The organism is Leptothrix discophora, from assembly GCF_030705305.1.
GTDB lineage: Bacteria > Pseudomonadota > Gammaproteobacteria > Burkholderiales > Burkholderiaceae_C > Sphaerotilus > Sphaerotilus discophorus.
In genome coordinates, this window is sequence record NZ_JAUZEE010000008.1 from 112546 (window position 1) to 197366 (window position 84821).

Sequence of the window (84821 nt, forward strand, 5' to 3'; positions counted from 1 at the left end):
TTTCCTCTCGATGGACCGCAGAGAGCGGCGATGGGCGTGCGCTCGGTCGGCCTGTCTGACGCAGACCGTGGGGATCCGAAGCGACTTGAAAAATTATTCTGCCATAGGGCTTCTTGGCGTCAGGACGTGGCAACACCCGGTTGCGGCGGCGCGCAAAGCTGTCGTCGGACGGCAACAGGTCGGCCGCGCCTAAAATCCATCGATTCGCCTGGTCGCGCCTGCCTGCGCCGCGTGCCGGACCGCGTGTCCGACGTCGGCCTTCCCGAGATCTCATGACGTCCTTCGCCAAAGAAACCCTGCCCATCAGCCTCGAAGAGGAAATGCGGCGCTCGTACCTGGACTACGCGATGAGCGTTATCGTCGGGCGCGCCCTGCCCGACGCCCGCGATGGCCTCAAGCCGGTGCACCGCCGCGTGCTCTTCGCGATGCATGAGCTGAACAACGACTGGAACCGGCCGTACAAGAAGTCGGCCCGCATCGTCGGCGACGTCATCGGCAAGTACCACCCGCACGGCGACACGGCGGTCTACGACACGATCGTGCGCATGGCCCAGGACTTCAGCCTGCGCCACATGCTGGTCGATGGCCAGGGCAACTTCGGCTCGGTCGACGGCGACAACGCGGCGGCGATGCGCTACACGGAAATCCGCCTGTCGAAGATCGCCCACGAGATGCTGGCCGACATCGACAAGGAGACCGTCGACTTCGGGCCGAACTACGACGGCTCCGAGCGCGAGCCTCTGGTGCTGCCGACGCGTCTGCCCAACCTGCTGGTCAATGGCTCTGCGGGCATCGCGGTGGGCATGGCCACCAACATCCCGCCGCACAACCTCAACGAGGTCGTCGACGCCTGCCTGCACCTGCTGAAGAACAGCGAGGCCACGCTCGAAGAGCTGATGGAGATCATCCCGGCGCCCGACTTCCCGACCGCCGGCATCATCTACGGCATCAACGGCGTGCGCGAGGGCTACCGCACGGGGCGCGGCAAGGTCGTGATGCGTGCCAAGGTCCACTTCGAGGACATCGATCGCGGGTCCCGCCAGGCCATCATCGTCGACGAGATCCCGTACCAGGTGAACAAGAAGAGCCTGCTCGAGCGCATCGCCGAGCTGGTCCACGAGAAGAAGATCGACGGCATCAGCCACATCCAGGACGAGTCCGACAAGTCGGGCATGCGGGTGGTGATCGAGCTCAAGCGCGGCGAAGTGCCCGAGGTGGTGCTCAACAACCTGTACAAGCAGACGCAGCTGCAGGACACCTTCGGCATCAACATGGTGGCGCTGATCGACGGTCAGCCCAAGCTGTGCAACCTCAAGCAGCTGCTGGACATCTTCCTGGAGCACCGCCGCGAGGTCGTCACCCGCCGCACCGTGTTCGAGCTGCGCAAGGCCCGCGAGCGCGGCCATGTGCTCGAAGGCCTGGCGGTCGCGCTGGCCAACATCGACGAGTTCATCCGCATCATCAAGGAATCGCCGACGCCGCCGATGGCCAAGGCCGGCCTGATGGCGCAGAGCTGGGACTCGTCGCTGGTGCGCGAGATGCTGTCGCGTGCGGAGTCCGACACCCCCGGCGGCCGCGCCGCCTACCGGCCGGACGGCCTGGCGCCGCAGTTCGGCATGCAGGCCGACGGCCTCTACCGCCTGTCCGACGACCAGGCCGGCGAGATCCTGCAGATGCGCCTGCAGCGCCTGACCGGCCTCGAACAGGACAAGATCGTCGGTGAGTACAAGGAGGTCATGGCCCAGATCGCCGACCTGCTGGACATCCTGGCCAAGCCCGAGCGCGTCACCTTCATCATCAGCGAGGAACTCGTCGCGCTGCGCCAGGAGTTCGGCCAGACCAAGGTCGGCGCGCGCCGCTCGGTGGTCGAGCACAACGTGCAGGAACTCGGCACCGAGGACCTGATCACGCCCACCGACATGGTGGTCACGCTCAGCCACACCGGCTACATCAAGAGCCAGCCGCTGGCCGAGTACCGCGCCCAGAAGCGCGGGGGCCGCGGCAAGCAGGCCACCGCGACCAAGGACGACGACTGGGTCGACCAGCTCTTCATCGCCAACACGCACGACTGGATCCTGTGCTTCAGCAACCGCGGCCGCGTCTACTGGCTGAAGGTCTGGGAAGTGCCGCAGGGCGGACGGGCCTCGCGTGGCAAGCCGATCGTCAACATGTTCCCGCTTCAGGCCGACGAGAAGATCAACGTCGTGCTGCCGCTGACCGGCGAGTTCCGCAGCTTCCCGGCCGATCACTACGTGTTCATGGCGACGGCCCTGGGCACCGTCAAGAAGACCGCGCTGGACGAGTTCAGCAACCCGCGCAAGGCCGGCATCATCGCCGTCGACCTCGACCAGGGCGACTACCTGATCGGCGCGGCGCTGACCGACGGCAAGCATGACGTGATGCTGTTCAGCGACGGCGGCAAGGCCGTGCGCTTCGACGAGAACGATGTCCGCGCGATGGGCCGCCAGGCCCGCGGCGTGCGCGGCATGGCACTGGACGACGGCCTGAGCGTGATCGCGATGCTGGTGGCCGAGGACGAGAGCCAGTCGGTGCTGACCGCGACCGAGAACGGCTACGGCAAGCGCACCTCGATCGTCGAATACACCCGCCACGGCCGGGGCACCAAGGGAATGATCGCGATCCAGCAGAGCGAGCGCAACGGCAAGGTCGTCGCCGCCACGCTGGTGCGCGCCAACGACGAGATCATGCTGATCACCGATCGCGGCGTGCTGGTTCGCACGCGGGTCTCGGAAATCCGCGAGATGGGGCGCGCCACTCAGGGAGTCACACTGATTGCGCTGGATGAAGGTGCGAAGCTGTCGGGCTTGCAGCGCATCGTCGAGAACGATGCGAACGAATCGAGCAACGATCCGGCCTCCGAAACGGGCGCCGATGCTCCCAACCCCGATGGCGACGCCGGCCCGACCGGCGAGGAAAACACCTGATGTCCCCCAACCGTTCCATGTCGACCCTCCTGTCCCGCCTGATGCTGGCCGCCGGCCTGCTGGCCAGCGTCGGAGCCGCGCTGGCGGCCGATGCGCCGGCCGCGCCGATCGCTGCCTCGGCCGTCGCCAGCCCTGCCAAGAAGGCGCTGATCCAGAAGGTGCTGACGCTGCAGCAGCCCGGCATCGAGGCCATCGCCCGTGCGCTGGTCGAGCAGCCGGTCGCGCCGATGGTCCAGCAGGTCTCGATGATCATCCAGACCCGCGTGCCGCCGGAGAAGCGCGAGGCGCTGCAGAAGGACCTGCAGGGCGACCTGAAGAAGTACATGGACGCGGCCCTGCCGCTGGTGCGCGACAAGGCGGTCGCGGCGGCACCGTCGACCATCGGCTCCCAGCTGGACCAGAAGTTCAGCGAAGAGGAACTGCGCCAGCTCGTCACGTGGCTCGAATCGCCGGTGGCCCGCAAGTACCAGTTCACCTTGCCCGAGTTCCAGAAGGCGCTGACCGACAAGCTGGTGGCCGACACCCGGACCGCCATCGAGCCGAAGCTGCGTGACCTGGACAGCGTGATCGGCAAGCGCCTGGCCGCCGTCGCGCCGCCCGCCAATCCCGCTGCGCCGGCACCGGCCGGCACGCCCGCCAAGCCCTGAACCCGCGCGCCGGCCCGGCCGGTGTGTCCACTTCCGGTCCTGCCATGTCCGACAACGATTCCGCCCTGACGCCGGCCCCGGCCGCTCCCGTCGACCCCGCGCTGCTGGCGCTGCGCACGCAGATCGACGCGCTGGATCGCGAGCTGCTGGCCTTGCTCAACCGGCGCGCCGGGCTGGCGCTGTCGGTCGGCGAGATCAAGAAGAAGGAAGGCTCGGTGGTCTTCCGCCCCGAGCGCGAGGCCCAGGTCATCGATGGCCTGAAGGCCGCCAACCCGGGTCCGCTGAAGAACGACAGCGTCGCGCCGATCTGGCGCGAGATCATGAGCGCCTGCCGTTCGCTGGAGACGCCCACCCGCGTCGCCTACCTCGGTCCGGCCGGCACCTTCAGCGAGCAGGCCGCGCTGGGCTACTTCGGCAGCTCGCTGGTTCGGGTGCCCTGCGCCAGCATCGACGAGGTCTTCCGCGCGACCACCGCTGGCGCGGCCGACTTCGGCGTCGTGCCGGTCGAGAACTCGACCGAGGGCGTGGTGGCCCGCTCGCTGGACCTGTTCCTGACCACGCCGCTGTTCATCATTGGCGAGACCAGCCTGTTCGTGCGCCACAACCTGCTGCGCCGCGAGGACGCGCTGGCCGGCATCCGCGCCGTCTGCGCCCATCCGCAGGCGCTGGCGCAGTGCCACGGCTGGCTCAGCCATCACCTGCCCGACGTCGAGCGCCGGCCGGTCTCCAGCAATGCCGAAGGCGCGCGGCTGGCCTCGCTGGACCCGACGCTGGCGGCGATCGCCAGCGACCGCGCGGCCAGCGAATGGGGCCTGCACATGGTCTCGCCGGCGATCCAGGACGATGCCAACAACCGCACCCGCTTCGCGATCGTGACCCACCCGGAGCGCCACCCGGCGCCGGCCGCCTCGGGCCACGACTGCACCAGCCTGGTCGTCTCGGTGATCAACCGCCCCGGCGCGGTCCACGACATGCTCGTGCCGCTCAAGCACCACGGCGTGTCGATGACCCGCTTCGAGTCCCGCCCGGCCCGCTCGGACCAGTGGGAGTACTACTTCTACATCGACGTGCAGGGCCACCCGGACACGCCGGCCGTGTCGACCGCGCTGAAGGAGCTGCGCAGCGTCTGCGCCTACTTCAAGGTCCTGGGCTCCTACCCGATCGACGTGCATTGACGCCATCATCGGCGCCTGGCACGGGTCCACTTTTCCTCGCAAACAAGAACAGCACGACGGGCGGCACGGCATGGCGATGTTCCGGCAACTGGGGGTGATCGGCTGCGGCCTGATGGGTGGCAGCTTCGCGCTGGCGCTCAAGCGCGGCGGGCTGGTCAAGCGGGTGGTTGGCTACAGCAAGTCGCCGTCGACGGTCGAGCGCGCCAAGCGCCTGGGCGTGATCGACGAGTCGGCCGACTCCGCGCTGCTGGCCGTGTCGGGCTCGGACATCGTGCTGATCTCGGTGCCGGTGGCCGCCACCGAGGGCACGCTCAAGACCATCCGCCACGGCATCGAGCCGGGCGCGCTGGTGATGGACGTGGGCAGCACCAAGCGCGACGTGGTCGACGCCGCCCGGCGGGTCCTGAAGGAGCGCCTGGTGTCCTTCGTACCGGCCCACCCGATCGCCGGCAAGGAAGTGGCTGGCGTCGAGCATGCCGACGCGCTGCTCTACCAGAACCGCCAGGTCATCCTGACGCCGCTGCCGCAGACCGATCCGGCGCTGGTCCAGAAGGCCACCGACGTCTGGGCCGCCGTGGGCTCGCAGGTCCTGCGCATGACGCCGGAGAACCACGACACAGCCTTCGCCGCCGTCAGCCACCTGCCGCACCTGCTGGCCTTCGCCTACTTCAACGCCGTGATGGCCCAGCCGGCAGGGCGCGAGTTCCTGTCGCTGGCCGGACCGGGCTTCCGCGACTTCACCCGCATCGCGGCGGGCGAGCCGGCGATCTGGCGCGACATCCTCGCCAGCAACCGCGAGGAAGTCATCAAGCAGCTGGCCCGCCTGCGCCATGCACTGGACGCCTTCGAGCACGTCATGCGCTCGGGCAACCAGGAGGCGCTGGAGGACCTGATCCGCAACGCCTCCGAAGGCCGCGGCAACTGGCAGATGAACGCCCGCCCCGGCTCCGCACGCTGAGGCGGCCGACCCCCGCCGCCGCACCGCCCCGATCCCCGACCGATCCCGCCTCGAAGGGCCGCAGCGTGTGCGGCCCTTGCCCATTCCGACTCCCTGACCCGCTCCGGCATCGCCCGCCCATGTACGACATCCCTCACCTCGACCTGCCGCCCCTCGGTGCCGCCGCCGGCACCGTGCGCCTGCCGGGCTCCAAGAGCATCTCCAACCGCCTGCTGCTGCTGGCCGGCCTGAGCCAGGGCCGCACCACGCTGGTCGACTTGCTGGACTCGGACGACACCCGCGTGATGCTGGCCGCGCTGCGCACGCTGGGCTGCACGATCGAGCAGGACGGCCGTCTGACCCGCATCGACGGCTTCGCCGGCCAGCCGGCGGTGGCCGAGGCCGAGCTGTTCCTGGGGAACGCCGGCACCGCGATGCGCCCGCTGACGGCTGCGCTGGCGGTGCTGACCACCCAGGCGGACGGTCGCCGCTACACGCTCAAGGGCGTGCCGCGCATGCACGAGCGTCCGATCGGCGACCTGGTCGACGCGCTGCGCGGCCTGGGCGTCACGGTCGACTGCCTGGGCAACGAGGGCTACCCGCCGCTGCGCCTGGCCGGTGGCCGGCTGGACCTGGCCGCGCCGGTCAAGGTGCGCGGCGACGTCTCCAGCCAGTTCCTGACCGCGCTGCTGCTGGCGCTGCCGCTGGCGGCCGGCCAGGCCGATGTCGTCATCGAGGTGGTCGGCGAGCTGATATCCAAGCCCTACATCGAGATCACGCTCAACCTGCTCGAACGCTTCGGCATCGCGGTGCGCCGCGAGGGCTGGGCCCGCTTCACCATCCCGGCCGGCAGCCGCTACGTCACGCCGGGCGAGGTCCACGTCGAGGGCGACGCCTCGTCGGCGTCGTACTTCATCGCGCTGGGCGCGCTGGCCGGCGTCGACGCGCCGGTGCGCATCGAGGGCGTGGGCAGCGCCTCGATCCAGGGCGACATCCGCTTCGTCGAAGCGGCCGAGGCGATGGGCGCGCAGGTGCAGGCCGAGGCCAATGCACTGGAGGTCCGCCGCGGCGCCTGGCCGCTGCGCGCCATCGACATGGACTGCAACGCCATCCCCGACGCGGCGATGACGCTGGCCGTCATGGCGCTCTACGCCGACGGGCCCTGCACGCTGCGCAACATCGCCAGCTGGCGCGTCAAGGAGACCGACCGCATCGCCGCCATGGCCGCCGAGCTGCGCAAGGTCGGCGCGCAGGTCGAGGAGGGCGTGGACTTCATCCGCGTCTGGCCCCTGGACGTGTTCCGCCCCGCCGCCATCCACACCTACGACGACCACCGCATGGCGATGTGCCTGTCGCTGGCGGCCTTCCACCCGCTCAAGGGCGCGGCGCCGGTGCCCACCCGCATCCTCGACCCGAAGTGCGTGGCCAAGACCTTCCCGGACTACTTCGAGACCCTGTTCGAGGTCGTCTCGGTCGATCCGGCCCACATCCCGGTCATCACCATCGACGGCCCGACCGCCTCCGGCAAGGGCACGCTGGCGGCCGGCGTGGCCGAGCGGCTGGGCTATCACACCCTCGATTCGGGCTCGCTGTACCGCGTCACCGCGCTGGCGGCCCGCTCGGCCGGCGTCGCCCCGGAGGACGAGGCCGGCGTGGTCGCCGTCGCCCGCGCGATGAAGCTCCAGTTCGCCGGCGTGCAGGTGCTGCTCGACGGCGTGGACGTGTCCGACCAGCTGCGCGAGGAGCAGATCGGTGCCATGGCCTCGCAGGTTGCCGCCCATCCGGCGGTGCGCGCCGCGCTGTTCGACCTGCAGTGCGCCTTCCGCCAGCTGCCTGGCCTGGTGGCCGACGGACGCGACATGGGCACCGTGATCTTCCCGGCCGCGCCGCTCAAGGTCTTCCTGACCGCGACCGCCGCCGCGCGGGCCGAGCGCAGGCATAAGCAGTTGATTTCCAAGGGAATTCCTGCTAGCCTCGCCGACCTTCGCGCGGACCTGGAGGCCCGCGATGCGCGCGACCGAGGTCGCAGCACCGCCCCTCTGAAGCCCGCCGAAGATGCGCTTCTCCTGGACAACTCCCTGGTGGGCATCGACGCTTCGGTGCAGCAGGTGGTGGACTGGTGGGAAGCGCGACTGCCCTTCGGTGCGCACGCCGGCTGATCCCTCGCGGATCGCCTTGCTCAAGCGCCTTCGGCAGCGACCGGTTCCGGGGCCTTCCCGCCGTGCGTCAGCACACCGAGGCCCCGGTTCGACAACCTAACCCGCCACGGAAGTGGTCCCCGTCGCCGGTGCATGCCGGCGCAGAAAGTCCCAAATGTCCCAAGCTGCTGCCTTCGAAGGCATGGAATCCTTTGCCGCGCTGTTCGAGGAATCGCTGCAACGCGCCGACATGCGCGCTGGCGAGGTCATCTCCGCCGAAGTGGTCCGCGTCGAGCACAACTTCGTCGTCGTCAACGCCGGCCTGAAGTCCGAAGCCTACGTTCCCATCGAGGAATTCAAGAACGACCAGGGCGAGATCGAAGTCCAGGTCGGCGACTTCGTCTCCGTCGCGATCGACGCGATCGAGAACGGCTACGGCGACACCATCCTGTCGCGCGACAAGGCCAAGCGCCTGGCCTCGTGGCTGTCGCTGGAAACCGCGCTGGAGTCGGGCGACTTCGTCACCGGCACGGTCAGCGGCAAGGTCAAGGGCGGCCTGACGGTGCTGGTCAACGGCATCCGCGCCTTCCTGCCGGGTTCGCTGCTGGACACCCGTCCGGTCAAGGACATGAGCCCGTTCGAGGGCAAGACCATGGAGTTCAAGGTCATCAAGCTCGACCGCAAGCGCAACAACGTTGTGCTGTCGCGTCGCGCGGTGGTCGAGGCCTCGATGGGCGAGGAGCGCGCCAAGCTGCTCGAGACGCTGCGTGAAGGCGCGATCGTCAACGGCGTGGTCAAGAACATCACCGAATACGGTGCGTTCGTGGACCTCGGCGGCATCGACGGCCTGCTGCACATCACCGACATGGCCTGGCGCCGTGTCCGTCACCCGAGCGAAGTGGTGACGGTCGGCCAGGAACTGACCGCCAAGGTCCTGAAGTTCGACGCCGAGAAGAACCGCGTCTCGCTGGGCCTGAAGCAGATGGGCGACGACCCGTGGATCGGCGTCTCGCGCCGCTACCCGTCGAGCACCCGCCTGTTCGGCAAGGTCACCAACATCGCCGACTACGGCGCGTTCGTCGAGATCGAGCCGGGCATCGAAGGCCTGGTGCACGTCTCCGAGATGGACTGGACCAACAAGAACGTCGCGCCTTCCAAGATCGTCACCCTGGGCGACGAAGTGGAAGTCATGGTCCTGGAGATCGACGAGGACAAGCGTCGCATCTCGCTGGGCATGAAGCAGTGTAAGCAGAACCCGTGGGACGAGTTCGCGCAGAACTTCAAGCGCGGCGACCGCGTCAAGGGCCCCGTCAAGTCGATCACCGACTTCGGCGTGTTCGTTGGCCTGGCCGCTGGCATCGACGGCCTGGTGCACCTGTCCGACCTGTCGTGGAACGAGCCGGGCGAAGCTGCGGTCCGCAACTACAAGAAGGGCCAGGAAGTCGAGGCGATCGTCCTGGGCATCGACGTCGAGCGCGAGCGCATCTCGCTGGGCATCAAGCAGCTCGATACCGATCCGTTCACCAGCTACACCACGCTCAATGACCGTGGCGCCCTGGTGGCCGGCAAGGTCAAGACCGTCGACCCGCGTGGCGCCGAGATCCAGCTCAACGACGACGTCACCGGCTACCTGCGTGCGTCCGAGATCGCCCGCGAGCGCGTCGAGGATGCCCGCAACGTGCTGAAGGAAGGCGACGAGGTCACCGCCCTGATCATCAACATCGACCGCAAGCTGCGTTCGATCCAGCTGTCGATCAAGGCCAAGGACAACGCCGAGCAGCAGGAAGCCCTGCAGCGCCTGTCGGCCGACAACCGCGAGACCGTCGGCAACGCCGGCACGACCAGCCTGGGCGCGCTGCTCAAGGCCAAGCTGGACCAGGGCAACTGATCCACGTGATCGCCCCGCGCGCCGTGCCGCAAGGCGTGGCGCGCGCCGGTTGACCTCTTCAAGCGTCGCGCCTCCATTCCCGCCATGACCCGTTCCGATCTGGTTGCGCTGCTGGCCGAGAAGTTCACGCAGCTCACGCACCGTGACGCCGAGTTCGCCGTCAAGACGATGCTCGACGCCATGAGCGATGCGCTGGCGCGCGGTCACCGCATCGAGATCCGCGGCTTCGGCAGCTTCGCGATCAATCGCCGACCGCCGCGCGTGGGCCGCAACCCGCGCTCCGGCGAACAGGTGACGATCCCCGAGAAGCTGGTGCCGCACTTCAAGCCGGGCAAGGCCCTGCGGGAAGCCGTGGACGAGGACGCCGGCGGCGATGACGCAGGTCTCGGCGCTGGCGACGAGGTGATGGTGGTGCGCCCGGCGCGTCTGGCCGACAAAGCGGCCGACAAACCGGCCGTGCCACTCACGCCCGTGACGCCGGTCAACGACTGATCCAGGTCCCCGACGGGGCCCCAGGAACCCGCCCGCAGCCGCGCTGCTGGCGGTTTTTTTCATGGCCGAGACGACCTCGCGGCGCGGCCGAGCCAAGGCCCGGCAAGGGCCTCGAACGCGGTCGATCGCCAGGGGCGTTGCACTAGAATCCGCCGCCTATGCGCATCCTCATCTGGGCCATCCGCGCGGCACTCTTCTTCGTGCTCTTCGCCTTCGCGCTGAACAACCAGCACACCGTCGTGCTGCACTGGTTCTTCGGCGTCTCCACCCAGGCACCGATGGTGCTCGTCGTGCTCGTCACCTTCGCTGCCGGCTGCGCGGCGGGGGTCGTCGCGATGCTGCCGGGCTGGTGGCGCCAGCACCGCCGCACCCGCGCGCTCGAGGCCGCGGTGCCCCGCACCAGCGCCCCGCAGGCGACGACTTCCGGTGCGTCGTCCGCCACCCGTCCGGCGCCGCTGTCGCCCGAACCCGAACTGCCGCACCCGCCCCGCGATGGACTTTGACCTGCAGTGGCTGCTGCTGGCCCTGCCGGCCGCCTTCGCGCTGGGCTGGCTGGCCTCGCGCATCGACCTTCGCAACTGGAAGCGCGAGGTCGAGGCCTCGCCGAGGGCGTATTTCAAGGGTCTGAACCTGCTGCTCAACGAACAGCAGGACAAGGCCATCGACGCCTTCATCGAGGCCGTCCAGCAGGACCCCGGCAGCTCGGACCTGCACTTCGCGCTCGGCAACCTGTTTCGCCGCCGTGGCGAGTACGAGCGCGCCGTGCGTGTCCACCAGCACCTACTGGGTCGTGCCGACCTGCCGACCACCGAACGCGACCGTGCCCAGCACGCACTGGCCCAGGACTACCTCAAGGCCGGCCTGTTCGACCGTGCCGAGGCGGCCTACAAGGCGCTTGAAGGGACCGCCTTCGCGACCGAGGCACGGCTGGCGCTGCTCAACCTGCATGAGCGGGCGCGCGACTGGAAGTCGGCCATCGAGGTGGCCAGGGGCCTGGAGTCGGCCGCGGTCGGCAGCTTCTCCCAGCGCATCGCCCACTACGGCTGCGAGCTGGTCGTCGAGGCCGATGCCCAGGGCGACGCCGCCGCCGCCCAGGCCGCGCTGCAACGGGCCCGCGAGGCCGCACCCCAGTCGGCAAGGCCGCTGATCCTGGCCGGGCAGCGTCTGGCGCGGTCTGGCCAGCATGCCGAAGCGCTGGCCCTGTGGACGCCGCTGGCGGCGGTCCATCCCGAGGCCTTCGGCATCGTCGCCCAGGACTACGCCCAGAGCGCGCAGGCCTGCGGCCAGGCGGCCGAGGCGCTGGTGCGGCTCAAGGAACTGCATGCCAAGGCACCGACGTCCGACCTGCTCGGGGCGGTGCTGGCGCTCGAACCCGATCCGCAGGAGCGGCGACGCCTGCTGCTGCAGCAGGTACAGGCCCACAACAGCCTGAGCGCGGCGCTGCGGCTGGTCCAGGAGCCGGCACCCGCCGCGCTGCTGACCGAGGCCGAACGCGGCGCCCTGCAACAGTCGCTGGCGGCCGCCGCCAAGCCGCTGCGCCGCTACCGCTGTGCCGCCTGCGGCTTCGAGGCCCAGCAGTACTTCTGGCAATGCCCGGGCTGCCACGGCTGGGACACCTTCCCGCCGCGCCGCCTTGAGGACAGCTGACCCCGCGCGACCCGATCAGCCGGCGTGCCGGACCGCCTCGTCAAGGGCGGCCTCGACCTCGGCCAGCGGCGGCACCTGGCCCTTGCCACCGAAGCTGCGCACGTGGCCCGAGCCGGTCACGCCGGCCAGGCCGGGTTCGTGGTCGCAGTAGATGCCCACCGTCGGCCGCGCATGGGCGGCGGCGAGGTGGGTGAAGCCGGTGTCCAGCCCGACGACGACCCGGGCGCCGGCCAGCACCGCGCCGGCATCGGCCACGCTCAGGAAGGGCGGCACGACCGCCCCGGCGTCGCTGCCCTCGGCCAGCCGCTGTGCCAGCGCCTGTTCGGCCGGGCTGCCCCACAGGATCACCGGCGTCCAGCCCAGGCCCCGGATGCGCCGTGCCAGGTGCGCCCAGCGGTCTTCCGGCCAGAGCTTCTCGGGTCGGCTGGCACAGGGGATCAGGACCGCGTACGGCTTTGGCGCCTGCCAGCTGCTGACCGGCGGCTTCAGGCCGAAATCGGGCGTGTCGGTCGGCCGGGCGTAGCCCAGGTGATCGGCCGCGAGCGCGCGGTTGCGCACCACCGCATGCGCGTCGCGCGAGACCGAGGCCTTGTGCGCATAGAACAGCGATGCCAGCGGCTCGCGGATGCTGTGCCAGTCGTAGCCGGCGCGCGGCCCGTGCGCCTGCACGGCCCACAGCACGCTCTTGAGCAGGCCCTGGAAGTCGATCACGAGGTCATAGCGCTCCGCCTGCAGCTCGCGCCTGAGCGCCGCGATGGCCGCGCGCGTCTCGGGCTTGCCGAGTGACTTGCGCCACTTGCGCCAGGCGACCGGCATCACCTTGCAGACGGCGGGATGGGCTGCGGGAATGGCCGCGAACGGCGCCTCGACCAGCCAGTCGATCACCGCGCCGGGATGGGCGCGGGCGATGTCGCTGACGGCCGGCAGCGCATGCACCACGTCGCCCATCGAGGTGGTCTTGACGACGAGGATGCGCGGCGGCCGTCCGCTCGGCAGCGGGGCGCGATCAGCCACCCGCAGCCTTCTGTCCGGCGGCCTGCTGCTGCGCCTTCTGCTCGGCCACCAGGGCCGGGTTGAAGCGCGCGTCGTTGTACATCTTGAACTGGCGATAGACCTTGAAGTAGGCCTTGCCGGCGGCGCAATCGGCCAGCAGCCCGTCCAGGCAATCGCCCAGGTCGGCACGCTGCTGCAGCAGGCGCTCGAGCTTGACCTGCGAACTGGCGCGGTGCGCGTCGTCGACATCGGTGCGCAGCGTCTGCTTGCGCATCGCGTCGATCTTCAGCGCCATGATCGACATGCGGTCGATCATGCTGCCAGCGGTCTCGCTGTTGAGCCGGGCACCCGCCGGCACCGTGCTGCGCGGCGCATCGCTGCGGGCCGATTCGGCATCGACCAGCCCCAACCCGATCAGCAACAACTCGTCGACCCGCTCGGTCGCATCGTTGCGCGCCTGGTTGTAGCCATCGATCGCGCGCTTGTTCTTGGCGATCTCCGCATCACTGACCGTGGTCCGCCGCGCCAGATCTTCCTCGGCCCACAGCAGGCAGTTGTTGCGGTGGTTGGTCGCGACCCAGTGCCACAGCGGCTCGGACGGGAGCAGGGCGGTGTCAGCGGGCCAGGCGGGGGTGGCGAGGAGGCGGTCGTGGAGTTGGGCGACGGCCAAGGATTGGAGGGTGTTCTGGTCGGTCATGTCGGATCTGATGGTGGGTTGGGGGTCGTGTCTTGCTGGCTGCCGAGCCGGTTCATGAACCAAAGTACAACTCGCACTTCTCGATGAATCTTCGAACGCTCTGGTTGGCCTCGATTTCTTGCTCTTTCAGCCGCGGCAGCAACAGGGGGACGCTCTCGCGTGCCGCATCCAGATTGTCCCAGCCGAGCGCGACACCATATCGATCGCGTTCATCCGGATACCAGCTCGCGAGGGACATGCCCTCTTCAGGCACGACGATGGAATCACATCCGCAAAGTGCCGCGAACTGTGAGTACATGGTGTATGGATCGTAGGAAATGCAGGTCTTGACCCGGTTGAACACGGCAGCGGCCTCACGATGGCTCAGCCCGTCGATCTTGATCGAGCGGGTGGTGTCGTGGATCATGGGGCGATGCGCACCTTTGCGCAAGATGTAGCACACGCCTTCGCGATCACCGAAGTTGGTTCGTTTGTAGATGTCATCGCGAATGAATACGGTCCTGAGGAGGTTGTCAGGATCTGGATTCAGACTGGGATCATTGAATGCATTCTGAAAGAAGAAGAACTTGTCGTTCTTCCCGTAGTTGATGCGCCCGGTATGGAAGCCAGGCTTGTGCAGCAACCAGCGCACGACATGACGGGCCTGCAGCGGGTTTCCGTCCACCACCTCCGGATAGATCACGATGGCATCCCTGACATCTGCCGCCGTGGCGATCGCCGTGTGAAAGCCAGGGAAGGTCCGGTATTCACCATGCTTGCGCCGCCAGCGCCGCTCCATGCGGCGCCGATGCAGGTAATGAAAGGGTCGCCAAGGATCGAACAGGGCATTCATCGAAGGCCAGAGCAAGGCCCTCACGCCGGCTTGGTTGAGAAGGTCGCACAGGCGATGCAGGACCAAGGCTCCGCCGCTGTTTTCGTCAAAGCTGTTGGCGTAGATGACGTAGGTTTTGCTCATCGGTCGATGTTTCGAGAGTGCCGGTTGGACTTCTGATCGTGAGGAGCGGCGAACCTATTTGATCATCTTGGCAGCGCTGGCTGCAGGTTGTGGGGCGTTTCGTTCAGGTTGGCATGGCGTCAGAAGATCAACGACCTGAATTTCTCCGGACGCTTGCAGATCGGCTCGGGGAAGGACTCGTCGATCTCGATCCTGTTGAACCTTGCACCTGTCTTGAAAATGTCCACGCCACGTTCGATGCACGACTTGATGTGCGCTGAATCGACGAATTCCGGCTTGTTGTATTCCTGATGCGAAAAGGACCTGATCTCTTCGATGGTCATCAGGTAGCTGAAATGCCAGCCTCCTGGCTTCAGGTGCTGCGTATGTTTTCGACTCAGCAGTCGGTGTCTGGCCCTGAAAGGTCCGGCGAACTTCTGGCTTCTCGGTATCCTGAGTTCCTTGAAATGACGCCTGAAGTGGTCGACGGTCGTGATCCTGATATTCAGATCTGGATTTTCCGATACCAGCGCGTTGTTCAGGGTATACCAGCTGATGCGTTGTTCGAGTACGGCGGACCCGTACTTTTCGCGGTTGTCGTGCCTGATGACGTGCGGATTTGGAATCTCATCCCCGTCCGACAAGATGATCCAGTCGTGCGATGCTGCCTGGGCGAAACCACGTTGCAGTGCTTCGCGCTGGGCGTGTTCGATCTTCCAGGCGTCGGCGGGATCTTCGCTCAGGTTGTCGATCTTGATGTGGTGGATCTTGTGCCGGTACTCGGGAACATCGTTGATGTTGAACCGGAGTGGCTTCGGCTTGCCCGTGAAGGTTCGAGTGGCTTGCGCAATGACGAATGGGTCGACATGGGCATCGAGGGTTTCGAGCCGCAGCTTGAGCAAGGCCCGCTCGTCGTTGTCGGTGAAGCAGTCGAAGATCTTCATGTCGAGGCCTCAGGGGGAATGTCGGGGAGACATCGAATGTCTGACGCGCTGACCGATCCGGGCTGCCTTGAGCAGGAGCCTCAGCCGCCAAGTCCGCCGATCCCGCATCCCCAGCCGGCGCCGCATGTCGAGCAACTTCTGCGCCGTCGTCAGCCTTCCTGCGCCGATCAGCTGGCGGCACAGGTCGTGTGCATCCAGACCGCGCGCCATGCTGTCGGGCAGGCGGTCGATCAGGTGGTCCAGCTCTTCGGATGGCATGACGCGATCCATGTTGAAGAGGCCGTGGAAACCGAAGGTCGGGCCGCTGGCCGGGATGCGTTCGTGAGCGAAGCGCGAGGCGAGGTCGATCGGGGCGAAGCGGATGCCGTGGACCTGTTCGAGGCGCTCGCGGTTCTCGTGGCAGATGCAGATGTCCTCGGGGTGGTGGATGGCCAGCGCCGTGTCCTGCATCGCCTGCAGCAGCTTCTTCGATCGGAGCGAGAAGCCGCCGTTGCCGACCGCGCGTTCGGGCGGCTCGCCGCGCAGTGGGGCGCCGACGTAGTCGCAGGCGAGGAAGCGCGGGTCCCAGGCCGAGGCGTCGAGCACGTAGCCGTCCCACTGGACGACCAGGACGTGCGAGGTCCGTACATGCGCATCGAGGCCGCGCAACATGAAATGCGAGTACTCGGGCACGCTGTCGATGGCGATGTCGATGCGCTCGACGCCATCGGGCACCTCGCCGGTCCAGCGGGCGTCGGTGAACAGGACCGTGCGTCCGAAGTCGACCTGGGTGCGACAGCGCGCCAGTGCCTCGAGCGCGAGTTCCGGCAGCCGGGTGTCGACACAGGCGAGGGTGACGTCGGGCAGTCTCAGGCGCATGGTCTCGTCAGGTTCGGGCCGAAGGGGCGAGGGTGCGCAGGTAGAGCGCCAGGCAGGCGTCGGCGCAGGCGGTCCAGCTGAAGCCGGCTGCGCGCCGCCGCAGGGCATCACGGTGCGATGGGGCCTGGGCGCGTGTCAGTCCAGCCTCGATCACGGCCCGCATCCTCGCCGGCGCGAAGTCGTCGAAGTAGTCGGCGACCTCGCCACCGACCTCCGGCAGCGAGGTCAGGCGCGACAGGAACACCGGCACGCCGAAGTGCATGGCCTCGATCGGTGGCAGGCCGAAACCCTCGGTCCAGGACGGGAACAGGAAGCCACCGGCGTGGGCATACAGCCAAGCCTTGGCGCCCTCGTCGAGGTCGAGCCGGATCCGCACGTTGTGAAGGCCGCGCTGTTCGACCTGCTGGCGAACCTCGGCGGTGTAGGGACTGGTCGCACCAGCGAGCACAAAGGCCTGTTCGGGCCAGTGGGCCGCCAGGTCCAGCAGCGACTGGATGTTCTTGCTGGGCGCCATCCGGCTGATGTGCAGCAGGTAGCCGCAAGCCGGATCGATGCCGTCGACCGCTTGCCGCGTCACGCCGGTCAGGTCGGTCGCGCCGTTGTGGATCACGACCGGTGCGTGCGCAAGGGGCCCCAGTTCACGTTGGATGTCGGCAGCGACGTGGTGGGTGATGGCGATCACCGCGTCGCGCGCCAGCAGGCGACGACGGGTGCGCGCGCGGTAGCGCTCGATCTTGTCGGCCGACTTGGTGTGCAGGAAGTTCAGGTCATGCACCGTCTCGACATGTCGCTGCGTGCCCAGCGGTGGACGCAGCCGGATGTGCTGGTGCAGCGTGTGCCAGAGCGCGAACCGCGTCGCCCGCAGATGCAGCCAGCGCTGGGTCGTGTGCGTGCCGAGATAGCCGATACCGTCACCGAAGACGCCGTGGAACTCGGCTGGCATGTGGACGTGCAGCCGGATGCCGTGCTGTTCGCGCAGTTCGTCCGCACGGCCAGCCAGGCCCAGGCAGAGCTGACGGGAGAACTCTCCCAGGCCGTCGTGCCAATGGCTGATCCGGCCCAGGCTCAGGCCGATGTGGCGGATGCCGGTCTCTGTCCTCATCGCGACAGCAGCGCTTCGGTCCGGGTCATCACCTCGTCGACCGTCGGCCACTCGGGCCAGCAGCGGGCGATGGTGACGTCGGTGCCCCAGGGTGCCCATTGCTCCGGCTTGGTCGGCCCCAGCACGCTGAGCACCGGCACGCCGACGGCGGCCGCCAGGTGCGCCGGTCCGGTGTCGTTGCTCACCACCAGCGCGGCGCGGCGCAGCAGCCCGCCGTAGACGCCAAGCTTGACGCCGGCGAGCAGCTTCACGCCGGGATGTGCGCCCGTGATGATCGTGTCCTCGCCCGGTCCCGGGCAGGCGACCACGTCTCGTCCGGTTTGCAGCAGGGCCTGGGTGTAGGCAGCGAACGAGGGCCAGGTCTTGTCCTGCTTCTCGAACTGCCCGCCCGCGAACGGGCAGATGACCACGAATCCGGGGCGCACACCGGCGGACGCCAGTCGGGCGTCTGCCTCGGCCTGGTCCGCGGGCCGGGTCTTCAGGGCGATCGACGGGGGCGGCGAGGCATCGATGTTCAGGAAGCGGCAGGCCAGCTCCCAATAGCTCGTCAGCGCGTGCCCGCCGTAGGTGATGGGCTCGCTGCGGCTCAGAAGGAAGCCGCGTGCCTCCTGGGCATAGCCGACCGCCTTCAGGCCAGCCAGGCGCATCTCCAGCGCACCGGAAAAGGACGTCGGGAAGACGACGGCGTTCTCGCGCCGGTCAAATCCGGGATCGATGGTCCGCGCCGCCTGACGCAATTCGCGCAGCTGTGCCACGCGGGCACCCAGCTTGGCGGGACGCACATGCACCGGCCAGCCCTGGCCCGCCAGCAGCGCCGGTGCCCAGCCCTTGCCGACCAGCACCGGGGCATGTCCGTGGGCTTCCAGAAGCTGCAAGGCGGGCACGCCGAGGATCACGTCACCGACCCAGTTGCGCAGTCGGACGATCAGGGGACGGGGAGTCATGGGTGTCGGATGTGCGCTCGCGGGCGCAGGGGTTCGGTGAGCGGCAGGATGGTCCGCGTCGGGACCGTCGACAAGGGGCGGGATTATCGCCGTCGACTCTTGCCCGACCCCGCTTCGGTCCACTCCGCTGGGGGCACCCGTCGCGGTGGCGCACTCCCCCTCCAGAGGGTGCCTCGGGGGAATGTCAGATCCGCCGCCGCTGCCTATGGTTCAGCCGTGGCGGGTTGACCGCCACAGGCGCCGCAGCCGGTTGCGGATGCTGCCGCCCCGACCCAGCGGGCACGGGTGCGGCGGCGACATGAGGGGTTCGCATGTTCAAGTTCCTGATCGCCACCTTGCTGGCACTGTTCACCGGCCTGTCCATGGCGGCCGTCGACCTCAACAAGGGCTCACAGGCCGAGCTGGAATCGGTCAAGGGCATCGGCCCGGCGATGTCCGGGCGCATCCTCGACGAGCGCAAGAAGAGCGTCTTCAAGGACTGGGACGACTTCATGTCGCGGGTCAAGGGCGTCAAGACCGCCAGCGCCACCCGCTTCTCGGCGGCCGGCCTGACGGTCAATGGCACGACCTATCCGGGCGGGGCGGGCGGTGCCGCCGCCAAACCCGACAAGGCGGACAAGTCCGACAAGGCGGCCAAGAAGTGACGGCCTGAGGGCGGTCCCATCCGGTCGAGTGGCGCGCCCGTCAGCGCGGCGGCGGGTGCCGGATGGTCGTCGACTGCGTGATCGTCGACTCGGCGATCGCCGAATCCGAGATCGCCGACTCCGAGATCGCCGACTGGGTCCTCGACGAGGGTGCAGCGTGCGTTGCCCGGCGTGCCGAAGGGTCCTCCCGCTGGGATGTCCCGGTTGCCGTCTGCCAGCCGAAGAAGGCGATGACTTCCTGGCGACGCGCCAGCGTGTCGGCCTGGCCCAGCGAGATCAGCGCACGGGTGTAGGCCGACTCGAACAGCAGGTAGCTCGACAGCGCGCCACCATGGGCCGGGATGCCTGCCGCCGGATCGGACACGCCGGGCGGCGGTTCGTGGCGATGGGCCCAGGTGGCGAGGCGGCCCCTGCGCTTGCCGTTGACCCCGACGCCGCGCAGCAGGGTGCGCACCGTCATCGGCAGGGCATCGACATGCTGGGCCGCCAGATCGTCCAGACGTTGGCTGGGCGAGATCACCAGCGCCTCGATCGGCCGCAGCGGCGTGCGCGCCCGGGCCTCGGGTGGTAGCAGCGCCAGGGTGCTGTTGATGCGCTGCAAGCGTTCGACGTCCACCGCCAGCGCGTCCAGGAAGATGTTCGACAGCGCATGGCCGGCGATCTGCGCCACGCTGGGGTAGTCGTCGCTGCCGCGGCGCTGGCCGAGCGGTTCGGTCATTCGGCCGGCGCCGACGATCAGCACGCGTTCGGCGCCCAGGTGCACCGCTGGCGAGATCGGCGCGGCCTGCCGCATCGAGCCGTCGCCGAACCATTCGCTGTCCTGGCCGATCGGCAGCTGGATGGCCGGGAAGACGAAGGGGATGGCCGACGAGGCCAGCAGGTGCTGTGCGTTCAGCGTCGTTCGCACCGCGATGCGTTGCGAACGCGTCCAGGGCGACAGGTCCTGCTCGGCTTCGTAGAAGGTGACGTGCTGGCCGCTGCTGTAGCTCGAGGCGGTCACCGCCAGCGCGTGGAGGTGGCCTTGGGACATCAGCATCGGCAGGCGCTCGAAGGGCACCAGACGGTGCAGCAGCGACTGCAGCGGGCTGTTGTCCAGCAGGGACTTCGGGCTGACGCGGCGCCAGCGCGCCATGGCCCAGCCGAAGGACATCATCGTCAGCCAGGGCGCGCCGGTGCGGATCATCGACAGCGAGTCGGCCCGGTAGACCTGCTCGGCATGCACGTTGCGCCAGAGGTCGGCGATCTCGGCGACGGCTTCCGCGAAGTCATCGCTGCGGCAGGCCAGTGCCGCCGCGTTGATCGCGCCGGCCGACGTGCCGGTGATGACCTGGAAGGGGTTGGCGCGTGGTGCCTTGCACTCGCGCGCGATGCGCATGACCGCCTCGAGCACGCCGACCTGGTAGGCGGCTCGGGCACCGCCGCCGGTCAGCAGCAGGCCGGTCACGGGGGGAACGGGGGCTGGCAGCTCGACGGCAGCGTTCATGCCACCAGTCTAGTCATGCCCTGCCTGGGCGTGGGGCCGTCGTTGCGTGGCGTGTGACACCCGCAATCGATGACGGCCGGCCGGGTCCGCGTCGACCTCAGTCGTGGCCTCGACCGTGGCCGTTGCCGTGACCATTTCCGTGGCCGCGACCTCGATCCCATCGCTCGTCATCGCCACGGCGATCGTCGCGACGGCCGTCGCGGTAGCCATCGCGGTAACCATCGCGGTCGTCGCCCCGGCCGCCGTCGCGGTAGCGTCCGTCGCCCCGGTAGACATTGCCGCGATACCACTCGTCACGGACGAAGTAGACCGGTACGCCGCAGGCGTTGTAGCGACCACAGTGGTGACGCCAGTCACGGCGGTGGCCGGGCGGCACCCAGAGGTAGACCGGCTCGGGCTCGGCCACCACGACCCGCGGCGGGGCGATGATCACCGGCCGCTGCACCACCACCTGCGGCGGTGGGTAACGGCCGATGTCGACGCGGCCGAACACGCCGGGCTGGCTGATCTCGATCGACACGCCGACATCGACATTGCCCGCCTGGCTGCTGGTCGCTCCGACCAGGGCCAGCGCTGCCACCACGGTCCGGGCGACGCCCTGGACACTCAGATTCCACCGTTGCATCTCTGCTCTCCAGAGGCCTCCAAAGGGCCTCGACCACTCAACGCGCCAGTTTCGGGGCGCGATGACGGGCGCGCGTTTCAGCCTGTATCCACCGGGGCGATCGGGTGCGAAGCTGGGCGATTCGGGCGCCGTTCGGCGGTGAGGCCCCCGCAAATGCGGGGGGGGGGCAGCGGTTTCGCCGGCACGCACTGCTCAGGCCGGCGTCTCGTCCCCGTAGACCAGCCGGGCCTGGCCGTGGCTGGCACTGGCGCAGGCCTTGAGGGCCTCGTCGCTGGGGAAGAAACGCGCGTCGTCGCCCAGGTCGATCTCGGCGACGGCGCTGTCGCGCTCGATCACCAGCCGGATCGGCAGCCCCTGGACCAGCTCACCGTGTTCGGTCTCGACGCGGCGGGCCGGGTGCTCGCGCAGCCATTGCTCGACCGGTGGCACGCTGCCGTTGACCGGCACGCGCAGGTAGCGGCCGTGGCGGCAGCGGGCGGTCGGCAGGTCCCAGATCTGCTGGGCGTTGAAGCGCACGCCGCCGCTGAAACGGTCGGGCTGGACCTTGCCCTGGATCAGCAGCAGCTCGTCGTCGCGCACGCGTTCGAGGTTGGCGTTGAGCAGCTCCTCGGCGACGACCGTCTCGATCGCGCCGCTGCCGTCCTCGAACTGGAAGATCGCCGCCTTGCCACGCTGGCCGTTGACCACGCGCAGGCCGCTGACGATGCCGGCGAGCATCTGCGGCTCGCGGCTGTCGGGCACCTCGGCGATCGGCCGGCGGACGAACTGGCGCACCTCGGCCTCGACCTGGTCGAACAGGTGGCCCGACAGGAAGTAGCCGATGGCGACCTTCTCGTGGCCCAGCCGGGTGCGCACGTCCCAGGTCTCGGCGGCCACGTAGTCGGGCTCCTGGGTGGAGCTGCCGTGGTTGTCGCCGTCGTCGCCGAACATGTCGAACAGGCCGGCCTGGTTGGCATGGGCGACCTGGTTGTCGGCGTACTCGAAGGCCAGGCCGATGCTGGCCAGCAGCTCGGCGCGGCCGTCGATGCCCTTGGGGTGCAGCTTGTCGAAGGCGCCGGCCTTGACCAGCGCCTCGACCACGCGCTTGTTGATGCTCTTGCGGTCGACCCGTGCGGCGAAGTCGAAGATCGAGCGGAACGGGCCGCCTTCCTCGCGGGCCCGGATGATGGCCTCGATGGCGCCCTGGCCGGTGCCCTTGACGGCGCCCAGGCCGTAGCGGATGCGCGTGTTGCCTTCGGGGCCGGGCGCCGGCTCGAAGCGGTAGACACCGAGGTTGACGTCCGGCGCGTCGAAGGCGACCTTGAACTTCGCCGCATCGTCGCGCAGGACCTTGAGCTTGTCGGTGTCGTCCAGCTCGATGGTCATGTTGGCCGCGAAGAACTCGGCCGTGTGGTGCACCTTGATCCAGGCCGTGTGATAGGCCAGCAGCGAGTAGGCGGCCGCATGCGACTTGTTGAAGCCGTAGCCCGCGAACTTCTCCATCAGGTCGAAGACCTCGTCGGCCTTGGCCTCGCTGATGTCCTTCTTGGCGGCGCCTTCGCGGAAGATCTTGCGGTGGGCGGCCATCTCCTCGGCCTTCTTCTTGCCCATCGCCCGGCGCAGCATGTCGGCGCCGCCGAGGCTGTAGCCGCCCAGCACCTGGGCGGTCTGCATCACCTGCTCCTGGTAGACCATGATCCCGTAGGTCTCCGCCAGCACCCATTCGACCAGCGGATGCGGGTACTCGACCGGCTCGCGGCCGTGCTTGCGGGCCACGAAGCTCGGGATCAGGTCCATCGGACCGGGGCGGTAGAGCGCATTCAGCGCGATCAGGTCTTCGAGCCGGCTCGGCTTGGCGTCGCGCAGCATGCGCTGCATGCCGCCCGATTCGAACTGGAACACCGCCTCGGTCAGCCCGTCGGAGAACAGCCGGTAGACCTTGGCGTCGTCCAGCGGGATGGTCTCGAAGGCGAAGTCCTTGCGGTTCGGGTGGCGCGCGACGATGAAGTCCTTGGCCAACTCCAGGATGGTCAGCGTGGCCAGGCCCAGGAAGTCGAACTTGACCAGGCCGATGGCCTCGACGTCGTCCTTGTCGTACTGGCTGACCGCCGAGTCGCTGCCCGGCTGCTGGTACAGCGGGCAGAAGTCGGTGATCTTGCCCGGCGCGATCAGCACGCCGCCGGCATGCATGCCGATGTTGCGCACCATGCCCTCGACCCGCGTGGCCAGGGTCAGCAGCTCGCGGACCTCTTCCTCGGCCTCCTCGCGCTGGTTCAGCTCGGGCGCCTCCAGGCGGGCATAGATCAGCTTCTCGTCGGGCTTCTCGGGCACCCTGGCCAGCGTGACGGTCTTGCCGGGCGGGGCCGGGATCAGCTTGGCGATCGAGTCGACCTGGCCGTAGCCCATGCCCAGGACGCGGCCGATGTCGCGCAGCGCGGCCTTCGCGGCCATGGTGCCGAAGGTGGCGATCTGGCTGACCGCCGGACGGCCGTAGCGCTCCTTGACGTAGTCGATGACGCGGTCGCGGTTGCCCTGGCAGAAGTCGATGTCGAAGTCGGGCATCGAGACCCGCTCGGGGTTCAGGAAGCGTTCGAACAGCAGGTTGTAGTGCAGCGGGTCCAGGTCGGTGATCGACAGCGCGTAGGCGACCAGCGAGCCGGCACCCGAGCCGCGGCCCGGTCCGACCGGGCAGCCGTTGGCCTTGGCCCAGCGGATGAAGTCCGACACGATCAGGAAGTAGCCCGGGAAGCCCATCTTCAGGATGGTCGTCAGCTCGAACTCCAGCCGCTCGACGTAGCGCGGCCGTTCCGCGTCGCGCCGGGCGGCGTCCGGGAACAGCAGCTGCAGACGCTCTTCCAGGCCCTCGAAGGACAGCTGGCGGAAGTAGTCGGGCATCGGCATCGACGTGCCGTCGGGCAGCGTCGGCGTCGGGAAGTCCGGCAGCTGCGGCTTGCCCAGCACCAGCGTCAGGCTGCAGCGGCGGGCGATCTCCAGCGTGTTGGCGACAGCGGTCGGGATGTCGGCGAACAGCGCCTGCATGTCGGCCGCGGGCTTGAACCACTGCTCGCGGCCGAAGCGCTTGATGCGCCGCGCGTTGCCGAGCGTCTCGCCCTCGGCGACGCAGACGCGGGCCTCGTGGGCATCGAAGTCGTCCGGCTCCAGGTACTGGATCGGGTGGGTCGCGACCACCGGCAGGCCAAGCTTGGCGGCCAGCGGCACCGAGGCCCGCACGACCGCCTCGTGCCCCGGCAGCCCGGCACGCTGCAGCTCCAGGTAGAAGCGCTGCGGGAACAGCCCGGCCAGGCGCTGCGCCAGTTCGGTCGCGCGGGCGCTGTCGCCCTGGGTCAGCGCCAGGCCGATGGCACCCAGCGGGCCGCCCGACAGCGCGATCAGGCCCTCGCCCAGCTCGGCCAGCCATTCCCACTTGACCCAGGCCTGCGTGCGCTGGACGTTGGTGACCCAGGCCCGCGACAGGATCTCGCAGAGGTTCAGGTAGCCCTGGCGGTCCTGCACCAGCAGCAGCAGGCGGCTGGCGGGGCGCTGCTCGCCGGCGGCGGCCGGGCCGTCGGGTTCGAGCCAGATGTCCGCGCCGATGATCGGCTTGACGCCCTTCTTGCGGGCCGCGTTGTAGAACTTGATGGCGCCGAACAGGTTGGCCAGGTCAGTGATCGCCAGCGCCGGCTGGCCGTCCTTCGCCGCTGCCGCCACCGCATCGTCGACCCGCAGGGTGCCGTCGACGACGGAGTATTCGGTGTGGGTGCGCAGGTGGACGAAGCTCATGGCCGGGATTGTAGGGAGGGGCCTTTTTACAATCCGGCCGGTGAACACGCCCATCCTGAACCTCTCCGCCTACAAGTTCGTCAGCCTGCCCGACGCCGCCAACTGGCGCGGCGCGATCCAGGGCCAGGCCGTCGCCTGCCGCCTGAAGGGCACGGTGCTGCTGGCCGAGGAGGGCATCAACCTCTTCGTCGCCGGACCCGAGGCCGGTGCCCGCGCCTTCATCGACTACCTGCAGGCCGACCCGCGCCTGGCCGACCTGGTGCCCAAGGAAAGCTGGAGCGACGGCACGCCCTTCCGCCACATGAAGGTCAAGGTCAAGCGCGAGATCATCCGCATGAACCAGCCGGCGATCCGCCCGGCGGCCGGCCGCGCGCCCAGCGTCGCGCCACAGGACCTGGCGCGCTGGCTGGCCCAGGGCCATGACGACGGCGGCCGGCCGGTCGTGACGCTCGACACCCGCAACGCCTTCGAGGTCGATGCCGGCGCCTTCGTCGGCGCGATCGACTGGCGCCTGGGCAAGTTCAGCGAGTTCCCGGCCGCTGTTGCCGCGCACCGCGACGAGCTGGTCGGCAAGACCGTGGTGAGCTACTGCACCGGCGGCATCCGCTGCGAGAAGGCGGCGATCGTGCTGCAGCAGGCCGGGCTCGATTCGGTCTACCAGCTCGAGGGCGGCATCCTGAAGTACTTCGAGCAGACCGACGGCGCGCCCGGCTGGCAGGGCCACTGCTTCGTCTTCGATGAGCGCGAGACGCTTGGCGCGCGGCTGGAGCCGCATCCGGTCGCGCCGGACGCCTGACGACGGCGTGGGTGCGCCGCCGTGACCGGGCGGTGATCAGGCCGGCAGCGACGTCCAGGCCATGCGCGCCAGGCCGGCCGCCAGCGCCAGCAGCATCACCGCGATGCCGGCGTCCAGTGCCCGCCAGGCCTGCGGCCGCTGGAACCAGGGCGCGAGCTTGCCGGCGGCCCAGGCCAGCGTGGTGAACCACAGCGCGCTGGCGCTCATCGCGCCGGTCGCGAAGACCCAGTTCGCGCCGGGGCCCTGGGCCTGCACCTGGGCATGGGCCAGCGAGCCGATCAGCACGGTGGTGTCCAGCCAGGCATGCGGGTTCAACCAGCTGAAGGCGGCAGCCTGCAGCACGATGCGGCGCCGGCTGACCGGGGCGGCGGCGGTGTCGATCATCTGGGCATCGACCGGCCGCCAGGCGCGTCGCGCGGCCTGCCAGCCATGCACGGCCAGGAAGACCACGCCGACGCCGGTCAGCGCCGGGATCAGCCAGGGCATGCCGCCGGAGACCCAGCCCAGCCCGGCGACGCCCAGCGCGATCAGCGCGATGTCGGTCAGCGCGCACACCAGCACCACCGAGCCGACCCATTCGCGCCGCAGGCCCTGGCGCAGCACGAAGGCGTTCTGGGCCCCGATGGCGACGATCAGTCCCCAGCTGGTGGCCATGCCGAGAAGGAAAGTGGCTTCGGTCGATGTGTTCATAGGTGAAAGGCTAGGGACGACCTGTCGTGAAGTACAGCTAAACTTTCTAACGATCCATTAGCTGGACTTAGGACCAAGCCATGCTCGACCTCCAAGCCTTGCGCGCCCTGGCCGCCGTGTTGCGTGAAGGCAGCTTTGAACGCGCTGCCCGGCAGATGCACGTCACGCCGTCGGCGGTCTCCCAGCGCATCCGCGCGCTGGAGGAGAAGCTCGGCTGCGTGCTGCTGGTGCGGACCTCGCCGGTGACGGCGACCGAGGAAGGCGCGCGGCTCTACCTGCACTTCCTGCAGATCGAGGTGCTGGAGTCCGACCTCGCGCGCGACCTGCAGCCGCTCGGCGACGCCGCCTCCAAGCGCGGCCGCAGCATCCGCGTCGCGGTCAACGCCGACAGCCTGGCGACCTGGGTGATCCCGGCGCTGGCCGACTTCCATGCCCGCAGCGGCGACACCGTCGCGATCCACGTCGACGACCAGGAGCACACCCGCGAGTGGCTGCGCTCGGGCACCGTCTTCGCGGCGGTGACGGCCTCGGCCGACCCGGTGGCCGGCTGCCGCGTCGACCCGCTGGGCAGCATGCGATACCACGCGCTGGCCAGCCCCGATTTCCACCAGCGCCACTTCGAGGGCCGCGACCTGCAGGCGGCCTTCGCCGAGGCGCCGATGCTGGTCTACAACCAGAAGGACCAGCTCCAGCACCGCTTCCTGAGCGAACTGCTGGGCGACGTCGACCCGCACCCGCCGGTCTGGTGGCTGCCGTCCACCCATGCCTTCATGGACGCCGCCCGCGCCGGCCTGGGCTGGGGCCTGCACCCGCTGCCGCTGGTGGCCGAGGACATCGCCTCCGGCAGGCTGGTCGACCTCAGTCCCGGCCACAGCGTCGACGTGCCCCTGTACTGGCAAAGCTGGCGGCTCGATTCCGAGACCGTGCACACCCTGCGTGCCTGCGTGCTGCGGGCGGCCGAGGGCGTGCTGCAGCAGTGAGCGGGCGTCGCCGCTCGGGCAACGCCGCTCCGCCTCACCAGCGCTTCTGCGTCAGCTCCTCGGCAAGTTCGAGGTAGATCCGGTAGCGGCTGGCCGCGATGGCGCCACGGTCGACGGCGGCGCGGACGGCGCAGCCCGGCTCGTGGTCATGGCTGCAGTTGGTGAAGCGGCAGTCGGCCTGGAAGGGCAGCAGGTCCGGCATCCAGCGCGCCAGCTCGGCCCGCTCGATGTGGCGGATGCCGAATTCCTGGAAGCCCGGCGAGTCGATCAGCGCCGCCTGGCGGGCCTCGTCCAGCCAGTACCAGCGCGTGTGCGTGGTCGTGTGGCGGCCCGAGTTCAGCGCGCTGGAGATCTCGCCGGTGGCCGCCGATGCGCCCGGCACCAGCAGGTTGACCAGCGTGCTCTTGCCGGTGCCCGACGGGCCCAGCACCAGCGTCGACCCGCTGGCCAGGCGCGGGCCCAGCAGCGCGCGGGATTCCTCTCGGCGGGTCTTGAGCGCCACCTCCAGCACCTCGTAGCCCATCGCCTTGTAGGGCGCCAGCCGTTCGCGCGCGAAGGCGGCCGGGCCGTCCAGGTCGATCTTGTTGAGCAGGATGATGACCTCGATGCGCGCTTCCTCGGCCGCGATCAGCGCGCGGCTGAGCTGGCTCTCGCTGAACACCGGCTCGGCGGCGACCAGCACCAGCAGGCGGTCGAGGTTGGCGGCGAAGGACTTGGTCTTCCACTCGTCCTGCCGGTAGAGCAGGTTGCGGCGCGGCTCGACGGCCTCGATCACGCCCTCGTCGCCGCGCGCGTCGGTGACCTGCCAGCGCACCCGGTCGCCGACCACCAGCTCGCTGCGCTTGCCGCGCGGATGGCCCTTGATCTCGCGGCCTTCGGGGGTTTCCAGCAGGTAGTGGCGGCCATGGCCGGCTACCACCAGGGCGATGTCGAGCGCGTTGAAGCGGCTCACGTGGCCAGCACCGTCGCGCCGGCGGCACCACCCAGCGCGGCCATGGCCGCCAGGCGCTCGCTGGCCGGCGGATGCGAGTAGTGCACCTTGACGTAGAGCGGATCGGGCGTGAGCGTGGCCGCGTTGTCCTCGTAGAGCTTGAGCAGCGCGCCCGACAGGTGGCGCGACGGTGCCTGCGAGCAGGCGTAGGCATCGGCCTCGAACTCCTGCCGGCGCGAGACGGTGGCCGTCAGCGGGCTGACGAAGAAGCCGAACACCGGGCCGACCATCATCAGCAGCACCAGCGCCAGGCCGTGGTTGGGCGCCACCAGGTCGGGCATCACCCCCAGGCCGGCGTAGAAGGCCTGCTGCTTCATGAGCCAACCCAGCAGCGCCAGGCTCAGCAGCCACACGCCCATCACCGTGACCAGCCGCTTGGGCACGTGGCGATGGTGGAAGTGGCCCAGCTCATGGGCCAGCACCGCCTCGATCTCGTCGGCCGACAGGCGTTCGAGCAGGGTGTCGAAGAAGACCACCCGCTTGCTCGCGCCGAAACCGGTGAAATAGGCGTTGGCATGGGCCGAGCGCTTGCTGCCGTCCATCACGTAGAAGCCCTGGGCCTTGAAGCCGCAGCGCTGCATCAGCGCCTGCACCCGCTCGGCCAGCGCGGTGTCGGCCAGCGGCTGGAACTTGTTGAACAGCGGCGCGATCACGGTCGGGTAGAGCACCTGCATGACCAGCGTGAACATGGCCAGCACGGCGAAGGCCCACAGCCACCAGAACTCGCCGGCACGCGCCATCAACGTCAGCAGCAGGGCCAGCAGCGGCACGGCGATGACCAGGCCGACGACGCCGCCGATCAGGTGATCGCGCAGCCACAGGCCCAGCGTCATGCGGTTGAAGCCGAAGCGCTGCTCGATGCGGAAGGTGCGCCAGAGGTCGAAGGGCAGGTCCAGCAGCGAGCCGACCAGCGTCACCGCGACGATCAGGCCGATCTGGTAGCCGAGGTCACCGACCTGCGGCTGCAGGTGGTTGAGCAGCACGACGTTGAGCGCATCGAGCCCGCCCAGCAGCGTCCAGCCCAGCAGCAGACCGGCGCTCCAGGCCGCGCCCAGCAGCTCGAAGCGCTGGCGCGCGACGGTGTAGTCGGCCGCCTTCTGGTGCGCGGCCAGCGTCACCACGCCGGCGAAGGCATCGGGCACGGCCGCACGGTGGCGGGCGACATGGCGGATCTGGCGGCTGATCAGCCAGAAGCGCGCGGCCAGCATCAGCAGCAGGGCACAGACGAAGGCGGTGGTGACGAAGGGAGCACTCATGTGGCGATTCTCACCGATCGATTTCGACCCCGTCGGGGCCGGGTCCGCCGTCGGTCGCGATGGGGCTGCGTGTGAGAATTCCGCGCTGAACACACGGAGCTTCCCGATGACCGACGCGACCCCCAGCCTGCCCCGCCACGACCAGAACCTGATCTGGATCGACATGGAGATGACCGGGCTCGATCCCATGACCGACCGCGTGATCGAGATCGCGGTGGTCGTGACGGACGCCCAGCTGCAGGTGCGCATCGAAGGCCCGGTGATCGCGGTCCACCAGGGCGATGCGGTGCTCGACGGCATGGACGCCTGGAACCGCGGCACCCACGGCAAGAGCGGCCTGACCGAGCGCGTCAAGGCATCGACCATCGACGAGGCGGCGGCCGAGGCGCAGGTGATCGAGTTCCTGAAGGGCTACGTCGGCGCGCGCATCTCGCCGATGTGCGGCAACAGCATCTGCCAGGACCGCCGCTTCCTCGCCAACTACATGCCCAAGCTGGAAGCCTTCTTCCACTACCGCAACCTCGACGTCTCGACGCTCAAGGAGCTGGGCAAGCGCTGGAAGCCGGAGATCATGGACGGCTTCAAGAAGCACCAGAAGCACACGGCGCTGGCCGACATCCACGAGTCGATCGACGAGTTGCTCTACTACCGCGAGCACCTCCTGAAGATCTGAACGATGCGCCCGTCCGGGCGCATCGCTTGATCAGTGGCCGCCGCCGAGATAGGCGGCCCTGACAGCGGGATCGTCGCGCAGCTGCGCGGCGGGGCCGTGCACCGAGATGCGGCCGTTCTCCAGCACGTAGCCGTAGTCCGCCACCGCCAGCGCGGCGGCGGCGAACTGTTCGACCAGCAGCATCGTCACGCCCTGTTCCTTCAGGCGGCCGATGATCTTGAAGACCTCCTCGACCAGGATGGGCGCGAGGCCCATCGACGGCTCGTCGAGCAGCACCACCTCCGGGTTGAGCATCACCGCGCGGGCCATCGCGAGCATCTGCTGCTCGCCGCCCGACAGCGTGCCGGCCAGCTGGGTGCGGCGTTCCTTCAGGCGCGGGAACAGCTCCATCGCGCGCTCCAGGTCACCGGCCACGTCGCCCTTCGGACGGCTGCCGGTCAGGCGCGGGAAGGCGCCCAGCAGCAGGTTGTCGGCCACGCTCATGGTGGCGAACACGCGACGGCCTTCCGGCGAGTGCGCCAGGCCACGCTTGGCGATGTGGAAGGGCTCCAGCCCGGCGATGCGCTCGCCGTTCAGGCGGATGTCGCCGGCGCTGGGCGCGATCATCCCGGAGATGGCGCGCATGGTCGTGGTCTTGCCCGCGCCATTCGAGCCGATCAGCGTGATGACCTGGCCCTTGGGCACCTCGATCGAGATGCCGTGCAGCACCTCGACCTTGCCGTAGCCGGCGTGCAGGTTTTCGATCGTGAGCATGTGGATCCTCTTGATCTTCTGATGGATTAGGCCGCTTCGCCGCCGAGATAGGCTTCGATGACCTTGGGATCCGCTTGCACGGCTGCCGGCGCGCCTTCGGCGATCTTCTGGCCGAAGTCCAGCACGGTGACCGTGTCGCAGATCGACATGACGACGTCCATGTGGTGCTCGATCAGGATCACGGTGATGCCGTGCTCGCGGATCTTGCCGATGATGGCCACGAGCTCCTTGATGTCGGGCGCGGTCAGGCCGGCGGCCGGCTCGTCGAGCAGCAGCAGCTGCGGGTCGAGCGCCAGCGCGCGGGCGATCTCCAGCAGGCGTTGCTGGCCGTAGGGCAGGTTGCGGGCCTCCTCGTGCGCCAGGTCGGCCAGGCCGACGAAGCGCAGCAGCGCCATGCCGCGCGCGGTCGCCGCGTCATGCTCCCGGCGGTAGCGCGGCGTGTGCAGCGCGACGTCGGCGAAGTGGCTGTCGAAGGTGTGGTGCAGGCCGACCATCACGTTGTGCAGTGCCGTCATCTCGCCGAACAGCTGCACGTTCTGGAAGGTCCGCGCGATGCCCGACAGCGCGATGTCCGACGGCGTGCGGCCATTGACCGCGCGACCGGCGAAGGCGATCGCGCCGGCGGTCGGCACGTAGATGCCGGTCAGCACGTTCATCATCGTGCTCTTGCCCGAGCCGTTCGGGCCGATCAGGCCGTGCACCGTGCCGCGGCGCACCTTCAGGTCGACCTGGTTGAGCGCCTTCAGGCCGCCGAACTGCATCAGCACCTGGTCAGCCACCAGCAGGTCCGCACCCTGGGCGACGCTGCCGTCGTTGGCGGCGCGCGAGACCGCGGCCGAGCCGCTGCCCTGGGCGGCGGCCATCTCGTCGGCATCGTCGTCGACCGCTGCGGTGGGCTTGCCCAGCGCACCGCGCACGAAGCCGACGATGCCGTCCTGCAGGTAGTACACGACGAACAGCGTGATGACGCCGAAGACCGACAGGCGCCAGTCGGTCATCGACTGCAGCACGAAGGACACCGCCGCCAGCGCGATCGAGCCGATCACCGGCACGGCCACGCGTTGCGGCGTGCTGCGCTTGCGGGCCAGCAGCACGGCCGCGCCAGCGGTCATGCCGAGGGCCAGCAGCACCGCGCCGATGCGGAACAGCGCCAGGTCGTCCAGCAGCTTGGGCAGCAGCACGATGATGGTCGCGCCCAGCAGCGAGCCGATGCGGCTCTTGCGACCGCCCATGATCACGGCCAGCAGGAACAGCACGGTCAACTCGAAGTTGTAGGTGTTCGGGCTGATGTACTGCTCGGAGTAGGCGTAGAGCGCGCCGGCCAGGCCGGCCAGCGCGGCGCTGACCACGAAGGCGTAGACCTTGTAGCGGTAGACCGAGACGCCCATGCAGTCGGACGCCACCGGGCTGCCACGCAGCGCCTCGAAGGCCCGGCCGAGGTGCGAGCGCAGCACCCGGTGAACGACCACCAGCGAGGCGATCAGCACCGCGCCGACGACCCAGAAGAACTCGTGTTCATCGAGCTTGTGGCCCATCAGCAGGGGCTTGCCGACCTTGATGCCCATGGGGCCCGCGGTCAGGAAGTCCATCTCGTTGATCAGGATCTGCAGGATGGTGCCGAAGGCCAGCGTGACCATCGCCAGGTAGGGGCCGGTCACGCGCAGCGCCGGCAGCGCCAGCATCGCGCCGAACACCGCCGTCACCGCGATGGCGGCCGGCAGCGTCAGCCAGATCGGCGCGCCGTAGTGCATCACCAGCACGCCGGCGGTGTAGGCGCCGACGCCGAACAGGCCGGCATGGCCCAGCGACACCTGGCCGGTGTAGCCGACCACGATGTCCAGGCCGAACAGCACGATGGCGTAGATCAGGATGGTCTCGACCAGGTGCAGGTAGTACGGGTTGCCGAAGGCAGCCGGCAGGGCCGCCAGCAGCAGTGCGCCGGCAGCGCCCAGCACCAGCGGGTGGCGCCACACGGCCGGACCCTTGCGGGCCGCCGGGATGCCGCTGCTCATCACGTTCGTCTTGTTGTTCATGGCGTCAGACCTTCTTGATCGCGGCCTTGCCGAACAGGCCGGCCGGCTTCCAGGCCAGCACGATCAGCAGCAGGACCAGGCCCGGCACATCCTTGTAGCCGGTCGAGATGTAGAAGCCGGTGGCGGTCTCGGCGATGCCCAGGATCAGGCCGCCGACGACGATGCCCATGCCGCTGGTCAGGCCGCCGATGATGGCCACCGCGAAGGCCTTCAGGCCCAGCACCGCGCCCATCGTGGCGCCGGTGAGCGTCAGCGGCGCGATCAGCACGCCGGCGAAGGCGGCGGTCAGCGACGACAGCGCATACGAGAAGGTGATGACCAGGCCGGTGTTGATGCCCATGAGCTTGGCGGCCTCGCGGTCGTTGAAGGTCGCGACCACCGCACGGCCGTAGATCGAGCGGCGGTTGAACAGCTCGACGGCCAGCATCAGCGCGAGCGCGCCGCCGACCACCAGGATCTCCATGGGCAGCACGTTCGCGCCCAGGAAGTGCAACGGAGCTTCGGGCAGCGGCGACGGGAACTTGATGTCGTCGCGGCCCCAGACGTTCTCGGCCACATTCTTGAAGATGATGCCCAGCGCGATGGTGGACATGATCCAGCCGAACTCGCTCTTGATCTTGATGGCCGGACGCACGCCGATGCGCTCGACGACCGCGCCCTGCAGCGCGCCGAACAGGCACACCAGCGGCAGCATCAGCCAGTAGTTCAGGCCCAGCGTGACGAGGGTCAGGCCGACCAGCGCGCCGAGCATCAGCGCGTCGCCCTGGCCGAAGTTGAGGGTGTCCGAGGTCGCGAAGGTCAGCTGGTAGCCGAACGCGATGACGGCGTAGATCATGCCCAGCGCGATGCCGCTGAACACGAGTTGGGTGAGGATCTGCATGCAAGCCTCTGCGAGGGTCAGGTGCGACGCAGCCGCGTCCCGTGGGAGACGCGGCCGTGCGGTGGTCCGGAAGGGGCGCGGCCGGGGACTGCGCGCGGCAGGCCCGGCCGTCCGGTCACTTCTTCTTCTGGACCTGCAGGGCGCCCTTGGCGTTGGCGTCCTTCACGCGCACCTCGGAGGCCTTCTTGGCGTCCTCGGCATAGGCGTAGACCACGCGCGCGCCCTTGACCTCGCCGAACACGGGGATGTTGGCCGTGATGGCCTCGTGGTCGGTGGCGCTGAAGGGCTTGTTGTAGGTCGTCACGACGCCGTCGACCGGCGCCTTCAGGTCTTCCAGCGCGGCCTTGATCTTCGGGCCTTCGGTGGAGCCGGCCTGCTTGATCGCGGCGGCCAGCAGGTAGACCGAGTCATAGCCCTGGGCGGCCGACACCGGCGAGTCGATGCGGGCGTTCTTCGGGTTGAAGGTCTTCAGGTAGCTGATGATGAAGCTCTGGCGCTTGGGCGTCGTCGGCTCCTGGATGAAGGTCTGCGGCATGCGCGCGCCTTCGCCGCCGGGGCCGGCGTTGTCGATGAAGTTGGCCATCGACAGGGTCCAGCTGCCGACCATCGGCACCTTCCAGCCCAGCTTGGTCATGCCGTTGGCGATCTGGGCCAGCTCGGGGCCGATCGCGTAGGTCAGGATCGCCTCGGCGCCGGCTTCCTTGGCCTTGAGCAGCTGGGGCGTCATGTCGACGTCCTTGATGTTGAACTTCTCGACCGCGACCGGCTTGATGCCCTTCTGGTCGAGCGCCTTCTCCAGGTCGGCGCGGCCGAGCTGGCCGTAGTTGGTGCTGTCGGCCAGGATGGCGACCTTCTTGAAGCCGCGGCGGGCGATCGCCTCGTCCACGATCATCGGCGCCTGGATGCTGTCGTGGGCGGCGTTGCGGAAGACGTAGTTCTCGGGCTGGTCGTCGAACTGGTGCGTGACGATGGAGCCGGTGGCGACGTTGTTCAGCACCGGGATCTTGGCTTCCTGGAAGAAGCGCTGCGAGGCCAGGGCCACGCCGGTGTTGATGTAGCCGACGACGGCGACGACCTTCTCCTTGTTGATCAGCTCCTGGGCGATCTGCACGCCGCGCTCGTTTTTGGCCTCGTCGTCGCGCTCGACCAGCTGCAGCGGGCGACCCAGCACGCCGCCGGCCTTGTTGATCTCCTCGGTGGCCAGGCGCACGCCGTCGCGCATGCTCACGCCCATCGACGAGGAGCCGCCGGTGAAGGGGCCGTCCACGCCGATCTTGATCGGGTCGGCGGCTTGGGCGGACAGGGCGGCAAGGCCCAGCGTCAGGGCGGCGGCCAGGGTGTTCAGGGTGGTCTTCATCGGTGTCTCCTCAGGGGCGGGCGGGACAGCCCAGGCCGCCGGGTCGGCGTGCGCAAGGCTGGACAGGAACACCGATGGTGCCCAGCGTTGCCCTGGACAACTTCCGTCGCACTACGCAGCGCGGGTCCGTTCCTTCACGTACGCGCCGACCCGAAGATCGGAAACCCGCAGTCGGGATGTCGCCTGCGCGACGCTGCCCGTCGCCCGATCAGCCGCCCGGGCCGCTGCCGCGCACGCCCGTGTGCTCCACCGCATAGCGGATCAGCTCGGCCTGGCCGGCCAGATCGAGCTTGCGGCGGATGTTCTGGCGGTGCGTCTCGACGGTGCGCACGCCGATGTCCAGCGTGCGGGCGATCTGCTTGCTGGACTGGCCCTGGCCCAGCAGCACGAGGATCTGCTGCTCGCGCTCGGACAACGCGACGCGGGCGGCAGGCAGGCGGAACAGCCGCTGCGCCAGCACCGGGCTCAGGAAGGTGCCGCCGGCGCTGACGGTGCGGATGGCCGCGACGATCTCGCTCGACGGCGAGTCCTTGAGCACGTAGCCGCGCGCCCCGGCGGCCAGCGCGCGCTGCACGTACTCGGTGCCGTCGTGCATGGTCAGCATCAGCACGATCAGCGAGGGCTCGCGTTCGAGCAGCATCGCGGTCAGCTCGATGCCGCCGGTCTCGCGCATGCCGATGTCCATCAGCACGACCTGGGGCCGGCAGGCGGCCAGCTGCGCCAGCGCCTCGGCGGCCTGGCCGGCCTCGCCGACCACGGTGATGTCGCTCACGTTCTCGAGCCGCGCGATCAGGCCGTCGCGCACCAGCGGGTGGTCGTCGACCAGCAGGACGCGGATCGGCTCGGCGGGTGCGCCAGGGCCCGCTGGCTGGCGGGCTTCGCTGGGGGTCGGGGATGCGGGCTGGGGCGAGGACATGGCGCGCATGCTAGTGCGGCCTCGCTGCGGCGATCAGCGGGTCAACCTCAGGCCGCGGTCAGGCCGCGCTCAGTCCGCGCTCAGTCCGCGCTCAGGCCAGTCGGCGCAGCGCGTCGACCGGCACGGTCACGCGCACGAGGGTGCCGGCCTGCAGGTGCGAGACCAGCGCGAAGCTCGCGCCGATGGCATCGGCGCGTTCGCGCATGTTGCGCAGGCCGATGCCTCGGCGCGGATGCTGCGCGACGGCGGCGCTGTCGAAGCCCTGGCCGTCGTCGCTCACGACCAGCGTCAGGCCGTGGGTCTCGTCGCGTTCGAGGGTGATGCGGACCTGGCTGGCGCGGGCATGCCGCAGCACGTTGATCAGCGCCTCCTGGCTGATCCGGAACAGCGTGGTCTTGATCACCTCGGGCAGGTCGGGCGAGGTCTCCGGCGCGACCAGCTCGAAGCGCAGGCCGGCGGTCTCGCACATCTCCGCGCCCAGTTCGCGCAGCGCGGTCGACAGGCCCAGCGTGTCCAGCGCGACCGGACGCAGCCGGTGCGAGATGTGGCGCATGTCGGTCAGCGCCTCGTTGACCCTTGCCAGCGCACGCTGCAGCAGCGGCTGGCTGCTGCCTTCGGTCGTCAGGCGTTCGAGCGCCGACTCGGTCAGCAGCTTGGCCGAGACCAGCTTCTGGCTGGTGCCGTCGTGCAGCTCGCGCGACAGCCAGGCGCGTTCCTCTTCCTGGGTGCTGACGACCTGCCGGGCCAGCAGCGTGAGCTTGGCATCGGCCGCGCGCAGCTCGCTCAGGCCGATCAGCAGCACGCTCAGCAGGATGATGACGATCGAGCCGACGGCGGCCACCGCGATCCAGCGCACCGAGGTGTCGACGTTGGCGTTGAGCTGGCGTTCGAGCTGGCTGGTGACGCGTTCGAGGTCATCGGTGTAGATGCCGGTGCCGAACATCCAGTGCCAGCGCTCGAACGAGGTCACGTAGGCCAGCTTGGGCGCCAGCACGCGGGTCGAGGGCTTGTTCCAGGAATAGGCCACGAAGCCGCCGCCCTGCCGGGCCTTGTCGATCATGTCGCTGATGACGCGCACGCCCTGCGGGTCGCGCAGGTCGATCAGGTTGCGCCCGACCAGGTCCGGCTGGCGCGGGTGCATCAGGTTGACGCCGTCGTAGTTGTAGAGGAAGAAGTAGCCGTCCGGACCGTAGTCGAGCTGGGACAGCCGGCGCTTGGCCTCCAGCAGGATCTCAGGGTCGTTGCGGCCGGTGTTGTAGAGCGGGCTGATGGTGCTCAGCGCCAGCGCCGTGTAGTGGCGCAGCTCGTTCTCGGCGGCCAGCGTGTAGGAGGCCCGCACCAGCGCCTCCTGGCGCTCCGCCAGGTCCTGCTGCTGCTGGCGCAGCACATGGGCGATCAGGCCGAGCGACAGCAGCAGCGGCGTCAGCGAGACGAGCAGCAGCTTGCCGCGCAGCCTCATCGCCATGTTCAGCCCCGCCGCGCGTCGGCGACCTTCTGCAGCAGCTCCATCAGGATGGCGCGCTCGCCGGGCGTCAGCACGTCGCGCAGTTCCATCTCCAGCAGCACCGCCTGCTCGCTGCCACGGCGGGCCAGCGCGGCGCCTTCCCCGGTCAGCAGCACGTGCTGCGAACGGCCGTCGGTGTCGCTGCGCACCCGGGTGATCAGGCCGCGTTCCTGCAGCCGGTCGAGCAGGATGGTCAGCTTCGGCGCCGTCAGCACCAGGCTCTGGGCCAGCTGCTTGGGCGTGACCTGCGAGTTGGCCTGCAGCATCTGCAGCAGCGTGTACTCGACCGGGCGCAGGTCCATCGGGTCACCGACGTGCTGCATGAACAGCGCATGGGTCGTGATCTGCGCCTGCACGACGCGGTAGCCGAGGATGTCGGCCAGCGCGCCTTCGGCCAGGCCGCGGCGGTGGGAGTGGGACTTCTTGGTGGACGGCACGGCAGCGACTTCGTTGGATGCGGGGGCGGCCGCGCCGGGCGCGGCGACCTCCGTTGCCGGCGCGATCAGCATCGCAGCCACGGCAGCGGGCGTTGCCATTGTTGCAGCCGCGACCAGCGCGTGGCCTGCGCGTCCATCAGCCAGGTGCAGCCGAAACGCGCCAGCTCGCGCTTGCGCGCGCTCACCGCCGCATCCGGATGCCGCTCGGCGCAGCGTGCGCTGCGCAGCCAGGCCCAGCACAGCAGGGTCCAGCCGACAGCGGCCAGCGCGTCGTCGGCGACCGCCAGCACCGCGTCCGGGCCGTGGGCGCGGGCGGCCTGCAGATGGCCGCCGGCCTCGGCCAGCGCATCGACCTGGCGCTGCAGCGCGGCGGCCTCGACGGCCAGCTCGGGCCGGTCGGCTGCGGCGGTGACCTCCGCGCGCAGCTCGTCCAGCAGCGCGTCCATGCGGCGCGGCGTGTCCAGCCACTTGCGCATCACCAGGTCGATCGCCTGGATCTCGTTGGTGCCCTCGTAGATCATGGCGATGCGGCTGTCGCGCACGATCTGCTCGATGCCGTACTCGTGCACGTAGCCGTAGCCGCCCAGCACGCCCAGCGCCTCGTCCGCGCCGCGGTGGCCCAGGTCGGTCAGGAAGGCCTTGGCCACCGGCGTCAGCAGGGCGACCAGGTCACCGGCGCGCTGGCGCCGGTCGGCGTCCGGATGCTGTTCGGACGCGTCGAGCAGCACGCCGATCCAGCCGGCCACCACCCGAGCGCCCTCGGTCTGCGCCTGCAGGCCCAGCAGGATGCGGCGCATCGCCGGGTGCCAGGCGATCGGGTCGGCGCCGCTGGCCGGCCCGGCATCGTCCGGCCGGGCCGGCGCGCGCAACTGGACCCGTTCGCGGGCGTAGGCCAGCGCCTTCTGCGTGGCCGCCTCCAGGTGCGCCAGGCCCTGCATCGCGACGTGCAGCCGGGCCGAGTTCATCATCAGGAACATCGCGCCCAGGCCGGCACCGGGCTGGCCCAGCAGCCAGCCTTCGGCCTGCTCGAAGCGCATCTGGCTGGTGGCGCTGCCGTGGATGCCCATCTTGTGCTCGATGCCGTCGCAGTGGGCCGCGTTGCGCCGGCCCAGCCCGCCGTGTGCGTCCGGCAGCCACTTGGGCACCAGGAACAGGCTCAGCCCGCGCGTGCCGGCCGGCGCGCCGGGCAGCCGGGCCAGCACCAGGTGGACGATGTTGGCGCTCATGTCCTGGTCGCCGCCGGAGATGAAGATCTTGTTGCCGCTGATGCGCACCGGCGCGCCGTTGGCCAGCGGCTGGCCCTCGGGCGGCGGCTCGACCGGCTCGGCGCGGGTGCGGATCAGGCCCAGGTCGGAGCCGGCCTGCGGCTCGGTCAGGTTCATCGTCGCCAGCCACTCGCCGCTGACGACCTTGGCGAGGTAGCGCTCGCGCAGCTCGGGCGTGGCGGTGGCCTTGATCGCCTCGTAGGCGCCGTGCAGCAGGCCGGGATACATGGTCCAGGCGTGGTTGGCGCCGACCAGCATCTCGAACATCGCCGCGTTCAGCAGCTGCGGCAGGCCCTGGCCGCCGACGTCCGGATCGCAGGCCAGCGCCGGCCAGCCGCCGTCGACAAAGGCCTGCCAGGCCGCCGGGTAGCCGTCGGGCGTGCGCACCGTGCCGCCGCCGTCGGGGCTCCAGCGGCAGCCCTGACGGTCGCCGGGGCCGTTGAGTGGCGCCAGCACATCGGCGGCGAAGCGGCCGGCCTGGGCCAGCACCTCGGCGGCGGTCTCGCCGTCCAGGTCGGCGAAGGCGGGCAGCTCGCGCCAGGAGGCGGGCGCGTCGACCACGTGTTCGATGACGAAGCGCCAGTCGTCCAGCGGCGGGGTGTAGGAGCTCATCGGTCAACCTTTCGACGGGCCATGCCGCAGCCGGCCCGGTTCGGCACCGGGCGGCGGGCAGGGCAGGAAAACGTTCGGGTGCGCAAGCGGCTCAGGCCGCCTTCTTCTGCGCACCCAGGTAGGTCTCGATCACGCGCGGGTCGCCGGCGAGTTCGGCGGCCGGACCTTCCAGCGCGATCGCGCCGGTCTCCAGCACGTAGGCATGGTCGGCGACCTCCAGCGCGGCGCGGGCGTTCTGCTCGATCAGCAGGATGCTCACGCCGGTCGACTTCAGCGTCGAGATGATGCGGAAGATCTCCCGCACGATCAGCGGCGCGAGGCCGAGGCTGGGCTCGTCGAGCATCAGCAGCTTCGGGCCGCTCATCAGCGCGCGGCCGACCGCCAGCATCTGGCGCTCGCCGCCCGAGAGCGTCCCGGCCAGCTGCACGCGGCGTTCCTTCAGCCGCGGGAACAGCGTGTAGACCTCGTCGAGCCGGTCGCGCCAGCGCGCGTTGCCCAGCCGCATCTGGCGATAGCCGCCGAGCACCAGGTTGTCCTCGACCGCCATGGTCGAGAACAGCTCGCGTTTCTCGGGCACCAGCGCCAGGCCCATCATGACGCGCTCTTCCAGCGAGACATGGGCCAGGTCCTGGCCGTCGAACACGACCTTTCCGCGCGAGGGCAGCACGCCCATCAGCGCGTTCAGCGTGGTCGACTTGCCCGCGCCGTTCGGTCCGATGACGGTGACGACCTGCCCCGGCGCGATGCGCAGGTCCAGGCCGGAGAGCACCTCGGCGCGGCCGTAGCCGGCGTGCAGCCCCGTGACCTTCAACAAATCGCTCATCGCGTGGTCCTTCAATGTTCGGTGCCGAGGTAGGCGGCCCGCACGGCCGGGCTTTCCTGCACGTCCTGCGGCGTGCCCTCGATCAGCTTGGTGCCGAACTCCATCACGACGATGCGGTCGGTGAGGTTCATGACGAAGTCCATGTCGTGCTCGACCAGCAGGATGCTCATGCCCTCGGCCTTGAGCTGGCGCAGCACCTCGGCCAGCGCCTGCTTCTCCTTGTGGCGCAGGCCGGCGGCGGGCTCGTCGAGCAGCAGCAGCGCCGGGTCGGTGCACAGCGCGCGGGCAATCTCCATCAGGCGGGCCGGACCGAGCGCGAGGTTGCCGGCCAGCTCGTGCATCTGGCCGGCCATGCCGATGCGGGTCAGCTGGCGCTCGGCCTCGGCGAACAGGCGCTTCTCCTCGTCCCGGTCGAGCCGCAGCATGGCCGCGAAGACGCCGTGGCGGCTGCGCAGGTAACCGCCCAGCGCGACGTTCTCCAGCACCGTCATGTCCGGCAGCATCTTGACGTGCTGGAAGGTGCGCGACATGCCGCGCTCGGCGATCTCGCGCGAGCTGAGCCCGCCGACCGGCTGGCCGCGGAACACCACGTTGCCGCGGGTCAGGCCCAGCACGCCGGTGATCAGGTTGAAGGTGGTGGACTTGCCCGCGCCGTTCGGGCCGATCAGGCCGATGATCTCGCCGGCCCGGATGGTGAAGCTCACGTCGTTGACCGCCACCAGGCCGCCGAACTGCTTGCGCACCGCCTGCACGTCCAGCAGCAGCTCGCCGGCGACCGGCTTGTCGCGCTCGGGCAGGGCGGCCGCGCCGTCCCAGTCGCGCTCCCGCCGGGCCGGCGGCATCCAGCGTCCGGCGACCGCGCCGAAGGCCCTGGCCAGGCCGGGGAACAGGCCCTGCGGCGCGACCTTGAGCACGACCACCAGCACGATGCCGAAGACGATGATCTCGTAGTTGCCATTGCCGCCGAACAGCCGGGGCAGGATCACCTGCAGCTGGTCCTCGACCAGCTTGACCACCGCCGCGCCGGTGAAGGCGCCCCAGACGTGGCCGACGCCGCCGAGCACCGCCATGAACAGGTATTCGATGCCCTTGTTCAGGCCGAAGGGCGACGGGTTGACGGTGCGCTGGAAGTGCGCGAACAGCCAGCCGGAGACGGCCGCCAGCACCGCCGCGATGACGAACACCAGCACCTTGTAGCGGTAGGTCGAGATGCCCATGGCCTCGGCCATGGTCACGCCACCCTTGAGCGCGCGGATGGCCCGGCCGGTGCGCGAGTCCAGCAGGTGGATCACCGCGATGGCCGCCAACAGCGCGACCAGCCAGATCAGGTAGAAGTAGCTGCGGCCGGAGGCCAGGCTGATGCCGAACAGGTTCATCGCCGGCACGCCGAGGATGCCGTCGTACTTGCCGAGGAACTCCATGTTGGACATGGCGTAGTACAGCGACAGGCCCCAGGCGATCGTGGCCAGCGGCAGGTAGTGGCCCGACATGCGCAGCGTGATCGCCGCGACCACCAGCGCCACCACGATGGTCAGGCCCACGCCGACCCACAGCGTCAGCCACGGCGACACGCCGTGGGCCGTGCTCAGGTAGGCCGAGGTGTAGGCGCCCAGGCCGACGAAGGCGGCCTGGCCGAAGGACGTCAGGCCGGACACGCCGGTCAGCAGCACCAGGCCCAGCGAGACGATCGCGTAGAGGCCGACGTAGTTGAGCTGGGTGATCCAGAACTCGGGCACCGGCAGCACCGGCAACAGCGCCAGCAGCAGGGCCAGCGTCAGGAACAGACGGTTGCGCATGAGCACCTCATTCCTCCTCGGGGTGCGGATCGCGCAGGCTGCGCCAGAGCAGCACCGGCAGGATCGCGGTGAACACGATGACTTCCTTGAAGGCACTGGCCCAGAACGAGCCGAACGATTCGAGGATGCCGACGCCGAGCGCGCCGGCCATCGCCAGCGGATAGCTCGACAGGCCGGCGAAGACGGCGGCGACGAAGCCCTTCAGGCCGATCAGGAAGCCGCTGTCGTAGAAGACCGTGGTGGTCGGCCCGATCAGCAGGCCCGACAGCGCGCCGATGAAGGCGGCCATCGTGAAGCTCAGCCGGCCCGCGCCGGTCGACGAGATGCCCATCAGCCGTGCGCCGAGGCGGTTGACCGCGGTGGCCCGCAGCGCCTTGCCACGCAGCGTGCGCTCGAAGAACAGCCACAGCAGCACGATCAGCGCGATCGTGGCCATGAAGATGATCAGCGTCTGGCCGCTCAGGGCCAGCGGGCCGAGGTTGAATCGCTCGTCCCAGAAACTCGGGTTGCGGAAGCCTTCGGCGCCGAAGAACAGCAGGCCCAGGCCGGTCATCGCGAAGTGCACGCCCACCGAGATGATCAGCAGCACCAGCACCGTCGCGTCGGCCAGCGACTCGTAGGCCAGGCGGTAGAGCAGACCGCCCATCGGCGTGACGATCACCAGCGACAGCAGCGCCTGCACCACCAGCGGGAACTGGCGCGGGGCGGCCCAGGCGGCGACCAGCGCGATGGCGATCGGCCAGGCCAGCGTCGTCAGCGCCTGGCGTGCCAGCCGTGCGGCGCCGACGTGGTTGCGCCAGCCCTGCACAGACTCCAGCACGGCGGCGGTGGCGGCCATCAGCAGCAGCAGCCAGACCGTGCCGGGCGTCTGGCCGGTCTGCAGCATGGCCAGGGTCAGCGCCCCGTAGGCGACGAACTCGCCCTGCGGGATGAAGATCACCCGGGTGACGGCGAACAGCAGCACGGTGGCCATCGCCAGCAGCGCGTACACCGCGCCGTTGGTGATGCCGTCCAGCGCCAGGATGCTGGCGATCGTGAAGTCCATGAAGGCTCCGGCGGAAGAGGCCGGGCGCGCGGTCCGCCGTCAGCGACGGCCCGTGCGCCGGCCGGGGGGGTTACTCGACTTTCCAGTCGCCGTTGACGACCTTGAGGATCACGCCGGTCTCGGTCGTGTAGCCCCAGTGGTTGTCCTTGGTGTAGCTCAGCACGCCGTGGGCGACGACCGTGCGGCCCATCGTCTCGATGGCCTCGCGCAGCGCGGCCCGGAACTCCTTCGTGCCCGGCTTGCCCTTCTTCAGCGCCACCGGCACGACCTTCTGCAGCACCAGCGCGGCGTCGTAGGCATGGCCGCCGAACTGGTTGCGGCTGCCCGCGCCGTAGGCCTTCTCGTACTGGGCGATGAAGTCCAGCGCGACCTTCTTCGACGGGTGGGCGTCGGCCAGCTGGTCGGCCACGACGGCCGGGCCGGAGACCACGCAGGCACCCTCGACGTCCTTGCCGCCGACGCGCATCAGGTCACGGCTGGCGGCCGCGTGGGTCTGGTAGATCCGGCCCTTGTAGCCCCGTTCCACGACCGCCTTGTGCGGCATGGCCGCGCCGGAGCCGGAGGCCACGATCAGGATCGCGTCCGGGTTGGCGCTGACGAGCTTCAGGGCCTGGCCGGTGACCGAGGTGTCGGCCCGCGCGAAGCGCTCGACCGCCACGAACCTGATCGGCAGGCCCATCGCGGTGGCCTCGGCCTGGAAGTCCTTGAGCCAGCCTTCGCCGTAGGCATCGGTGTAGCCCAGGAAGCCGACCGTCTTGATGCCCAGCTTGTTCATGTGCTGCAGCACCGCATGCGACATCACCGCGTTGGACTGCGGCAGGCGGAAGGCCCAGCTGTCCTTGCCAGCCTGCAACGTGGCGGGCGACAGCATCAGCTGCACCGTGCCCGATTCGGCGATGGTGTCGGCCATCGCGATGGCCGCCGGCGTCGCGACCGAGCCGACCACCACGTCGACCTTGTCCTCGCTGACGAAACGCTTGGCGTTCTGCACCGCCTTGGTCGGATCGGCTGCGTCATCGAGCACGACGACGTTGAGCTTCTCCCCGGCGATGCTGGTCGGCCACAGCTTGACGCCGTTCTGCGCCGGCAGGCCCAGGCCGCTGGCCGGTCCGGTCAGCGGCAGGCTCACGCCGATCGTGATGTCGGCCTGCGCGGCTCCGACGAGTGCCATCAGGGCGGCGGCGGCGATCTGTTTGATGACCTGGGTCATGTTGTCTCCTGCGAGGTGGCGGCAATGTGCCGTGGGCGATGGCGGGGTGTCCATCAGTAGTTGTCCGACCGGTCGGTCAAAAGTGTTGACCGCCGGTCGACAGGGAAAACCGGTTCAGCGCGGCGCCATGCGCAGGGCGCCGTCGAGCCGGATCACCTCGCCATTGAGGTGGCCGTTCTCGACGATGTGGCAGGCCAGCGCGGCGAACTCTTCGGGCTGGCCCAGCCGCTTCGGAAAGGGGATGGACGCGGCCAGCGACTGCTGCACCGGCTCGGGCAGCTCGTTCATCAGCGGCGTGGCGAACAGCCCCGGCGCGACGGTGCAGACCCGGATGCCCCACTGCGCCAGATCGCGCGCCAGCGGCAGCGTCAGGCCGACCACGCCGCCCTTGGACGCCGCATAGGCTTCCTGCCCGACCTGGCCGTCGTAGGCCGCGACCGAGGCGGTGTTGACGATCACGCCGCGCTCGCCGTCGGCGGTGGCGGGTTCCTGCGCGGCCATGCGGGCGGCGGCCAGGCGGGTCACGTTGTAGGTGCCCACGAGGTTGATGCGCACCACGCGCTCGAAGTCCTCCAGCGGCGCGGGCGAGCCGTCCCTCTGGATCACCCGCTTCGCGCTGCCGATGCCGGCGATGTTCATCAGCAGGCGCGGCGCGCCCAGCGTGGCCTGCACCGCATCGAGCGCGGCCGTCACGCTGGCCGTGTCGGTGATGTCGCAGCGGCAGGCGAGCGCCGTGCCGACGCCGTGCATGTCGTTGAGTGCGCTGGCGCCGGCCTGTGCGCCGGCCTCGTTGATGTCCAGCAGCGCGACCTTCGCGCCGCGTGCGGCCAGCGCCTGCGCGACCGCCGCGCCCAGCCCGGAGCCGGCGCCGGTGACCAGCGCCACCTGTCCTTCGATCTTCATGGTGTCGTCCTTGCGTGCAGGCCCGTCAACCGCGCTGCGGCAGGATGACGAAGGGATCGGCCTCGCGGCCCTCGTGCAGTGCCTCGACCAGGGCGGCGCGGTGCTGCAGCACCGCGCGCTGGTTGATCGAGCCCTTGTCGGTCACCTCGCCCTTGTCGATCGACGGCGGCTCGGCCAGCACGTGCAGCCGGGCGACCCGGTTGGCGCTGCCGGTGCCGCTGGCCCACAGCGTGTCGGCCAGGCGCTGGAAGAAGGCCCGCACCGCCGGGTGGTGCAGCACCTCGGGTGCGGGCACGGTCGCGTCCAGGCCGGCCAGGCGGCGGCATTCGTCCAGCCGCGGGAACAGCAGCAGGCCGAGTTCATCGCGGTTCAGGCCGGTCACGACGGCGTCCTGCACGCAGGGCGCGCCAGCGGCGATGACCTTGCCACGCAGCGGGCCGACGCTGACGAAGGTGCCGGTCGAGAGCTTGAAGTCCTCGGCGATGCGGCCGTCGAAGACCAGGCCCCGCTGCGGGTCGGCGGGGTCGACGAACTTCACCGCGTCGCCGGTGCAGTAGTAGCCCTCGGCATCGAAGGCCTCGGCCGTCTGGGCCGGGTCCTTCCAGTAGCCGGGCATGACGTGGGGGCCGCGGAAGCGGACCTCGGTCTTGGCCCAGGGACCGTCGCCGATGCGGGTCAGCTTGACCTCGCAGCCCGGCGCCGGCAGGCCGATCTGGCCCGAGCGCACCGCCGTGCCCAGCGCGAACACGCAGGCCGGCGCGGTTTCGGTCATGCCCAGGCTGGTGATCATGCGCACACGCTCGCCCACGGTGGCCTCGCCGAGCGCCTCCAGCTGGTCCCAGACCGCCTGCGACAGCCCGGCACCGGCATACATGAAGAGCTGCACGCGGCGGAACATCGATGCGCGCAAGGCGGCGTCGTCCTGCATCGCGGCGGCGATTTCCTCGTAGCCCTTGGGCACGTTGAAGTAGACCGTCGGCGAGACCTCGCGCAGGTTGCGCAGCGTCTCGGCGATGCCCGCCGGCGTGGGCTTGCCCTCGTCGATGTGCAGCGTGCCGCCGTTGTAGAGCACGATGCCGACGTTGTGGTTGCCGCCGAAGGTGTGGTTCCAGGGCAGCCAGTCGACCAGCACCGGCGGCTCGTCGGCCAGGAAGGCCAGGCACTGACGGATCATCTGCTGGTTGGCGCACAGCATGCGCTGCGTGTTGATCACGCCCTTGGGCTGCTTGGTCGAGCCGGAGGTGAACAGGAACTTCGCGATGGTGTCCGGGCCGACCTGGGCATGCGCGGCCACGCCGCTCTCGCCCGGCACGGTCGCCAGCAGCGCCTCGAACGGCGTCGTGGCCCGGCCTGCGAGCGTCCCGCTGCCGAGCACGAACTCGACGCCGTCGCCCAGCAGGGCCGCGATCGTGTCGAAGGCGCGGCCATAGGCCGGGCCGCTGGCGAACACCAGCCCCGGCGTGACCATGCCGACGACGTGGCGCAGCTTGCCGTGGTCCTGCGAGACCAGCGAATAGGCGCTCGAGATCGGTGCCACCGGCACGCCGGCCCACATCGCGCCCAGCGTCAGCGTCAGGTGCTCGATGTCGTTGTCGCTCAGGATCGCCACCGGCCGATCCACGCCCAGGCCACGGTCGACCAGCGCCTGGCCGACCGCCTGGGCGCGTTGCAGCATCTGCGCGTAGCTGACGTGGTGCCAGTCGCCGCGGCTGCCGTCGGCCAGCCGCTCGCGCTGGGCCACCAGCGTGCGCCCGGGCGCCTGCGCCGCCCATTGCGCCAGCGCATCGGTCAGGCGTTCGGGGAACCTGCGCAGCGGCTCGGTCGAGCGCAGCACGGTGCTGCCGTCGGCGGCGGTCTCGACGCTGGCCTGCAGCGCGCCGCCGATACGGGCGTCGCGGTAGCGGGGGGCGGACATCGGGTGGGATGGGGCGGCGGCGGCGGCGTTCATGTCGGCTTGACCTTCGGGGCGCGCTTGTCGAGAAAGGCGCGCAGGCGTTCCTGCGCCTCGGGGGTGGATTCGGCCACCGCAGCCATCAGCGACTCGGTCATCAGGCCCTGGTCCTGCGACTGGTCGGCGATGCGCGGCAGCGCGTGCATGACGGCGTAGTTCGACATCGGCGCATTGCCCGCCACCCGGGTGGCCAGCGCCAGCGCCTTGTCCAGCGAGGTGCCGGTCGGCACCTGGTACTGCGCCAGGCCGGCGGCCACGCCTTCGGCGGCGCTGTAGACCCGGCCGGTCAGCATCAGGTCGGTCATGCGGGCGACGCCCATCAGGCGCGGGATGCGTACCGAGCCGCCGCCGCCGACGAAGATGCCGCGGGTGCCCTCGGGCAGCGCGAAGTAGGTGCTGTCGTCGGCCACGCGGACATGGCAGGCCGAGGCCAGCTCCAGCCCGCCGCCGACCACCGCGCCGTGCAGGGCGGCGATCACCGGCACGCGGCCGAACTGGATGGCGTCGAAGGCGGCATGCCACATGCGCGAATGCAGCACGCCCGAGCCGATGTCGCGCTCGACCAGCTCCGACAGGTCCAGGCCGGCGCAGAAGTGCTCGCCGGCCCCGCTGACGACGACCGCGCGGATGTCCTGCGGCAGGTTCACGAAGGCCGTGTGCATCTGCTGGATCAGCGGATCGGACAGCGCGTTGCGCTTGGCCGGCCGGTTCAGCCGCAGGTGCAGGACCACGCCATGTCGCGTGATCTCGAGCAGGTCGAGGCCGGCCAGCAGACCTTCGACAGGCTGGGCGGCGGGCAGGGTCTGGGTGGGCGCGTTCATGGTCCGTGTGTCCTCAAGATGGTTGCGAAATATAAGTAAATCACGACTGGCGATGGGCCATGAAAACCCTGACCCTTCGATCAATGCGAAGGATTATTGCGGGTAAACCCTTGGCCCATGGTCGTGATTTGATTTCAGAATGAAAGCAACCAGAGGACGACCATGAAGACCGACGAACTCATCGCCATCGACTTCCACACCCATGCCGAGGTGTCCTGCCGCAACCCCTTCGACAGCTATGGCGAGGAATACGACCGGGCGGCCGACAAGTACTTCGGCTCGGACCGCCGGCCGACCATCGCCGAGACCGTCGCCTACTACCGCGAGCGCAAGCTCGGGCTGGTGATGTTCACGGTCGACAGCGAGGCCCAGCTCGGCCGCCGCCGCATCCCGAACGAGGAGATCTGCGACGCCGCGCGCGAGAACGCGGACATGATGGTGGCCTTCGCCAGCATCGATCCGCACAAGGGAAAGATGGGCGCGCGCGAGGCCCGCCGGCTGGTCGAGGAATGTGGCGTCAAGGGCTTCAAGTTCCACCCGACCGTGCAGGGCTTCCTGCCCTACGACCGCATGGCCTGGCCGCTCTACGAGGTCATCGCCGAGCACAAGTTGCCCGCGATCTTCCACAGCGGCCACAGCGGCATCGGCAGCGGCATGCGCTGCGGCGGCGGGCTGCGGCTGCAGAACAGCAACCCGATGCTGCTGGAGGACGTCGCGATCGACTTCCCCGACATGGAGATCGTCATCGCCCACCCGAGCTGGCCGTGGCAGGACGAGGCCCTGAGCCTGGCCATGCACAAGCCGAACATCTGGATCGACCTGTCCGGCTGGAGCCCGAAGTACTTCCCGCCGCAGCTCGTCCAGTACGCCAACACGCTGCTCAAGGACCGCATGCTGTTCGGCAGCGACTACCCGCTGATCACGCCCGAACGCTGGATGAAGGACTTCGACGAGGCCGGCTTCAAGGACAAGGTCAAGCCGCTGATCCTGAAGGAAAACGCCAAGCGGCTGCTGCGCCTGGCCTGAGGTGTGGCGGCGTGCGACGGACCTGGCGCCGCGCGCTGTCCGTCGCTGGCACAAGTCATCCGGGTCAACCCGGGTTCGTGGGCGTGGTTGGACGACCGGAAGGCGGCGGCAGGTGCAGGCACGCGGCTTGCGCCGTGCGGCGACTCGCTGGCGCTGGTCCAGCCGAACCCGAACCCTTCTGAAAGTGGAGCCCGCCCATGATCCGTGCCTTCCCCATCCTGTCCGCCGCGCTCGGCGCCGCCGTCTTCGTCGCCTTGCCGGCCCAGGCCGCCGACGGCACGGCCGTCTACAACGCCAACTGCGCCATGTGCCACGTGCCGGGCCTGGCCAACGCGCCCAAGACGGGCGACAAGGCGGCCTGGGAACCGCGCCTGAAGGCCGGCCGCGACGCGCTGCTCGCCAGCGCCATCAAGGGCAAGGGCGCGATGCCGCCCAAGGCCGGCAACCCCAAGCTGAGCGACGAGGACCTCGGCGCCGCGCTGGACCACATGCTGGCGGCGGTGAAGTGAGCGCCTGAGCCTTTGGGCGCCCCAACGAAAAACGCGGCCGAGGCCGCGTTTCTTGTCCGGTCGATGTGACCGGGGTCTGACGTTCCCCGGGCCGAGCGCCGGGCCGCCCCAAGCCGGCCCGACCCCCTCGGGGGGTGGTCACGCGTACCCGCGTGACCGGGGGCTCACACTCACTGTTCGGCGAAGGCGCGCTCGATGACGAAGTCGCCGGGGCTGGTCGTGCTGCCTTCGCTGAACTTGCGCTCCTCCAGCATGTGCTTGAGGTCGCGCAGCATGGCCGGGCTGCCGCAGATCATCACGCGGTCGGCACCGGGGTCCAGCGGGGGCAGGCCGAAGTCGTTCCAGAGCCGGCCGTCCTCGATCAGGTCGGTGATGCGGCCCTGGCGCTCGAAGGGCTCGCGCGTCACGGTCGGGCAATAGACCAGCTTGTCCTTGACCAGCTCGCCGAGGAACTCGTGGTTGGGCAGGTCCTTGAGGAACAGGTCCTGGTAGGCCAGCTCGTTGACCTGGCGGCAGCCGTGGACCACGACGACCTTCTCGAAGCGCTCGTAGGTGTCCGGGTCCTGGATGATGCTCAGCCAGGGGGCCAGGCCGGTGCCGGTGCCGAACAGGTAGAGCCGCTTGCCGGGGTTGAGGTAGTCGATCAGCAGCGTGCCGGTGGGCTTGCGGCCGACGAGGATCTTGTCGCCCACCTTCAGGTGCTGCAGCCGCGAGGTGAGCGGGCCGTTGGGCACCTTGATGCTGAAGAAGTGCAGCTGCTCGGCCCAGTTCGGGCTGGCCACGCTGTAGGCCCGCAGCAGGGGCTTGCCGTCCACCGGCAGGCCGATCATGACGAAGTGACCGTTGGAGAACCGGAAGGCCGGATCGCGGGTGGTGGTGAAGCTGAACAGGCGATCGGTCCAGTGGTGGACCTCGGTCACGGTCTCTTCGTTGAACGGTTTCATGGCGGCGGGCGCGGCGTGCGCAGCTACAGGGCAACAGGAAAAGGAGGCTCTTCAGGCCCGTCCGGCAGGGCCGGCGGCGAACCCTAGAGGATACCCGTAGGCCGGTTTCAGCCCTTCAACTCTTCGATCAGATCGATATAACCGTGCATCGCAGTGGCCGCATCGGTGCCGGCCAGATCGGCCCAGGCGTCGAACTTGGCGCGGCCGACGAAGTCGGTCATGCCGGGGCGCTCGCCGCTGGCATCGCCATCGGTGGCCTGCTTGAACAGCGCGTACAGGCGCAGCAGCGTGCGGTTGTCCGGCCGCTCGGGCAACTGGCGGGACTGCGCCACGGCGGCATCGAACAGGGTCTTCAGGTCGGCGGTGTCGGTCATGTCGGTCGGGCCATCGGCCGCGGAAGGCAAACGAGGCGCCGAGTCTAGGACCGCAGCGCCTCGCTCGAACCGGTCAACTGTCCTTCGATGAGCCGCCGGACCTGGGGGCTGTCAGAACCCGAGGCTGGCCAGCAGGTCGTCCACCTCGGTCTGGTCCTTAACCACGTCGGCGCGGCCTTCCGGGCTGACGACCGGGCCGTTGAGGATGTTGCTGTCGACCTTCTCGCGCTGGTCGGGCGGGACGACCTGGACCAGCAGCTTGACCAGCGCGTCTTCCAGGTCGTTGGTCAGCGCGACGACCTTGGCGACCACCTGGCCGGTCAGGTCGTGGAAGTCCTGCGCCAGCATGATGTCGGTCAGGTGCTGGTCGATGCGCGCGGTGGCGGCCTCGACGTCGTGGGCGAAGTTCAGCACCGCGCCGGTGGCCACGGCCTTGACCGGATCGGCCACCAGCGAGCGGGCCAGCTCGCGCGTGTCGGCGCTGATGCGCTGGTGTTCCATCTTGGCCTGGTCGACCGAGTTCAGCACGCGGTTGGCGGCGTCCGAGGTCTTGTTGGCGATGTAGGTCAGGCGGCTGCGCGCATCCGGGATGCCGTCGGTCGCGATCTGCAGCTTGGGCATCACGCCGAGCTGCTGCATCGTGTCGTGCAGCAGCCGCGTGATCGCGCCGATCTGCTGGAACACCTCGGGCGAGGCGATCACCGGTTCGGTGGGCGCCAGGGCGGTCAGGTCTTCGATCCTCATGGTGTGCTCCCTGGGCTCACGCGGTGGCGGCCATCTTCTGCATGATCTTGGTGACCTTCTCCTCCAGCGTCGCCTTGGTGAAGGGCTTGACGATGTAGCCGGCCGCGCCGCTCTGGGCCGCCAGCACGATGTCTTCCTTGCGCGCCTCGGCGGTCACCATCAGCACCGGCAGGTGCTTGAGGGTCTCGTCGGCCTTGACCGCCTTGAGCAGGTCGAAGCCGTTCATCACCGGCATGTTGATGTCGCTGACGACGAAGTCGTAGCGGCTGTTCCTGAGCATGTTCAGCGCGACCTGGCCGTCCTCGGCCTCCTCGACGTTGTTGCAGCCCATTTCCTTGAGCAGCCCGCGCACGATGCGGCGCATGGTCGAGAAGTCGTCGACGACCAGGAATTTGAGATCGGATGCGTGGGTCATGGTGGTGTCCTTGACGGTCGGAATGGGGGAAGAAGCTGGGGAGCTGAGGGAATGGGGGTCGGGGAGAGAAGCCTGGCGTGCCGCCGTTCTTCCGTTTTATCGGCTGCTCTGCTGGGCCCTTGAATGTTCCGGAACGACGCGTGGCGGGCCCACCAGCGGGGCCTGCTCGGGCTCTGCCGGTTCGGGTGCAGGGGCGTCGCCGCCCTGGAAGAAGCGGTCTTCGGCTTCACGCGTCATCACGATGATGCTGATGCGCCGGTTGATCGGATTGAGCGTGTCCTTGCTGTCGAAGGGCACGCTGGCCGCCAGGCCCTGCACGCGCAGCACGCGCGATTCGTCCAGGCCGCCGGCGAGCAGTTCGCGCCGCGACGCGTTGGCCCGGTCGCTGGACAGTTCCCAGTTGCTGTAGCCACGCTCGCCCGCGCCGAAGGGCTTGGCATCGGTGTGGCCCTCCAGCGTGAGCTTGTTGGGCACCTCGGTCAGCACCGCGCCGATGGCCCGCAGGATCTCGCGCATGTGCGGCTGCACGCTGGCATCGCCGCTCTGGAACATCGGCCGGTTCTGCTCGTCGACGATCTGGATGCGCAGGCCGTCGCGGGTCATGTCCAGGCGGATCTGGTTCTTGAACGACGACAGCTTCGCGGACGCGTCGATCACGTCGCTCATCTTCTGGCTCAGCGTCTCCAGGCGCTCGCGTTCGGCCTTGGCCTGCGCGGTCTTGAGCGTCTGCATCGCGTGGCGGCGCTCGGACTCGACGTCGCCGTTCTTGACCTGGCCGCCCTGGCGCGTGAGGTCGGTGCCGCCGCCCTTGATGATCGAGGTCGCATCGCCCGAGCCCGAGCCGCCACCCATGGCGACCTTGAGCGGGTTCTGGAAGTAGTCCTGGATGCCCTTCTTGTCGCCTTCGCTGGTCGAGCCCAGCAGCCACATCAGCAGGAAGAAGGCCATCATGGCCGTCACGAAGTCGGCATAGGCGATCTTCCACGCGCCGCCATGGGCACCGTGGCCGCCCTTCTTGATCTTCTTGACGATGATCGGTTGCAACTTCTTGGCATCACCAGCCATGGCGGGCTTCCAGGGCGCTTAACAGCGCAGGGTGTTTGTCCAGCTTCCCGCCGCGGATCCGGCTTTGCCGGTCCGCTGGCGGACGGCCCCCTCGGGGGGTAGCGAGCGACAGCGAGCTTGGGGGCGTCACTTCTTCTTCACGTGGCTTTCGAGCTCGGCAAACGTGGGCCGCTCGGTGGAGTAGAGGACCTTGCGGCCGAACTCGATCGCGATCTGCGGGGCGTAGCCCTGCATCGAGGCGAGCAGCGTGGTCTTGACGCACTGCAGCTCCTTGCCGTCCTCGTCGATCTTCTGTTCGAGCAGGCCGGCCAGCGGCTCGGCGAAGCCGTAGGCCAGCAGGATGCCCAGGAAGGTGCCGACCAGGGCCGAGCCGATCATCCCGCCCAGCACCGCCGGGGGCTGGCCGACCGAGCCCATGGTGTTCACGACGCCCAGCACCGCGGCCACGATGCCGAAGGCGGGCAGGGCGCCGGCCAGTCGGGCGATCGCGGCGGCCGCGCCGTGGGCCTCGTGGTGATGGGTCTCCAGCTCGGTGTCCATCAGCGACTCGATCTCGTGGGCATTGAGGTTGCCCGAGACCATCATGCGCAGGTAGTCGGTGATGAACTCGCTGACGTGGTGGTCGTTGCCCACCACCGGGTACTTCTGGAACAGCGGCGAGCTGTGCGGGTCCTCGATGTCCTTCTCGATCGACATCAGGCCTTCCTTGCGGGTCTTCTGCAGGATGTCGTAGAGCAGGGCCAGCAGGTCCATCGCGCGGGCCTTGCTGTACTTCGAGCCCTTGAAGCAGGCGCCCAGGCCCTTGAGCGTGGCCTTGAGCACCTTGGTCTGGTTGTTGGCCACGAAGGCGCCCAGCGCACCGCCGAAGATGGTGATCATTTCCCAGGGCAGCGCCTTGATGATCACGCCGATGTTGCCGCCGTGCACGATGTACACGCCGAAGATGCAGCCGATGGCCACGAGCCAGCCGACGATGACGAACATGGTGGGAGTCTTTCCGGTTGCGGGTTGCCAGCCTCACGCCGAGCGTGCGGCGGCCTGTGCGTGTTTTGCATATCGGACCGCCGCCGCGTTCACTTGAGGCAGCGCTTGTCCAGATCGGGTCTTGCGTGAAATCGGTGACGGCCTTGCGGCGCCTTCGGCCGGCACGCGGTAGATCCACACCGCATGGCGACGGGCCGGTCCGGCCGGCAGCTGCGCGGCGGGCGGCTGCCCGGGCACCTCGAAGGCCAGGCTGACCAGCCAGGCGCCGGGTGCCAGCTCGGCGCAGGCCTTGGCCCAGACCCGTTCCATGCTCTCGGGCCGCTGGAAGACGTAGACCATCGCCAGGCCCTGCCAGCCGTCGGCCCACAGGTCGCCGCGGCGCACGCGTGCCCAGGGGCAGCGCAGGCCGGCGTAGAGCCGCAGCGGCAGGCTCCATTCGATGCCTTCGAGGCGGGCTTGCGGATAGACCGCGCGCAGCGCCTGCAGGCCGTGGCCCATGCCGCAGCCGGCGTCTCGTACACGTGCGTCGACAGGCAGGGGCACCCGCTCGGCCAGGCCGTCGAGGGCCTGGGCCGGCGTCGGGAACATCGGCGCGTCGCGCCAGGCCCGCAGCGGGTAGGCCAGCAGCAGCAGCGCCAGCGGCAGCAGCCAGGCCCAGGCCGGCACGCCGCTCGACAGGCCGCCGGCCAGGCTCAGTGCCGGCCAGCCCAGCGCCAGCATCCAGCGCCGCCACGGCGCATCGGCCAGCAGCGCGGCCAGCACGCCCAGGCCGACCGAGGTGGCCAGGGCCACCGCCGGCGGCGCGTCCAGCCGCAGCAGCAGCGCCTGCAGCAGGCCGCAGGCCAGCCACAGCAACAGCGCTGGAGCGGGCCAGGGCAGGGGGATGGAGGGAAGCGTCGCGCGCATCCCCAGGTTATCGCTCGCCCTGGACCGGGACGAGGCCCGGTGCAAGGGGGTGCGAGCGGTCCAGTTCCGGCGATGCCGCCCGCTCAGAGCAGGTCGAGCAGCGCGGTGTGGTTGAGCCGCACGCGGATGTCGCCGACCGGCACGGCCGCGACCACCTTGCGCACGGCCGACGAGGTCTCGCGCAGCACCGGCTCAGGCAGGGGCAGGCCGCTGCTGCCGACCAGCACGGCCACGCGCGGCTCGTTGGCGCGTTCGCCGCGAGCCATCACGACGGCGACCTCGCCGCCGACCAGCTGCACGTAGCTCCCCGGCGGGTACATGCCCAGCGTGCGCAGCAGCGCGCTGCCGTATTCGTCGGGCTTGCCGTCCGGCCCGACGCAGGCCGCGCGTGCGGCGGCCAGCGGCGACATCGGCGGGCGACCGCTGCGGCGGCTGATCTTGGCGGTGAAGCGGTCGACCACGTTGAGCAGGCGGGCCATGCGCTGGGCCGGATCGAGCGAGGCCAGCGGCGCGGCCAGCAGGCTGGCGTCGTGGTGCAGCCGCACGATCTTGATCCAGCGCGGATCGCCCACGCCGCTCTCGGCCAGCAGCTGGGCCGAGCGCAGCCCGTGGTTGTCGACGCGCTGGCGCTGCTCGGGCGACAGCGGGTCCTTCTGGCGTGCCAGGGTGTCCTGCAGGCCGGTCATCGCGACGTTCATCGTCATCGCGGCCATCGTCAGCGTCTCGCGGTCGTCGGCGCTCCAGCGCAGCGTGTGCGCGACCTGGGCGCAGACCGTCGCGCACAGCGCCGCATGGTGGGCGCTGTACTGGCGCACGTCGTGGCCGGCATGCTGGATCAGCAGGAACAGCAGCTCGTTGGGCTTGCGATCGGCCAGCGCGATCAGCCGCGACAGGGCCTCATGCAGGCGCAGCACCCAGTCGCCCTGCGGCGTGGCGTCCTGCAGCGCGCCGTTGATCTGGCGCATCAGCCCTTCCCAGCGCTCGCCCAGGCCGACGTCGAAGTTCGAGATCGGTCCGCTGCGGTCGGGGTTGTGGGCGCCGCTGAGGGCATCGCGGCCCGGTCCGCCGCTGCCGCTGCCGCCGCTCGAACTGCTGCTGGCGCCGCTGCGCATGCGCGCGATCGAGATGTCCTGCAGCGTCGCGTTGCGCAGCACCAGCGACTCGGCCGTCTCGTGGACCAGGCGCAGCCAGGGCGCGGCCTCGACCTCGTCGACGTACAGCGGCATCGACCTGAGCGCCTGCAGCCGGCTCTCCAGCTCCACCTTCATGCCGCCGGGCAGCAGCATCAGGCCCTTCGCATCGAAGATGCGGAAGGGCAGCGGCTGGTTCAGCGCCAGGTGGCGGGGGTGGAGAGCGATCAGGGCCATGGGTGTTCCGAAGATGAAACAACTATCGGCCGTCACATGCCCGGACTTGATGGCGTGTTTGAGTCATCTTGCCGAGTCGAACCGTTGTCCCCAAGAAAAAACGGGCCCCGAAGGGCCCGCGAATTGCATCGTCCGATGCAAGGAGGAGGAGACAAGCAAGAACTCGGGTTGGCGTGCGGCCGCCGTGGCCGTCACGCCGGGAGCAGGAGGAGCCGGGAATCAGTGCAGTTGCAGGGCACCGTTGGCCTTGCCCTTGCCGGCACGGGCCGGCGGGTTGCACAGGCCGCAGACGTAGTGCTTGGCGATCTCGTGCGGATGGGTCACGAAGTGGCCGCCGCACTTGGAGCAGGCGGTCATCGTCAGCATGCCGTTGTCGATGAACTTCACCAGGCGCCAGGCACGCGTCACCGACAGCAGCGGCTCCAGGTTCTGGGCCTGGGTCTGTTCCAGGTAGAGCTGGTAGGCCTTGATGACGGTGTCGATCTCGTCGAGCTCGGCGACCTTGTTGAGGTACTCGTGGATGTTCAGGAACAGGCTGGCATGGATGTTGGGCTGCCAGGTCATGAACCAGTCGGTCGAGAAGGGCAGCTGGCCCTTGCTCGGCGACTTGCCCGCCACTTCCTTGTACAGGCGCAGCAGGCGCTCGTACGACAGGTCGGTCTCCGATTCCAGCACCTGAAGGCGGGCACCCAGCTTGATCAGGGTGACGGCACGTTCAATTTGCTTGGCTTCGGTCAGGATGCTCTTGGCGCGCATGGTTCTCTCTCCGTCTGTTCTCTGTCTGTGTCGCGGTCTCGGAAGGCTGGCGGGTCAGGCTGCTTCGCGATGACGGCCGGCCATGAGGATGCTGGCATGCAGGCGAGACACGCCGTCGTTGGCCGCGCTCTTGCCGTGGTTGGTCAGCAGGCTCCAGACCAGGTCGTCGTCGACGCGCATGCGGCACAGCAGCGTGTTGCCCGAGGCGATCTTCATCATCTGCGAGGGCGACAGCACCTCGATCACCGCGGCGGTCTCTTCCGACACGCCCAGGCGGAACAGGGCCTGTTCGCGGTCGGCGCGGATGAGGCTCTGGGCCAGCATCAGGTAGGACAGGTTGGCTTCACGGATTTCGCTGAGGATCTGTTCGGTGTTCATGGTGTGCTCCTGGCTGCTCGGTACAAGGGGTCTTCGGTTCCTGCTCGGTGTCGTCCTGGGCTTGCCGTTCGGCTTGCTTTCGGTATCAACGTGAGATGAATTGTGAAGATCCGAACTGGACCGCAACATCGGGCCACTTCTGTCGCTTGAGTCCGTCTTGCGCCATGGGGCGTGTCAGGCAAATTCCTACAGGCTGTCAGGCGACAGAGCCCTTTTCGGCCCTCTTTTTCGGCTTTCAGCCTGGCCTGGGCCGTGATCCGTGACGGATCTCTCGGTGCAGGCCCGACGGGGCCGGCGAACGGCGCCCGCCGTGTCGGTGCCTGGATGACGTGGCCTCCCGGCCGGGTCGTGAGGTTCGGTGTTCGGCGATCGGCGGATCGGCGGATCGGCGACGAGGCCTGTCGCCGATCCGCCGCGCCGATCTCAGTCCTGCCCTTCGGTGGCCATCACCGGCATCGTGGCCGCACGGCGCTGCAGCTCGATCTGGTGCAGGTGGTGGGTCTGGCGTTCCGCCACCGCCGTCAGGTCGGGATGGGCGCCCCGGAAGTCCCGCGCCGAGTCGGCGCTGACGAGGCTGTCGAACAGGACCATCGCCTCGACCCGCTCGCCCAGCGCGGCCAGGCTCATGGCCAGCGCGAACTGGCTTTCGGCGTGGGACGGATCGCGCAGCAGCGCGCGCCTGGCCAGTGGAACGGCCTGGGCCAGGTCGCCGCGGTGGAAACACAGCGTCGCGGCGTCGCCCAGCAGGTCGACCTCGGACGGATCGTCCTGGATGGCCTGTTGAAGCAGGTCCATCGCTTCCTCCGGCCTGCCGGCGGCGATGGCGACGCGCACGGCCTCGCGCACCGCTTCGCGCCGGGTCGCCTGGGTCGCCTGTGCGTCGGCGTCGCTCGACGGCGTGGCCGATCCGGCAGGACGGTCCGTGGCGTCGGCAGCAGTCGCCTCGCTCGGCGCCGAGGCCGCGACGTTCCGGAAGGCGGCCTGCGGCGCGGGTTCCTCGGCCCGCGCCAGGACAGCGTCGATCGACGCCATCACGCGTGACAGGCCCATGCCGATGGGCGTCCGTTCCTCGATCGGTCGCGGCAGGGGCTCCAGGCGGACCATCGGCAGGCCGCACAGGTGCAGCACCGCGCGCTCGGCCAGCCGGGCCAGCTTCGGGTCCGCTCGGCAAAGGAGCTGCAGGCGCAGCAGCGCGTCGCCTGGCTGGGCCCGGAGGGCGGTCAGCCGAGGGCCGCGCACCGCGAAGACCGGGCCGTGGGCCATCACGCCGATGTCCGCCTGGCGCGCCGCCGCAGCCAGCGCGTCCAGGCCCGAGAGTTCGAGAAAGTGGGCCATCACCGATTCCCCCGCCGCCAGCGCGTGGGTCGAGCGGTGGTGCGCCGCCAGATCGGCGGCGTCCGGGTCGTGCCAGCCCAGCGGGGCCAGCGTGGCGAGGCTGTAGCGTTCCGCGCGCACCGGCATCGGGCCGATCCAGTCGCGTGCATCGCGCTCGATCAGGTCGGCGGGCGCCTCGCCGATCGACAGCGGCTGCACGTCGGCCCAGCGTCGCGGGTCTTCCAGCAAGGTCAGCAGGGCGGGCGCATGCCGCAGGGCATCGGCACCGCAGAACACGGTGTGCTGCTCGCCGTGGTCGACGTCCGGATCGAGCACGTGGGCCAGGAAGCTTCCCATCTGCGCCCCGCAGCTGCGTCCCAGCGCGATGCGGCGGCTGCCTTCGGGCAGGCCGTCGAGCGCCTCGGGCTCGCCGCTGCCGACCGGCGTCTCCTGTTCGTGGACGACCACGCGCACGTGGGCCGGCAAGGCCGCCAGCCAGTCGAGCCGCTGCGTGGGCGATCGGGCGATGACGAGGGTGATCAGGGCCATGGGTGTGGGTGTGCCGAGTTGAAGGGGCGGACAGCGGCTGGTGGGCCGGCTCTGCATCCCGTCATCGGCGTCCGGCGCCGGTTCTTGAGGGCGCACGGCGGTCACTGGATCAGCACGACGCCGGTGGCGAGGCTGCGGATGCCCTGTTCGTCCATCGTCTGCAGCACGCCGGCCATGAAGCGGCGATCGTGCTCGATGCTGCGCGACAGCGCGTAGACCGTCCGCACCGCCATCTCGGGCGTGAACGCGTCGCCGTGCAGCGCCATCTGCCCGATCAGCCAGTAGCGCACCAGGGCGGCGCGGATGACCAGGTCCAGGTAGGCGTCCTCCAGGGCCTGCGGCGTGCCGAAGTGGCGTCCGATCAGGCTGGACTGCAGGCTGTTGACGAGGTAGTTGCGCAGCATGTGGCCGTGGCCGCGCGCCCAGTCGTCCCAGTGCAGGCGGCGGGCCTCGGCCCAGCGCTCGCGGGCGACCTGCTCGTCGGCCTCGTCCAGGCGCAGGCCGGCGACGACGTCACCGAGCATGGTGCGGGCCGAGGCCGTCAGCCGGCGCTGCCAGATCATCCGCGTGACGGTGCGCAGCATGTCGGGCGCGAAGCGGGTGCCGGCTTCCAGGCCGCGCACCACCTCCAGGAGCTGGGTGTTGTGGGCCGCATCCATGAAGCGCGAGAACAGCTCGCTGAGGTCCTGCAGGCGCTGTTCGCGCGGGGTGCTGCCCTCGGGGCGTGCGGCCAGTTCCTGGACGTAGCCGTTGACCCGTCGCACCAGCATCAGCCCCAGGGCCAGGGCGTCGAAGGCGCCCAGTCCGGGCGCGTCGAACAGGCTGACCAGCAGGTCGTGCAGGACCCGGCCACCGAGGTGGCTGACCTTGGGCGTGCCGGCCCCGTCGTTCCAGCGCATGCCCGGCGGCAGCTCGCTGGCGTTGGCGAACTGTTCGAGCGTCACCGCCACCGGCGCCATCGCCTCGGCATCGGTCAACGCCAGCCGGGCGGCCTCCGGGCAGCTCAGCGTGGCCTGCACGCGGTGCTCGCCGTCGACCTGCTGGAACTGGCGCGGGTAGTGGTTGCAGGTGTCGGACAGCGCATTCGCGCCCAGCTGCTTCTGGATGCTGCAGAGGCGGTCGGCGTCGAGGAAGCCGCAGTCGCCGTTGTCCTCCATCTGCAGGTGGCCCCAGGCGGCGGGGTTCGAGTCATCGTCCTTGACCAGGTGGATGGCGATGCGCCGGCGCAGCGGCTCGTCGCCGATCGCCTTCATCTTCTTGAAGGTGGCCTTGTCGATCGTGACCCGCCAGCCGCTGCAGCAGGTTTCGGGACAGGCCGGGCCGACGCACTGGAAGGCTTGCAGGTAGCGCGGCATCTGCGCCGTGGGGCTGAACTTGGCCATGGGGTCCTCGGGCATGTGACGGGGCCTGGCGCGGCCCGACGGGCGCGTCGGGCCTGCCCGTCTCGATTTGCCGGATTTTCCAGATGGCCCGGGCCTGGCGGTGGACCGAATAGACGGGTGTTTCCTGCGCTGGCGTGCGCCCGCGCGGCCATGGCCGCCAGCCTGTCAAGACGCACCGGTGGCGGACAACGAGAAGAACACCTCGTTGCGATCGGCCTTGCGAAGGGACTCAAGTCCTGGCGTGCGCCTGCCGAAACCCTGGGAGGCTGCGCAGCGACGCGGAGGTGCAGCTGGCGGGGCGATCAGGCGATTCGAGAAATGACCCGAAAAAACTGATCAATCCGACCCTCAAGGAATCCTGAGACCCCACCGATAACCAAATCAACGGGTCGCAGAAATGAGATCCGCGGTCCGGTAAGCCGGCTGATGCAGTGAAGGCCCTCGCGGCAAGAGACTGCACCGAGCTTGACGAGCGCCGGGCACCAGGGTCGGACCGGAAGGTCCGGAACAGTCGAAACAGCGGCGCTCATGCCGAGTTCAACAAGTCTTCAACGCTACAGCACAGGAGTTCATCATGGCTTCCATCAACACCAACGTCGTTTCCCTCAATGCCCAGCGCAACCAGGCTGCCTCGCAGTCGTCGCTGGCCACCTCGATGCAGCGCCTGTCGTCGGGTCTGCGTGTCAACAGCGCCAAGGATGACGCGGCCGGCCTGGCCATCGCCGAGCGCATGAGCGCCCAGGTCAAGGGCATGAACGTCGCGGTCCGCAACGCCAACGACGCGATCTCGCAGATGCAGACCGCCGAAGGCGCGATGGGCAAGATCGGCGAGAACCTGCAGCGCATCCGTGAACTGGCGGTGCAGTCGTCCAACGGCTCGCTGAGCCAGCCCGACCGCGACAACCTCCAGCTCGAAGTCGACCAGCTGCAGGAAGAGATCGTCCGCGTCGTCGACAACTCGAAGTTCAACGGCGTCGCGCTGTTCGACGGTGCCAACAAGTCGATCGACTTCCAGATCGGTGCCGACAACGGCGACAAGATCACCGCCGACACCACCGGCTTCGACCTGAAGACCAGCGGCAACCTGAAGGCCTATGCGACGGGTGCGAAGGCCAAGGCCATCGACATCAGCAGCCAGACCTCGGCCCAGACCGTGCTGGACGACATGGACACCGACATCGACACGGTCAACACCGCCCGCTCGACCGCTGGTGCCCTGCAGAGCCGCTTCGAGGCCGTCATCAGCCAGCTGCAGGTGACCTCGGAGAACACCGCGGCTGCCCGTGGCCGGATCATGGACGCCGACTTCGCCTCGGAAACCGCGAACCTCAGCCGCGCCCAGATCCTGCAGCAGGCCGGCACGGCGATGATCGCCCAGGCCAACCAGCTGCCGCAGCAGGTCATGCAGCTGCTGCGCTGAACGCGCAGCGGGCAGCGGCGCCTCCGGACGCCGCGCCGAACGGCCTTTTCCGACGCCACCGACACGCCACCGTGTCGGTGGCGTCGGCGTTTCTGGCGCAAAGACAGCGGCACTTTGGCCTTCATTTCAGCGATTCGACCGGGCCACGCCTGACCACAATTCACTTCACAGCAGCACCTATCCGCTCCTGTCGCCCGGGGCGGTTCCCGGTGGAAAGTTACCCAAGACGATTGGGGCCGCATCGGCTGTCGAGCCTGTCGACTCGACATGCGACTTACTCAGAGGTGAATCACCATGGCTCAGACGATCAACACCAACATGGCCTCGCTGAATGCGCAGCGCAACCAGGCCGCTTCGCAGTCCTCGCTGGCGACGTCGATGCAGCGTCTGTCGTCCGGCCTGCGCGTGAACAGCGCCAAGGACGACGCCGCCGGCCTGGCGATCGCCGAACGCATGAATGCCCAGGTCAAGGGCATGAACGTGGCGGTGCGCAACGCCAACGACGGCATCTCGATGATGCAGACGACCGAAGGCGCGCTGGGCCAGCTCAGCGGCAGCATGCAGCGCATCCGTGAACTGGCCGTGCAGTCGGCCAACGGCTCGCTGTCGCAGTCCGACCGCGACAACCTCCAGCTCGAGGCCGACCAGCTTCAGCAGGAGATCGTGCGCGTCGTCCAGGATTCCAAGTTCAACGGCGTGACGCTGTTCGACTCGACCGCGACCGGCTCGCTGGCCGCGAACGCGGCCCTGTCCTTCCAGGTCGGTGCCGACAACGGCGACACCATCGACGTCGACGGCACCGGCTTCGACATGACGACGCTCGCGTCCTATGCCGCCGGCGCCACGGCGGTCAAGAGCCTCGACATCAGCTCCCAGGCTGCGGCCTCGGCCGCGCTGACCTCGCTCGATGCCGACCTTGATGCGGTCAACACCGCCCGCTCCACGGCCGGCGCGGTGCAGAGCCGCTTCGACGCGGTGATCTCGCAGCTGCAGGTCTCGGCCGAGAACACCTCGGCCGCGCGCGGCCGGATCATGGACGCGGACTTCGCGGCGGAAACCGCCAACCTCAGCCGCGCGCAAATCCTGCAGCAGGCCGGCACGGCCATGATTGCCCAGGCCAACCAGCTGCCGCAGTCGGTGATGAAGCTGCTGGGCTGAGCCGGCGCGGCAGCGCTCCTGCGCAGGCGCAAGCGGATGCGGGGGGCTGATCTCAAGTCGGCTCGCCAACTGCCGAAGAACAAGTCGTCCGAGGGCTGGCGCTGTCGGACGACTTTTTGCGTCGGCCCCCGGCGCATCCGGAGGTGATCACCATGTCCAGCATCAGTTCGGCCGGTATCGGCAGTGGTCTTGATGTCAATTCGATCGTCACGCAGCTGATGGCGGTCGAGAAGGCGCCCCTGCAGCAGATGCAGACGGCGACCAGCAAGATCCAGAATCAGCTGAGCGCGTACGGGAAGATCCAGAGCTTCGTCTCGACCCTGCGCGACGCGTCGTCCAAGCTCACCAGCGCGACGACGTGGAACGACACCACGGCCACGTCGGGCGACAGCTCGGTCTTCACCGCGACGACCGACGGCACGGCCCAGGCCGGCAACTACACCCTGTCGGTCCAGCAGCTGGCGACGGCCCAGACGGTGGCCTCGCCGGCCAGCGCCTTCCCGGTCGGTGCCGGCGTGCTGCGCATCCAGGATGGTGCGGGCGGCCAGGCCATCGACGTCGCCATCGGTGCCGGCGACTCGCCGGCCCAGGTGCGCGACAAGATCAACGCGGCCAAGGCCGGCGTGGTCGCCTCGGTCGTCACCGATGCCTCGGGCTCGCGGCTGCTGCTGCGCGCCAGCGAGACCGGTGCCGACCATGCCTTCACCGTCCGCGAGGTCGTCTCCGACGGCATGGGCGGCGAGACCACCACCACCACCGGCGACCTGGCCAAGCTCACCTACGACTCGTCGCAACCCGCTGCCGCCGGCGTCAACATGTCGCTGACCCAGGCGGCCGGCAATGCCAAGGCCAAGGTCAACGGGCTGGACGTCGAGTCGGCCAGCAACCTGCTGACCGGCGCGGTCGAGGGCGTGACGATCAAGCTCGGCAAGGTCAGCGCCTCGCCGGTCGAGCTGTCGGTGACCAACGACACCGAGTCGATCAAGACGGCGATCAGCGCCTTTGCCGACGCCTACAACCAGCTCAACACCTACCTCTCGCAGCAGACCGCCTACGACGCGACGACCAAGAAGGCCGGCACGCTGCAGGGCGACTCGGCGACCAACTCGCTGCAGTACGCCATGCGTGGCATCGCCAGCGGCACCGGGACGATGGCGGGCAGCTACCAGCGCCTGGCGCAGATCGGCATCGAGATCAAGAAGGACGGCTCGATGAGCATCAACGACACCAAGCTGACCGGTGCCCTCGGCGCCCAGCTCGGCGACGTCAAGGCGCTGTTCGCGAGCAAGGACACGGCGACGGCGTCCAACAACGGCTTCGGCGTGCGCCTGCAGCAATGGGGCGACGCGCTGCTGAAGTTCGATGGCGCGCTGACCTCGCGCAGCGAGAGCCTGCAGCGCAAGGTCGATGCCGGCACCAAGTCGCAGGACGCGTTCAACGACCGCATGACCCAGGTCGAGGCGCGCCTGCGCAAGCAGTACACCGCGCTGGACAACCAGATGAGCAAGCTCACCAGCCTGCAGGCCTACGTCACGCAGCAGGTGACCAGCTGGAACAAGAGCACGGGTTGAACCGGCTCTGGCGGCCCGCGATGTGGGCTGCCAAAACCGCCCTGTTCAAGGGCTCGAAACCGCCGGCGCGGCTCAAGTCGGAGGCCGGCGGAGACGATAAACAAGGTACGCAATTCGCATCCTCTCCCGTCAGGAAACGCACCATGTTCAGTCAAGCCTCGACCTTCGGACGTCCCCGCCACCACGCGAACCTGTACCAGCAGGTCGGCGTCGAGACCTCGGTGGTCAGCGCCAATCCGCACACCCTGACGCTGATGCTCTACGACGGCCTGCTGACCCAGGTGAAGCTGGCTCGCCAGGCGCTCGCCGAAGGCCGTGTCGCCGACAAGGGCCGCCACATCGGCCGTGCCGCGCAGATCATCGACGAGGGGCTGCGTTCCGCGCTCGACACGAAGGCCGGCGGCGACATCGCCCTGAACCTGCGTGACCTCTACGACTACGCCCAGATCCGCCTGCTGCAGGCCAACCGTCACAACGACGATGCCGCGCTGAAGGAAGTCTTGAGCCTGATCGAACCCGTCCGCGAAGCCTGGGCCGCGATCGGCGTGAAGTTCCCGGGCTGACACGCCCGGACGCCGCCATCGACCTGCGCCCGCTTTCCGGACCACCTACAGGCAGACCATGCTCCAGACCATGAACTCCCCCGTCACCCCGCCCGCGACGCCGCACACGGCCTTGTTGCAGTACTACGAGGCCATCGAGAGCGCCAGCCGCGACATGCTGCAGGCCGCGCGTGACGGCGACTGGGACCGCGTGGTCAAGCTCGAAGGCGCCTGCGCCGTGCTGATCTCGCAGCTCAAGCATGCCGCCAGCGGCGCGCACCTGGGCGGCGAGGAAGCGCAGATGAAGGCGCGCATCATGCAGCGCATCCTGCTCAACGACGCCGAGATCCGCTACCTGGCCGAGCCCTGGCTGGAAGACCTCGACCAGATGATGTCGGGCCAGCCGCGCAACGTGCTGCACTGAAACCCCACGCGGACACCGACATGCTGCAGACCGCCACCTCGTCCGGCGCGCGCGAGCCGGCCCCCAGCGACAAGCGCATCGCCGTGCCGCTGGCGGTGCGGGCGCATCTGGTCGAGCTGATCGAGCAGGGCGTGCCGGTGACGCTGGTGACGCCCGACGGCGCGACGCTGTCGACCCGCCTGGTCCACGAGGACATGACCGCCCGCGAGCTGCGCTTCGCGCCGCTGGGCGAGCCTTGCGCATCGGCGCGCCTGGCGCTGGCCGAGGAGGCCGTCGCCATCGCCTACCTGGCCCGCATCAAGCTGCAGTTCGACCTGATCGGCCTGCGCCTGCGCGATGGCGGGGGCGAGGCCGAGCTGAGCGCGTGCTACCCGCGCGAGCTGCACCGCTTCCAGCGCCGCGAGGCCTATCGCGTGCGCACCGAACCGCCACCGCAGCTGGCCGCCCGCCTGGGCAAGCTGCTGCCCATCGTGATCGGCGGCCCCGAGCTGCTGCTGGGCGATTCGGGCGCGCCCGAATCGCTGCGCCGCCTGCGCGTGCTCGACATCAGCCACGGCGGCGTCGCGCTGCTGCTGCCGCCCGGCGACACCTCGCTGCGCGCCGGCAGCCGCATCCCGGCCGCCACGCTGGAGCTGTCGCCCGGCCGCACCATCCACGTCGCCCTGCACGTGGTCCGCGCCGACCCCCTCGCCGCCCCCGAAGGCGCCCAGCGCCTGGGCTGCGAGATGGAAGGCCTCTCCGGCGTCGCAGCCCGCAGCCTGCAGCGCTTCATCGACGAGACGCAGATCAAGGCCAGGGCGCTGGACGCCTGAGGTCCGGTCGCGGGCCGAGGGCTGGCCGAGCGTCTGCGAAGCAGCCCGTCGGACTCTTCGAGTCCGACGAGCCACCGCCGCTGGGCCGCCCCCCCAAAAACGTGTTGAACACCGGTCCATCGCCGCCCACCTTCGGGCCGAGGCCGCGCCCGCAGGAGGTGGCCTCGCGGTTGCCGACGCGCGCCGTGGACCGAGCGCCGGGCCGCCCCAAGCCGGTCCACATCCCCACGGGGGATCGCCGGGCGTACCCGCCCGGCGAGGGGTCAACAGGTCACACCTGCATGTTCATGATGTCCGAATACGCCTGCGCCAGCTTGTTGCGCACCTGCACGGCCGCCTGGAAGCTGATCTGGGCCTTCTGCATCGCGACCATCGTCTGCTCGATGCTGACCGTCGGGTTGTCCAGCGCGACCTCGCGCTGCAGGGCCGTGGCCTGGTTCTGTTCGTTGCTCACGCCGCGCAGGGCCTGGGTGAAGACCTGGGAGAACTCGGTGCGGTCGACGCCCTGGCTGCGACCCGCGCCCGGCACCCCGCCGCTCAGGCCGGCGGCCTGGGCGCTGTCGCGCACCCGCTGGGCGACCTGGGGCATGCCTGCCCGGGTGGCCGCCTCGGCGAAGTTGAAGGGTTTGAGCTTGACGTCCATGTGGGTGGGCGCAGGGCAGGGAGCCCATGCGCCATGGATCGCACTTTAGTTTTCCGCCGAGCGGCCGAAGGGGCGAACTGCGCCCTCGCGAGGGGCTTGTTCGCGGCATGTCGCAGCGGGGGGCGGGCGAACAATCGGTGACATCGCGGGACCTTCCGTCGTCCCGCCCACCGCACGCCCGAACTGGTCATGGAAACCGCCACCCTTCAGCCCCTGACGCCCAACACGGCCGCCGCCGACGCGCCGCCTCCCGGCTTCGCCGCCCGCCTGGCGGCCCTGCCGATGGGTCGCAAGCTCGCGCTGGCCGGCGGCGTGCTGGCGCTGGTCGCGCTGTTCGCCTTCATGCTGATGGCCAACCGCGGCAACGACTACAAGGTCCTGTTCGCCAACCTGTCGGACAAGGACGGCGGCGCGATCGTGGCCCAGCTCACGCAGATGAACGTGCCCTACAAGTACACCGAGGGCGGTTCGGCCATCCTGGTGCCGGCCGACAAGGTGCATGACGTGCGCCTGAAGCTGGCCCAGTCCGGCCTGCCCAAGGGCTCGATCGTCGGCTTCGAGCTGATGGACAACGCCCGCTTCGGCACGACCCAGTTCCAGGAACGCCTGAACTTCCAGCGGGGCCTGGAAGGCGAGCTGGTGCGCTCGATCACCGCGCTGTCGGCGGTCGAGGCGGCCCGCGTCCACCTCGCGCTGCCCAACCAGAACGGCTTCTTCCGCGACCAGCAGAAGCCCAGCGCCAGCGTGCTGCTGACGCTGCACCCGGGTCGCACGCTGGACCGCGCGCAGCTCGCCGGCATCGTCCACCTGGTCTCGGCCAGCGTGCCCGAGCTGAACCCCAAGGCCGTCAGCGTGCTCGACCAGAGCGGCAGCCTGCTGGCCGGCCCGCCCGAGGGCATGGCCGGTGCCAACGGCGGCGGCGCCAACGGCATGGACCCGCAGCAGCTGCAGTACGTCAACCAGATCGAGACGCTCTACACCAAGCGGATCATGGACATCCTCGAGCCGGTGGTCGGCCGCGACAACCTGCGTGCGCAGGTCAGCGCCGAGGTCGACTTCTCGCAGACCGAGTCGACCTCCGAGGAGTTCAAGCCGAACCAGAACGGCGAGCCCGCCTCGGTGCGCAGCGCCCAGTCCAGCGAGCAGACCAACGGCAACGCCGCCATGCCCACCGGCGTGCCCGGCGCGATGAGCAACCAGCCGCCGACGCCGGCGACCGCGCCGATCAACGGCCAGGCCCAGCAGATGCAGGCCGCGCAACCCGGCGGCGGCGCGTCGGGCAACACCGTCAAGCGCGATGCCGTCACCAACTACGAGGTCGACAAGACCGTGCGCGTGACCCGCGGCGCGACCGGCCAGGTCAAGCGCCTGAGCGCGGCCGTGGTCGTCAACCACCGCTCGACCGTGGACAAGAAGGGCAAGACCCAGACCGTGCCGCTGTCACAGGAAGAGGTCGACAAGCTGACCGCGCTGGTCCAGGAGACGGTGGGCTTCAACAAGGACCGCGGCGACTCGGTCAAGGTCATCAACGCGCCCTTCCAGGTCGACAAGCCGGTCGAGGACAACACGCCCCTGTGGAAGCAGCCGGAGGTGCAGGACCTGGTCCGCACGCTGGCCCTGCCGCTGGGCCTGACGCTGCTGGCGCTGGTCATCGTCTTCGGCGCGATCCGCCCTGCGCTGCAGGCGGCCCGTCCGCCCGAGCCGGCGGCGCTGGTCGACGCGGTGGTCGACGACCTGCAGGAACTGCCCAACGGCAGCGCCGCCAACGGCGCCGCAGCCGGTGGCGCGATCGAGATCGGTGCCGACGGCGCCCACCTGCCGGCCTTGCCCGGTCCCGAGGACGGCGTCGCCAAGCGCCTCGAAGAGGCCCGCAAGCTGGCGCGCGAGAACCCGGCGGCGGTGGCCAACATCCTGCGCGGCTGGGTCAGCGGCGCCAGCGCCTGATCCCGCACCGATCCGATCGGCACACACGTTTTTCGTAGGCAGCACGCACCATGGACGAAACCGGACTCGAGGACGCAGCCATCCTGCTGATGTCGCTCGGCGAGGAAGAGGCCGCCGAGGTCTTCAAGCACCTGACCCCCAAGGAGGTCCAGCGGCTGGGCGAGACCATCGCCAAGATGAAGACCGTCTCGCGCGAACGCTTCGACGGCGTGCTCGGCCGCTTCGAGTCGCAGGCCGACGAGCACAGCACGCTGGTCAGCAACACCGATGAATACGTCAAGAACGTGCTGCGCAAGGCGCTCGGCGAGGACAAGGCCAACCTGCTGATCGACCGCATCCTGCAGGGCAGCGACGTCACCGGCATCGAGAGCCTGAAGTGGATGGACGCCGGCGCGATCGCCGAGCTGCTGCGCCACGAGCACCCGCAGATCATCGCGGCCATCCTGGTGCACCTGGAGTTCGACCAGGTCTCGGACGTGCTCAGGCACTTCAACGAGCGCCTGCGCAACGAGGTGATGGTGCGCGTGGCCACGCTCGACGGCATCCAGCCGACGGCGCTCAAGGACCTCAACGAGGTGCTGTCGAAGGTGCTGGCCGGCGGCGACCGCATGCGCAAGGCCAACCTGGGCGGCGTGAAGTCGGCCGCCGAGATCATCAACATGATGGGCTCGGCGATCGAGACCTCGGTGCTGGACTACATCCGCGAGGCCGACAACGACCTGGCCCAGAAGATCATGGACAACATGTTCACGTTCGACGACGTGGTCAAGATCGACGACAAGGGCATCCAGGCGCTGCTCAAGGAAGTGCAGAGCGAGTCGCTCATCATCGCCCTCAAGGGCGCCACGCCCGAGCTGCGCGACAAGGTCTTCAAGAACATGTCCAGCCGGGCGGCCGAGACGCTCAAGGAAGACCTTGAATCGCGCGGTCCGGTGCGGGTCTCCGACGTCGAGAGCGAGCAGAAGGAGATGCTGAAGATCGTCCGCCGCCTGGCCGACGAAGGCCAGATCGTGCTGGGAGGCGGCGGCGATGACCAGTTCCTCTGACCGCTTCGCCGAGCGCTTGCGCCGCGAGGCCGAGCAGCGCGCGGAGATGCCCTCGCGCAGCCCCGCGCAAAGCCCCTTGCAGGGCGCGCCGGGTGCCGCCCACCTGGCCGCGCGGGCGGGCGTCTACAGCCGCTTCATCCCGCGCGAGGAGCTCAACGGCTTCGCGGCCTGGAAGCCCGGCAGCTTTGGCGACGACCCGTCGCGCCGGCCGCAGGCCGCGCCCGATCCGGCCGTGCTGGCGCGCGAGGCCGAGGCCGCCGCACGCCGCGAGGCCCAGCGCCAGGCCGAGGCCGAGGCGCAGGTGGTGGCCGATCGCATCGAGGAAATCCGCCAGGCCCGCGACGGCGGCTATCACGACGGCTACCGCGACGGCACCGTCGCGATGGATGCCTTCAGGCAGAGCTTTGCCTCGCAGACCAGCGCCCAGGTGGCGGCTGTGCTGCAGTCGCTGCAGGGCCAGCTCGGCGCGATGGAGCAGACGCTGGCCAACCAGATCGCGTCGATCGCGCTGTCGCTGGCCCGCCAGGTCGTGCGCAGCGAGATCGCGCACCGGCCCGAGGCCATCGTGGCGGTCGCGCAGGAGGCGCTCGGCAGCCTGCTGATGTCGGCCCGCCATGTCAGCCTGCACCTGCACCCGGACGACGAGGCGCTGGTGGCGACCGGCTGTGCCGACCTGATCGGCGCGCGCGAGGTCCGGCTGGTGGCCGATGCGGCCATCGAGCGCGGCGGCTGCCGGGTCGAGTCCGACATCGGCGTCACCGATGCCCAGGTCGCCACGCGCTGGCAGCGCGCCTGCGCGGCGATGGGCCGCGAGCTGCCCTGGGCCGATGCGCCCGGCGGCTCGACCGGCGGTGCGCGAGATGAGGCGGGAATCGATGCCGTATTCGAGGGTTTGAACAGGAGCGACGCGGTCGATGATCCAGGCGAACGATGACCGTCGCCCCACCTTCGACCCCCGCCGATGACCGCTTCCCCCCAGGCGCCCGACCGCGAACCGGCATGGCGCCGCTACCTCGCTGACCTGCAGCACTTTGCCGACGCGCCGCAGCCGCTGGCCACCTCCGGCACGCTGGTGCGGGTGGCCGGGCTGGTGCTGGAGGCCGCCGGCATCCGCGTGCCGGTCGGCTCGCTGTGCGAGGTCCGCATGCCGGGCCAGCCGGCGGTGCAGGCCGAGGTGGTCGGCTTCGCCGGCGACCGCGCCTTCCTGATGCCCACCGGCGAGGTCCACGGCCTGGTCAGCGGTGCGCAGGTCGTGCCGTGCGAGACGCCGGTGCAGGCGCCGAAGCTGGGCCAGGCGGCGCACCCGTGGCGCCGCACCGAGGACCGTTCCCGCCACCTGCCGGTCGGCCGTGGCCTGCTCGGCCGCGTGGTCGACGCGCAGGGTGCGCCGATGGACCGGCAAGGCCCGCTGGAGGACGTGCATCCCGAGCCGCTGGTGCGCCGCCCGATCAACGCGATGGACCGCGAGCCGGTGCGCCAGCCGCTGGACACCGGCGTGCGCTCGATCAACGCGCTGCTGACGGTCGGCCGCGGCCAGCGCCTGGGCCTGTTCGCCGGCACCGGCGTGGGCAAGTCGGTGCTGCTGGGCATGATGGCCCGCTACACCGCCGCCGACGTGATCGTGGTCGGCCTGATCGGCGAACGCGGCCGCGAGGTCAAGGAATTCATCGAGGACATCCTCGGCGACGAGGGCCGCGCGCGCTCGGTCGTCGTCGCCGCGCCGGCCGACGCGCCGCCGCTCACGCGCATGCAGGGCGCGGCCTATGCCACCGCGATCGCCGAGTGGTTCCGAGACCAGGGCCAGCATGTGCTGCTGCTGATGGACTCGCTGACCCGCTACGCCATGGCGCAGCGCGAGATCGCGCTGGCCATCGGCGAACCGCCGGCCACCAAGGGCTACCCGCCGAGCTGCTTCGCCAAGCTGCCGCAGCTGGTCGAGCGCAGCGGCAACGGCCTGCACGGCATGGGCTCGATCACCGCGTTCTACACCGTGCTCAGCGAGGGCGACGACCAGCAGGACCCGATCGCCGACGCGGCCCGCGGCATCCTCGACGGCCACATCGTGCTGTCGCGCGACCTGGCCGAGAGCGGCCACTACCCGGCCATCGACGTGGAGAAGTCGATCTCGCGGGTCATGACCAACGTCGCGCCGCGCGAGCACATCGAGTCGGCCCGCCGCATGCGCCAGCTGCTGGCCAAGGTCAACAAGGCGCGTGACCTGATCCAGCTGGGTGCCTACGCGCCCGGCCACGATGCCGAGCTGGACGCCGCCGTGCGCTCCCAGCCGGCGATGGTTGCGCTGCTGCAGCAGGACACCTGGACCCGTGCGCCGCTGACCGAGTCGGTCGCGGCGATGCAGCAGATCACCCGCAGCGTGTGACGTGCCCGCACGTCGCCCCTGAACCCCACCGGATCCACCCACGATGACGCACCCCACGCTGCAACCGCTGTTCGTGCTGCTGGAACAGGCCGAGCAGGCGCGCGACGAGATCGTCGCGCAGCAGGCCCGCGCCGAGCAGGCCCATGCCGCCGCGCAGGCCCAGCAGGACCAGCTGCGCGGCTACCGGCAGGACTACCAGCGGCGCTGGCAGCAGCAGTTCACGCAGGGCGTGGGCATCGCGCTGGCGACCTGCTATCACGACTTCGCCGGACGGCTGAACGGCGTGGTCGACCTGCAGGCCGAACAGGTCGTGCGCGCCGCCCAGGCGATGGACGAGCTGCGCGAGCGCCGACTGGCCGCCGAGCTGCGCGTCGCCTCGGTGCGCAAGCTGATCGAGCGGCGCGAGGCGCTGCTGCTGGCGCAGGGCGAGCGGCGCGACCAGAAGCGCGCCGACGAGCTGGCCTCGCGCATGGCCTGGCAGCGCCTGCAGCAGGGCCATGCCTTCGACGTGGCCTGAGCCTGAACCGCTCGAACGCCCGATCCAGAACCGAACACCTCATTCCCGGAGTCCGCCATGTCCAGCCCCCACCTGTCGTCGCTGAGCGCCGAGACCGCCCGTCTCGACCGCCAGGCCACGGGCCGCATCGGCCGTGACGACGCGGGCACGCAGGGCTCGGCCGGCGGCGGTTTCGCCGGGCTGCTGGACCAGGCCCGGCAGGTCCCGCCGGAGCCGAAGATCCCCGCACATCGGACGCCGGTCCAGGCCCAGACCCAGACCCAGACCCGCGACCCCGTTGCCGGCCGCACGCCCCCGGCAACCTCGACCGCAGCCGCAGCATCCAGCGCGCGCCAGATGGCCCGAGCGCAGGAGCAGCGCCAGGTCGACCAACGTCAGGTCGATCAGCGACAGATCGACCAGCGCCGCGCAGCCGCGAAGGACGGCAGGTCGGCCGATCATGCCGATCGCGCCGGCAACGACGACGCCACCGGCACGATCGACGCGACGGCCGAGGGCGACCCTGAAACGCGCACCGACCCGAGCGCCGCCAGCGGTGCCACGCCGACCTGGCTGATGCACGCGGTCGTGCGGGCGTCGCTGGGGGCTGGTGGGACGGGTGGCACCGGCGCGGCAGCCGCGGCGGTTGCGGCCACCGCAGCGGGCGATTCGATCGGACCCGGTTCGGGCGGCACCGGCGGACCGGCTGCTGCCACCGTCGATGCGTCGACCGCTGGCCCGCGTGGCGGCTGGACCGGCGGGCGGGGCCCGGATCGCGCGCTGCCGGGTGGCGCGGAGGTCGGCGCGGAGATCGGTGCGACGCTGCCGGGTGCCGCCGGTTCGGCCCCTGCCGGCCCGGATGCCGCGGCGGGCGTGACCGGCGCGGCCGGTTCCGACACGGCCGCACGTCCGCTGGGCGAGGGCTTGCAGGCCGTGCCGGGCCAGGAATCCTTCGCCGGCCAGCTCGCCGCGCTGTCGCAGGCCCCGGCGCCGGCGCCGGCGCCGGCCGTGCCGCAGGCCGCCCGCCGCGTCGAGGACCAGATCCACACGCCGCTGGATGCGCCGGGCTTCGGTGACGAGGTCATGGTCAAGGTCGCGCACCTGGCCCGCGACGGCGTGCAGGAGATCAAGCTGCACCTGAACCCGGTCGAGATGGGCCCGATCCAGATCCGCATCGCGATCGAGAGCGGCCAGGCCCGCATCGAGTTCGGCGCGGCGGCCGAGCAGACCCGCCAGGCGCTGGAACAGGCCATGCCCGCGCTGGCCCAGTCGCTGCAGGCCGACGGCCTGAACCTCGCCGATGGCAGCGGCGTGGCGGCGACCACCGATCCGACGCTGGCCCGCGCCGACGGCCCGCAGGCCGGGTTGGCCTTCCCGGCAGGCGGCGGCGCCCAGTCCGGTTCGTCCGGCCAGCAAGGCTCGGCCGGCCGGCCGGGCATGGCAGGCGACGGCCGCGGGGCGGGGCGCGGAGAAGGCGGCGGCCTCGGCGGTGTCGGCGCTCCGGGAGGCCGCGCCGGCGCGGCCGTGCCGGTGGGCCACGAGCTGCGCTCGGGCTGGGCCGGCGGCCTGACGGTGGGCGCTTCGGGCCTGCGATCGCTCGACCTGTACGCCTGACCGGCTCGGGCGGACAGCGCCGGGGAGAGCGGCGTTTCACGTGCTTTTCGCGGTTTCAGTTCCAGGCCGGACTCGAATAATCGTTCCCAGAGGCTCCCGATGCGCTGCGTGCGCGTCGGAGGTCGCAGCCGCCACGGACCCGCCGGGTCCGGCGCTTGCCCCGTCAGGAGAACCACATGTCCGCTGCCGCTGCGCCCGCCGCTGGCGACGCCCCAGCCAAGAAGGGCTCCAAGAAGATGCTCGTCATCGCCCTCGCAGCCGTGCTGTTGCTGGGCGGTGGCGGTGCGGCCTTCTTCCTCATGAAGAAGAAGGCGGCCGCCGAGGCCGAGGACGGCGAGGAGGTCTCGGCCGATGCCGGCCACGCCAAGGCCGCCGCGCACGCGCCCGCACCGAAGGCCGCGCCCAAGCACGACCCCGGCCATCCGCCGACCTACGTCGCGCTGGATCCCTTCGTCGTCAACCTGGCCGACCGCGAGTCTGAGCGCTATGCCCAGATCGGCATGACGCTGGAGGTCGACGACCCGAAGTTCGCCGAGCAGATGAAGGGCTACATGCCCGCGATCCGCAACAGCATCCTGATGATCCTGGCGCACAAGACCGCCGTCGAGCTGCTCAGCCGCGAAGGCAAGGAGACGCTGGCCGAGGAAATCATGCGCGAGGCGGTCCGGCCCATGGGCATCGAGATCGATCCGCCCGAGCCGGAAGCCGATGCCGGCAAGAAGAAGCGCAAGCGTGCGCCGGTCTACAACCCGGTCACGCAGGTCCACTTCTCCAGCTTCATCATCCAGTGACAGCAAGCCCCTCGGGGCAGCCCGGGGGCCAGACGCGATGAACCAGCAGATCCTGTCGCAAGACGAAGTCGATGCCTTGCTCCAGGGCATCACCGGCGAGAGCCAGAAGCTCGAGCAGGAGGACGCGCCCAAGGGTGGCATCCGCGACTACGACCTGGCCAGCCAGGAACGCATCGTGCGCGGGCGCATGCCCACGCTGGAGATCATCAACGAGCGCTTCTCGCGCAACATCCGCGTCGGCCTGTTCAACTTCATCCGCAAGACGCCCGAGGTGAGCGTGGGCGGCATCAAGGTGCAGAAGTACAGCGCCTTCCTGCGCGAGACGGTCGTGCCGACCAACTTCAACATCGTCAGCGTGCGACCGCTGCGCGGCAACGGCCTGGTGGTGTGCGACCCGACGCTGGTGTTCGCGGTGATCGACGCGCTGTTCGGCGGCGTCGGCAAGTTCCACACCCGCATCGAGGGCCGCGACTTCTCGCCCACCGAGCAGCGCGTGATCCTGCGCATCGTCGAGGTGATCGCTGCCGAGTACAAGAAGGCGTGGTCGGGCATCTACCCGCTGGAACTCGAATACCAGCGCTCGGAGATGCAGCCGCAGTTCGCCAACATCGCCGCGCCGGGCGAGATCGTCGTGACGACCTCGTTCACGCTGGAGATCGGCGACTCGACCGGCACGATCCACTTCTGCATCCCCTACGCGACGCTGGAGCCGATCCGCGACGTCCTGTATTCCAGCACCCAGGGCGATTCGGCCGAGCCGGACCGCCGCTGGGTCAAGCTGATGACCCACCAGATCCAGGCCGCCGAGGTGCAGCTGGTGGCCGAACTGGCGCATGCGCCGGCCACGGTCGAGCAGCTGCTGGCGCTCAAGGCCGGCGACTTCATCGAGCTGGACCTGAACAAGTCCATCGAGGTCAAGGTCGACGGCGTGCCGGTGATGGAGGCCCAGTACGGCGCCTCCAACGGCCACTACGCCCTGAAGATCGAACGCATGTTGACCAACCAGGCCGGTATGGGCTGGATAGGAGAGAGCCATGTCGGCTGACAACACCGCACGCGACGACGCGCTGTCGGAACAGGACGCGATGGCCGCCGAATGGGCGGCCGCGCTGGAGGAACAGACCCACACCGGCAGCGCGGTCGGCGAGGTGGTCGGCAGCGCCGAGTCGGTCGCGCCGGCCGCGTTCGCCAACTTCACGCCGACGACGACCGCCGCCAACCCCGCCGGCAACGACATCAACCTGATCCTGGACATCCCGGTCCAGCTGACGGTCGAGCTGGGCCGCACCCGCATCCCGATCAAGAACATCCTGCAGCTGGCACAGGGCTCGGTGGTCGAGCTGGACGCGCTGGCCGGCGAGCCGATGGACGTGCTGGTCAACGGCTACCTGATCGCCCAGGGCGAGGTGGTGGTCGTCAACGACAAGTTCGGCATCCGGCTGACCGACATCGTCACGCCCAGCGAGCGCATGCGCCGGCTGTCGCGTGGCCAGTGAGGCGCATCGCCTCCCCATCCTGAACTTCCGAAAGTAGCGATGACTTCGAGCTGGACGGCCCTGTTGTGGCTGATCGTGGTGGTCGCGGCGATCCCCGCCGCGCTGTGGCTGCTCAAGCGTTCCGGCATGGCCGGTCGGCTGGGCGGCGGTGCGGCCGGCATCGGCCTGAAGCAGGTCGGCGCGCTGGCGCTGGGCCCGCAGCAGCGCGTGGTCGCGGTCGAGGTCGGCAGCGGCGAGGCCCGCCGCTGGCTGCTGCTGGGCGTGACGCCGCAGCAGGTCAGCACGCTGCACGTCATGGACGCCTGGCCCGGTCCGGCGCCGGGCGAGGCCGGCAAGGCGGATGCCGCCGTGCCCGCAGGCAGCTTCGGCGTCGAGCTGGCGCGTCGCCTGCACGGTGCGGCGGGCCGGGGAGGCGACCATGTCTGAGTCCGCGCTTCGCCGTGTCGCCCCCAGGGCCGCCACGCTCCTGGCCTTGTCGGTGTTATCGGCCGTGGCTGAACCGGCTTTAGCCCAGACCGCCGCCACCGGCGCACCGGCCACGCTGCCGCTGCTGGTCGGGCAGGGCGGCGGTGGCTCCTCGTTCTCGGTGCCGGTGCAGACGCTGCTGTTCTTCACCGCGCTGTCCTTCCTGCCGGCCATCCTGCTGATGATGACGGGCTTCACCCGCATCGTGATCGTGCTGGGCCTGCTGCGACAGGCGCTGGGCACGCAGGCCGCGCCGCCCAACCAGGTCATCGTCGGGCTGTCGCTGTTCCTGACCTTCTTCGTCATGAGCCCGACGCTCGACAAGGTCTATGCCGATGCCTACAAGCCTTACTCGACCGGCCAGATCGGCTTCGAGGAGGCGATCGCCCGCGGCGAAGGCCCGATGCGCCAGTTCATGCTCAAGCAGACCCGCCAGAGCGACCTGGCCCTGTTCGCGCGGCTGGCCAAGGTCGATGCCTCGGTCAAGACCGAGGACGTGCCGCTGCGCGTGCTGGTGCCGGCCTTCGTCACCAGCGAGCTGAAGTCGGCCTTCCAGATCGGCTTCCTGATCTTCATCCCCTTCCTGGTCATCGACATGGTCGTGGCCAGCGTGCTGATGAGCCTGGGGATGATGATGCTGTCGCCGGTGCTGGTGGCGCTGCCCTTCAAGCTGATGCTGTTCGTGCTGGCCGACGGCTGGAACCTGCTGCTGGGTTCGCTGGCGGCGAGCTTCGCGACCTGACCGACAAGGAACCGACCCGATGGATGCAACCCAGGTGATGAGCCATGGCCAGGAAGGCCTGGCGATCCTGATGATGGTGGCCGCGCCCATGCTGCTGACCGTGCTGGTCGTCGGCCTGATCGTGAGCATCTTCCAGGCCGCGACGCAGCTCAACGAGCAGACGCTGTCCTTCGTTCCCAAGATGATCGCCGCCGTGGTCGTCATGGCCGTGGCCGGCCCCTGGATGCTGACCACGCTGGTGGAGTACCTGCAGCGCACGCTGCAGGCCATCCCGTCGGCCGTCGGCTGAACGCGGGCCTGCGCCGCCGCGGCCCGTCGACACCATGATCGGCTTCAACGAGACCCAGCTGCTGCAGTGGCTCACGCCGCTGCTGTGGCCCTTCCTGCGCACGCTGTCGCTGTTCGCGGCCGCGCCGGTGCTGTCGCTGCGCACCGTGCCGGCACGGGCCAAGATCGGCCTGGCGCTGATGGTGGCCATGGCCGCCCAGGCCAGCCTGCCCGAGGTGTCGGCCTTGCCGGCCGTGCCGCTGGACAGCCCGACCGGTCTGGCGATGGTCGCCCAGCAGGTCGTGATCGGCCTGACGCTGGGCTTCGCCGCCCGGGTGGTGTTTGCCGCCGTCGAGTTCGCCGGCGAGCTGGTCGGCCTGCAGATGGGCCTGAACTTCGCCGGCTTCTTCGACCCGGCCACCGGTGCCCAGGGCACCGCCACCGCGCGCTTCTTCAGCACCATCGGCTCGCTGCTGTTCATCGTCATCAACGGCCACCTGCTGCTGACGCTGGCGGTGATCTGCAGCTTCGAGGCCTTCCCGGTCAGCGATCACCCGCTGTCGGTGATCGACACGCTGCAACCGCAGGTCTGGGGTGCGGAAATCTTCAAGCTCGGCCTGTGGATCGCGCTGCCCATCATCGCGATGCTGCTGTTCGTCAACCTGGTCCTGGGCATCATTTCCCGCGTGGCGCAGCAGATCCAGATCTTCTCGGTCGGCTTCGCGATCACCGTGTTGATCGGCCTGGTCGGCATGATGCTGACGCTGCCCATGCTCGAAGGACCGCTGGTCAACGCGCTGGAGCGCATGCTCTCGCTGTTCGGCTGAGCGACCGGCGTGGCCGGCCGCAAGGCGCTGTCGATAATCGACCGATGCGCCCTGCCTACCTGACCCTGTCCTGCGCCGCCCTCGCGCTGGCCGCCTGCACGCCGACGCTGGACTGGCGCGCGGTGCGCCTCGAACCCGATGCGCTGCTGCAGTTCCCCTGCAAGCCCGACGCGCACGAACGCACCCTTGAACTCGAGGGCCAGCTCGTGCCCGCGCGCATGCTGGTCTGCGACGCAGCCGGCGTGACCTGGTCGGCCACCCAGTTCACGCTGCCCGATCCGGTCGTGGCCACGGCGACGGTGGACAAGCTCAGGCTGGGCCTGCTCGACAACCTCAAGGCGAGTGGCGTGCAGGCCATGACGCCCGAGGTGCCCGGCGCCACGCCCGGCACGCCCTGGCGGGCCGCGATGGACGGCCAGCGTCCGGACGGCAGCGCCCTGCAGGCCCGTGCGCTGTTTGTGGCGCGCGGGGCGCGGGTCTACCAGCTCGTCGTGCTCGCGCCGCCGGCGTCCGACGCGGCCTGGAAAGCCGCCGCACAGGAATTTCTTGACGGTCTGCGCTGGCCGGTGTGAACCGCGCGCCACGGCCGGCCGTTGGATGCGTCGCGCCTGCGTGCCGAGTCCCATCCATCCCGTCCGGGCTGTCCTGGACGACCGAACCCTGCCGCCATAATCCGCCGCCATGGCCCGTCTGCTGATCCTCGCCCATGCACCGCTGGCTTCGGCCTTCCACGCGGTTGCGGCGCATGCCTTCCCGGAACTGATCGACCGTGTCCGCGTCCTCGACGTGCAGGCCGGTGATGCGCCCGAGCAGGTCGAGGTCAAGGCCCGTTCGCTGCTCGCGGGCGGTGCCGGCATCGACGGCGAGACCCTGGTCCTGACCGACGTCTTCGGCGCCACGCCGTCCAACGTCGCCCAGCGCCTGGCCGACGGCCTGCGCGTGCGGGTCATTGCCGGCGTCAACGTGCCCATGCTGTGGCGGGCCCTGAACTACGCCCAGCTGCCCCTTGAGGAACTCGCCAGCCGCGCCATGTCGGGCGGCAAGGACGGCGTGATGTCCATCGCCACCACGCGCCCGCAGAACCAGGCGCACACGACCAACGTCCATGATTCGATCGACCATCACCATCAGCAATAAGCTGGGGCTGCACGCCCGGGCTTCGGCCAAGCTCACCAAGATGGCGGGCAGCTACCCGTGCGAGGTGTTCCTGTCGCGCGCCGGCCGGCGGGTGAACGCGAAAAGCATCATGGGCGTCATGATGCTGGCCGCCGGCATCGGCAGCGAGGTCGAGATCGAGGTCAGCGGCGATCGCGAGCAGGAAGCGATGGACGCGCTGCGTCAGCTGATCAACGACAAGTTCGGCGAAGGCGAGTGATCCGCGCGGCGAACGGGTCGTCAGGGCCCGCGCGCATCCCGCGGCGGGCCGGGCCAGAAGCTCAGGCCGCGTCCTTCAGGAAGTGCCGGCGATAGCGCGCCGGGATGTCTTCCAGGCGCAGCATGATGGGCAGGTCGGCGGTGTTGAAGTCAGGGTCCCAGGCCGGCGCGCCCAGAACCTTGGCGCCACAGCGCAGGTAGCCCTTGATGAGCGGCGGCAACTCGGCCGGCAGGCTGCTGTCGAGGTCTTCCACCGGCAGTGGCAGGCGCGGCTGGACCTGGTGGCCGATCGGCGCGAGGTGCGACTTGCGCAGCTGCTCCCACAGGCTCGCGGCGACGTGGCCGCCGTCACGCATGCTGATGCTGGCGCAGCCCACCATCGTGTCCAGGCCGTTGCGCATCATGAAGTCGGCCAGCGCGGCCCACAGCGTCATGATCACGCCGCCGCTGCGGTGGTCCGGATGCACGCAGGAACGTCCCAGCTCGGCCATGCGCGGCATCAGCGGGCGCAGGCGGGTCAGGTCGAATTCGGTCTCGCTGTACCAGCCGCCCAGGCGCGCCGCAGCCATCGGCGTCAGCACGCGGTAGGTGCCGATGACCTGCTGCTTCGGGTCGCGCACCAGCAGGTGCTCGCAATGGGCATCGAAGATGTCACGGTCCAGACCGGCCGGCGTGCCGGGGATGTTCGACAGCCGGGCGCCCATCTCGCCGACGAAGACGTCGTGACGCAGCCGCTGGGCCTGCTCGATCTCTGCCTCCGTGCGAGCCCAGTTGGCCACGCACGGTGCGTCGGCGGTGGGCTGGACCTGCTGCGGCACGGCGATCGGCTGGATCTCGGGCAGGACGGGGCGGGCCACGGGCGCCGGGCGGCGAACCGGGCGCGGTGCGCGATGCCAGAGATCGGCCAGCGCGAGGGTGGGCTGCGGCAGTTCGAGCATGGTCTTTCTCCTGATGCGATGCCTCATCGTCGTCAGGCTGGATGACCCGGCCATGTCGATCCTGCGACGCTTCGATGACAGTGCGCCGCACCGCATCCTCCATCTCGGGGACAGCCCCGATCGGGGCCTGGCATGTCCGCTGCTAGCATGACTTCATGACCTTGCAAGTATTCGGGCTGCCGGTGTCGCGGGGCGTCGCGATCGGCCGTGCGGTGCTGGTGGCTTCCAGCCGGATCGACGTCGCGCACTACTACATCGACCCGGTCGATGCGCCGGCGGAGATCTCTCGCCTGCGCGTGGCCCGCAAGCGCGTGAGCGTCGAGCTCGAGGCCCTCAAGCAGGCCGTCCCCGCCGATGCCCAGCACGAGCTGGTGGCGCTGCTGGACGTGCACCTGATGCTGCTCAACGACGAAGCCGTCGCCGAAGCCACCTGCGCCTGGATCATCGACCGCCACTACAACGCCGAATGGGCCATGGCCGCCCAGCTCGAGGTGCTGGCGCGCCAGTTCGACGAGATGGAAGACGACTACCTGCGGGAGCGCAAGGCCGATCTCGAACAGGTCGCCGAACGGGTGCTGCGTGCGCTGGCCGACAAGTCGGGCGAACGTGGCACGTCGGCTGTCGGCCCCAAGGTGGGCGCCCGCGACTTTGCTGGCGAAGACCCGCTGGTGCTGGTCGCCAACGACATCTCGCCGGCCGACATGCTGCAGTTCAAGGGCAGCGTGTTCACCGGCTTCGTCACCGACGTCGGCGGCAAGAACTCCCACACGGCGATCGTCGCCCGCAGCCTGGACATCCCCGCGGTGGTCGGCGCCCGGGAGGCGAGCCGCCTGATCCGCCAGGACGACTGGGTCATCATCGACGGCGATGCCGGCCTGGTCATCGTCGACCCGCCGCCCATCGTGCTGGAGGAATACCGCTTCCGGCAGCGCCAGTCCCAGGTCGAACGTGAACGCCTGCACCGGCTGCGCCACAAGGCGGCGGTCACGCTGGATGGGGCGCGGGTCGAGCTGCTGGCCAACATCGAGCTGCCGGGCGACGCCCCGGGCGCGCTGGCCAGCGGCGCCGAAGGCATCGGTCTGTTCCGCAGCGAGTTCCTGTTCATGAACAGGGAAGGCGCACTGCCGGACGAAGAGGAACAGTACGTTGCCTACCGGGATGCGGTCCTGGCGATGAACGGACTGCCGGTCACGATCCGCACCGTCGACATCGGCGCGGACAAGCCCCTCGAGCGCATGTCAGGCCACGAACTGCGCCACGAGCACACGCTGAACCCGGCGATGGGCTTGCGGGCCATCCGCTGGAGTCTTTCAGAGCCGCAGATGTTCGAGGCTCAGGTGAGGGCGATCTACCGTGCGGCTGCACATGGGGCCGTCCGACTGCTGATCCCCATGCTCACGCATGCCAACGAGATTACCGCCAGCCTGGCGGTCATCAAGCGTGTGCGGGAACAGCTGATGCGCGAAAGCGTGGCGCACGGCGCCATCGAGGTCGGCGCCATGGTGGAGGTGCCGGCGGCGGCGCTGAGCTTGCCGCTCTTCCTGCGGCACTTTGACTTCGTCTCCATCGGCACCAACGACCTGATCCAGTACACGCTGGCCATCGACCGCGCGGACGAGGCGGTCGCACACCTGTACGACCCCTGGCATCCGGCCGTCCTGAGGCTGATCGCCGACACCATCCAGCAGGCCAACCAGGCCGGCAAGGGCGTGTGCGTGTGCGGAGAGATGGCCGGCGACATCGAATTCACCGAGGTGCTGATCGGCTTCGGGCTGCGCTCCTTCAGCATGCATCCGGCCTGCATCCCGGCGGTGAAGCAACGCATCCTCCGATCCGAGGCACGCCGTCTGGAGGCTTACGCGCACGACGTGCTCCGCTCCGAGGATCCCCGCACCGTGGTCCGTGCGGCCATCACCAGCAGCGTGAAGGCGGCGGCCTGAGGCACGCGCCTCCGGGCTGAATGCCCGGGTCCTTGCAGCCGCGGATCAGCCTTTCTCTTTCTTCTAGCGGCTCAATCGAAGCGTCGGAAGCCGCGGCCACTTCCCTGGCGTCGCGGGAACCGGGGCGGCCTCCATGAGCTGCTCCTGTTCGAGGGGCCCTGCGCTTGACCAATCGCTTGCGAGCGGAGCCACGTGCCGTCCAACTTTTTTCGCCGAGGGTCTTGCGGGGCGGGAAAGAACCGATGCATAATTGCGGTCTTCGCTGATCGCAACAACTTCTGGTTGCGGCGGTTGACGAAGCCGAGGCGCAGGGTTTCGGTGCGGTCGGGTCTGACGACGTTGAGCTTGAGGGTGCGAACCTGAGGGTTTCTGGAGTCGGTTCTGGCGGTGTTGAGCGCGGTCGTCGACGAAGTCAAAAAATTTCAAACGAAGTTGTTGACAGACTCGAAATAACGACAGATACTCTCGCTTCTGTGCTGTTGACACCAAGTCGCAGCAAGCAACGACGGCAATACTCAACTGACGCTTCGGCGAGGTTGAGGTGGCTGTCAGCTCTTTAAAAATTTACAGCCGATAAGCGTGGGCGTTTGAAGGCGAATGCCAAGTCCTGGGTAAAACCGGGATGTCAAACGCTCACGGAAGAAGTGAAGATTATGTCACTTCAATTCCGTTGA

The 84821-nt window shown here is 69.5% G+C and carries 80 protein-coding genes; 38 read left to right on the forward strand and 42 right to left on the reverse strand.

What is annotated here, in order from left to right; genetic code table 11:
• Positions 1-272: 272 nt before the first annotated feature.
• The 9 genes from gyrA to lapB all read left to right on the forward strand — a co-directional run bounded on the left by gyrA (position 273) and on the right by lapB (position 11869).
• Positions 273-2945 carry a DNA gyrase subunit A gene (gyrA, locus tag Q8X39_RS15200; protein WP_305750524.1) on the forward strand — a complete coding sequence of 891 codons (2673 nt, stop codon included), beginning with the start codon at positions 273-275 and terminating at the stop codon, positions 2943-2945.
• Positions 2945-3592, forward strand: a complete 648-nt coding sequence (locus Q8X39_RS15205; RefSeq protein ID WP_305750525.1) for a DUF2059 domain-containing protein — start codon at positions 2945-2947, stop codon at positions 3590-3592. Before gyrA ends, Q8X39_RS15205 begins: the two co-directional genes overlap by 1 nt.
• Before the next feature lie 44 nt (positions 3593-3636).
• Positions 3637-4767 carry a prephenate dehydratase gene (gene pheA, locus Q8X39_RS15210; RefSeq protein ID WP_305750526.1) on the forward strand — a complete coding sequence of 377 codons (1131 nt, stop codon included), beginning with the start codon at positions 3637-3639 and terminating at the stop codon, positions 4765-4767.
• 76 nt (positions 4768-4843) lie between these two features.
• Positions 4844-5725, forward strand: coding sequence for a prephenate dehydrogenase (locus Q8X39_RS15215; RefSeq protein ID WP_305750527.1), 882 nt, complete (start codon positions 4844-4846; stop codon positions 5723-5725).
• A gap of 119 nt (positions 5726-5844) precedes the next feature.
• The gene (locus tag Q8X39_RS15220; protein WP_305750528.1) at positions 5845-7863 is read left to right on the forward strand and encodes a bifunctional 3-phosphoshikimate 1-carboxyvinyltransferase/cytidylate kinase; all 2019 of its coding nucleotides are present in this window, start codon (positions 5845-5847) and stop codon (positions 7861-7863) included.
• 154 nt (positions 7864-8017) lie between these two features.
• A complete protein-coding gene (rpsA, locus tag Q8X39_RS15225; protein ID WP_305750529.1) occupies positions 8018-9730 on the forward strand; it encodes a 30S ribosomal protein S1 in 1713 nt (570 codons plus the stop codon).
• Between the two features lie 84 nt (positions 9731-9814).
• Positions 9815-10222, forward strand: a complete 408-nt coding sequence (locus Q8X39_RS15230) for an integration host factor subunit beta (protein ID WP_305750530.1) — start codon at positions 9815-9817, stop codon at positions 10220-10222.
• Between the two features lie 158 nt (positions 10223-10380).
• Positions 10381-10725 carry a LapA family protein gene (locus Q8X39_RS15235; RefSeq protein ID WP_305750531.1) on the forward strand — a complete coding sequence of 115 codons (345 nt, stop codon included), beginning with the start codon at positions 10381-10383 and terminating at the stop codon, positions 10723-10725.
• Positions 10715-11869 carry a lipopolysaccharide assembly protein LapB gene (lapB, locus tag Q8X39_RS15240; protein WP_305750532.1) on the forward strand — a complete coding sequence of 385 codons (1155 nt, stop codon included), beginning with the start codon at positions 10715-10717 and terminating at the stop codon, positions 11867-11869. The genes Q8X39_RS15235 and lapB overlap by 11 nt, the downstream gene beginning before the upstream one ends.
• Before the next feature lie 15 nt (positions 11870-11884).
• On the opposite strand, the gene waaC is transcribed toward lapB, so the two are convergent.
• From waaC to Q8X39_RS15275, 7 genes are all read right to left on the reverse strand, one after another.
• Entirely contained in the window at positions 11885-12883 is a 999-nt protein-coding gene (gene waaC, locus Q8X39_RS15245; protein ID WP_305750533.1) for a lipopolysaccharide heptosyltransferase I, read from the reverse strand.
• Positions 12876-13559, reverse strand: a complete 684-nt coding sequence (locus Q8X39_RS15250; protein WP_305750534.1) for a DUF4254 domain-containing protein — start codon at positions 13557-13559, stop codon at positions 12876-12878. The genes waaC and Q8X39_RS15250 overlap by 8 nt, the downstream gene beginning before the upstream one ends.
• A gap of 52 nt (positions 13560-13611) precedes the next feature.
• The gene (locus tag Q8X39_RS15255; protein ID WP_305750535.1) at positions 13612-14514 is read right to left on the reverse strand and encodes a hypothetical protein; all 903 of its coding nucleotides are present in this window, start codon (positions 14512-14514) and stop codon (positions 13612-13614) included.
• Positions 14515-14633: 119 nt separating this feature from the next.
• A complete protein-coding gene (locus Q8X39_RS15260; RefSeq protein WP_305750536.1) occupies positions 14634-15437 on the reverse strand; it encodes a glycosyltransferase family 17 protein in 804 nt (267 codons plus the stop codon).
• Between the two features lie 9 nt (positions 15438-15446).
• Positions 15447-16295 carry a DUF5672 family protein gene (locus Q8X39_RS15265; RefSeq protein ID WP_305750537.1) on the reverse strand — a complete coding sequence of 283 codons (849 nt, stop codon included), beginning with the start codon at positions 16293-16295 and terminating at the stop codon, positions 15447-15449.
• Between the two features lie 7 nt (positions 16296-16302).
• On the reverse strand, positions 16303-17397 hold the full coding sequence (locus Q8X39_RS15270) for a glycosyltransferase family 4 protein (protein WP_305750538.1): 1095 nt from the start codon (positions 17395-17397) through the stop codon (positions 16303-16305).
• Positions 17394-18341 (reverse strand): glycosyltransferase family 9 protein, encoded by a 948-nt coding sequence (locus Q8X39_RS15275; RefSeq protein WP_305750539.1) that lies wholly within the window; start codon positions 18339-18341, stop codon positions 17394-17396. Before Q8X39_RS15275 ends, Q8X39_RS15270 begins: the two co-directional genes overlap by 4 nt.
• Before the next feature lie 311 nt (positions 18342-18652).
• Between Q8X39_RS15275 and Q8X39_RS15280 the strand changes: the two genes are divergently transcribed.
• Positions 18653-18985, forward strand: coding sequence for a ComEA family DNA-binding protein (locus tag Q8X39_RS15280; RefSeq protein ID WP_305750540.1), 333 nt, complete (start codon positions 18653-18655; stop codon positions 18983-18985).
• A 40-nt stretch (positions 18986-19025) separates the two neighbouring features.
• Here the strand turns inward: Q8X39_RS15280 and Q8X39_RS15285 are convergent, their stop codons facing one another.
• From Q8X39_RS15285 to dnaE, 3 genes are all read right to left on the reverse strand, one after another.
• Positions 19026-20468 carry a patatin-like phospholipase family protein gene (locus tag Q8X39_RS15285; RefSeq protein WP_305750541.1) on the reverse strand — a complete coding sequence of 481 codons (1443 nt, stop codon included), beginning with the start codon at positions 20466-20468 and terminating at the stop codon, positions 19026-19028.
• Positions 20469-20565: 97 nt separating this feature from the next.
• Entirely contained in the window at positions 20566-21093 is a 528-nt protein-coding gene (locus Q8X39_RS15290) for a hypothetical protein (RefSeq protein ID WP_305750542.1), read from the reverse strand.
• Positions 21094-21285: 192 nt separating this feature from the next.
• Positions 21286-24852, reverse strand: coding sequence for a DNA polymerase III subunit alpha (dnaE, locus tag Q8X39_RS15295; protein WP_305750543.1), 3567 nt, complete (start codon positions 24850-24852; stop codon positions 21286-21288).
• Here dnaE and Q8X39_RS15300 point away from each other — a divergent pair.
• On the forward strand, positions 24851-25648 hold the full coding sequence (locus Q8X39_RS15300; RefSeq protein WP_305750544.1) for a sulfurtransferase: 798 nt from the start codon (positions 24851-24853) through the stop codon (positions 25646-25648). The genes dnaE and Q8X39_RS15300 overlap by 2 nt on opposite strands.
• A 36-nt stretch (positions 25649-25684) precedes the next feature.
• Here the strand turns inward: Q8X39_RS15300 and Q8X39_RS15305 are convergent, their stop codons facing one another.
• Positions 25685-26338 carry a LysE/ArgO family amino acid transporter gene (locus Q8X39_RS15305; RefSeq protein WP_305750545.1) on the reverse strand — a complete coding sequence of 218 codons (654 nt, stop codon included), beginning with the start codon at positions 26336-26338 and terminating at the stop codon, positions 25685-25687.
• A gap of 80 nt (positions 26339-26418) precedes the next feature.
• On the opposite strand from Q8X39_RS15305, the gene Q8X39_RS15310 reads away from it, so the two are divergent.
• Positions 26419-27318, forward strand: coding sequence for a LysR family transcriptional regulator ArgP (locus Q8X39_RS15310; protein WP_305750546.1), 900 nt, complete (start codon positions 26419-26421; stop codon positions 27316-27318).
• A 34-nt stretch (positions 27319-27352) separates the two neighbouring features.
• On the opposite strand, the gene rsgA is transcribed toward Q8X39_RS15310, so the two are convergent.
• Complete coding sequence (gene rsgA / locus Q8X39_RS15315; protein WP_305750547.1) at positions 27353-28270, reverse strand: ribosome small subunit-dependent GTPase A; 918 nt, start codon at positions 28268-28270, stop codon at positions 27353-27355.
• Positions 28267-29565 (reverse strand): M48 family metallopeptidase, encoded by a 1299-nt coding sequence (locus Q8X39_RS15320; protein ID WP_305750548.1) that lies wholly within the window; start codon positions 29563-29565, stop codon positions 28267-28269. The genes rsgA and Q8X39_RS15320 overlap by 4 nt, the downstream gene beginning before the upstream one ends.
• A 106-nt stretch (positions 29566-29671) precedes the next feature.
• Between Q8X39_RS15320 and orn the strand changes: the two genes are divergently transcribed.
• Positions 29672-30238, forward strand: a complete 567-nt coding sequence (gene orn, locus Q8X39_RS15325) for an oligoribonuclease (RefSeq protein WP_305750549.1) — start codon at positions 29672-29674, stop codon at positions 30236-30238.
• Between the two features lie 30 nt (positions 30239-30268).
• On the opposite strand, the gene Q8X39_RS15330 is transcribed toward orn, so the two are convergent.
• The 15 genes from Q8X39_RS15330 to Q8X39_RS15400 form a co-directional block, all read right to left on the reverse strand.
• Positions 30269-30991, reverse strand: coding sequence for an ABC transporter ATP-binding protein (locus Q8X39_RS15330; protein ID WP_305750550.1), 723 nt, complete (start codon positions 30989-30991; stop codon positions 30269-30271).
• A 26-nt stretch (positions 30992-31017) separates the two neighbouring features.
• Entirely contained in the window at positions 31018-33024 is a 2007-nt protein-coding gene (locus tag Q8X39_RS15335; protein WP_305750551.1) for a branched-chain amino acid ABC transporter ATP-binding protein/permease, read from the reverse strand.
• A 4-nt stretch (positions 33025-33028) separates the two neighbouring features.
• On the reverse strand, positions 33029-33904 hold the full coding sequence (locus Q8X39_RS15340; protein ID WP_305750552.1) for a branched-chain amino acid ABC transporter permease: 876 nt from the start codon (positions 33902-33904) through the stop codon (positions 33029-33031).
• 115 nt (positions 33905-34019) lie between these two features.
• Positions 34020-35261 (reverse strand): ABC transporter substrate-binding protein, encoded by a 1242-nt coding sequence (locus tag Q8X39_RS15345; RefSeq protein ID WP_305750553.1) that lies wholly within the window; start codon positions 35259-35261, stop codon positions 34020-34022.
• Between the two features lie 208 nt (positions 35262-35469).
• Positions 35470-36177 (reverse strand): response regulator, encoded by a 708-nt coding sequence (locus Q8X39_RS15350; RefSeq protein ID WP_305750554.1) that lies wholly within the window; start codon positions 36175-36177, stop codon positions 35470-35472.
• A gap of 91 nt (positions 36178-36268) precedes the next feature.
• Positions 36269-37636 carry a cache domain-containing protein gene (locus Q8X39_RS15355; protein WP_305750555.1) on the reverse strand — a complete coding sequence of 456 codons (1368 nt, stop codon included), beginning with the start codon at positions 37634-37636 and terminating at the stop codon, positions 36269-36271.
• An 8-nt stretch (positions 37637-37644) separates the two neighbouring features.
• On the reverse strand, positions 37645-38190 hold the full coding sequence (locus Q8X39_RS15360; RefSeq protein ID WP_305750605.1) for a MarR family winged helix-turn-helix transcriptional regulator: 546 nt from the start codon (positions 38188-38190) through the stop codon (positions 37645-37647).
• Positions 38184-39995 (reverse strand): acyl-CoA dehydrogenase family protein, encoded by a 1812-nt coding sequence (locus Q8X39_RS15365; RefSeq protein WP_305750556.1) that lies wholly within the window; start codon positions 39993-39995, stop codon positions 38184-38186. Before Q8X39_RS15365 ends, Q8X39_RS15360 begins: the two co-directional genes overlap by 7 nt.
• Before the next feature lie 91 nt (positions 39996-40086).
• Positions 40087-40818: an ABC transporter ATP-binding protein gene (locus tag Q8X39_RS15370; RefSeq protein WP_305750557.1), complete on the reverse strand. Its 732-nt coding sequence runs from the start codon at positions 40816-40818 to the stop codon at positions 40087-40089.
• Positions 40819-40829: 11 nt separating this feature from the next.
• On the reverse strand, positions 40830-42614 hold the full coding sequence (locus tag Q8X39_RS15375; protein WP_305750606.1) for a branched-chain amino acid ABC transporter ATP-binding protein/permease: 1785 nt from the start codon (positions 42612-42614) through the stop codon (positions 40830-40832).
• 7 nt (positions 42615-42621) lie between these two features.
• A complete protein-coding gene (locus Q8X39_RS15380) occupies positions 42622-43659 on the reverse strand; it encodes a branched-chain amino acid ABC transporter permease (protein ID WP_305750558.1) in 1038 nt (345 codons plus the stop codon).
• Positions 43660-43729: 70 nt separating this feature from the next.
• On the reverse strand, positions 43730-44869 hold the full coding sequence (locus Q8X39_RS15385; RefSeq protein WP_305750559.1) for an ABC transporter substrate-binding protein: 1140 nt from the start codon (positions 44867-44869) through the stop codon (positions 43730-43732).
• Between the two features lie 114 nt (positions 44870-44983).
• A complete protein-coding gene (locus Q8X39_RS15390; RefSeq protein ID WP_305750560.1) occupies positions 44984-45772 on the reverse strand; it encodes an SDR family NAD(P)-dependent oxidoreductase in 789 nt (262 codons plus the stop codon).
• Positions 45773-45797: 25 nt separating this feature from the next.
• A complete protein-coding gene (locus Q8X39_RS15395; RefSeq protein WP_305750607.1) occupies positions 45798-47687 on the reverse strand; it encodes a feruloyl-CoA synthase in 1890 nt (629 codons plus the stop codon).
• A gap of 29 nt (positions 47688-47716) precedes the next feature.
• Positions 47717-48544: a crotonase/enoyl-CoA hydratase family protein gene (locus Q8X39_RS15400; RefSeq protein ID WP_305750561.1), complete on the reverse strand. Its 828-nt coding sequence runs from the start codon at positions 48542-48544 to the stop codon at positions 47717-47719.
• A 162-nt stretch (positions 48545-48706) separates the two neighbouring features.
• On the opposite strand from Q8X39_RS15400, the gene Q8X39_RS15405 reads away from it, so the two are divergent.
• Both Q8X39_RS15405 and Q8X39_RS15410 read left to right on the forward strand, forming a co-directional pair.
• On the forward strand, positions 48707-49570 hold the full coding sequence (locus tag Q8X39_RS15405; protein ID WP_305750562.1) for an amidohydrolase family protein: 864 nt from the start codon (positions 48707-48709) through the stop codon (positions 49568-49570).
• Between the two features lie 197 nt (positions 49571-49767).
• Positions 49768-50079 (forward strand): c-type cytochrome, encoded by a 312-nt coding sequence (locus Q8X39_RS15410; RefSeq protein WP_305750563.1) that lies wholly within the window; start codon positions 49768-49770, stop codon positions 50077-50079.
• A 170-nt stretch (positions 50080-50249) separates the two neighbouring features.
• Here the strand turns inward: Q8X39_RS15410 and Q8X39_RS15415 are convergent, their stop codons facing one another.
• From Q8X39_RS15415 to fliB, 12 genes are all read right to left on the reverse strand, one after another.
• Positions 50250-51023, reverse strand: coding sequence for a ferredoxin--NADP reductase (locus Q8X39_RS15415; protein WP_305750564.1), 774 nt, complete (start codon positions 51021-51023; stop codon positions 50250-50252).
• Between the two features lie 107 nt (positions 51024-51130).
• Positions 51131-51397 carry an acyl-CoA-binding protein gene (locus tag Q8X39_RS15420; RefSeq protein ID WP_305750565.1) on the reverse strand — a complete coding sequence of 89 codons (267 nt, stop codon included), beginning with the start codon at positions 51395-51397 and terminating at the stop codon, positions 51131-51133.
• Positions 51398-51508: 111 nt separating this feature from the next.
• Positions 51509-52141: a protein phosphatase CheZ gene (locus Q8X39_RS15425; protein WP_305750566.1), complete on the reverse strand. Its 633-nt coding sequence runs from the start codon at positions 52139-52141 to the stop codon at positions 51509-51511.
• Positions 52142-52157: 16 nt separating this feature from the next.
• Positions 52158-52556, reverse strand: coding sequence for a chemotaxis response regulator CheY (gene cheY, locus Q8X39_RS15430; RefSeq protein WP_305750567.1), 399 nt, complete (start codon positions 52554-52556; stop codon positions 52158-52160).
• A 96-nt stretch (positions 52557-52652) separates the two neighbouring features.
• Entirely contained in the window at positions 52653-53621 is a 969-nt protein-coding gene (gene motB, locus Q8X39_RS15435; protein WP_305750568.1) for a flagellar motor protein MotB, read from the reverse strand.
• 126 nt (positions 53622-53747) lie between these two features.
• Complete coding sequence (gene motA, locus Q8X39_RS15440) at positions 53748-54605, reverse strand: flagellar motor stator protein MotA (protein WP_305750569.1); 858 nt, start codon at positions 54603-54605, stop codon at positions 53748-53750.
• 33 nt (positions 54606-54638) lie between these two features.
• Positions 54639-55511 (reverse strand): class I SAM-dependent methyltransferase, encoded by an 873-nt coding sequence (locus Q8X39_RS15445; protein WP_305750570.1) that lies wholly within the window; start codon positions 55509-55511, stop codon positions 54639-54641.
• Between the two features lie 83 nt (positions 55512-55594).
• Positions 55595-56878 carry an HD-GYP domain-containing protein gene (locus Q8X39_RS15450; protein WP_305750571.1) on the reverse strand — a complete coding sequence of 428 codons (1284 nt, stop codon included), beginning with the start codon at positions 56876-56878 and terminating at the stop codon, positions 55595-55597.
• Between the two features lie 219 nt (positions 56879-57097).
• A complete protein-coding gene (gene flhC, locus Q8X39_RS15455; protein ID WP_130483594.1) occupies positions 57098-57634 on the reverse strand; it encodes a flagellar transcriptional regulator FlhC in 537 nt (178 codons plus the stop codon).
• A gap of 54 nt (positions 57635-57688) precedes the next feature.
• Positions 57689-58012: a flagellar transcriptional regulator FlhD gene (gene flhD / locus Q8X39_RS15460; protein ID WP_305750572.1), complete on the reverse strand. Its 324-nt coding sequence runs from the start codon at positions 58010-58012 to the stop codon at positions 57689-57691.
• Between the two features lie 423 nt (positions 58013-58435).
• Entirely contained in the window at positions 58436-59875 is a 1440-nt protein-coding gene (locus Q8X39_RS15465) for a tetratricopeptide repeat protein (RefSeq protein ID WP_305750573.1), read from the reverse strand.
• Between the two features lie 101 nt (positions 59876-59976).
• Complete coding sequence (gene fliB / locus Q8X39_RS15470; RefSeq protein WP_305750574.1) at positions 59977-61272, reverse strand: flagellin lysine-N-methylase; 1296 nt, start codon at positions 61270-61272, stop codon at positions 59977-59979.
• Between the two features lie 556 nt (positions 61273-61828).
• Between fliB and Q8X39_RS15475 the strand changes: the two genes are divergently transcribed.
• The 6 genes from Q8X39_RS15475 (at position 61829) to Q8X39_RS15500 (ending at position 67184) form a co-directional block, all read left to right on the forward strand.
• Positions 61829-62677 carry a flagellin N-terminal helical domain-containing protein gene (locus tag Q8X39_RS15475; RefSeq protein ID WP_305750608.1) on the forward strand — a complete coding sequence of 283 codons (849 nt, stop codon included), beginning with the start codon at positions 61829-61831 and terminating at the stop codon, positions 62675-62677.
• A gap of 294 nt (positions 62678-62971) precedes the next feature.
• Positions 62972-63835, forward strand: coding sequence for a flagellin N-terminal helical domain-containing protein (locus Q8X39_RS15480; protein WP_305750575.1), 864 nt, complete (start codon positions 62972-62974; stop codon positions 63833-63835).
• 152 nt (positions 63836-63987) lie between these two features.
• On the forward strand, positions 63988-65406 hold the full coding sequence (gene fliD / locus Q8X39_RS15485; protein WP_305750576.1) for a flagellar filament capping protein FliD: 1419 nt from the start codon (positions 63988-63990) through the stop codon (positions 65404-65406).
• A gap of 143 nt (positions 65407-65549) precedes the next feature.
• Complete coding sequence (gene fliS, locus Q8X39_RS15490; protein WP_305750577.1) at positions 65550-65969, forward strand: flagellar export chaperone FliS; 420 nt, start codon at positions 65550-65552, stop codon at positions 65967-65969.
• A 58-nt stretch (positions 65970-66027) separates the two neighbouring features.
• Positions 66028-66372 (forward strand): flagellar protein FliT, encoded by a 345-nt coding sequence (locus tag Q8X39_RS15495; RefSeq protein ID WP_305750578.1) that lies wholly within the window; start codon positions 66028-66030, stop codon positions 66370-66372.
• Positions 66373-66392: 20 nt separating this feature from the next.
• On the forward strand, positions 66393-67184 hold the full coding sequence (locus Q8X39_RS15500; RefSeq protein ID WP_305750579.1) for a flagellar brake protein: 792 nt from the start codon (positions 66393-66395) through the stop codon (positions 67182-67184).
• Between the two features lie 271 nt (positions 67185-67455).
• Here the strand turns inward: Q8X39_RS15500 and fliE are convergent, their stop codons facing one another.
• Complete coding sequence (fliE, locus tag Q8X39_RS15505; RefSeq protein ID WP_305750580.1) at positions 67456-67827, reverse strand: flagellar hook-basal body complex protein FliE; 372 nt, start codon at positions 67825-67827, stop codon at positions 67456-67458.
• Between the two features lie 189 nt (positions 67828-68016).
• On the opposite strand from fliE, the gene fliF reads away from it, so the two are divergent.
• From fliF to Q8X39_RS15585, 16 genes are all read left to right on the forward strand, one after another.
• On the forward strand, positions 68017-69771 hold the full coding sequence (gene fliF, locus Q8X39_RS15510) for a flagellar basal-body MS-ring/collar protein FliF (RefSeq protein WP_305750581.1): 1755 nt from the start codon (positions 68017-68019) through the stop codon (positions 69769-69771).
• 50 nt (positions 69772-69821) lie between these two features.
• Positions 69822-70817, forward strand: coding sequence for a flagellar motor switch protein FliG (fliG, locus tag Q8X39_RS15515; RefSeq protein ID WP_305750582.1), 996 nt, complete (start codon positions 69822-69824; stop codon positions 70815-70817).
• A complete protein-coding gene (locus tag Q8X39_RS15520) occupies positions 70801-71751 on the forward strand; it encodes a FliH/SctL family protein (protein WP_305750583.1) in 951 nt (316 codons plus the stop codon). Before fliG ends, Q8X39_RS15520 begins: the two co-directional genes overlap by 17 nt.
• A 27-nt stretch (positions 71752-71778) precedes the next feature.
• Positions 71779-73197: a flagellar protein export ATPase FliI gene (gene fliI, locus Q8X39_RS15525; protein ID WP_305750584.1), complete on the forward strand. Its 1419-nt coding sequence runs from the start codon at positions 71779-71781 to the stop codon at positions 73195-73197.
• Between the two features lie 43 nt (positions 73198-73240).
• Positions 73241-73714: a flagellar export protein FliJ gene (locus Q8X39_RS15530; protein ID WP_305750585.1), complete on the forward strand. Its 474-nt coding sequence runs from the start codon at positions 73241-73243 to the stop codon at positions 73712-73714.
• Positions 73715-73771: 57 nt separating this feature from the next.
• Positions 73772-75307, forward strand: coding sequence for a flagellar hook-length control protein FliK (locus tag Q8X39_RS15535; protein WP_305750586.1), 1536 nt, complete (start codon positions 73772-73774; stop codon positions 75305-75307).
• A gap of 176 nt (positions 75308-75483) precedes the next feature.
• Positions 75484-76098 (forward strand): flagellar basal body-associated FliL family protein, encoded by a 615-nt coding sequence (locus Q8X39_RS15540; RefSeq protein ID WP_305750587.1) that lies wholly within the window; start codon positions 75484-75486, stop codon positions 76096-76098.
• A gap of 37 nt (positions 76099-76135) precedes the next feature.
• The gene (gene fliM / locus Q8X39_RS15545; protein WP_130483611.1) at positions 76136-77143 is read left to right on the forward strand and encodes a flagellar motor switch protein FliM; all 1008 of its coding nucleotides are present in this window, start codon (positions 76136-76138) and stop codon (positions 77141-77143) included.
• Positions 77133-77594, forward strand: a complete 462-nt coding sequence (fliN, locus tag Q8X39_RS15550) for a flagellar motor switch protein FliN (protein ID WP_305750588.1) — start codon at positions 77133-77135, stop codon at positions 77592-77594. Before fliM ends, fliN begins: the two co-directional genes overlap by 11 nt.
• 39 nt (positions 77595-77633) lie before the next feature.
• The gene (locus tag Q8X39_RS15555; RefSeq protein WP_305750589.1) at positions 77634-78020 is read left to right on the forward strand and encodes a FliO/MopB family protein; all 387 of its coding nucleotides are present in this window, start codon (positions 77634-77636) and stop codon (positions 78018-78020) included.
• Positions 78013-78801, forward strand: coding sequence for a flagellar type III secretion system pore protein FliP (gene fliP, locus Q8X39_RS15560; protein WP_305750590.1), 789 nt, complete (start codon positions 78013-78015; stop codon positions 78799-78801). The genes Q8X39_RS15555 and fliP overlap by 8 nt, the downstream gene beginning before the upstream one ends.
• Before the next feature lie 19 nt (positions 78802-78820).
• Positions 78821-79090: a flagellar biosynthesis protein FliQ gene (gene fliQ, locus Q8X39_RS15565; RefSeq protein ID WP_305750591.1), complete on the forward strand. Its 270-nt coding sequence runs from the start codon at positions 78821-78823 to the stop codon at positions 79088-79090.
• A 34-nt stretch (positions 79091-79124) separates the two neighbouring features.
• Complete coding sequence (fliR, locus tag Q8X39_RS15570; protein WP_305750592.1) at positions 79125-79895, forward strand: flagellar biosynthetic protein FliR; 771 nt, start codon at positions 79125-79127, stop codon at positions 79893-79895.
• Positions 79896-79939: 44 nt separating this feature from the next.
• Positions 79940-80467, forward strand: a complete 528-nt coding sequence (locus Q8X39_RS15575) for a hypothetical protein (protein WP_305750593.1) — start codon at positions 79940-79942, stop codon at positions 80465-80467.
• A 109-nt stretch (positions 80468-80576) separates the two neighbouring features.
• Complete coding sequence (locus Q8X39_RS15580) at positions 80577-81032, forward strand: PTS sugar transporter subunit IIA (protein ID WP_305750594.1); 456 nt, start codon at positions 80577-80579, stop codon at positions 81030-81032.
• A complete protein-coding gene (locus Q8X39_RS15585) occupies positions 81001-81270 on the forward strand; it encodes an HPr family phosphocarrier protein (protein WP_305750595.1) in 270 nt (89 codons plus the stop codon). Before Q8X39_RS15580 ends, Q8X39_RS15585 begins: the two co-directional genes overlap by 32 nt.
• A gap of 61 nt (positions 81271-81331) precedes the next feature.
• On the opposite strand, the gene Q8X39_RS15590 is transcribed toward Q8X39_RS15585, so the two are convergent.
• Entirely contained in the window at positions 81332-82207 is an 876-nt protein-coding gene (locus Q8X39_RS15590; protein WP_305750596.1) for a GNAT family N-acetyltransferase, read from the reverse strand.
• Positions 82208-82362: 155 nt separating this feature from the next.
• Between Q8X39_RS15590 and ptsP the strand changes: the two genes are divergently transcribed.
• Positions 82363-84147 carry a phosphoenolpyruvate--protein phosphotransferase gene (gene ptsP, locus Q8X39_RS15595; RefSeq protein ID WP_305750597.1) on the forward strand — a complete coding sequence of 595 codons (1785 nt, stop codon included), beginning with the start codon at positions 82363-82365 and terminating at the stop codon, positions 84145-84147.
• The last annotated feature ends 674 nt before the right edge of the window (positions 84148-84821 follow it).

Excerpts from the sequence above, each read along its gene's own strand:
- gyrA (WP_305750524.1), top strand. The coding sequence starts at position 273 with ATGACGTCCTTCGCCAAAGAAACCCTGCCCATCAGCCTCGAAGAGGAA.
- Q8X39_RS15205 (WP_305750525.1), top strand. The coding sequence starts at position 2,945 with ATGTCCCCCAACCGTTCCATGTCGACCCTCCTGTCCCGCCTGATGCTG.
- pheA (WP_305750526.1), top strand. The coding sequence starts at position 3,637 with ATGTCCGACAACGATTCCGCCCTGACGCCGGCCCCGGCCGCTCCCGTC.
- Q8X39_RS15215 (WP_305750527.1), top strand. The coding sequence starts at position 4,844 with ATGTTCCGGCAACTGGGGGTGATCGGCTGCGGCCTGATGGGTGGCAGC.
- Q8X39_RS15220 (WP_305750528.1), top strand. The coding sequence starts at position 5,845 with ATGTACGACATCCCTCACCTCGACCTGCCGCCCCTCGGTGCCGCCGCC.
- rpsA (WP_305750529.1), top strand. The coding sequence starts at position 8,018 with ATGTCCCAAGCTGCTGCCTTCGAAGGCATGGAATCCTTTGCCGCGCTG.
- Q8X39_RS15230 (WP_305750530.1), top strand. The coding sequence starts at position 9,815 with ATGACCCGTTCCGATCTGGTTGCGCTGCTGGCCGAGAAGTTCACGCAG.
- Q8X39_RS15235 (WP_305750531.1), top strand. The coding sequence starts at position 10,381 with ATGCGCATCCTCATCTGGGCCATCCGCGCGGCACTCTTCTTCGTGCTC.
- lapB (WP_305750532.1), top strand. The coding sequence starts at position 10,715 with ATGGACTTTGACCTGCAGTGGCTGCTGCTGGCCCTGCCGGCCGCCTTC.
- Q8X39_RS15250 (WP_305750534.1), bottom strand. The coding sequence starts at position 13,559 with ATGACCGACCAGAACACCCTCCAATCCTTGGCCGTCGCCCAACTCCAC.
- Q8X39_RS15255 (WP_305750535.1), bottom strand. The coding sequence starts at position 14,514 with ATGAGCAAAACCTACGTCATCTACGCCAACAGCTTTGACGAAAACAGC.
- Q8X39_RS15260 (WP_305750536.1), bottom strand. The coding sequence starts at position 15,437 with ATGAAGATCTTCGACTGCTTCACCGACAACGACGAGCGGGCCTTGCTC.
- Q8X39_RS15265 (WP_305750537.1), bottom strand. The coding sequence starts at position 16,295 with ATGCGCCTGAGACTGCCCGACGTCACCCTCGCCTGTGTCGACACCCGG.
- Q8X39_RS15270 (WP_305750538.1), bottom strand. The coding sequence starts at position 17,397 with ATGAGGACAGAGACCGGCATCCGCCACATCGGCCTGAGCCTGGGCCGG.
- Q8X39_RS15275 (WP_305750539.1), bottom strand. The coding sequence starts at position 18,341 with ATGACTCCCCGTCCCCTGATCGTCCGACTGCGCAACTGGGTCGGTGAC.
- Q8X39_RS15280 (WP_305750540.1), top strand. The coding sequence starts at position 18,653 with ATGTTCAAGTTCCTGATCGCCACCTTGCTGGCACTGTTCACCGGCCTG.
- Q8X39_RS15285 (WP_305750541.1), bottom strand. The coding sequence starts at position 20,468 with ATGAACGCTGCCGTCGAGCTGCCAGCCCCCGTTCCCCCCGTGACCGGC.
- Q8X39_RS15290 (WP_305750542.1), bottom strand. The coding sequence starts at position 21,093 with ATGCAACGGTGGAATCTGAGTGTCCAGGGCGTCGCCCGGACCGTGGTG.
- Q8X39_RS15300 (WP_305750544.1), top strand. The coding sequence starts at position 24,851 with ATGGCCGGGATTGTAGGGAGGGGCCTTTTTACAATCCGGCCGGTGAAC.
- dnaE (WP_305750543.1), bottom strand. The coding sequence starts at position 24,852 with ATGAGCTTCGTCCACCTGCGCACCCACACCGAATACTCCGTCGTCGAC.
- Q8X39_RS15305 (WP_305750545.1), bottom strand. The coding sequence starts at position 26,338 with ATGAACACATCGACCGAAGCCACTTTCCTTCTCGGCATGGCCACCAGC.
- Q8X39_RS15310 (WP_305750546.1), top strand. The coding sequence starts at position 26,419 with ATGCTCGACCTCCAAGCCTTGCGCGCCCTGGCCGCCGTGTTGCGTGAA.
- Q8X39_RS15320 (WP_305750548.1), bottom strand. The coding sequence starts at position 29,565 with ATGAGTGCTCCCTTCGTCACCACCGCCTTCGTCTGTGCCCTGCTGCTG.
- orn (WP_305750549.1), top strand. The coding sequence starts at position 29,672 with ATGACCGACGCGACCCCCAGCCTGCCCCGCCACGACCAGAACCTGATC.
- Q8X39_RS15330 (WP_305750550.1), bottom strand. The coding sequence starts at position 30,991 with ATGCTCACGATCGAAAACCTGCACGCCGGCTACGGCAAGGTCGAGGTG.
- Q8X39_RS15335 (WP_305750551.1), bottom strand. The coding sequence starts at position 33,024 with ATGAACAACAAGACGAACGTGATGAGCAGCGGCATCCCGGCGGCCCGC.
- Q8X39_RS15340 (WP_305750552.1), bottom strand. The coding sequence starts at position 33,904 with ATGCAGATCCTCACCCAACTCGTGTTCAGCGGCATCGCGCTGGGCATG.
- Q8X39_RS15345 (WP_305750553.1), bottom strand. The coding sequence starts at position 35,261 with ATGAAGACCACCCTGAACACCCTGGCCGCCGCCCTGACGCTGGGCCTT.
- Q8X39_RS15350 (WP_305750554.1), bottom strand. The coding sequence starts at position 36,177 with ATGTCCTCGCCCCAGCCCGCATCCCCGACCCCCAGCGAAGCCCGCCAG.
- Q8X39_RS15355 (WP_305750555.1), bottom strand. The coding sequence starts at position 37,636 with ATGAGGCTGCGCGGCAAGCTGCTGCTCGTCTCGCTGACGCCGCTGCTG.
- Q8X39_RS15360 (WP_305750605.1), bottom strand. The coding sequence starts at position 38,190 with ATGCTGATCGCGCCGGCAACGGAGGTCGCCGCGCCCGGCGCGGCCGCC.
- Q8X39_RS15365 (WP_305750556.1), bottom strand. The coding sequence starts at position 39,995 with ATGAGCTCCTACACCCCGCCGCTGGACGACTGGCGCTTCGTCATCGAA.
- Q8X39_RS15370 (WP_305750557.1), bottom strand. The coding sequence starts at position 40,818 with ATGAGCGATTTGTTGAAGGTCACGGGGCTGCACGCCGGCTACGGCCGC.
- Q8X39_RS15375 (WP_305750606.1), bottom strand. The coding sequence starts at position 42,614 with ATGCGCAACCGTCTGTTCCTGACGCTGGCCCTGCTGCTGGCGCTGTTG.
- Q8X39_RS15380 (WP_305750558.1), bottom strand. The coding sequence starts at position 43,659 with ATGGACTTCACGATCGCCAGCATCCTGGCGCTGGACGGCATCACCAAC.
- Q8X39_RS15385 (WP_305750559.1), bottom strand. The coding sequence starts at position 44,869 with ATGACCCAGGTCATCAAACAGATCGCCGCCGCCGCCCTGATGGCACTC.
- Q8X39_RS15390 (WP_305750560.1), bottom strand. The coding sequence starts at position 45,772 with ATGAAGATCGAAGGACAGGTGGCGCTGGTCACCGGCGCCGGCTCCGGG.
- Q8X39_RS15395 (WP_305750607.1), bottom strand. The coding sequence starts at position 47,687 with ATGTCCGCCCCCCGCTACCGCGACGCCCGTATCGGCGGCGCGCTGCAG.
- Q8X39_RS15400 (WP_305750561.1), bottom strand. The coding sequence starts at position 48,544 with ATGAACGCGCCCACCCAGACCCTGCCCGCCGCCCAGCCTGTCGAAGGT.
- Q8X39_RS15405 (WP_305750562.1), top strand. The coding sequence starts at position 48,707 with ATGAAGACCGACGAACTCATCGCCATCGACTTCCACACCCATGCCGAG.
- Q8X39_RS15410 (WP_305750563.1), top strand. The coding sequence starts at position 49,768 with ATGATCCGTGCCTTCCCCATCCTGTCCGCCGCGCTCGGCGCCGCCGTC.
- Q8X39_RS15415 (WP_305750564.1), bottom strand. The coding sequence starts at position 51,023 with ATGAAACCGTTCAACGAAGAGACCGTGACCGAGGTCCACCACTGGACC.
- Q8X39_RS15420 (WP_305750565.1), bottom strand. The coding sequence starts at position 51,397 with ATGACCGACACCGCCGACCTGAAGACCCTGTTCGATGCCGCCGTGGCG.
- Q8X39_RS15425 (WP_305750566.1), bottom strand. The coding sequence starts at position 52,141 with ATGAGGATCGAAGACCTGACCGCCCTGGCGCCCACCGAACCGGTGATC.
- cheY (WP_305750567.1), bottom strand. The coding sequence starts at position 52,556 with ATGACCCACGCATCCGATCTCAAATTCCTGGTCGTCGACGACTTCTCG.
- motB (WP_305750568.1), bottom strand. The coding sequence starts at position 53,621 with ATGGCTGGTGATGCCAAGAAGTTGCAACCGATCATCGTCAAGAAGATC.
- motA (WP_305750569.1), bottom strand. The coding sequence starts at position 54,605 with ATGTTCGTCATCGTCGGCTGGCTCGTGGCCATCGGCTGCATCTTCGGC.
- Q8X39_RS15445 (WP_305750570.1), bottom strand. The coding sequence starts at position 55,511 with ATGCGCGCGACGCTTCCCTCCATCCCCCTGCCCTGGCCCGCTCCAGCG.
- Q8X39_RS15450 (WP_305750571.1), bottom strand. The coding sequence starts at position 56,878 with ATGGCCCTGATCGCTCTCCACCCCCGCCACCTGGCGCTGAACCAGCCG.
- flhC (WP_130483594.1), bottom strand. The coding sequence starts at position 57,634 with ATGCGCGCCAAGAGCATCCTGACCGAAGCCAAGCAAATTGAACGTGCC.
- flhD (WP_305750572.1), bottom strand. The coding sequence starts at position 58,012 with ATGAACACCGAACAGATCCTCAGCGAAATCCGTGAAGCCAACCTGTCC.
- Q8X39_RS15465 (WP_305750573.1), bottom strand. The coding sequence starts at position 59,875 with ATGGCCCTGATCACCCTCGTCATCGCCCGATCGCCCACGCAGCGGCTC.
- fliB (WP_305750574.1), bottom strand. The coding sequence starts at position 61,272 with ATGCCCGAGGACCCCATGGCCAAGTTCAGCCCCACGGCGCAGATGCCG.
- Q8X39_RS15480 (WP_305750575.1), top strand. The coding sequence starts at position 62,972 with ATGGCTCAGACGATCAACACCAACATGGCCTCGCTGAATGCGCAGCGC.
- fliD (WP_305750576.1), top strand. The coding sequence starts at position 63,988 with ATGTCCAGCATCAGTTCGGCCGGTATCGGCAGTGGTCTTGATGTCAAT.
- fliS (WP_305750577.1), top strand. The coding sequence starts at position 65,550 with ATGTTCAGTCAAGCCTCGACCTTCGGACGTCCCCGCCACCACGCGAAC.
- Q8X39_RS15495 (WP_305750578.1), top strand. The coding sequence starts at position 66,028 with ATGCTCCAGACCATGAACTCCCCCGTCACCCCGCCCGCGACGCCGCAC.
- Q8X39_RS15500 (WP_305750579.1), top strand. The coding sequence starts at position 66,393 with ATGCTGCAGACCGCCACCTCGTCCGGCGCGCGCGAGCCGGCCCCCAGC.
- fliE (WP_305750580.1), bottom strand. The coding sequence starts at position 67,827 with ATGGACGTCAAGCTCAAACCCTTCAACTTCGCCGAGGCGGCCACCCGG.
- fliF (WP_305750581.1), top strand. The coding sequence starts at position 68,017 with ATGGAAACCGCCACCCTTCAGCCCCTGACGCCCAACACGGCCGCCGCC.
- fliG (WP_305750582.1), top strand. The coding sequence starts at position 69,822 with ATGGACGAAACCGGACTCGAGGACGCAGCCATCCTGCTGATGTCGCTC.
- Q8X39_RS15520 (WP_305750583.1), top strand. The coding sequence starts at position 70,801 with ATGACCAGTTCCTCTGACCGCTTCGCCGAGCGCTTGCGCCGCGAGGCC.
- fliI (WP_305750584.1), top strand. The coding sequence starts at position 71,779 with ATGACCGCTTCCCCCCAGGCGCCCGACCGCGAACCGGCATGGCGCCGC.
- Q8X39_RS15530 (WP_305750585.1), top strand. The coding sequence starts at position 73,241 with ATGACGCACCCCACGCTGCAACCGCTGTTCGTGCTGCTGGAACAGGCC.
- Q8X39_RS15535 (WP_305750586.1), top strand. The coding sequence starts at position 73,772 with ATGTCCAGCCCCCACCTGTCGTCGCTGAGCGCCGAGACCGCCCGTCTC.
- Q8X39_RS15540 (WP_305750587.1), top strand. The coding sequence starts at position 75,484 with ATGTCCGCTGCCGCTGCGCCCGCCGCTGGCGACGCCCCAGCCAAGAAG.
- fliM (WP_130483611.1), top strand. The coding sequence starts at position 76,136 with ATGAACCAGCAGATCCTGTCGCAAGACGAAGTCGATGCCTTGCTCCAG.
- fliN (WP_305750588.1), top strand. The coding sequence starts at position 77,133 with ATGTCGGCTGACAACACCGCACGCGACGACGCGCTGTCGGAACAGGAC.
- Q8X39_RS15555 (WP_305750589.1), top strand. The coding sequence starts at position 77,634 with ATGACTTCGAGCTGGACGGCCCTGTTGTGGCTGATCGTGGTGGTCGCG.
- fliP (WP_305750590.1), top strand. The coding sequence starts at position 78,013 with ATGTCTGAGTCCGCGCTTCGCCGTGTCGCCCCCAGGGCCGCCACGCTC.
- fliQ (WP_305750591.1), top strand. The coding sequence starts at position 78,821 with ATGGATGCAACCCAGGTGATGAGCCATGGCCAGGAAGGCCTGGCGATC.
- fliR (WP_305750592.1), top strand. The coding sequence starts at position 79,125 with ATGATCGGCTTCAACGAGACCCAGCTGCTGCAGTGGCTCACGCCGCTG.
- Q8X39_RS15575 (WP_305750593.1), top strand. The coding sequence starts at position 79,940 with ATGCGCCCTGCCTACCTGACCCTGTCCTGCGCCGCCCTCGCGCTGGCC.
- Q8X39_RS15580 (WP_305750594.1), top strand. The coding sequence starts at position 80,577 with ATGGCCCGTCTGCTGATCCTCGCCCATGCACCGCTGGCTTCGGCCTTC.
- Q8X39_RS15585 (WP_305750595.1), top strand. The coding sequence starts at position 81,001 with ATGATTCGATCGACCATCACCATCAGCAATAAGCTGGGGCTGCACGCC.
- Q8X39_RS15590 (WP_305750596.1), bottom strand. The coding sequence starts at position 82,207 with ATGCTCGAACTGCCGCAGCCCACCCTCGCGCTGGCCGATCTCTGGCAT.
- ptsP (WP_305750597.1), top strand. The coding sequence starts at position 82,363 with ATGACCTTGCAAGTATTCGGGCTGCCGGTGTCGCGGGGCGTCGCGATC.